This window comes from Methylobacterium persicinum, assembly GCF_022179525.1.
In the GTDB taxonomy this organism is placed as follows: domain Bacteria; phylum Pseudomonadota; class Alphaproteobacteria; order Rhizobiales; family Beijerinckiaceae; genus Methylobacterium; species Methylobacterium persicinum.
Window position 1 is genome coordinate 225,252 of record NZ_BPQX01000011.1, and the last position, 111,459, is coordinate 336,710.

The 111,459-nt window shown below is 69.3% G+C and carries 104 protein-coding genes (1 of these 104 cut by a window edge); 53 read left to right on the plus strand and 51 right to left on the minus strand.

All coding sequences use genetic code 11. The features are described 5' to 3' along the window. The 4 genes from MFF22_RS03360 to MFF22_RS03375 all read right to left on the minus strand — a co-directional run. Window positions 1-295, minus strand: the 5' portion of a protein-coding gene (locus tag MFF22_RS03360; RefSeq protein ID WP_012752897.1) for a GlcG/HbpS family heme-binding protein. 173 nt of this gene lie to the left of the window's left edge; 295 of the gene's 468 nt are visible here — the first part of the coding sequence; it begins with the start codon at window positions 293-295; the stop codon falls past the left edge of the window. A gap of 177 nt (window positions 296-472) precedes the next feature. Continuing rightward, window positions 473-1,525, minus strand: coding sequence for a YeeE/YedE family protein (locus MFF22_RS03365; protein ID WP_012752896.1), 1,053 nt, complete (start codon window positions 1,523-1,525; stop codon window positions 473-475). Window positions 1,526-1,807: 282 nt separating this feature from the next. Beyond that, window positions 1,808-2,881, minus strand: coding sequence for a DUF4365 domain-containing protein (locus tag MFF22_RS24795; RefSeq protein WP_158022373.1), 1,074 nt, complete (start codon window positions 2,879-2,881; stop codon window positions 1,808-1,810). A 230-nt stretch (window positions 2,882-3,111) separates the two neighbouring features. Next, on the minus strand, window positions 3,112-4,683 hold the full coding sequence (locus tag MFF22_RS03375; protein WP_012752894.1) for a T6SS phospholipase effector Tle1-like catalytic domain-containing protein: 1,572 nt from the start codon (window positions 4,681-4,683) through the stop codon (window positions 3,112-3,114). A 462-nt stretch (window positions 4,684-5,145) separates the two neighbouring features. Here MFF22_RS03375 and MFF22_RS03380 point away from each other — a divergent pair, with 462 nt between their 5' ends. From MFF22_RS03380 to MFF22_RS03390, 3 genes are all read left to right on the plus strand, one after another. Next, window positions 5,146-5,391, plus strand: a complete 246-nt coding sequence (locus MFF22_RS03380; RefSeq protein WP_012752893.1) for a hypothetical protein — start codon at window positions 5,146-5,148, stop codon at window positions 5,389-5,391. Between the two features lie 3 nt (window positions 5,392-5,394). Beyond that, window positions 5,395-6,360: a GNAT family N-acetyltransferase gene (locus tag MFF22_RS03385; RefSeq protein ID WP_158022372.1), complete on the plus strand. Its 966-nt coding sequence runs from the start codon at window positions 5,395-5,397 to the stop codon at window positions 6,358-6,360. A gap of 143 nt (window positions 6,361-6,503) precedes the next feature. Continuing rightward, entirely contained in the window at window positions 6,504-6,737 is a 234-nt protein-coding gene (locus tag MFF22_RS03390) for a hypothetical protein (protein WP_012752891.1), read from the plus strand. A 309-nt stretch (window positions 6,738-7,046) separates the two neighbouring features. Here MFF22_RS03390 and gyrB read toward each other — a convergent pair whose 3' ends face one another. The 3 genes from gyrB to MFF22_RS03405 all read right to left on the minus strand — a co-directional run bounded on the left by gyrB (window position 7,047) and on the right by MFF22_RS03405 (window position 11,426). Continuing rightward, entirely contained in the window at window positions 7,047-9,491 is a 2,445-nt protein-coding gene (gene gyrB, locus MFF22_RS03395) for a DNA topoisomerase (ATP-hydrolyzing) subunit B (protein WP_238247526.1), read from the minus strand. Between the two features lie 318 nt (window positions 9,492-9,809). Next, window positions 9,810-10,778, minus strand: a complete 969-nt coding sequence (locus MFF22_RS03400; protein WP_238247527.1) for an aldo/keto reductase — start codon at window positions 10,776-10,778, stop codon at window positions 9,810-9,812. Between the two features lie 3 nt (window positions 10,779-10,781). Beyond that, on the minus strand, window positions 10,782-11,426 hold the full coding sequence (locus tag MFF22_RS03405; RefSeq protein ID WP_238247528.1) for an MBL fold metallo-hydrolase: 645 nt from the start codon (window positions 11,424-11,426) through the stop codon (window positions 10,782-10,784). A gap of 153 nt (window positions 11,427-11,579) precedes the next feature. On the opposite strand from MFF22_RS03405, the gene MFF22_RS03410 reads away from it, so the two are divergent. The 3 genes from MFF22_RS03410 (at window position 11,580) to MFF22_RS03420 (ending at window position 18,128) form a co-directional block, all read left to right on the plus strand. Further along, on the plus strand, window positions 11,580-13,523 hold the full coding sequence (locus MFF22_RS03410) for a cytochrome C oxidase Cbb3 (RefSeq protein WP_238247529.1): 1,944 nt from the start codon (window positions 11,580-11,582) through the stop codon (window positions 13,521-13,523). Window positions 13,524-13,990: 467 nt separating this feature from the next. After that, window positions 13,991-17,041 (plus strand): penicillin-binding protein 1A, encoded by a 3,051-nt coding sequence (locus tag MFF22_RS03415; RefSeq protein ID WP_238247530.1) that lies wholly within the window; start codon window positions 13,991-13,993, stop codon window positions 17,039-17,041. Window positions 17,042-17,066: 25 nt separating this feature from the next. Continuing rightward, the gene (locus MFF22_RS03420) at window positions 17,067-18,128 is read left to right on the plus strand and encodes a hypothetical protein (RefSeq protein WP_238247531.1); all 1,062 of its coding nucleotides are present in this window, start codon (window positions 17,067-17,069) and stop codon (window positions 18,126-18,128) included. Between the two features lie 34 nt (window positions 18,129-18,162). Here the strand turns inward: MFF22_RS03420 and MFF22_RS03425 are convergent, their stop codons facing one another. After that, window positions 18,163-18,375, minus strand: coding sequence for a hypothetical protein (locus MFF22_RS03425; protein ID WP_238247532.1), 213 nt, complete (start codon window positions 18,373-18,375; stop codon window positions 18,163-18,165). A 263-nt stretch (window positions 18,376-18,638) separates the two neighbouring features. Between MFF22_RS03425 and MFF22_RS03430 the strand changes: the two genes are divergently transcribed. Both MFF22_RS03430 and MFF22_RS03435 read left to right on the plus strand, forming a co-directional pair. Further along, window positions 18,639-18,887 (plus strand): hypothetical protein, encoded by a 249-nt coding sequence (locus tag MFF22_RS03430; protein WP_238247533.1) that lies wholly within the window; start codon window positions 18,639-18,641, stop codon window positions 18,885-18,887. 61 nt (window positions 18,888-18,948) lie between these two features. Next, complete coding sequence (locus MFF22_RS03435; RefSeq protein WP_238247534.1) at window positions 18,949-19,554, plus strand: hypothetical protein; 606 nt, start codon at window positions 18,949-18,951, stop codon at window positions 19,552-19,554. Here the strand turns inward: MFF22_RS03435 and MFF22_RS03440 are convergent, their stop codons facing one another. Continuing rightward, window positions 19,555-20,133: a polysaccharide biosynthesis/export family protein gene (locus MFF22_RS03440; protein WP_238247535.1), complete on the minus strand. Its 579-nt coding sequence runs from the start codon at window positions 20,131-20,133 to the stop codon at window positions 19,555-19,557. It lies immediately after the preceding gene. Between the two features lie 182 nt (window positions 20,134-20,315). On the opposite strand from MFF22_RS03440, the gene MFF22_RS03445 reads away from it, so the two are divergent. Beyond that, window positions 20,316-22,613, plus strand: a complete 2,298-nt coding sequence (locus tag MFF22_RS03445) for a GumC family protein (RefSeq protein WP_238247536.1) — start codon at window positions 20,316-20,318, stop codon at window positions 22,611-22,613. Between the two features lie 31 nt (window positions 22,614-22,644). Here MFF22_RS03445 and MFF22_RS03450 read toward each other — a convergent pair whose 3' ends face one another. After that, a complete protein-coding gene (locus MFF22_RS03450; protein ID WP_238247537.1) occupies window positions 22,645-23,802 on the minus strand; it encodes a GNAT family N-acetyltransferase in 1,158 nt (385 codons plus the stop codon). A gap of 254 nt (window positions 23,803-24,056) precedes the next feature. Here MFF22_RS03450 and MFF22_RS03455 point away from each other — a divergent pair, with 254 nt between their 5' ends. Further along, a complete protein-coding gene (locus MFF22_RS03455; RefSeq protein ID WP_238247538.1) occupies window positions 24,057-25,118 on the plus strand; it encodes a polysaccharide deacetylase family protein in 1,062 nt (353 codons plus the stop codon). 6 nt (window positions 25,119-25,124) lie between these two features. Here MFF22_RS03455 and MFF22_RS03460 read toward each other — a convergent pair whose 3' ends face one another. Both MFF22_RS03460 and MFF22_RS03465 read right to left on the minus strand, forming a co-directional pair. Beyond that, on the minus strand, window positions 25,125-25,463 hold the full coding sequence (locus tag MFF22_RS03460; RefSeq protein ID WP_238247539.1) for a hypothetical protein: 339 nt from the start codon (window positions 25,461-25,463) through the stop codon (window positions 25,125-25,127). A 112-nt stretch (window positions 25,464-25,575) separates the two neighbouring features. Then, window positions 25,576-25,779, minus strand: a complete 204-nt coding sequence (locus MFF22_RS03465) for a DUF2842 domain-containing protein (protein WP_238247540.1) — start codon at window positions 25,777-25,779, stop codon at window positions 25,576-25,578. 162 nt (window positions 25,780-25,941) lie between these two features. Between MFF22_RS03465 and MFF22_RS03470 the strand changes: the two genes are divergently transcribed. The 4 genes from MFF22_RS03470 to MFF22_RS03485 all read left to right on the plus strand — a co-directional run bounded on the left by MFF22_RS03470 (window position 25,942) and on the right by MFF22_RS03485 (window position 30,831). Further along, entirely contained in the window at window positions 25,942-27,054 is a 1,113-nt protein-coding gene (locus tag MFF22_RS03470; RefSeq protein ID WP_238247541.1) for a COX15/CtaA family protein, read from the plus strand. Window positions 27,055-27,206: 152 nt separating this feature from the next. Further along, entirely contained in the window at window positions 27,207-27,890 is a 684-nt protein-coding gene (gene trhA, locus MFF22_RS03475) for a PAQR family membrane homeostasis protein TrhA (RefSeq protein WP_238247542.1), read from the plus strand. Between the two features lie 121 nt (window positions 27,891-28,011). Beyond that, window positions 28,012-29,199: a glycosyltransferase family 4 protein gene (locus MFF22_RS03480; RefSeq protein ID WP_238247543.1), complete on the plus strand. Its 1,188-nt coding sequence runs from the start codon at window positions 28,012-28,014 to the stop codon at window positions 29,197-29,199. Between the two features lie 117 nt (window positions 29,200-29,316). Then, window positions 29,317-30,831: an undecaprenyl-phosphate glucose phosphotransferase gene (locus tag MFF22_RS03485; RefSeq protein ID WP_238247544.1), complete on the plus strand. Its 1,515-nt coding sequence runs from the start codon at window positions 29,317-29,319 to the stop codon at window positions 30,829-30,831. On the opposite strand, the gene MFF22_RS03490 is transcribed toward MFF22_RS03485, so the two are convergent. After that, window positions 30,825-32,057 (minus strand): penicillin-binding protein activator, encoded by a 1,233-nt coding sequence (locus MFF22_RS03490; RefSeq protein WP_238247545.1) that lies wholly within the window; start codon window positions 32,055-32,057, stop codon window positions 30,825-30,827. The two genes, MFF22_RS03485 and MFF22_RS03490, sit on opposite strands and share 7 nt — an antisense overlap. Window positions 32,058-32,194: 137 nt before the next feature. On the opposite strand from MFF22_RS03490, the gene rsmI reads away from it, so the two are divergent. Beyond that, a complete protein-coding gene (gene rsmI / locus MFF22_RS03495; protein WP_238247546.1) occupies window positions 32,195-33,142 on the plus strand; it encodes a 16S rRNA (cytidine(1402)-2'-O)-methyltransferase in 948 nt (315 codons plus the stop codon). Next, window positions 33,139-33,522: a YraN family protein gene (locus MFF22_RS03500; protein ID WP_238247547.1), complete on the plus strand. Its 384-nt coding sequence runs from the start codon at window positions 33,139-33,141 to the stop codon at window positions 33,520-33,522. Before rsmI ends, MFF22_RS03500 begins: the two co-directional genes overlap by 4 nt. A gap of 33 nt (window positions 33,523-33,555) precedes the next feature. Here MFF22_RS03500 and MFF22_RS03505 read toward each other — a convergent pair whose 3' ends face one another. From MFF22_RS03505 to MFF22_RS03515, 3 genes are all read right to left on the minus strand, one after another. Beyond that, window positions 33,556-33,945, minus strand: a complete 390-nt coding sequence (locus MFF22_RS03505) for a response regulator (protein ID WP_238247548.1) — start codon at window positions 33,943-33,945, stop codon at window positions 33,556-33,558. Window positions 33,946-34,254: 309 nt separating this feature from the next. Further along, on the minus strand, window positions 34,255-35,451 hold the full coding sequence (locus tag MFF22_RS03510) for a L,D-transpeptidase (protein ID WP_238247549.1): 1,197 nt from the start codon (window positions 35,449-35,451) through the stop codon (window positions 34,255-34,257). A gap of 81 nt (window positions 35,452-35,532) precedes the next feature. Continuing rightward, on the minus strand, window positions 35,533-36,453 hold the full coding sequence (locus tag MFF22_RS03515; RefSeq protein WP_238247550.1) for an extensin family protein: 921 nt from the start codon (window positions 36,451-36,453) through the stop codon (window positions 35,533-35,535). A 130-nt stretch (window positions 36,454-36,583) separates the two neighbouring features. On the opposite strand from MFF22_RS03515, the gene MFF22_RS03520 reads away from it, so the two are divergent. Beyond that, window positions 36,584-38,659 carry a M3 family metallopeptidase gene (locus tag MFF22_RS03520; RefSeq protein WP_238247551.1) on the plus strand — a complete coding sequence of 692 codons (2,076 nt, stop codon included), beginning with the start codon at window positions 36,584-36,586 and terminating at the stop codon, window positions 38,657-38,659. Between the two features lie 98 nt (window positions 38,660-38,757). Then, entirely contained in the window at window positions 38,758-39,639 is an 882-nt protein-coding gene (locus tag MFF22_RS03525) for a hypothetical protein (protein WP_238247552.1), read from the plus strand. A gap of 14 nt (window positions 39,640-39,653) precedes the next feature. On the opposite strand, the gene MFF22_RS03530 is transcribed toward MFF22_RS03525, so the two are convergent. Both MFF22_RS03530 and MFF22_RS03535 read right to left on the minus strand, forming a co-directional pair. Next, the gene (locus MFF22_RS03530) at window positions 39,654-39,872 is read right to left on the minus strand and encodes a hypothetical protein (RefSeq protein ID WP_238247553.1); all 219 of its coding nucleotides are present in this window, start codon (window positions 39,870-39,872) and stop codon (window positions 39,654-39,656) included. Between the two features lie 207 nt (window positions 39,873-40,079). Continuing rightward, the gene (locus MFF22_RS03535; RefSeq protein ID WP_238247623.1) at window positions 40,080-40,475 is read right to left on the minus strand and encodes a DUF2267 domain-containing protein; all 396 of its coding nucleotides are present in this window, start codon (window positions 40,473-40,475) and stop codon (window positions 40,080-40,082) included. A 221-nt stretch (window positions 40,476-40,696) separates the two neighbouring features. On the opposite strand from MFF22_RS03535, the gene MFF22_RS03540 reads away from it, so the two are divergent. The 6 genes from MFF22_RS03540 to MFF22_RS03565 all read left to right on the plus strand — a co-directional run bounded on the left by MFF22_RS03540 (window position 40,697) and on the right by MFF22_RS03565 (window position 47,572). Further along, entirely contained in the window at window positions 40,697-41,440 is a 744-nt protein-coding gene (locus tag MFF22_RS03540) for a (Fe-S)-binding protein (RefSeq protein WP_238247554.1), read from the plus strand. Then, complete coding sequence (locus MFF22_RS03545) at window positions 41,437-43,008, plus strand: lactate utilization protein B (RefSeq protein WP_238247555.1); 1,572 nt, start codon at window positions 41,437-41,439, stop codon at window positions 43,006-43,008. Before MFF22_RS03540 ends, MFF22_RS03545 begins: the two co-directional genes overlap by 4 nt. Next, window positions 43,005-43,601 carry a LutC/YkgG family protein gene (locus MFF22_RS03550; RefSeq protein WP_238247556.1) on the plus strand — a complete coding sequence of 199 codons (597 nt, stop codon included), beginning with the start codon at window positions 43,005-43,007 and terminating at the stop codon, window positions 43,599-43,601. The genes MFF22_RS03545 and MFF22_RS03550 overlap by 4 nt, the downstream gene beginning before the upstream one ends. Window positions 43,602-43,695: 94 nt before the next feature. Beyond that, a complete protein-coding gene (locus tag MFF22_RS03555) occupies window positions 43,696-44,556 on the plus strand; it encodes a transglutaminase-like domain-containing protein (RefSeq protein WP_238247557.1) in 861 nt (286 codons plus the stop codon). Window positions 44,557-44,976: 420 nt separating this feature from the next. After that, window positions 44,977-46,707, plus strand: a complete 1,731-nt coding sequence (gene ilvD / locus MFF22_RS03560; RefSeq protein WP_238247558.1) for a dihydroxy-acid dehydratase — start codon at window positions 44,977-44,979, stop codon at window positions 46,705-46,707. Continuing rightward, window positions 46,694-47,572, plus strand: coding sequence for a tetratricopeptide repeat protein (locus MFF22_RS03565; RefSeq protein ID WP_238247559.1), 879 nt, complete (start codon window positions 46,694-46,696; stop codon window positions 47,570-47,572). The genes ilvD and MFF22_RS03565 overlap by 14 nt, the downstream gene beginning before the upstream one ends. Window positions 47,573-47,695: 123 nt before the next feature. On the opposite strand, the gene MFF22_RS03570 is transcribed toward MFF22_RS03565, so the two are convergent. Beyond that, window positions 47,696-48,319: a glutathione S-transferase family protein gene (locus MFF22_RS03570; RefSeq protein ID WP_238247560.1), complete on the minus strand. Its 624-nt coding sequence runs from the start codon at window positions 48,317-48,319 to the stop codon at window positions 47,696-47,698. 19 nt (window positions 48,320-48,338) lie between these two features. After that, window positions 48,339-49,133, minus strand: coding sequence for an exodeoxyribonuclease III (gene xth, locus MFF22_RS03575; RefSeq protein WP_238247561.1), 795 nt, complete (start codon window positions 49,131-49,133; stop codon window positions 48,339-48,341). A gap of 85 nt (window positions 49,134-49,218) precedes the next feature. Between xth and MFF22_RS03580 the strand changes: the two genes are divergently transcribed. From MFF22_RS03580 to glpX, 3 genes are all read left to right on the plus strand, one after another. Beyond that, window positions 49,219-49,911 (plus strand): ceramidase domain-containing protein, encoded by a 693-nt coding sequence (locus MFF22_RS03580; protein ID WP_238247562.1) that lies wholly within the window; start codon window positions 49,219-49,221, stop codon window positions 49,909-49,911. 121 nt (window positions 49,912-50,032) lie between these two features. Further along, entirely contained in the window at window positions 50,033-51,349 is a 1,317-nt protein-coding gene (locus MFF22_RS03585; protein ID WP_238247563.1) for a homoserine dehydrogenase, read from the plus strand. Window positions 51,350-51,486: 137 nt separating this feature from the next. Continuing rightward, window positions 51,487-52,476: a class II fructose-bisphosphatase gene (glpX, locus tag MFF22_RS03590; RefSeq protein ID WP_238247564.1), complete on the plus strand. Its 990-nt coding sequence runs from the start codon at window positions 51,487-51,489 to the stop codon at window positions 52,474-52,476. A gap of 276 nt (window positions 52,477-52,752) precedes the next feature. Here glpX and MFF22_RS03595 read toward each other — a convergent pair whose 3' ends face one another. From MFF22_RS03595 to pedA1, 9 genes are all read right to left on the minus strand, one after another. Beyond that, entirely contained in the window at window positions 52,753-53,112 is a 360-nt protein-coding gene (locus MFF22_RS03595) for a hypothetical protein (protein ID WP_238247565.1), read from the minus strand. 175 nt (window positions 53,113-53,287) lie between these two features. Further along, the gene (locus tag MFF22_RS03600; RefSeq protein WP_238247566.1) at window positions 53,288-55,843 is read right to left on the minus strand and encodes a TonB-dependent receptor; all 2,556 of its coding nucleotides are present in this window, start codon (window positions 55,841-55,843) and stop codon (window positions 53,288-53,290) included. A gap of 226 nt (window positions 55,844-56,069) precedes the next feature. Then, window positions 56,070-56,690 carry a hypothetical protein gene (locus tag MFF22_RS03605; protein WP_238247567.1) on the minus strand — a complete coding sequence of 207 codons (621 nt, stop codon included), beginning with the start codon at window positions 56,688-56,690 and terminating at the stop codon, window positions 56,070-56,072. Continuing rightward, window positions 56,687-57,574, minus strand: a complete 888-nt coding sequence (gene pedC, locus MFF22_RS03610; RefSeq protein WP_238247568.1) for a lanthanide ABC transporter permease protein PedC — start codon at window positions 57,572-57,574, stop codon at window positions 56,687-56,689. Before pedC ends, MFF22_RS03605 begins: the two co-directional genes overlap by 4 nt. Before the next feature lie 17 nt (window positions 57,575-57,591). Beyond that, the gene (gene pedB, locus MFF22_RS03615) at window positions 57,592-58,380 is read right to left on the minus strand and encodes a lanthanide ABC transporter ATP-binding protein PedB/LutE (RefSeq protein WP_442412695.1); all 789 of its coding nucleotides are present in this window, start codon (window positions 58,378-58,380) and stop codon (window positions 57,592-57,594) included. After that, window positions 58,335-58,580, minus strand: a complete 246-nt coding sequence (locus tag MFF22_RS03620; protein WP_238247570.1) for a hypothetical protein — start codon at window positions 58,578-58,580, stop codon at window positions 58,335-58,337. Before MFF22_RS03620 ends, pedB begins: the two co-directional genes overlap by 46 nt. Beyond that, on the minus strand, window positions 58,580-59,023 hold the full coding sequence (locus tag MFF22_RS03625) for a cupredoxin domain-containing protein (protein ID WP_238247571.1): 444 nt from the start codon (window positions 59,021-59,023) through the stop codon (window positions 58,580-58,582). Before MFF22_RS03625 ends, MFF22_RS03620 begins: the two co-directional genes overlap by 1 nt. Before the next feature lie 40 nt (window positions 59,024-59,063). After that, complete coding sequence (locus MFF22_RS03630; protein WP_238247572.1) at window positions 59,064-60,047, minus strand: YVTN family beta-propeller repeat protein; 984 nt, start codon at window positions 60,045-60,047, stop codon at window positions 59,064-59,066. A 101-nt stretch (window positions 60,048-60,148) separates the two neighbouring features. Further along, entirely contained in the window at window positions 60,149-61,387 is a 1,239-nt protein-coding gene (gene pedA1 / locus MFF22_RS03635) for a lanthanide ABC transporter ABC transporter substrate-binding protein PedA1 (protein ID WP_238247573.1), read from the minus strand. Window positions 61,388-61,563: 176 nt separating this feature from the next. Here pedA1 and MFF22_RS03640 point away from each other — a divergent pair, with 176 nt between their 5' ends. The 7 genes from MFF22_RS03640 to MFF22_RS03670 all read left to right on the plus strand — a co-directional run bounded on the left by MFF22_RS03640 (window position 61,564) and on the right by MFF22_RS03670 (window position 67,165). Next, window positions 61,564-62,088 carry a DUF3280 domain-containing protein gene (locus tag MFF22_RS03640; RefSeq protein WP_238247574.1) on the plus strand — a complete coding sequence of 175 codons (525 nt, stop codon included), beginning with the start codon at window positions 61,564-61,566 and terminating at the stop codon, window positions 62,086-62,088. Between the two features lie 108 nt (window positions 62,089-62,196). Then, on the plus strand, window positions 62,197-62,895 hold the full coding sequence (locus tag MFF22_RS03645; RefSeq protein ID WP_238247575.1) for a (5-formylfuran-3-yl)methyl phosphate synthase: 699 nt from the start codon (window positions 62,197-62,199) through the stop codon (window positions 62,893-62,895). Then, window positions 62,892-63,467 (plus strand): amino acid kinase family protein, encoded by a 576-nt coding sequence (locus tag MFF22_RS03650; RefSeq protein WP_238247576.1) that lies wholly within the window; start codon window positions 62,892-62,894, stop codon window positions 63,465-63,467. Before MFF22_RS03645 ends, MFF22_RS03650 begins: the two co-directional genes overlap by 4 nt. Then, on the plus strand, window positions 63,464-65,035 hold the full coding sequence (locus MFF22_RS03655; RefSeq protein WP_238247577.1) for a DUF6513 domain-containing protein: 1,572 nt from the start codon (window positions 63,464-63,466) through the stop codon (window positions 65,033-65,035). The genes MFF22_RS03650 and MFF22_RS03655 overlap by 4 nt, the downstream gene beginning before the upstream one ends. A 4-nt stretch (window positions 65,036-65,039) precedes the next feature. Beyond that, window positions 65,040-65,648: a DUF447 domain-containing protein gene (locus tag MFF22_RS03660; RefSeq protein ID WP_238247578.1), complete on the plus strand. Its 609-nt coding sequence runs from the start codon at window positions 65,040-65,042 to the stop codon at window positions 65,646-65,648. Between the two features lie 18 nt (window positions 65,649-65,666). Beyond that, complete coding sequence (locus MFF22_RS03665; RefSeq protein ID WP_238247579.1) at window positions 65,667-66,200, plus strand: SRPBCC family protein; 534 nt, start codon at window positions 65,667-65,669, stop codon at window positions 66,198-66,200. Window positions 66,201-66,211: 11 nt separating this feature from the next. After that, entirely contained in the window at window positions 66,212-67,165 is a 954-nt protein-coding gene (locus MFF22_RS03670; protein WP_370877482.1) for a YncE family protein, read from the plus strand. 236 nt (window positions 67,166-67,401) lie between these two features. On the opposite strand, the gene MFF22_RS03675 is transcribed toward MFF22_RS03670, so the two are convergent. The 6 genes from MFF22_RS03675 to MFF22_RS03700 form a co-directional block, all read right to left on the minus strand. Continuing rightward, the gene (locus MFF22_RS03675; protein ID WP_238247580.1) at window positions 67,402-67,605 is read right to left on the minus strand and encodes a hypothetical protein; all 204 of its coding nucleotides are present in this window, start codon (window positions 67,603-67,605) and stop codon (window positions 67,402-67,404) included. Between the two features lie 97 nt (window positions 67,606-67,702). After that, a complete protein-coding gene (locus tag MFF22_RS03680; protein WP_238247581.1) occupies window positions 67,703-68,848 on the minus strand; it encodes an alpha/beta hydrolase family protein in 1,146 nt (381 codons plus the stop codon). Window positions 68,849-68,947: 99 nt separating this feature from the next. After that, entirely contained in the window at window positions 68,948-69,142 is a 195-nt protein-coding gene (locus tag MFF22_RS03685) for a hypothetical protein (RefSeq protein ID WP_238247582.1), read from the minus strand. 132 nt (window positions 69,143-69,274) lie between these two features. Continuing rightward, the gene (locus tag MFF22_RS03690; RefSeq protein WP_238247583.1) at window positions 69,275-69,721 is read right to left on the minus strand and encodes a response regulator; all 447 of its coding nucleotides are present in this window, start codon (window positions 69,719-69,721) and stop codon (window positions 69,275-69,277) included. 235 nt (window positions 69,722-69,956) lie between these two features. Beyond that, window positions 69,957-70,826 carry a dienelactone hydrolase family protein gene (locus MFF22_RS03695; RefSeq protein ID WP_238247584.1) on the minus strand — a complete coding sequence of 290 codons (870 nt, stop codon included), beginning with the start codon at window positions 70,824-70,826 and terminating at the stop codon, window positions 69,957-69,959. 54 nt (window positions 70,827-70,880) lie between these two features. Next, entirely contained in the window at window positions 70,881-71,798 is a 918-nt protein-coding gene (locus tag MFF22_RS03700) for a YihY/virulence factor BrkB family protein (protein ID WP_370877483.1), read from the minus strand. A gap of 214 nt (window positions 71,799-72,012) precedes the next feature. On the opposite strand from MFF22_RS03700, the gene MFF22_RS03705 reads away from it, so the two are divergent. The 4 genes from MFF22_RS03705 to MFF22_RS03720 all read left to right on the plus strand — a co-directional run bounded on the left by MFF22_RS03705 (window position 72,013) and on the right by MFF22_RS03720 (window position 76,676). Then, window positions 72,013-72,909: a DMT family transporter gene (locus tag MFF22_RS03705; protein WP_238247586.1), complete on the plus strand. Its 897-nt coding sequence runs from the start codon at window positions 72,013-72,015 to the stop codon at window positions 72,907-72,909. Between the two features lie 90 nt (window positions 72,910-72,999). Further along, entirely contained in the window at window positions 73,000-74,550 is a 1,551-nt protein-coding gene (locus MFF22_RS03710; RefSeq protein WP_238247587.1) for an FAD-dependent oxidoreductase, read from the plus strand. A 127-nt stretch (window positions 74,551-74,677) separates the two neighbouring features. Then, window positions 74,678-74,884 (plus strand): hypothetical protein, encoded by a 207-nt coding sequence (locus MFF22_RS03715; RefSeq protein ID WP_238247588.1) that lies wholly within the window; start codon window positions 74,678-74,680, stop codon window positions 74,882-74,884. Between the two features lie 109 nt (window positions 74,885-74,993). Next, window positions 74,994-76,676 (plus strand): acyl-CoA dehydrogenase family protein, encoded by a 1,683-nt coding sequence (locus tag MFF22_RS03720; RefSeq protein WP_238247589.1) that lies wholly within the window; start codon window positions 74,994-74,996, stop codon window positions 76,674-76,676. Window positions 76,677-76,875: 199 nt separating this feature from the next. Here MFF22_RS03720 and MFF22_RS03725 read toward each other — a convergent pair whose 3' ends face one another. Both MFF22_RS03725 and MFF22_RS03730 read right to left on the minus strand, forming a co-directional pair. After that, window positions 76,876-77,052, minus strand: coding sequence for a hypothetical protein (locus MFF22_RS03725; RefSeq protein ID WP_238247590.1), 177 nt, complete (start codon window positions 77,050-77,052; stop codon window positions 76,876-76,878). Window positions 77,053-77,165: 113 nt separating this feature from the next. Further along, window positions 77,166-78,434, minus strand: coding sequence for a glycosyltransferase family 4 protein (locus MFF22_RS03730; RefSeq protein WP_238247591.1), 1,269 nt, complete (start codon window positions 78,432-78,434; stop codon window positions 77,166-77,168). Between the two features lie 106 nt (window positions 78,435-78,540). Here MFF22_RS03730 and MFF22_RS03735 point away from each other — a divergent pair, with 106 nt between their 5' ends. The 5 genes from MFF22_RS03735 to MFF22_RS03755 all read left to right on the plus strand — a co-directional run bounded on the left by MFF22_RS03735 (window position 78,541) and on the right by MFF22_RS03755 (window position 85,154). Beyond that, on the plus strand, window positions 78,541-79,806 hold the full coding sequence (locus MFF22_RS03735) for a glycosyltransferase family 4 protein (protein WP_238247592.1): 1,266 nt from the start codon (window positions 78,541-78,543) through the stop codon (window positions 79,804-79,806). A 337-nt stretch (window positions 79,807-80,143) separates the two neighbouring features. Beyond that, window positions 80,144-80,497, plus strand: a complete 354-nt coding sequence (locus tag MFF22_RS03740) for a phasin (protein WP_238247593.1) — start codon at window positions 80,144-80,146, stop codon at window positions 80,495-80,497. A 171-nt stretch (window positions 80,498-80,668) separates the two neighbouring features. Next, on the plus strand, window positions 80,669-81,211 hold the full coding sequence (locus MFF22_RS03745) for a hypothetical protein (protein ID WP_238247594.1): 543 nt from the start codon (window positions 80,669-80,671) through the stop codon (window positions 81,209-81,211). A 122-nt stretch (window positions 81,212-81,333) separates the two neighbouring features. After that, on the plus strand, window positions 81,334-82,590 hold the full coding sequence (locus MFF22_RS03750) for an N-acetylmuramoyl-L-alanine amidase (RefSeq protein ID WP_238247595.1): 1,257 nt from the start codon (window positions 81,334-81,336) through the stop codon (window positions 82,588-82,590). A 143-nt stretch (window positions 82,591-82,733) separates the two neighbouring features. Next, window positions 82,734-85,154 (plus strand): penicillin-binding protein 1A, encoded by a 2,421-nt coding sequence (locus MFF22_RS03755; protein ID WP_238247596.1) that lies wholly within the window; start codon window positions 82,734-82,736, stop codon window positions 85,152-85,154. Between the two features lie 175 nt (window positions 85,155-85,329). Here MFF22_RS03755 and MFF22_RS03760 read toward each other — a convergent pair whose 3' ends face one another. The 3 genes from MFF22_RS03760 to MFF22_RS03770 form a co-directional block, all read right to left on the minus strand. Beyond that, window positions 85,330-86,559: an acyl-CoA dehydrogenase gene (locus tag MFF22_RS03760; protein WP_238247597.1), complete on the minus strand. Its 1,230-nt coding sequence runs from the start codon at window positions 86,557-86,559 to the stop codon at window positions 85,330-85,332. 171 nt (window positions 86,560-86,730) lie between these two features. After that, entirely contained in the window at window positions 86,731-87,195 is a 465-nt protein-coding gene (locus MFF22_RS03765; protein ID WP_238247598.1) for a hypothetical protein, read from the minus strand. A gap of 98 nt (window positions 87,196-87,293) precedes the next feature. Beyond that, window positions 87,294-88,499 carry a trans-sulfuration enzyme family protein gene (locus tag MFF22_RS03770; RefSeq protein WP_238247599.1) on the minus strand — a complete coding sequence of 402 codons (1,206 nt, stop codon included), beginning with the start codon at window positions 88,497-88,499 and terminating at the stop codon, window positions 87,294-87,296. Between the two features lie 80 nt (window positions 88,500-88,579). Between MFF22_RS03770 and MFF22_RS03775 the strand changes: the two genes are divergently transcribed. Further along, window positions 88,580-89,098: a TspO/MBR family protein gene (locus tag MFF22_RS03775; protein ID WP_238247600.1), complete on the plus strand. Its 519-nt coding sequence runs from the start codon at window positions 88,580-88,582 to the stop codon at window positions 89,096-89,098. A 12-nt stretch (window positions 89,099-89,110) separates the two neighbouring features. On the opposite strand, the gene MFF22_RS03780 is transcribed toward MFF22_RS03775, so the two are convergent. From MFF22_RS03780 to MFF22_RS03795, 4 genes are all read right to left on the minus strand, one after another. Further along, entirely contained in the window at window positions 89,111-89,641 is a 531-nt protein-coding gene (locus MFF22_RS03780; RefSeq protein ID WP_238247601.1) for a phosphate-starvation-inducible PsiE family protein, read from the minus strand. A gap of 224 nt (window positions 89,642-89,865) precedes the next feature. Continuing rightward, window positions 89,866-90,423 (minus strand): DUF4337 domain-containing protein, encoded by a 558-nt coding sequence (locus MFF22_RS03785; RefSeq protein ID WP_238247602.1) that lies wholly within the window; start codon window positions 90,421-90,423, stop codon window positions 89,866-89,868. 97 nt (window positions 90,424-90,520) lie between these two features. Next, window positions 90,521-93,655 carry an efflux RND transporter permease subunit gene (locus MFF22_RS03790; protein WP_238247603.1) on the minus strand — a complete coding sequence of 1,045 codons (3,135 nt, stop codon included), beginning with the start codon at window positions 93,653-93,655 and terminating at the stop codon, window positions 90,521-90,523. Between the two features lie 9 nt (window positions 93,656-93,664). Next, window positions 93,665-94,855 (minus strand): efflux RND transporter periplasmic adaptor subunit, encoded by a 1,191-nt coding sequence (locus MFF22_RS03795; RefSeq protein WP_370877501.1) that lies wholly within the window; start codon window positions 94,853-94,855, stop codon window positions 93,665-93,667. 173 nt (window positions 94,856-95,028) lie between these two features. On the opposite strand from MFF22_RS03795, the gene MFF22_RS03800 reads away from it, so the two are divergent. Then, the gene (locus MFF22_RS03800; protein WP_238247605.1) at window positions 95,029-95,211 is read left to right on the plus strand and encodes a hypothetical protein; all 183 of its coding nucleotides are present in this window, start codon (window positions 95,029-95,031) and stop codon (window positions 95,209-95,211) included. Window positions 95,212-95,222: 11 nt separating this feature from the next. On the opposite strand, the gene MFF22_RS03805 is transcribed toward MFF22_RS03800, so the two are convergent. From MFF22_RS03805 to MFF22_RS03820, 4 genes are all read right to left on the minus strand, one after another. Beyond that, complete coding sequence (locus tag MFF22_RS03805; protein WP_238247606.1) at window positions 95,223-96,257, minus strand: glycosyltransferase family protein; 1,035 nt, start codon at window positions 96,255-96,257, stop codon at window positions 95,223-95,225. Next, on the minus strand, window positions 96,254-97,324 hold the full coding sequence (locus MFF22_RS03810) for a glycosyltransferase family 2 protein (protein WP_238247607.1): 1,071 nt from the start codon (window positions 97,322-97,324) through the stop codon (window positions 96,254-96,256). Before MFF22_RS03810 ends, MFF22_RS03805 begins: the two co-directional genes overlap by 4 nt. Before the next feature lie 13 nt (window positions 97,325-97,337). Beyond that, window positions 97,338-98,435, minus strand: a complete 1,098-nt coding sequence (locus MFF22_RS03815; protein WP_238247608.1) for a glycosyltransferase family 4 protein — start codon at window positions 98,433-98,435, stop codon at window positions 97,338-97,340. 370 nt (window positions 98,436-98,805) lie between these two features. Further along, on the minus strand, window positions 98,806-101,676 hold the full coding sequence (locus MFF22_RS03820) for a phosphoenolpyruvate carboxylase (protein ID WP_238247625.1): 2,871 nt from the start codon (window positions 101,674-101,676) through the stop codon (window positions 98,806-98,808). Between the two features lie 109 nt (window positions 101,677-101,785). Here MFF22_RS03820 and MFF22_RS03825 point away from each other — a divergent pair, with 109 nt between their 5' ends. Both MFF22_RS03825 and MFF22_RS03830 read left to right on the plus strand, forming a co-directional pair. After that, a complete protein-coding gene (locus MFF22_RS03825; RefSeq protein WP_238247609.1) occupies window positions 101,786-102,046 on the plus strand; it encodes a hypothetical protein in 261 nt (86 codons plus the stop codon). After that, complete coding sequence (locus MFF22_RS03830) at window positions 102,043-102,648, plus strand: hypothetical protein (RefSeq protein ID WP_238247610.1); 606 nt, start codon at window positions 102,043-102,045, stop codon at window positions 102,646-102,648. Before MFF22_RS03825 ends, MFF22_RS03830 begins: the two co-directional genes overlap by 4 nt. 28 nt (window positions 102,649-102,676) lie before the next feature. On the opposite strand, the gene MFF22_RS03835 is transcribed toward MFF22_RS03830, so the two are convergent. Beyond that, complete coding sequence (locus tag MFF22_RS03835) at window positions 102,677-103,033, minus strand: ComEA family DNA-binding protein (RefSeq protein WP_238247611.1); 357 nt, start codon at window positions 103,031-103,033, stop codon at window positions 102,677-102,679. Window positions 103,034-103,264: 231 nt separating this feature from the next. Here MFF22_RS03835 and MFF22_RS03840 point away from each other — a divergent pair, with 231 nt between their 5' ends. Together MFF22_RS03840 and rpmF are read left to right on the plus strand one after the other, a co-directional pair. Beyond that, window positions 103,265-103,807 carry a PAS domain-containing protein gene (locus MFF22_RS03840; RefSeq protein WP_238247612.1) on the plus strand — a complete coding sequence of 181 codons (543 nt, stop codon included), beginning with the start codon at window positions 103,265-103,267 and terminating at the stop codon, window positions 103,805-103,807. A 173-nt stretch (window positions 103,808-103,980) separates the two neighbouring features. After that, window positions 103,981-104,169, plus strand: coding sequence for a 50S ribosomal protein L32 (rpmF, locus tag MFF22_RS03845; RefSeq protein ID WP_003601373.1), 189 nt, complete (start codon window positions 103,981-103,983; stop codon window positions 104,167-104,169). Window positions 104,170-104,484: 315 nt separating this feature from the next. On the opposite strand, the gene MFF22_RS03850 is transcribed toward rpmF, so the two are convergent. Next, window positions 104,485-104,715 (minus strand): hypothetical protein, encoded by a 231-nt coding sequence (locus tag MFF22_RS03850; RefSeq protein ID WP_238247613.1) that lies wholly within the window; start codon window positions 104,713-104,715, stop codon window positions 104,485-104,487. 148 nt (window positions 104,716-104,863) lie between these two features. Further along, window positions 104,864-105,451, minus strand: coding sequence for a polyhydroxyalkanoate synthesis repressor PhaR (phaR, locus tag MFF22_RS03855; RefSeq protein ID WP_238247614.1), 588 nt, complete (start codon window positions 105,449-105,451; stop codon window positions 104,864-104,866). A gap of 379 nt (window positions 105,452-105,830) precedes the next feature. Between phaR and MFF22_RS03860 the strand changes: the two genes are divergently transcribed. The 4 genes from MFF22_RS03860 (at window position 105,831) to MFF22_RS03875 (ending at window position 111,381) form a co-directional block, all read left to right on the plus strand. Continuing rightward, entirely contained in the window at window positions 105,831-107,015 is a 1,185-nt protein-coding gene (locus MFF22_RS03860; RefSeq protein ID WP_238247615.1) for an acetyl-CoA C-acetyltransferase, read from the plus strand. Between the two features lie 135 nt (window positions 107,016-107,150). Beyond that, a complete protein-coding gene (phbB, locus tag MFF22_RS03865; protein WP_238247616.1) occupies window positions 107,151-107,879 on the plus strand; it encodes an acetoacetyl-CoA reductase in 729 nt (242 codons plus the stop codon). A gap of 312 nt (window positions 107,880-108,191) precedes the next feature. Continuing rightward, the gene (locus MFF22_RS03870) at window positions 108,192-109,781 is read left to right on the plus strand and encodes a gamma-glutamyltransferase family protein (RefSeq protein WP_238247617.1); all 1,590 of its coding nucleotides are present in this window, start codon (window positions 108,192-108,194) and stop codon (window positions 109,779-109,781) included. A gap of 76 nt (window positions 109,782-109,857) precedes the next feature. Then, on the plus strand, window positions 109,858-111,381 hold the full coding sequence (locus tag MFF22_RS03875) for a carboxypeptidase M32 (RefSeq protein ID WP_238247618.1): 1,524 nt from the start codon (window positions 109,858-109,860) through the stop codon (window positions 111,379-111,381). The last annotated feature ends 78 nt before the right edge of the window (window positions 111,382-111,459 follow it).

The window sequence follows — 111,459 nt, forward strand, 5'->3', positions numbered from 1 at the left end:
GCGGCTGCCCCGGCTGGCTCAAGGCAACAAGCTCCGAGGTGTTCGTGCGGAAGCTGATCGACGTCCAGGCCTTGGCGCTCGCCGTCGTCAGGGTGTGTGGTCCCGCGAAGCGATCCCGCAACACGACCTGCGGCGAGCCGAACCGATCCGTCACCGAAACGGCGACCTGGTATCCCGCGGCTCGGCACGCCTCCAGCGACGCGCGGGCCAGTTCGAGCGCGATCTCGGGGGAGAGGCTGCGGTAACTGACCAGTGCTTCCTGAGCCGAGGCGGCACTGGCCGACAGCGTGGCCATGATAAGACAACCGTTCCGAAATGCCTGACCCATGGTCTGCTCCCTCCCGGACGGGCGCTGCGAGCGTCGAGCCTTGCGTCGCGAAGACGGCGACGAACGCTCGGCACGTTCCCTGCCCCGCCGCCCGCGCTACGACCCAAGTCATAACACGCCGCCGAGGTCCCGGCACCGAGGCGCTCAGGCGTGACGGTCCACGAGGTAGTAGAGGCCCGCCCGCGCCCCAACGAGGATGGAGGCCAGGGCAAGCAGCGAACCGACCGAGAGCGTCGAGAGGCCGCTCAGCCCCTGGCCGATGGTGCAGCCGAGGGCGGTCACGCCCCCGGTGCCCATCAGGAACGCCCCGAGGACATGGCGCTTGACCTCGCGCGCGTCGTCGGGCGCCTCCCAATGGAATTCGCCGCCGCCGCGGGCGGCGGCGAAGGCGCCGAGGACCACCCCGAGGACCGAGCCCACGCCGAAGTCGACCTTCATCCCGCTGGCGAGCATCGCGTAGAGCAGCGTGTCGCCGACGGGACGGGCGAAGCTGAAGGAGCCGACCGCCCGCGCCTCGAACTCGTCGTGGCCCGCGACCCCGTTCGTCCACCAGCCGGCGGCGATGAGGCATCCGATGGCGACGGCGCCGTAGAGCAGCCGGCGGCTCTTCCGGAGGCCGGGCCCGACGAGGGCGGCGAAGCCGAGGCCGGCGGCGACGGCGATGCCGAGGGCGGCGGTTCCGCCGCGGTCGAGGCCGAGCAAGGCCCCCAGCCGTTGCGCGCCCGCCGCGCCGAGCTCCACGCTCAACGGCCCGGCCAGTGCCACCCGGGCGAGCCCGGTCAAGCCGCTGACGGCCATGTAGGCGGAAAGGCCCAGCACCAGCAGGACGAGGAGCGCCCGCAGGTCCCCGCCGCCGAGGCGCAGGAGGGCCCCGAACCCGCAGGTCCCGACGAGGGCCATCCCGAACCCGAACATCGTGCCGCCGACGACCAGCGCGCCCCATTCCAGGCGGGGACCCGCATAGATGGACCGTGCGAGGTCGAGGCCCGCGTAGGCCTCCAGCAGGTGGGTTCCGAGGATCGCGAGCCCGGCGGCGAGCATCCAGGCACGCGCCCGGCGCGTATCCCGCGCGTAGACGGCGTCCTCGACGGCGCCGAGCGTGCAGAACCGTCCCCGGCGGGCGACCAGGCCCAACAGCGCTCCCAGGAGGAAGCCGAGCGCCGCCCGGGTGAGATGTGCAGGCAGGGTTTCCAACATCAGCCAAGGCTCGTGACCGAAGTTGCGAAAGCTGGCGCCGGGACGGCGAGCACGGTCCGCTCCTATGCCCCAGGGATGAGTTTCCTGGAAGCCCCGGGAGCTTTGCGGGCGATCCTGCCGTGGCATTCGAGCGGATGGGGTGGCGCGCGAGCAGGCGTCGCAACGTACGCGTCACGATGCCGAGGGCGCCCCTGGCCCGCAGCCCCTCCGGGTCCTCCCTCCTCATCCGGAGGTCATCGTTCCCGCCGTGCTGGTGCACGAGGCCGGGGACGAGCTCGAACCTCAGGAACGGGTCGCCCCGCGCGAGGAGGCCCCCGCTCGGTCGGCACGCTCCGCCACATCCCGATGTGCCCGCGCACGTTCGAGTCCGTCTCGAACGACTTGACCTTCTTCATCGTCCTCAGGCGCCCGTAGCCGAACTGGTGCTCCTCGAACCCGCCCCGGGGAAGGGGCAGGTCGGCTCGATGGCGAGGGACCAGTCGTCGCCGAACCGGAGGAAACGCGGGTCGAAGGCTTGGTGCCGGTAGTAGGCCGCGCCCTTGCGGTCCCTGCCCTTGCCGTGGGCCGAGACGACCTTCCGTTGGGTCTGGTCCTGGTCGGAGCGCTACCGGATGCTCCGCTCGATGCCCGGGTGCCGATCGGCCTTGAACAACAGGTGGCGGCGCTCCCTGCGGAACGAGAGCCGCCCGCCCATACGCTCGGATGGGCACCGGCCCAGGCGCTTGACGAAGCGCCGCTCGGTGACCTCCCCGTCGGACCCGTGTCACTCGCCGGCGTCCAGGCGGTCGATGGCGCCCGTCTCGCAGGCGTCCTCGGACAGGGGTCGTCGAGGTCCTGGAAGCTGACCGCGAACCCGTCGTCCCCGATCCGGTCCCGGGCCGGGTACGCCCGATGCCGGAGCAAGGCCTCGCGGACGTCGCCGCGGGACAGGTCCGTCGGCGCGACGAAGAGGTGCTCGGGGTGGACCACCCGGAGCAGATTCCGGTCCAGCGTCTCCTCGACCCGCGACGACGGGACGATCCGGCCCGGCTTGGCGAAGGTCGCGACCAGATCGGCGAGGCGCCCGGCGGTGTCGCCGGCGAGCAGGTCCGCCGCCGGGTCGAAGACCACCTGGCGGCTGCGTCGTCGCTCCGGGTCGGCGAAGTGGGCCCGGACCGACCACCGCCGGAGGCGGTCGCTGGCGAGGCGGACCACCACGAGGATCACCGGGGCATCGGAGTTGAGCCCGTAGTCTCGGTCCCGCTCCTCCGGCCGGAAGCGGAAGTCCTCGCCGGTGTCCTCGGCCAGCCGCTGGACGGTCCTGATCTGAGCGGCCACGAACCGGGCCCGGACCTCGCCGGTCTCCACGTCGCGCATCTCGATGAAGCCGTCGACCCCGGCGTCCGGGCCCCCGGTCTCGTGACGGCCCAACCGGCCCCCGGCATGCGGCCCGTGACGAGCGCGGCCTCCTGCTGGCCCGCCATCCGCTGCGGCGAGATCGTCTTCATCGAGCCTGCCGCCCCGCCAAGGTGGAAGGCCGGCGTTGCCGGCCGACCCCGCTGCATTGCTGAAGCTTGGCCGGGCAGCCGGCCAGCGAGCCACGTGCCTCAGCCCGCCGCCTCGGCCCCGACGGCCTGGCCAGCCTCGTCGGCACCGTAGCGGCCCTTGAAGCGGCCGTGGTTCGCCAGGGCCCCCGGGCGATAGGGCCCCGACCCGGCGCACTGCACGACGGACGGCAGGGCAAAGCGCTCATCGACCGTGGGGTGGACGACGGCGTCGTGCGGTACCTCGCGGTCCTGCTCCTCCCAGTTCTTGCCCCGGGCCCGGCGGCGGAGCCAAGCCGGGATGAAGGCGGCCGAGGTCCGCTCCTCGATGGTGTCGCGCATGCCGGCGATCTCGCAATGCTGGACGCCGTCGCTGCGCGGGAAGAGGCGCAGCCTCGGGTTCCCCATCGCGTCGCCGGGCGCCCGCAGGCCGTCCACCTTGAGGCCCTCCGGGAGGCGCGTCGCCTCCTCGATCATCCACCGCAGCGTGATGTCGGACAGGCGGGACTCGGGCTCGATGTAGCTGCCGCCGATGTCCGAGTGGTTCCCGGCGAACCAGACCTGGACCAGTTGCTCGGGCAGGCCGGGGTCGCGCGGCGGTGCGTCGACCACCGTCCCCCACGGCACGCGCGCGAAGTCCTTGCGGCGCTCGTCGATGGCGATGGCGGCGCGGGCGTAGCCGACATGCGCGCTCAGGAACCTGTCGAAGTTCGCGCCCTTCCACTCCGCCAGGTGCGTGCTGACGTCGCCCTTGTTCGGGAAGTCGCGGATCGTCTTGGTCATGGAGGCGCGCCACGCCTGCAGGATCCTCCAGGCGGCCCAGCCGAGGAGGCCGACTTCAAGCAGGACGAGGGCGAGCGCCGTCCACCAGAATGGCCATCCCGCGACGAGATGCAGGAGGCCGGCGAGCGTCGCCGCGACGAGGACGCTCGCGAAGGCGAGCGGGATCGCGACGACGGCGCTGACGGCCGCCTTGATGGCGGAGCGCTTGGCCCCCGCGACCCCGAGGGCGGCGACGGTGTCGAAGGTCCCGATGAAGTAGGGCGCCACGTTCGAGCGCCGGTCGCTGTCGACGTGGTTCGACCCGTGCCTGGCCCGGAAGCGGCGGGCGAGTTCCTCGCGCTCAGCGGCGTAGCTCTCGCGCGGGTGACCGGCGCCATGCTCCAGCACGGCGTCGACCGCCTCCCTGGCGATGTCGCGCGTGGCCTTGCGGAACAGGGGCAGAGGGGCGCCGTCGGGCATGCGGGTCGGGACGCCGCAGAGCGTCAGCAGGTTGGCGACACACCGCACGGTGTAGGCGCCCCGGCTGAAGCCGATCAGGAAGATGCGGTCGCCCGGCGCGTAGTGGTTGATGATGAAAGCGTAGCAGTCCGCCACGTTGGCCGTGATGCCGCGTCCGGTCATGGAGGCCAGCAGCTTCTGGACGAACCGGACGGGCGCCGTCATCGCGGTCGCACCGATGTCGGTGCCGAGGCCGGGGTCGTAGAAGGTAACCTGCTCGCGCGGATCGACGGCGCTGTCCGGCCCGACGCGGCAGGCCCTGTAGAGCTTGTAGACGTTGCTCAGCCGCTGCTCCGGCCGTGCGCCGCCGTCCTGACCGGTACCGTCCGAGAAGACCACGACGTTCTTGGGCATGGGCCCCTCCCGCACCCGGAGAGGTCCAGGCCGGTGCTTCCGGTCCGAGGACGGGGGGCCGTCCGGTCGCGCCGCCTGGCCGTCTCCGTCGCGCCCAGGCTCGCCCCCGGGACTCGCAACGGTCAAGTTCGGCCTTCGTTCCCTCCGCTGCCGAAGACGGCCCAGGCGAGGCGGCCACCCTCGGCAAGGGCTGGCCACCGATCCTGCACCCCGGGATGAGCCGCCTCACGGACCGTCACCGCAGCCGACGGCCTGGCGCCTCGTGGCGGTCAAACCGGGCCCGCGGGGAAACGAACCGGCAACCGTTTGCGCCCATGGTCGTTTTCACCCAGCGGTGTACGATTGGTCTGGCCCGGCGGCGATTCGGTTTCGGTCGAGTTGCCACGGACCGAGTCTTGTTGCATATCCCGCGGCCGTCGCCTCCGCGGCGAGCCAGCGCGCCGCGCGAGCAGGGATCCGACGATGCCTTTGACCCCGACGCAGTTCCTCGATGCCGTCGCCCGTGATCGCGCCGCCCTGGCCGTGGGCCAGGCCCCGCGCGGCGTCTTCACCTGCGCCGATTGCGGCGTCCCGCTGCAGGAGACGGTGACCGGCAACCGACCGTGCGGCGAGGGCATCCACCTGTGCAGCGACTGCTACTTCGACGAGTTCGGCCGTGAACTCGACGTCCATCCCATCAGCGCCTTCCGGGTGGTCCGCGGGGCCTGAAGCTTGCACACCTATTTTTTGGGCGACGCCGAGGTCGGCTCCTACGCGGCTGACCTTGCGGCGCGCCTCGTGGACCTCGGCGACCAAGCCCCGCGGACCTGGGTCTCGCTCGGCATCTCCGGCGACAAGATGACGGCGGAGATCGTCAAGCGGGTGCTCGGCACCGCCGCCGAACCCGAGGCCATTCATAGCGTGGCCTTCGACCGCACGAAGCGGGAGGCCATCAGCCGGGACGATGGCGACCTTCCGACCGACCTGGGCGAGCGGTCGGTGCTGGTCATCGACGCCGCCGTCCATTCGGGCGCCAGCATGCGGCACCTCGTCGATGTGCTGAACGCCCGGGGCTGCCGTAGCCTGCTGAGCTACTCGCTCGTCGTGAAGATCACGTCCGAGTTCGTGCCCTGCTACTTCGGGCTGATGATCGGGGAGCACGACCGGGCCTTCTTTCAGCTCGACCGCATCCCGAACAACCGGCTCCTGCGGAAGGCCCCGTTCGGCGCCGTCCGCATGCTGCGCGAGGACGACATTCGCCGTGAGCCCGACTGCCTCACCTGCGGGGTGAAGTCCATCGACCGTATGACCTACGGCGACCTGTGGTACGACACCAGGACCAAGGGATCGCACGTCTACCTGTACGAGATCGGCGGCGAGATCGCGGGCTACATCCACTTCAAGCGCACGCCCGAGAACCGCCTGTTCATCGACCTCATCGCCAACGGCACCGCCTTCCAGGGCCAGGGCATCGGCGGTGTCCTCATGCGTTGGGCCGAGACCTACGCCCGCGCCGCGCGGATGTCGGCCATCGACCTATGGGCCATCGAGGCGCGGATGGGCTTCTACCGGCACCACGGCTACGAGGCCCAGGACGGGCGGATGGACCTGGGCGGCGAGGGGGAGGTCTACCACCTCATGCGCCGCCGGCTCCTTTACAACCTGAAGCCCGAGGACCTGCACGTCGAGGCAGCCTGAGCACGGCAGAGCCGGGAGCCGCGCCCGACCTGGGCCGCCTCGAAGCACGCAATCGCCCTGGGGGCAGCCCGCCTGCGCCCGCCGCTTGACACCGGCGGCCGCCTGGCAGGAGGACGTCACGGGCGGCCACGTCGGATGTGTCGATGAGTACGGAACGCGAGGACGAATACCACGTCTACGTCAGGCATGACGATGTGACGTATTTCCTGGCCGAGGATGGAACATTCGTGCCGGACCTCGACAGGGGCCGCGTGTTTTATGAGCTCGAAGAGGTCTTCGACATCATCAACAGGATGACGGAGGGGCGCGACCTTCCCTTCGAGAGCGAGCCCGGGATGGTGCGAAACGCCCGCCGATGGTTGACGCCCGGAGACTGACCGCCAGCGTGTGGTTGGTCGACGCGCGTCCTACACGCAGGCGGTCGGTCAGAAAGAAGGGAGGGACGCAACGTCCACGCGCCAACAAGCACCGGACCTGCGGGCGTACCCGATTTCCTCCCGTCTTGGCACACGTGGGTCCGCAGCGGTGCTCCCGCGCCAGTTGACAGCGGGACTCATCTCTGAATCAATGACCTCGTGGCCGCTTGGTTCAGGCCAAGAAGCCGCGAGGGTCGAACTTCTCAGTAAATCCGGTCAAGTTGCCCTTCCCTAGGGTCAAACTTTACTGAGAAATTACAGAGGAGGTAATTACACGTCGAGGTTCGACACGCTGAGCGCGTTCTCCTGGATGAACTCCCGCCGGGGTTCCACCACGTCGCCCATCAGCTTCACGAAGAGGTCGCCGGCGTCGGTCGCGTCCTTCACCTTGACCTGCAGCAGCGAGCGGACGTCGCGGTCGAGGGTGGTCTCCCAGAGCTGCTGGGCCGTCATCTCGCCGAGACCCTTGTAGCGCTGCAGTTGCAGCCCCTTGCGGCCGAAGGCCATCACCGCCTCGAACAACCCGACAGGGCCGTGCAGCACCGTCTCGTCGGTCTTGCGCACCAGGGTCACCGGCTCGCCGTAGATCTCCCGGAAGGCGTCGGCCCTTTCGGCAAGGCGGCGGGCCTCCTGAGACGTAACGAGGCCGGCGTCCAGCGTCGCGATCTGACGAACGCCGCGCAGGGTCCGGCTGAGGCGATAGCCGCCCTCGAACACTTCCCCCTGCCAGCCGCGCTCGATCTCGTCGGCGATGGTGTCGAGGCGCCTCGCGGTCATGTCCGCCAGCACCTCGGCCTCGCCCGGCCGGTTCTCGACATCGGGATCGAAAGCGCCGGCCAGCACGGCCTGCTCCACCACCGACCGGTCGTAGCGGGTGTGCAGGCCCTGGAGGACGCTGCGGAAGCCCCGGGCCTCGTCCACCAGCGTGCGCAGCTGCGGCCCGGAGAACTCCGCCCCCGTCGAGAGCCGGAGGATCGCGCCCTCGACACCCTGCTCGATCAGGTAATCTTCCAGGGCCCGCTCGTCCTTGAGGTAGATCGCCCTGCGCCCGCGCTCGGCCTTATAGAGCGGCGGCTGCGCGATATAGAGATGCCCGCGGTCGATCAGCTCCGGCATCTGCCGGAAGAAGAACGTGAGCAGAAGGGTGCGGATGTGGGAGCCGTCCACGTCGGCATCGGTCATGATGATGATGCGGTGGTAGCGGAGCTTGTCCGGGTTGAAGCCCTCCCGGTCCGTCGAGGAGCGGCCGATCCCGGCGCCCAGCGCCGTGATGAGCGTGCCGATCTCGGCCGAGGACAGCATCCGGTCGGCCCGGACGCGCTCGACGTTCAGGATCTTGCCCCGGAGCGGTAGCACCGCCTGGAAGGCCCGGTCCCGGCCCTGCTTGGCCGAGCCACCGGCCGAGTCGCCCTCGACCAGCAGGATCTCGCACTTCGACGGGTCGCGCTCCTGGCAGTCGGCCAGCTTGCCGGGCAGCGAGGCGATGTCCAAGGCGCCCTTGCGGGTGACCGTCTCGCGGGCCTTGCGTGCCGCCTCGCGGGCCGAGGCCGCGAGGACCACCTTCCCCATCACGGCGCGGGCCTGCTGCGGGTTCTCCTCGAGCCAAGTCGAGAGCCCCTCGTTCAGCACGTTCTCGACGGCCGGGCGGACCTCCGAGGAGACCAGCTTGTCTTTGGTCTGCGAGGAAAATTTCGGGTCCGGCACCTGCACCGAGATGACCGCCGTCAGGCCCTCGCGGCAATCTTCGCCGGTCAGCGTCACCTTCTCGCGCTTCGAGACGCCGGAGCTGTCGGCATACCCGGTGATCTGCCGGGTCAGGGCGGCGCGGAAGCCGGCCATGTGGGTGCCGCCATCGCGCTGGGGGATGTTGTTGGTGAAGGGCAGCACCGTCTCGTTGAACGAGTCGTTCCACCAGAACGCCACCTCGACGCGGATCCCTTCGCGCTCGGCGCGGACGGTCACCGGATTGGTCATGCCCTCGATCGGCTTCTTCGACCGGTCGAGATAGCGCACGAAGGCCTCGATGCCGCCGTCGTAATACAGCTCTTCCCGCTTCTTCTCCGCATGGCGGGCATCGGTCAGCACGATCCGCACGCCGGAATTCAGGAAGGCGAGCTCGCGCAGGCGCTTTTCAAGAGTCGCGTAGTCGAACTCGATCATCGTGAAGGTGTCGGTGGAGGGCAGGAAGGTCACTTCCGTACCGCGCCGGCCCTGGCCGGGCCCGACCACCTTCAGGGGCGCCACGGCGTCGCCGTGGCGGAACTCCATCGCGTGCTCCTGATCGTTACGCCAGATCCGCAGGCGCAACCACTGCGAGAGGGCGTTCACCACCGAGACGCCGACGCCGTGGAGGCCGCCGGAGACCTTGTAGGAATTCTGGTCGAACTTTCCGCCCGCATGCAGCTGGGTCATGATGACCTCGGCCGCGGAGACGCCCTCCTCCTTGTGGATGTCCACCGGGATGCCGCGGCCGTTGTCGGTGACGGTGCAGGATCCGTCCGCGTTCAGCGTCACCGTCACGAGGTCGGCATGGCCGCCCAGCGCCTCGTCGATGGCGTTGTCGACCACCTCGTACACCATGTGGTGGAGGCCGGAGCCGTCATCGGTATCGCCAATGTACATTCCGGGGCGTTTGCGGACGGCATCGAGCCCCTTGAGCACGCGGATCGATTCAGCGCCGTACTCGGCGGGCTGGGTCTCGGGTGTATCGGCCATGAACTTCCTCGGGCAGGCGGCGGACATCTCGCGCGGTGCGTGTACGCGGCGAGGGCGCCAGCCTGCTCATGCTTCCTGTTCGCCCAATATAGGGGTTTTGTGCTTCCGATGCACGCACTTATGGCTCAGCCGCGACGGCCCGTGCACGGCCTTTCGGTAGACTGTGGACGGGTCCGTGCGGGGGCGGTTCTCCCCCCTGGAATCACCACCGTCTTTGCAAGCGAAGCTTTCCAGGGCGGCGCCGCATCCTGAGATGACCCGCTGCCCTGGGTGGCTTCGCTGCGCTCGCGATGACGGAGCGGGGCATGAGGGGCAGCGTCAGCCCTTCTCGGCAATCCCGCCCGCGCTAGCCGCATCCAGCCGGGATATGGCGTCCTGCGGCAGGGTCAGGCGGGCGGCGCCGAGCAGCTCGTCCAGCTGGGCCACGGAGGTCGCGCTGGCGATGGGGGCGGTGATGCCCGGTCTGGCGATGATCCAGGCCAGGGCCACCTGCGCCGGGCTCGCCCCGTGGTCGCGACCCACGGCATCGAGCACGTCGAGGAGGGCGAAGCCGCGGGGGTTGAGGTAGCGCGCGACCCGGTTCTCCCGGGCCCGCCCGCTGGCCGATCCGGCCTCCCGGTACTTGCCGGTGAGGAAGCCGGCCGCGAGGGAGAAGTAGCCGATCACGCCGACCTCTTCCGCGCGGCAGAGGGGCTCCAGCTCGGCCTCGTAGTCCCTGGCCGCGAGGCTGTATTCGGGCTGGAGGCAGTCGTAGCGGGGCAGGCCTTTGGCCTGAGAGACCGCCAGGGCTTCGGACAGCCGCCCCGCCTCGTAGTTCGACGCGCCGATGGCCCGCACCTTTCCGGCCCGGACCAGCCTGTCATACGCCGTCAGGGTTTCCTCGAACGGCACGTCGGCGTCGTCGAGATGGGACTGGTAGAGGTCGATCCGGTCGGTCTGCAGCCGGCGCAGGGAGGCCTCGCAGGCGCGCTCGATATGGGCGGCGGAAAGGCCTTTGCCGGCCTCGCCCATATCCATGCCGACCTTGGTGGCGAGCACGATCCTGTCGCGGGCGCCCGGCCGGGCGGCGAGCCAGCGGCCGATCACCGCCTCGGATTCGCCCCCCGAATGGCCCGACGCCCAGCGGCTGTAGACGTCGGCCGTGTCGATGAAGTCGAAACCCTGCTCCACGAACCTGTCGAGGATCGCGAAGGACGTGTCTTCGTCCGCGGTCCAGCCGAAGACGTTGCCGCCGAGGCAGAAGGGGGCGACCGTGAGACCGGAACGGCCGATGCGACGCTTGTCCATGACCTAGTCCTGCAGGAACGGGTTGGAGACGCGCTCTTCGCCGAGCGTGCCGGTGGGGCCGTGGCCGGGGATGAAGGCGATGTCGTCCCCCAGGGGCAGCACCTTTTCCTTGATGGCGCGGATCAGCTGCTCGTGATTGCCGCCCGGCAGGTCGGTGCGGCCGACGGAGCCCTTGAACACCACGTCGCCCACCAGGGCGAAGCGCGCATCGCGGCTGACGAACACCACGCTGCCCGGCGAATGGCCGGGACAATGGAGGATGTCGAAGGTCAGGTCTCCCACCTGCACCACGTCGCCCCCGTCGAGCCATCGGTCGGGCGTCACCGTCCGGGCCGGGTCCAGCCCGTATTGCGCGGCGGTGGCCGGCAGGGAATCGAGGAGGAACTTGTCGGCCATGTGCGGCCCCTCGACCGGCACGCCCAGCCTTTCGCGGAGTTCGTCGGCCCCGGCGGCGTGGTCCACATGCCCGTGGGTGAGGAGGATCTTCTCGACCTTTACGCCCTGTTCCGCGATGGCGGCCTCAATCCGGTCGAGGTCGCCGCCGGGATCGACTACGGCGCCCACCTTGGTGGCGTCGTCCCAGATCAGCGTGCAGTTCTGCTGGAAGGGCGTGACCGGGATGATCCCGGCGCGGGGCGTTCCTGGCATGGAGGCGGGCTCGCGGGTGCTCTGAAAAGGTCCACCCTTCTAACGCGCGAGGTCGTCCGCCGCACCCCGTCGGCTGCGCAGGGGCCGAACTTCCCTGCCCTCTGGCGGTTGTGCCTGCGCTCGTTTCCCGGGCGGCAATCCAGAGGTCGACCGTTGGGCCGTAAACGCAAAGTCCTCGCGCTCGCCGGCGCGGTCGTCGTGGCGGGCGCTGGGGCCACGGCCCTGTTCGGCCGGTTCAGCTACGCCCCGATGCCCGACGTGGCCGACCTCGCCAACCCGACCCGCTCGCCCCTTACCACGGCGTTCGACGTGCTCGGACGCCGGGTCTCCCCCGCCGAGGCAGAGGCGCTCCGCAGGACCGAGGATGGCAACCGCACCCTCTCGCCGGAGAACGGCGCGGTCGCCATCGACGCGTCCGTCGTCGCGCGGGGGCGCGAGGCCTTCTACCGAGAGACCTTCGGCAACGAGGTGTTCCTCACCGATGTCATGGGCATGCTGGATGGGGCGATCACCCCGTTCGAGGTGGTCCGCGCCGTGGCGGCCCTGAAGGGCGAGGCCACGACGAATCTCAAGGTGCCGCTGGCCCGCGACATCCGCATCGGCGAGCGCACCTACCGGAAGGGCGAGCGCGTCGCGACCGGCCTCGACGTGCCCAAGGGCGGGGCGTTCATCATCGGGATCAAGAGCTTCTACGACCGCGGCCACCTGCGCATGGGCATCACCTGCGCCCTCTGCCACGCAGCCGTCGACCCGGCGAGCGGCAAGGTGATCGAGGGCGCCCCCAACGCCGACCTGAACGCCGGCCTGTTGATGGCGCTCGCGAAGAACTCCGCCGCCTACTTCATGCACGCCAGCGTCCCGGAAGCGGATGCGGCATCCCCTGGCGCGGGAAACCGCCCTGCCCTGCCCGACCCCGCCGCCGTCGAGGCGGCGACCAAGGTCCAAGTGGCGAGCTGGCCCGCGGGCAGCTTCGATTCCTCCGCCGACCGGGTGACCAACCCGACCTCGATCCCGTCGAGCTTCTCGGCCTACGGCGAGCCCTATAGCTGGAGCGGCCGGGAGGCGATCGGCCCGTTCTCGGGTCTGTCGTCCCTGAACAATAACGTCCACGCGGCGAATTCCGACACGACCCAGCTCGCCGCCGCCGCGCCATGGCTCTTCAACCTCGATCCCGAGACCTATCTCGGTATCGTCCTCCGCCGCGCCCCCAACGGCCCCCTGCGCTACGACCCCTCAGGCACGCTTCGCCCGTCGGAGGTCTTGCGCGCTGCCGACCCGACGCCGGCCTCCCCGGGCCTCAATGACTACGCGGTGCTGCCGACCTATCCGGCCACGAACTACATGACTGACAATGGTCTGTTCGCCTCGGCCCCGGGCGAGCCGGCGAACCACGCCAACAACGCCATGTCGGCCTTCCAGAACCTGCTGCGGCCGCCGCAGGTGAGCGCGGACGTCGGCACCCTCCGCGCCGGCCGGGCCATCTTCGAACGGGCGGGCTGCAACACCTGCCATTCCGGCCCCGCCCTCACCAACCACCGGGTCATCCCGGCGGAGGAGATCGGCACCGAACCGAGCCGCGCCCAAGCCGGTGCCAAGATGGAGGCCCGCCTCTCACCCCCGGCGATGTTCGCCACCGACACGCCCTTCCCGCTGCCGCCGGATCCGAAGCTCGTCCCGATCCCGATCGCCGACGACAAGCGTCCCCAGGTCCTGCTCGCCTGGGGTCAGGGCGGGACGAAGGGAGGCTACAAGGTCCCGAACCTCGTCGGTCTCGCCTGGACGGCCCCCTACCTCCACGATTCAGGGGTGAGCGTCGGCCCCGATGCCGGCAAGGATCTCGGCGTCCCCGGAACCCTCGATGCAGGCATTGCGGCCGATCCTGGCAACAGCCTCCGCGCCCTGGTGGACCGCCAGGTCCGGGACAGGGTCGTGGCGGCGAATGCGGCGTCGGAGAAGGCCCGCACCGCCCGCGTTACCGGCAAGGGCCACAATTACTGGGTGGACGATCAGGCGGGATACTCAGCCGACGACCAGAAGGCGCTCGTCGCGTACCTCCTGTCCATCGACCGCCTCGTCGAGGAGGTGCCGACCCCCTGATACGGCCAAGCCATGCATTTAATGCAATGCCGGCTAGACACGCAGCGCCTTGCTTGCTGCAGCGCGTCAACGTACTTGTTGCATCGCAGGAACGCGATGGCGTCGCGGTCCTGCTGCCCTTCTTGGGCGTTTCCTCCCTAGACTTCGGGCCGCTCCTTCATGGGGGCGGCCTTTTTTCTGTCTGGGACGCGGAACCTAAACGGCGCGTCCCTTCGCCACAAGTCCCTTTCCGCTGTGGTGCATTACGCGCCTCCCGGTCGTTTCCGGCTTGGAGAGCGGGCGAGCGCTCACACAGTGGTGGACCCCGTTCTGACACGAGGCGCCGCCCTTAATCGCCGCGTATCGCTCGCGGCGTCGGCACGCGGATCCCCGACCGGACAATCATAAAACAGCCGCGTTGTGCACGCCCTGTTCAGCCGCGACGCCCCACCGTCCCGCTAGAGCCCGCGTCCGCCGCCCCGGCCTGTATGAACATCATCCTTATCAAGCTGTTCGCGACCGCGCTGACATTGAGCCAGGTGACGACCCGGCCCGACTCGCTGCGCACGCAGTTCGATCCGGCCAAGGATGGACCGGAGGTCGTGCAGATCCTTCGGGACGGCTGCGCCCACATGCGCAAGGCCTTCGACATCGAGGACATCAATCTCGACGACTTGATCAGCACGGCGATGGAGGATCCGTCGAGCGTCGCCGGTCCCTCCGCGCCGAAGATCCTGCATGGGCTCGACATCAACGAGCTGAACACAAGCTACAAGCACTTCTGCAAGGGCGAAGACCCCCCGAACTCCCCCTTCGACGCCAAGGCCGTCATCGAGTTCTACGACAACGCGACGAAGGATCTGCCCGCCGCCGAGACCCTGCGCGACAAGACCCTGCCGGGGATGAGCCGCATCCTCGACTCCGCGGGAAAACCTTTCGCCGAGACCTTCGAGACGAATGCAAGGCGTCTCGTTGTGCCCATCACCGCCGTGCCGACGCTGGTCCAGAAGGCGTTCATCGCCGCGGAGGACAAGCGGTTCGAGAGCCATCATGGCATCGACGAGCGCGGGGTGATCCGCGCCTTCATCGCCAACCTCGCCTCGCCGGGGCGTCCCGCGGGGGGCTCGACCATCACCCAGCAAGTGGTGAAGAACCTCTCGGTCGGCGATGACGTCACCTACGAGCGCAAGATCCGCGAGATGATCGTGGCGGCGCGGCTGGAGAAGATCCTCACCAAGCCGCAGATCCTCGGCCTCTACCTCAACGGAATTTATCTCGGCCGCGGGGCCTACGGCATCGAGATGGCGGCGCAGAGCTATTTCGGGATGCCGGTGGGCCAGCTCACCTTGCCCGAAGCTGCCCTCCTGGCCGGCATGCCGAAGGGCCCGAACTTCTATAGCCCCGACAAATATCCCGAGCGCGCCCGGGAGCGGCGGGGCTACGTCCTCGCCCGGCTCAAGGAAGAGGGCGTGATCACCGAGGCCGAGATGGCCAAGGCCAACGCCGCCGACCTCGGCCTGAAATCCGTGGAGACGGCCCGGCGGGATTCGGGCTTCTACCTCGTGGATCACCTCTCCCGCGAAGCCCGCACCGTTGCGGGCCTCGATTCCTTGACCTCCGCATCCTTCACTGTGCGGGCGACGGTGAACGCGCCCCTCCAGAGGGCCGTGGAGACCGCCCTGCAGGACGGCCTCGCCAACTACGAGCGTTCGACCGGGCGGCAGACCTTCACCGGGCCGGAGATGAACCTCGCCGACAGCGTCCGCCGGATCGAGACGGCCGCCGCCGCCCCCGAAGCGTCGACCCAGGCGGCCCCTGCCGTCACCGGGGCGAAGCCGGACGAGGCCAAACCCGTCGCCGCGCAACCCTCCGCCCGCGGGAAAAAGCCATCCGCCACCCTCGTGGCCGGGAAGCCCGCGTGGCAGCGGGCCCTGGAGAGCGCCCGCCCGACCCTGTACGACGTGCACTGGCCCCTGGCCGTGGTCCTCGACGCCGGCCGGGGTGCGGTGAAGGTCGGCCTGGAGGATGGCCGTATCGCCAGCCTCGATCCCGGCATCGCCCGGGGGCGGCTGCAACCCTACGACGTGGTCCGGGTGAAACTCTCCGAAGGCCGCGGGGCACCCCGAGCCCAGATCAGGGTGAAGCCCACCGTCCAGGGCGCCGCCCTGGTGCTGGAGAACAGGACCGGCCGCATCCTAGCCATGACCGGCGGCTTCTCCTATCCGGTGAGCCAGCTCAACCGGGTGACCCAGACGGTCCGCCAGCCGGGCTCGACCCTGAAGCCCCTGACCTACCTCGCCGCTCTGAATGCGGGGCTTCAGCCGAACACCCTGGTGCTCGACTCCGCCGTGACCCTCCCGCCCATCGGCGGAACCGGGGAATCCTGGTCGCCCAAGAACTACGAGGGCGGCGGATCCGGGCCGACCACCCTGCGCCGGGGGCTCGAATTCTCGAAGAACCTCGTCACCGCTCGGCTGCTCCAGGGCGGCATCGCCCCGAAGGCTCCGGCGAGCCTGAAGCGCGTCTGCGACATCGCCCTGGAAGCGCAGATCTACGCGGAATGCGAGCCGTATTACCCCTTCGTGCTCGGCGCCCAGCCGGTGCGGATGCTGGACCTCGCCGGTTTCTACGCCGCCGTCGCCAACGAGGGCGTGCGGCCCACGCCCTATGCCCTCGAATCCGTCGAGCGGGACGGAAAGCCCGTCTTCACGCACAAGGAGCGCGAGCCCGTGCGGATCGGCTCCGCGGACCGCGTGGCCTTCTATCAGCTCAAGACGATGCTGCAGGGCGTCACCCAGCACGGCACGGCGGCCGCCCTCGCCAAGGTCTCGAACAGCGTCGCGGGGAAGACCGGCACCTCCGAGAACGAGAACGACGCGTGGTTCGCGGGCTTCTCGAACGAGATCACCGTGGTCGTCTGGGTCGGCTACGACAATGCCGACGGGACCCGGCGGACCCTCGGCCGCGGCCAGACCGGCGGCCATGTCTCGGTGCCGATCGCGGGGGCGATCTTCCAGGCGGCCTGGGCGAACGGCGTGCCCCGCACGCTCCTGCGCGGCCCCTCCCCCGAGACGCGGCCCCTCATCGCCGACATCGCCATCGATCCCCGCAGCGGCACGCCGGGCGCGGGCAGCTTCATCGAGCATTTCCGTACGGGCGGAAACGGGGACATGGCCGACACCCGCTACAAGCTGGTCCCCCGCGAGACCCTCTACGCCATGCGGCCCGACAGCGGCGACGGCGACCTCACCGGGTCCGAAGACGGAGCCGACGCCAACGGCGATTTCTACGGCAACATGACCGGCGAGCGCCCGCGCCCGGACCTTCTCGATCCGTTCGGCGAGCGCCCCACCCAGCCACGCAGCCGCCGCGCTGGTGCCGATCCGTACGGAAATCCCTACGGGTCCGGCGGCGCCGAAGACTCCTATCGCCCCTGGCCAGGCCAGACCAACCGCTCGCCCTTTGGTGAGGACGAGGCTGTCCGCCGCCCCCGGCGCCGGGATCCCGACTACCTGTTCGGCGACGATCCGGGCTACTGACGCCCCCTCCCTATCCGAGACACCGATGCCGCGCCCGCAGAGCCCTGCCGCCCTCGTCCTCGCCCTGTGCCTTGGGGCGTCGTGCACCCCCGCCGTGGCGCAGACGCCTGCCGCGAACACCGCGCCTGCCTCCGCCGCGCGGATCCGGGAGGTCCCGTCCGTCACCTCCGTGGAGCCGTCCTCCCTCAAGCCGGGCGAGATCGTGTTCACGGATCACCGGGACAAGTCCGGCCCCCCGGAGAACGGCCTGATCCCCTATCTCGACTGGCTGAAGGCCCGTCCCGCGGAGGCGCAGGCGCTCTCGCCCTATCCCGGCTACAAGGAGCCGGACTACACGGTGACGCTGAACGGGGTCACGAAACCCCGCCACGAAACCCTGAAGGTGTACGTCGCCGAAGGCCGGTTCGTGGTGCCGCGCCCGGCCGAGAGCATCGACCTCAACGGGCTGGCCAGCCTCGCCTTCGTGCAGGCGATGGACCCGGCCATCAAGCATCGCACCCTCGAGCCGGCCGACGCCACCCCGACAAAGGACCCCGCCGCGGCCTTCGCCAAGCGCCCGGACCGGCCGTGGTGCGACGGCGCGGCGGCCTGCATCGAGTCGCGCTACGATCTGGAAGGGAAGCTGCCCCTCGGCGTCCGCCTCGCCAACAAGCTTGAAGAGGGCTCGGCCAAGAAGATCGCCGAATACGTCTCGTTTCAGAGCGAGTTGCGCCGGCTCGACCCCCAGCAGGCGGCCGGGCTGACGAGCCTGACGAAGATCGATACCGCCCCGGTCGGCGGGCTGGAACAGACGATTTTCTGGGTCAACCAGATCCTGCGCTTCGGCAAGTTCCTGGCCGTGTTCCAGCCGATGCCCAACGATCCGCAGAAGACGGTGGTGACCGCCTACGTCGCCCTGGCGATCAAGGGCGACGTGCTCGACCGCAAAGCCGAATACGCCCGGGTTCCGGTGCTGAAGAACCTGCTGCCGGCGCAGGTGCTGATGGGCAACTCGACCTTCAACACCGGCAATTCGATCAGCGCCGGTCTCCCGGTCTACGCCCGCAACCGCATCGCCGCCTTCGCCGACGCCGTGGCCAAGCGCTGAGGCGCAGCCCTCGCGTCTTCGAGGGCGGACGCGATTACATCCCGCGGTTGGCGATCGTCGGCAGCGACGGGGCGGTGTAGGCGCGGTTCACGTCGCGCCGGGTCTGGGTGCCGTTGGTGTCGCTCGACGCCCGGTAGTTGTCGAGGCTGAACGACTCCGCGAGGCCGCTGCGGCCGCCCTCCGTGCTGGAACAGGCGCCAACGCCGAGAATCGCCGCGGCGGCGAGGGTGATCTGAAGTAGGCGCATCGCGAATCCCGACAGAGCAGGCGGGCGACCCGTCAGTCGACAGCGGCTGACGGTCAACCCGCGAACCCGGCAAGGTCAGGGCGGGACGCGTCCCGTCAAGCCTTCTTCCCGGCGGATGAAACGGTTCCGGCACCTCCGAGGCTCTTCGGCCACGGAAAACAAACCACATCGCGGCTTTCAAGCCGCGTAGGCGCGTCATTGTGTTGAAGGCGCACCCGTCCCCCCTGGCGAACCGGACCCGTTTTGGGCGAGAAGGGGTGGCGATGAGCAATGTCCTGCCCTTCCGCCCACGTCCGGCCGTCACCTCCCTCGCCCGTTGCGAGGTCGTGGCCGTCGCCGGAGACCTCCTCACTCTGCTGGAGCAGCTTGAGGATGTGAGCGCCCGCGCCTCCGCCACGGGCCGTCCGCCGATCGAGGTCGAGCGGACTGTCCAGCACCTGCTGGACGCGATCTCTGCCGTCGAGCGCGCCCTCGACTGCATCGGAGAGGGCGAGCAGGTCGCCCCAGCCTGACCGGAACCTCCTATTCCCGCATAGGTTGTAGCGGCATAGCGGCACAACCGGAGCGGGGCGGATGCCATCACGGACGGCAAGGGCGGCGTGTATCGCCGCGATCGCGATCGTCGCCTGCGGCACGGTACAGGTGGTTCAGGCCCATGCCGCGGAAGGCGGCTTCCTCGAGATGCTGTTTGGCGTCCATCCGGCGCCAGCCCCCCAGGCGCAACTCCCCGTCCCCACGTCGGCGTTCGCCGGCCAGCCGCGACATGTGGGATATGGGCGCCACAAGCTGAAGACGCGCTACGCCGCCCTTCCGGTGCGCATCCATGTCAGCGAGCGGCAGACACCCCTCGACATGAGCGCCGGGCCGGCCGCAGCCCTTCTGCGCGACGAGACCCTCCGCCCCGGAGACATCGTGATCTTTAAGACCGGAGCGCAAGTCTTCGCGGGCAAGAACGGGCGTCCTCATACGATGGACGATTTCGAGCCGGTCCGGCAATCGGCGATGGTGGATCCAAAGACCCGCAAGCTGCTCGCCGGCATGACCCAGCCGTCTGGGGCGCTGCCCGCGAACGAGGCCCGCCGGATGGTCGCGCGGATGCGCAAGACCGCCCCCGCCCCGGTCGAGGTGGCCAAGTCCGCCGAGATCCGGGTGATCAGCCCGTGGCGGACCACGCCCTGATCAGAAGAAGCGCTCCTTGACGACGATCGTGTCGCCGGGGCGAACGGCATAGGTCATCGGCACGATGCCGGAGACGAGGCCCGACGGGGTGGTCCGCGTCAGCACCGCGTAGTCGCGGGCGGCACGCGGACCGAAGCCCGCCGCGATGGCCACCGCGGTCTCGACGGTCATGCCGTTGACGTAGGGGTACTGGCCCGACGTCGTGACTTCGCCGAGGATGTAGAAGGGCCGGTAGGCGTCCATTTCGACGGTGACGTGCGGCTCGCGGACGAACCCCGACGAGAGTTTGCCCTCGATCGCCCGGGCCGCCTGCCCCGTCGTCTGGCCGCCGACCGGAACCGCCCCGATGAGCGGCATCGCGATCTTTCCTGCCCCATCGACGGTGTAGATGTTCGACAGGTTGTCCTGTCCGAATACGATCACCCGGAGTCGGTCCCCCGCCGCCAGGGTGTAGCGGGCACTGATCGAGCCGGTACCCGTGGCATCAAGTTCGCGGGTCCGGAAATCCGGGCGGAGACAGCCGCCGAGAGCCAGACTGGTGCTGAGTGCGAAGATGAGTGCGCGCCGGTTCATCACCATCGCCGTCCTGTGAAAACGATAGGGTCGGCAATACGTGGGTAAGGTTAACGAACTCTATGCGACGCAAACTTGCCGCTGGAGAGAATTCGCGGGGGGCTTAACCCTCGATCAACCTTAACGCTTTCAAATGCGGCAAGCGGTTTCGCCATGGATCGCAACACTTCCGCTTTGAAGAGCTTCCCATGTCCCGGATCAGAATGCGCTCAACCCCCTCCGCATTCCGGGCGGCGCGGCGCCCCGAGGGCGTGACGGTCGCGCAGGTCCCGCAGATACTGCGCAGGTCCCTTGCCTGGATCGTCGTACCGACTGCCCTCGTCGCCGTCGGCGCGGGCGTTTTCGTGAACGTCGTGCCGCCGCGCTACACGGGCGAGGCGAAGGTGATCCTGGAGAGCCGCGAGACCGCTTTCACGCGCACGGCGCAGGAGCGGCCGGACCCCAGCGCCCTCATCGACGATCAGGCCGTGGCGAGCCAGGTCCAGGTGATGATGTCGCGGGACATCGCCCGGGAGGCGATCAAGCGGCTCAAGCTCGTGGGCAACCCCGAATTCGATGCGACGGCCGACGGGATCGGGCCGGTGCAGCAGACGCTGATGCTGCTCGGCATCGGGCCCAATCCCCTCGACCGCCCGGCGGAGGACCGGGTCATCGAGGCCTATTTCGATCATCTCCTCGTCTATCCCGCCGGCAAGTCGCGCATCATCACCGTCGAGTTCCGCTCGCGGGACGCCGCCCTCGCGGCGGAGGCTGCCAACACCATCGCGCAACTCTACATTGCTTCCCTGGAAGCCGACAAAGTCGACACGGCCCGCTCCGCCTCCACTTGGCTCGGGGGCAACATCACGGCGTTGCGCCGCCGGGTGGCGGAAGCCGAGGCGAAGGTGGAGGCTTATCGGGCCAAGCATGGCCTCGTGGCTACCGCCGGGGTGGCCGGCCAGCCGCTCACCGCGCAGCAGCTCGGCGAATTGTCGAGCCAGCTGTCGCAGGCCCGGGTCCTGCGCGCGGACATCGCCGGCCGGGTCGCCGCGATCAAGGACCTGCTGAAGGACGGTCGCGCCTACGAGATCACCGACGTCGCCAACAACGAGATGCTGCGCCGGACCATCGAGAACCGGATCACGGTGCGGGCACAGCTCGCCCTCGAATCCCGCACGCTCCTGCCCGCGCACCCGCGGATCAAGGAACTGAAGGCCCAGCTCGAGGATCTCGACGCGCAGATCAAGAACGCCGCCGACCGGGCGGTGCGCATCCTGGAGAACGATGCCAAGATCGCCGACGCCCGGGTCGCCAGCCTGCAAGCCGCCGTGGACGGCCAGCAGGACGTGGTGGTGAAGGGCAATGCCAACGAGATCGAGCTTCGTGCCCTGGAGCGCGAGGCCAAGGTGCAACGCGAGCAGCTCGAATCCTATCTCGGCCGCTTCCGCGAGGCCTCGGCCCGCGACGCGGAGAGCGCCACCCCGGCCGATGCGCGGATCGTGTCGCGGGCGGTCACGCCGAGTGTCCCGTCCTTCCCGAAGAAGCTCCCGATCGTCGGCTTCGCAACCCTGGTCGCCCTGCTCCTCGCCATCGGCGGCGTTCTCGCCCGTGCCCTCCTGGCGGAGCCCGGCCGGGCCGCCCTCGCCCCGGAGAAGAGGCGCACCGGAGAGGACAAGACCGTGGAGGCCGTCTCGCCCGCCGACTCCGCCAACCCGTTCCTGCTCCCCGAGGCGATGCCCGCGTCGAAGTGGGTGGCGCCGGCAGAAAGCGTGGCCGAGGCTCCGGTCGAGGCGGCTCCCATCGCCGACGAGGCTGAGACCATCTCCGTCAGCGACGGCGCCCCGGAAACGGCCACCGCCGAACCCGTCACCGCCCTTGCCAACGGTTTCGACCTCGCGCCGCTCCTCGCGCGCCTGTCGCAGCGTCCCGTCATCTCCGGGGCGCCGGACGGTCGGCTCGTCGTCCTGATGGAGACCGAGGGGTCCGGGATGGACGGTCTTGCGGATGCCCTGGCGCACGCCTTCGGACGGTCGGGCAGCGTCCTCGTCGTGGATGTCGGCGGCCCCGCCTCGGCCGCGGGCGAACCCGGCTTCACCGACGTCGTCGGAGGGGATGCGGATGTCGTCGCGGCGATCCGGGCGGACGGTCCCGGCGGGGCGCATCATGTCGCCGCCGGCCTCGCCCCGTCCGAGATCCTCTTCGACGAACCCGAGGGTATGGCCTTCACTTTGGAGGCCATGGCTGAAGCCTACGCGTGGGTGATCTGCCGCCTGCGCCCGCAGGCCGATGCCGCCGAGATGCTCGGCCTCGTAGCGACCCTGGCGGACAGCGTCGTGATCGCCTCCAACGCCGACCCATCCGACGACACGCTGGCCGACCACTATGCCACCGCCACGGAGGCCGGCGCCGGGCAGGTCCTGATCGCCCAGGACAACCCGAAGGTCATGCCGTTCCGCGACGAGGAGATCGGCGGCGGCTTCATCGAGTTCCAGCTCAAGGCGGCCTGATCGGTCGACGAGGACGAAGAACCGGCGGCGGTCACGCCCGCCGACGGAGGATCGAACGGATCCGCGAGGCGGCGGCGAAGAGGCGGGGATCGCCCTTCACCTGTCGCTTCAGCCGTATCAGCCCGGTGCGCACCAGGGCAAAGGCGTGGCCGCGGATTGTCACGGGCCACACGGTCTCCACCAGGGTGATCGTCTCGTCGCAGATGCTCGCCTTGTAGCGCGCCTCGCCGATGCCGAGATCGAAGGCGAGCCGTCCCCGCCCAGTTTGCTCCTTCACGAGGTGATGGAGCAGAAGGTCTCCGGGGCTGAACCGGGCGATCTCCGGGTCGGCCTCGAACGAGGTCATCATCCCGCTGTAGCGCGTGGCGTTCACCGCGCCGCCGAAAACCGCAAGGATCCGGCCCGTCTCGACCACCTGCAGGACGTGGATCTCCACCGCCGGATCGGCCCCGGAGGCCGCCCGTTCAAGGAACCGGCGAACCGCCTCCGGCGCGTAGGGATCGCGGATGCCCATGCCGGCGAACCGCGCGGCCTTCTGCAGGTAGAAGGCGGACAGGAAGGCACGGGCCTCCTCGCCGTCCCCGGCCCTGCGATACGCGATCGGGCCGAGGGCGTCCGTCAGCCGCTTCTCCTTGGAGCGCAGCTTCTTGCGGGCATCCGCACTGAAGACGCGCTTGATGGTCGATTCCGGGTCGGGCCCGAGGACGAGACCATAGGCGTTGCTGGCCGCCGCCTCGCCCCCAAGGGCGAGGGGGTTCGGCGTGCCCTCCCAGATCTCCGGCTGGTGCGCAAAGGAGAAGGCGTCGATTCCGGCGCTGGCGGCCGCCGACAGCAGGGCTGCACGGACCTCCGCAGACGGCACCGCGGCGGCATCCCGGGAGAAGACGGGCAGGTGGAAGTTGGCGTGCGTGTCCCCCACCGTGCAGGCCAGGGTGAGGCCCCGTCGCCGCCGGACCACCAGAGGCAGGAGCAGGCGCATCCGCCCGGCCTGATCGCAGAGGATCGCGACGCGGGCGTCGTCCGCTTCGCCGGTCTCACGCAGATAGGCGGCGATCCAGTCGATGCGCTGATAGGGCGTGAACAAAGAATCCGCGGACGCCTCCGCGGAGCGCCAGAGGCCCTCCGCCGCGTCGAGGCCCGGCAGGATGGTGGCGGTCAGCGTCGGCCGCAGGCCGGACGTGATCCTCATGGGCCCCTTTCCGGCACTCCGTTCAACCGGGCCGTGTACGATCGCCGCCATCGCTCCCTCCGCCCAGGGTCCCTCCACCGGGGCTCTCCGATCTGAGGCAGGGGGCCTGAAGCGCGAGTTTACCAAGGGCCGCCCCTCCCCCGTTACCCGGTTGCAATCGCGCGGTTTGGGTAATGCAAAGTTGCGGGATTTTTTACGTGCCCGTTCGACAGTCGGCTCAGGCCGGGATGTCCCGGCGGCCGGACGTCCCCCCAATGCTGTCCCCGCGCTCCAAGCACCGGATGTTCGAGGCGGGATTTCGCGCGGTGCGCGCTACGGGCGCCGACCGCTGGCTGGCTCCGGCGGCCCAGGGCCTCGGGGTGATCCTCACGTTTCACCGGGTCGACCCCTCGCCCCCGGACGCCTTCGCGCCGAACCGGCTTCTGTCGATCACCCCCGACTTCCTGGACGCGACGTTGACCGAACTCGATGCCCGCGGCTTCGACGTGATCGGCCTCGACGAGGTGCCGGATCGGCTGAGCCGCCGGGATTACGGGCCGCCCTTCGCGGTGCTCACCTTCGACGACGGCTACCGCGACAACCTCCTGCACGCGCGCCCGGTGCTGGCGCGGCACAGGGTGCCCTGGACCCTCTTCGTCACGAGCGACTTCGCCGACGGTCGCGGCCGCCTGTGGTGGGTGGAGCTGGAGCGGGCCATTGCCCGACTCGACCGGGTTCGGGTCGTGGTCGGCAAGCGGAGCGTCGACCTTCCGGCCCGCAGCCCTCAGGAAAAGGCCCTGGCCTTCGACGCCCTCTACCGCGACCTGCGGGCCGGCAGCGAGGAGCGCCTGCTCGACGGGATCGCCGGGCATTGCCGGGAGGCCGGCCTCAACCCCGGCCTCGTCGCGGGCGATCTGTGCCTCGGCTGGGACGAATTACGCGACCTTGCCGCGGATCCGGCCGTGACCATCGGCGCCCATACGGTGAGCCATCCCATGCTGGCCAAGCATCCCCTGGCGAGCGCCGCCCGGGAAATCGCAGATGGGCGGGCGAGGATCGAGGCGGAGCTGGGGCGCACGGTGCGCCACCTCTCTTATCCGGTGGGCGATCCGGGCTCGGCGGGCCCGCGGGAATTCGCCCTGGCCCAGGCCCAGGGGTTCGCGACGGCGGTGACGACCCGGCCGGGCCATCTCTTTGCGGGTCATGCTGGGCATCTTCATGCCCTGCCGCGGGTCTCGGTGAACGGCTGCCATCAATCGGAGGCCGCACTCGCCGGGCTCCTGTCAGGGGTGCCGTTCCTGGCCTGGAACCGGGGCCGGCGGCTCAACGTGGCGTGAGACGGTTCAGCGGCGGCGGTGGCGGCGGACCTCGCCGCCCGCGGTGAACATGGCGAATTGGCGCCCGTGCCGTCGGTAGCGTCGTCCGCGGCGGGGGGTGGCTTCGGCCTCGGGCTGAATGTCGGCTGGGGCGGCCTCCGGCAAGGCAGGCGCCGCCGCGGCGTCGACCGATGCGTAGCCCGCCGCGACGTTCTTGGCCGCGGGGCCGAACATCGCCAAGCACTGGTTGTAGGCGAGGTCGTTCTTCAGGCGCTCGCACTCGCCGATGCTGCGGGGGGTGCCCTGCGCCAGGGCAGCGAAGGGCACGAGGCAGAGGATCGACGCAACGAGACGCGTGTGGGACATGCAGCCGGGACTCGCGGGACAGGGGGCGACCGCCACGTGCGAATCGCTCAAGCTCTGTCTCTTCCGTGAGTACGGCGAAAACGAGGGGGCGGGCCCCGTACTCGGCCCGGTGTCAGTCCGGCCGCTCCATCCAGCGGATGAGCGGCATCAGGGGTAGGATCCAGCCGATGCCGAGGATGGAGTAGAGGATGGCCTGGACCGCCGCGGGCGTCTCGGCGATGCGGCTGTCGGCCAGCGCCATGGCGATGGGCGCGTAGAGGCAGACGAAGGCGAGGATGCCCACCGTCCCGATCAGCACGCGGATGCGTCGCGGCATCGCTCCCCTCCCGACCTGTTTGCCGCATGGGGCTAACGCCCTGACGACACTGAGGCAACCGGCGCGTTGCCGCCCCCGTCCGGGGCGATGCGGCGCCGCGCGCGTTGCCCGCGCCGGGCCGATCCCTTAACGCCGGGCTATCGGGCGGCGCGGAGGATCACGATGAGCGCAATTCCGGATCGGGCCGGGGGTAAGAGCAGCGGGGCCGTGCGCCTGTGGCTCGCCGTGGTCGCGGCCCTGGTGATCGCCATGGTCGCCGTGGGCGGGGCGACCCGCCTCACCGGCTCGGGCCTGTCGATCACGGAATGGCGCCCGGTCACCGGAATCGTCCCGCCCCTGTCGGAGGCCGATTGGGCGAGCGAGTTCGCCAAGTACCGGGATACGCCCCAATACGCGATCCTCAACCAGGGGATGGGGCTCTCGGCGTTCAAGGTCCTGTACGGCTGGGAGTGGGGGCACCGCCTGCTCGGCCGCCTGCTGGGCCTCGTCTTCTTCCTGCCGCTGATCGTGTTCTGGTGGCGGGGCATGATCCGCCGCCGGCTCGGTTGGGGACTGCTGGCCCTCGGCGTCCTCGGGGGCCTCCAGGGTGCCATCGGCTGGATCATGGTCGCCTCGGGACTCGAGCCGGGCATGACGGCCGTCGCCCCCCTGAAGCTCGCCCTTCACCTCACCACCGCGAGCCTGATCCTCGCCGTGGTGGTCTGGCTTGCCGCGGGCGAGCGTCCCGAGGCCCTCGCCCCCGCTCCGGGCCGGCTGCGGACGACCGCCCTGCTGCTACCACCCATGGTGCTGGCGCAGATCTTCCTCGGCGGCCTCGTGGCGGGCTCCCATGCGGGGCTCGTCTACAACACCTGGCCCGACATGGACGGCGTCCTCATCCCCCCGGCCGACAGCCTATTCGCGGTTCGGCCGTGGATCGAGAACTTCGTCGATAACCATCTCCTCGTGCAATTCGACCACCGGTTGGTCGCCTACATCCTCCTGGCCGTCGCCTTGCTCCACGCCGTCGATGCGGCGGTGTCGGCCTGGGGAACCCTGGCGGCGCGGCGGGCGATGATGGTCGCCGCCTTCGTCCTCGCCCAGGCCGGCCTCGGCATCGCGACGTTGCTCCTGGCGGTCCCCCTGTGGGCGGCCCTCGCGCACCAGGTCATGGCCATGGGCGTCCTCTCCGCGGCGACGATCCATGCCCGCCTGAGCCAGGGCGTCCGGACCGGAACCGCCCCGCAGGCCGCGTCGGGACGGGCCTATCCTGGCCTCGCGGCCCAGAGAGCCTGAGGTTTTGTGCCCTGCGACATCATTGCCGCGGGGCAGAAACATTCAGCTTATCAACCGAAAACGGGGGATGAGCCTCTGTTGCGCAGTCTAACTGTGGAACGCTCACATCGTCTCAGGCTTAAGCTTCGGCGCGTAGTGCAGGAGGCTCCGCGATGTCTCTCGCCGAAGATGGTCGTCCGCTGACACTGACGTGGAATTACACGCCCCGCGAGATCCTGGCCGACGGGATCATCCACGGCCTCGGGGTTGCGCTGGGTATCCTGGGTGCGGGCACGCTGATGCTCACGGCCCTGAGCGCCCACCTCGCCCTCGGGGAGCAGGCCGCGCTCTTCGTCTACGCTACGGCCCTGGTCCTGATGCTGGCCGTCTCGGCGACGTACAACCTCTACCCTGTGGGACCGCGCAAGTGGCTGCTGCGCCGGGCGGACCATGCCCTCATCTACCTGATGATTGCGGGAACCTACACGCCCCTCGTGGCGCTTGTCGGCTCCGGCCCCGTCGCCTACGGCCTGCTGGCGGTGATCTGGATCGTCGCCCTTGTCGGCATCGCGGTGAAGCTGCTGATGCCGGGCCGCTTCGACCGGCTGTCCATCGGGCTCTACCTCATCCTCGGATGGAGCGGTCTCTTCGCCTACGAATCGGTGATCGCCGCCTTGCAGCCCACTGCGCTGTGCCTGCTGGCGATCGGCGGAGCGCTCTACTCCATCGGCGTGGTGTTCCACGTCTGGCGCACGCTGCCCTTCCAGAACGCCATCTGGCACGCCTTCGTGCTCCTCGCGACCGCTTGCCACTACGGCACGATCTGGTCGAGCCTGCGCACCGTCGTCATCGGTTGATGCGGCTCCGTTCAGGGCAGTTTAACTGTCCTGAACAAATCGGGCGGCAGAACAGGACGCCTTAATAGCCTGAACATCCGCACGAGAGCAGTTTCCGCGGCATCCAGCCGAGGAGACTGTCGTGGCGGCCGTGACTACGAGCGATCCTTCATCGTCCGTGCGAATCCTGCACGTGTTCCGCGCGCCCGTGGGCGGATTGTTCCGCCACGTCTCGGACCTCGCGCGGCTCCAGGCTGCCGCCGGGCACGAGGTCGGCATCGTGTGCGATTCCACCACGGGGGGAGCCCAGGCCGAGCGGGCCCTGGCCGCCCTCGCACCTCATTTAGCCCTCGGTGTGCGGCGCCTCCCGATGCGGCGCAACCCGCACCTGTCCGACCGGACGGCGCTGCTGGCCGTCCGCGACCGTGCCGCGGAGGTCGGGGCGGACGTGCTCCACGGCCACGGAGCAAAGGGCGGCGTCTATGCGCGGATCGCGCCATCCCGGAGCCCGGTGATCCGGGCGTACACGCCCCACGGCGGCAGCTACAACTACCGGCCGGGGAGCGCCCTTCACCGGCTCTACATGGCCGCCGAGGGGCTGCTTGCCCGTCGCACCGATGTGTTCCTGTTCGAGAGCCACTACGTCGCCGGCTGCCACCGGACCTTTGTCGGAGGCCCCGAACGGATCACCCGCATCGTCCACAACGGCATCGGCGAGGCCGAGTTCGCCCCACTCACCCCCGCCGCGGACCGGTTCGACCTGCTCTATGTCGGCGAGCTGAGGGAGGCGAAAGGGCTCCCGTTCCTCCTCGACGCCTTCGCGCGGATGCGGGCACAGGGACGCGCCTTGCGTCTCCTGATGGTGGGGTCGGGGCCAGACGAGGCGAGCCTTCGCGCCGCCACGGTGGAGATGGGCATCGCCGACGCCGTCGCCTTCGAGCCGGCGCAGCCGATCCGGACGGTGCTCGCCCGGGGCAAGATCCTGGTCGTGCCGTCGCTCGCGGAGTCCCTGCCCTACGTCGTTCTTGAGGCCGCCGCCGCGGCGCAGCCCCTCGTTGCCACCGATGTCGGGGGGATGCCGGAGATCTTCGGATCCGCCGCCGACAGGCTGGTCCCCGCCAGGGATGCCGGCGCCCTAGCCGAGGCTATCGCCGCTGTCCTCGACGAACCCTCCGAGCAACGCGAGCCCCGCTTCCGGGCGCTCAGCGACTCCGTCCGCCTGAGGTTCTCCCTCGACCGGATGGGGGCCGACGTGCTGTCGGGTTACGCCGCCGCCCTGCGCGCCCGGTCCCGCAACGCCGCCCCGGTCGGCGCTCCGGAGACGGCCTGACCTCGCGGGGTCGTCATCGGCCAGTCCGATGGCAACCACCCGTTTTAAGCTTTCCGACAAACAACCGTGCGAGCTTCGGGCGACACGCTCGCTCGATGAGGCTGGAAGACCGGACCGATGAGTGCTTTCGACGTCCGCGACATCATGAAGGCGGCGGGCCCTGGGTCGGGCTACAAGGCACATGACCTGCCGTTCCAGGAGTGGACGACCTCAGTGGCCCGCCCGGGGCCGCTCTCGCCCCTGGTCCTGTGCGGACTCGTGCGCATGCTCGAAGGCGCTACGCTCCTCGCCTTCGGCATCCTGCTCTATCTCGGCATGCTGCACGGCCGCGTCGCCTCGGCGGCGACCTACGCCGCCGCCATCGTCCTCGTGCCCGCCGCCTGCATCGGCATCGCCCAGGCAGCCGGCGCCTACCGGCTCCAGGCGATGCGCACCTTCGTGCGCGCGGCGATCCGCATCACCGCCGCCTGGACCACCACCTTCCTCGTCCTGGCCGCCCTGCTCGTCTTCACCAAGCTCGCGGACCAGACCTCCCGCCTGTGGCTCGCCACCTATTATGCCGGGGGCCTTGCCCTCCTCCTCGCGGGCCGGGTCGCCCTGTCCCGCTACGTGGACGCCCAGACCCGAGCCGGCCGCTTCGACCGCCGCACCGCCATCGTCGGCGGGGGCGAAGCCGGCGAGGCGCTCATCGCCGCCCTGTCGGCGCAGGGGGATTCGGGGATCAGCGTCGTCGGCGTGTTCGACGACCGCAACGACGATCGCTCCACCGAGTCCGTTGCGGGGGTGCCGAAGCTCGGCAACGTGGACGACCTCGTGGCCTACGCCCGGGGCCACCGCCTCGACCTGATTGTGTTCACGATTCCGATCTCGGCCGAGGGACGCATCCTCCAGATGCTCGCCAAGCTCTGGGTTCTGCCCATCGACATCCGCCTTTCGGCCCATGCGGCCAAGCTGCGGCTGCGCCCCCGGAGCTATTCGTATCTCGGCTCGGTGCCGGTGCTCGACGTGTTCGACAAGCCGATCGCCGACTGGGACGTGGTGGTGAAGGCCGCCTTCGACCGCTGCGTGGCGCTCCTCGCCCTGGTCGCGCTCTCACCGGTCATGCTCGCGGTGGCGCTCGCCGTCCGCGTTACCTCGAAGGGGCCGGTCCTGTTCCGGCAGAAGCGCCACGGCTTCAACAACGAGCTGATCGAGATCTTCAAGTTCCGCTCGATGTACGTCGATCAGTGCGACGCCACCGCCGACCGGATGGTGACGAAGGGTGACAGCCGGGTCACACCGGTCGGACGCTTCATCCGCAAGACCTCGCTGGACGAGCTGCCGCAACTGTTCAACGTGCTGAAGGGCGACCTCTCCCTGGTCGGGCCGCGGCCCCACGCCCTCCAGGCCAAGGCCGCCGATACGCTCTACGACCAGGTCGTGGACGGCTACTTCGCCCGGCACCGGGTGAAGCCGGGCATCACCGGCTGGGCGCAGATCAACGGGTGGCGCGGCGAAACCGATACGTCGGAGAAGCTCCAACGCCGCATCGAGCATGACCTGTACTACATCGAGAACTGGTCGGTGCTGCTCGATCTCCAGATCCTGCTGACGACGCCCTTCGCGCTGTTCAAGACCGAGAACGCCTACTGAGGCGCCGACGCCGCCAAGCCCGGCTTGCCGAGCACCCGCGGCGCCGGGCTCACGACGCTCACGGCATTGTTCCGGATCTCGTAGACGGCCAGCGCCCGGTCGCTGGTTCCATCGGGGCTGAACCGGAACGTCCCATCGACGCCGGCGAAACCCGAGGCGTTGGTGAGGGTCGGCTCGGCGAAGCGCTGCGATCCGAACTGGCGGGCGAGGGTGGCGGAGAGCATCACGGCATCGTAGGCCAGGGAGGCGACCCGGGGCGGGATGGTGCCGAACCGTGCCTGATAGCGGGCGCTGAAGCCGGAGAACCCGCCCCGGTCGGGGGCGGCGAAGCGACCGCCCTGGAGGGCCGGAAGGGCGAAGAGGGCGGGCTCGTTCCAGGGGGCCGTCCCGATCGGCCGGACCCGCGCCGGCGAGAACCCCGCCCCGGCGAGGGCTGCGGCCACCGCCGGGAGCCCGTCCGCGGTCTCGGGGATGAACAGGGCGTCGGCGGTCGCGCCCGGTCCGCCGACCACCCCGGCCAGGCGCTTCACCGCCGGTCCCGGTGCCCCGGCGGGATAGCGCTCGATCGCGGCGATCCGGGCGCCACGGTTGGTCACCGCCTCCCGGAACTGCGCCTCGACGGCGTTGCCGTAGGCGGTCTCGGGGATCAGCGCCGCGAAGGAGCGGCGGCCCGAGGCGACCTCCTCCTCGACGATCCGCGACACCTCCGGCTGGGGCAGGAAGCTCAGCAGGTACACCCCGCGGGTGGCGACGCCGACATCCGTCGAGAAGGCGATCATCGGCTTGCCCGCCGTCTTCGCCGAGGCCGAGGCGGAGCGCACGCTGCCTGCGAAGAGCGGCCCGAGCACGATGTCCGCCCCTCCCTTCAGGGTGCGCTCCGTGGCTTCCACGGCACCGGTCGGGGTGCCCTGGTCGTCCTCGACGAGGATGGTGATGTCCGGCTGCTGGCCTTCCTCGTAGGCGAGGCGTGCGGCGTTGCGCATGGCGGTGCCGACGGGCGACCCCTGCCCCGTCAGGGGCACCACCAGGGCGACCTTCACGGCGCCCGTGCCGATGCGTTCCCCGGCCGCGGAGGGTGCGGGCGCCGGCTCGGCGGGCACCGCCGCGACGGGGGGCGCCGGACGGTTCCTCGCGACCCGATCGCCGCCGACGCAACCGGAGAGCGCGGTCGTGCAGATCAGCACCGCCGGAACCATATTGCCCCGTGAGCGCGGCACCTGCGCCATCGGAGGTTCTCCTACAGGACTTCCGAGGGAAGCCTGTCGGTCCGGCGGCGGCTTGTAAATGGCGGCGCCCGCTCTTCCCCCGTTGTCCACGTCCCTGGCGGCGACGCGGCGCCCCGCCTGTGGCAATCTCGCCAGCGATGAACCGTCGAATCGATCCCGCGCGCCCGGCCTCCGCCCGCAGCGCCACCTTCACCGCCTTCGGCCTCGCCAGCGAGGCAGAGCCCCTCGCCCCCGGCCTCCACATCGTCGCGACACCGATCGGCAACCTGCGCGACGTGACGATCCGAGCGCTCGCCACCCTCGCCGCGGCCGACGCGGTGCTGGCGGAGGATACCCGCGTCACGCGTACCCTGCTCGCCCATTACGGGATCACGACCCCCCTCCTCGCCTATCACGAGCATTCCAACGATGCCGTGCGGGAGCGGATGGTCGCCCGGCTGAAGGCGGGCGAGGCGCTGGCCCTCGTGTCCGATGCCGGCACGCCGCTCGTCTCGGACCCCGGCTACAAGCTCGTCCAGGCCGCGATCGAGGCGGGGATCGGGATCGTCCCCGTGCCCGGCCCCTCGGCGGTGACCACCGCCCTCGTCGCGGCGGGACTGCCCACCGACCGGTTCTTCTTCGAGGGCTTCCTGCCCCAGAAGGCCGGCGCCCGCCGCAACCGGCTGGAAGCCCTCGGACAGGTGCCCGGCACCCTCGTCCTGTTCGAATCCCCGCACCGGCTGGTCGAGATGCTCGCCGACGCCGCCGCGATCCTCGGGCCTGACCGGGCGGCCGCGGTCACCCGCGAGTTGACCAAGCTGTACGAGACCGTGCGCCGCGACAGCCTCGGCAGCCTCGCCGCGCGCTTCGCCGGGGAAGGGCCGCCCAAGGGCGAGATCGTGGTCGTGATCGGCCCGGCGGTGGAACAGGCCGCCGGGCCGGAAGACGATGCGGCCCTCGATGCCGCGATCCGCACCGCACTGGCCCGCCATTCCATCAAGGACGCCGCGAGCCTCGTGGCCGACGAGACCGGCCAGCCGCGTCGGCAGGTCTATGCCCGCGCCCTGGTCCTCGCCCGGGAGGGCGACGCCGGGGACGAGCCGTGAGTGCGTCCCTCCCCAGGGAGCGGCGGCAGGCGGCCTACCGCCTAGGCCACCGGGCGGAGTGGTTCGCCCTCGGGGTGCTCATGCTGCGCGGCTACCGCCCGGTGGCCCGGCGGGTATCCCTGGCCGGGGGCGAGATCGACCTGATCGTCCGCCGGGGGCGTACCCTCGTCTTCGTCGAGGTGAAGGCTAGAGCGCGCCTCGACGAGGCCCGGACCGCCATCGGGGCCATCAAGCGCCAGCGCTTCTCCCGGGCCGTCCGGGCCTGGGTCTCCCGGCATCCCTGGTCCGGTGAGCTGACGCTGAGGGCGGATGCCGTTTTCGTGGGAGGCCGCGGCTGGCCCGAGCACTGCCCGGCGGCGTTCGAGATCGAGGGGCTGTAGGGTTCCGGCGCCGCCGTCAAATCCCAAAAGAGATCAGCCTTCGACCTTGCGGATCGCGCCCAGCAGGGTGCGCTTCAGATCGGCTTGGCTGAAGGGCTTCTGGACGACAGGCCTGTCCCGGAAGGGCTCGCGGATGCCCGCGCCGCCGTAGCCCGTGGAGAAGACCAGGGGCCGGTCCCGTGCGACGATGGCTTCGGCCACCGGATAGATCGGCTCGCCGGCGACGTTCACGTCGAGGATGGCGACGTCGAACGCCTCCTGGGCAGCCATCTCCAGGGCCGTCGACAGACGAGCCGCCGGCCCGACGACCGTACAGCCGAAATCGAGCAGCATGTCTTCCAGGAGCATCGAGATGGCGGCCTCATCCTCGACGACGAGGACTCGGACTCCGTTGAGCAGTTCGTCGTTGAGGTCAGCACTCACGCCGGGCCGTCTTCCCTTGCCTGCCCCCGACGGGGTCGTTTCCACGCCAAAAGTCGGTCTGTCGGAGCGCGAGCCGTCGCCGCCATCGCCCCGCCGTCGATCCACAACCGGCGAAGCCTGAAGGCTGGGTCGCCCGTTCAAGCCGACGTGTCAAGCGACAGCACACCATGCCGACACGCTCGACCCATCCCTATGTTAAGCTCAGATACATTTTCGACGACCTGAGGCCGAGATGCAACCTTGACCGGCCGCCCCCGCTGGCGGGACGACCGGCCGGGACGCCGACAGGCACGGCCGGGGCGGACCGCGTCAGTCGTCCGTGAAATCGACCTTCGCGCCGCGGGCGACGTGCTTGGCCAAGTCTCGGGCATTCCAATTGGTGAGACGGATGCATCCATGCGACTCCGTCTTGCTCACCCGCTCCGGTTCGGGAGTCCCGTGGATGCCGTAGCTCGGTATGGCCAAGTCGATCCAGACGATGCCGACGGGGTTGTTCGGCCCCGGACGGATCGAAAACTTCTGCTTCGTCTTTACGCCCTTGAAACCGTATTTGGGATTGTACGTATAGACCGGGTCGAAGGCGACGCCCTTCACGGTGGTCTCGCCGCTGGGCGCGGGCTTCTCCTCGCTGCCGATCGAGGCCGGATAATAGGCGAGCAACGCCCCGTCCGCGCCAAAAGCACGCACATCGCGGTTCGTCTTGTCGACGCTGATCCGCTCGACCTTCGGATCCTGAGGCAGATCCTTCCCCTTGGGCTTGTCGGTGCCCATGGGCTCGACCCCCGCCACGGCGATCGTGGTGCCTTCCTTGTCGAGGGCCTTCCCCGGGTTGAGGGCGGCCAGCAGATCGCGGCTCATGTGGAACCGCTCGGCCAGCATCTCCCGCGGGCTCGTGTAGCCGAGGGCGTCGAGGTCAGCCTGTTGCTCCATCTTCGGGGGGATGCGGCTGACATAGGGCCCGTCCGCGTCCTCCTTGGTGATCGTATAAGTCTTGAGAGCCGGTGCCTGATCGCCCGATTGCAGGGCGTCCCACACCTCCTTGGTCAGGTGGTCCGTCGCCGGGAGCTTCTTCGCCGCCGCGAAGGCCTTGATGGCCCGGTGGTAGTTGTCGCCCTCGCGACCGTCGATCGCCCCTGGCGAGAAATGCGCGCGATCGAGGAGAACCTGGGCCTTCACCGTGAGGGGCTGAGCGGCCTCCTCCTTGGCCGACGCCTTCTTCGCGTCGTCCTTCTTCGCGGCGTCCTCCTTGGCGTCGCCCTTTTTGGCGTCGTCCTTCTTGGTATCGTCTTTCTTGGCCGACGCCTTCTTATCGGTGTCCGTCTTGCCCTCGTCCTGCTTGGGCCGATCCTGGTCGGCCTCGGACGTGGGCGGCTGGAACGTCGCCGCGTTTACCGCCTCCTCCGTCAGGGGCTTGGCGGGGGCATCGTCGTTGCCTGCCGCCAGACCCGCCCTTGGACCGGCCAGCACCGCCAGAGCTACGGAGACCTTCAGCCACGCACGCATCATCGCCCTGTCGCTCCCGGAGCGGAGGGCTCCGTGCCCGAAATCATCGGGACGGCGAAGCTGTTCCGGGCCGTTCTGTCGCACCTATTCGCAGAGACGATGGCCGGCCGGTCGCTCCCTTTCGTCGAGATGGAAATGGTTGGCGTGGGCGGCGTTCGAGCCCGGCCCGAGGACCGTGCGGAAGAAGGCGCACGCTTTGGTGCGGGTCGCCTTCAGGAAGGACGCCTCGGCCGGATCGTCGGTCGCGTCCTTCACCGCCACCGCGGCCCGCCCGGTGACGGCGAAGCTCATGATATCGACAGCGTCGGCGAAGGCGTGTTCGCTGAGCTTGGCATCGACATCGTGGTTCTGGCCGCGGCAGACATAGGATCCGCCGATGTCCAGGGCGGTGAGCGGTTTGGCAAAAGCCCGCTGTGCCTCCACCTGGACCTCCGTCGCCCACCGGGCCAAGCCTTCGGCCGCGCGGCAGGTGAGGGTTGCGGCCGGACGCAGCACGACCCCGTCGGCGAGCGCCGTCACCTTCAGCGGAAGGGGCGCCGTACATTGGCCCTCGGCAATGGGTGCGAGCGGTTCGAAGGCGACCCCGAGGCGTGTCAACCGGACGCGGCAGGCCTCGTCGTCGGGCGGGGCCACCTTGAGGGACAGGACGGCTTCCCCGGAAAGATCGGAGGGACGCTCCGGCGGTACGGGAGGCGGGACCGGTATCGCGCCCTCGGCCCCCTTGCCCTCGGCCCCCTTGCCCTCGCCCGGCTTAATCTCACCCGACTTGCCCTCGACTGATTTGCCCCCCTCTACTTTGGCGGCGGGGGCGGGAGTCAGTTCGGGCGGACGTTGGGGCGGGACCGGGACCTCTTCGGCCGGGCGCGGAGGCTTCAGCTCCGCCGGGCGTTCAGGTGGCTGGGGCGCCGCCCCCGGGGGAATCGGCTGTGCCCGGACGGCCGACGCGGCCGCGATCGTGAACAGGGCGGCGCAGATCGCGGCCGGCCTGGAAAGACGCCTCTTCATCGGACCTCTGCGACCACCCTCACGGGGCCTTAACGGCCGAGCCGGCTTTCGGATCGCCCGCCCCGGTTGCCGCAAGCGTCGGATCGGACCAAAACAGGGGCAGGGGCACGGCGCCCCATCGGGAATGCGAATGCCGGATACCCTCGCCGCCGGGCTCGAGAGCCTTCCGCAGGACAACCCCTTCGCGCAGGCGCGCTGGGGCACACCCTACGAGTTGCCCCCCTTCGAGCAGATCCGGCCCGAGCATTACCTGCCCGCCTTCGAGGCCGCCCTCGCCAAGCACGAGGGGGAGATCGCCGCCATCGCCGGCGACACGGCCCCACCGTCCTTCGCCAACACCGTGGCGGCCATGGAGCGTGCGGGCCTCGCCCTCGATCGGGTCGCGGGCGTCTTCTACAATCTCACAGGCAGCCACACGAACCCGGAGCTCCAGGCGATCGAGCGGGCCGTGGGCCCGAAGCTCGCCCGGCATGGCAGCTCGATCTATCTCAATCCCCTGCTCTGGGCGCGGATCTCGGCCGTCGATGCCGAGGCCGAGGGCCTGGGCGCGGAAGAGCGGCGGGTGCTCGAGCGATATCGCATCCGCTTCCGGCGGGCCGGCGCCGAACTCGCCCCGGATGCCAAGGAGCGCATGGCGGCCATCGCGGAGCGCCTGTCGGAACTCGCGACCCGGTTCAGCCAGAACCTGCTGGCGGACGAGAGCGGCTTCACCCTGCCCCTGGAGGGTGAGGACGACCTCGCGGGACTGCCGCCCTTCCTCCGCGCGGCCGCGGCGAGCGCCGCCCGGGAGCGGGGTCTCGAAGGCCACGTCATCACCCTCTCCCGCTCGCTGATCGAGCCGTTCCTGGTCTTCTCGACCCGGCGCGACCTGCGCGAGCGGGCCTACGAGGCCTGGATCCACCGGGGCGAATCCGGCGGGCCCACGGACAACCGCGCCGTGATGGCCGAGATCGTGAAGCTCCGGGCCGAGCGGGCCAGGCTCCTGGGCTTCGAGAGCTTCGCTCATTTCAAGCTCGCCGACACGATGGCGGCGAGCCCGGACGCCGCGATGGAATTGCTGCGCGATGTCTGGACGCCCGCCCGCGCCCGGGCCATCGAGGAGCGAGACCGGCTCCAGGCCCTCGTCCAGCAGGAGGGGCACAACTTCGACCTGCGGGCCCATGATTGGCGCCACTATGCCGAGAAGCTGCGCCGGGCCGAGCACGATCTCGACGAGGGTGAGATCAAGGCCTACCTGCCTTTGGAGCGGATGATCGCGGCGGCGTTCGACACCGCCACCCGCCTGTTCGGCCTGACCTTCGAGGAATTGCACGACGTCCCGCGCTACCACCCGGACGTCCGCGTCTGGCGCGTCGGCGACACGGAGGGCCGGGAGGTCGGCCTGTTCCTGGGCGACTACTTCGCCCGCCCGTCCAAGCGCTCGGGCGCCTGGATGAGCGCGTTCCGCTCGCAGGAGAAGCTGACCGGCGTCGTCACGCCGATCATCGTCAACGTCATGAACTTCGCCAAGGCGCCGGAGGGCCAGCCGACGTTGCTCTCCTTCGACGACGCCCGCACCCTGTTCCACGAATTCGGCCACGGCCTGCACGGGCTCCTTTCGGACGTGACCTACCCGCTGCTCGCGGGCACCTCGGTGTCGGGGGATTTCGTCGAGTTGCCCTCGCAGCTCTACGAGCACTGGCTCGAACAGCCCGAGATCCTGCGCGCCCATGCCCGGCACCACGAGACCGGCGCCCCGATGCCGGAGGATCTCCTCGCAAAGCTCCTGGCAGCGCGGGCCTTCAACCAGGGTTTCGCGACGGTGGAGTACACGGCCTCGGCGCTGGTCGACATGACGCTTCACCTGTCGGCCGACGGCGAAGCCGGGCTCGACGTGCCGGCCTTCGAGGCCGACGCCCTCCGGCGGATCGCGATCCCCGCGGAGATCGGCATGCGCCACCGCTCCCCCCACTTCGCCCATATCTTCGGCGGCGAGGGCTATGCGGCGGGCTACTACAGCTACCTGTGGTCGGAAGTCCTCGACGCCGACGCCTTCGACGCCTTCCGCGAGGCCGGCGACATCTTCGACCCGGAGACCGCCCGGCGCCTTCGGACCTTCGTCTACGGCGCCGGCAACCTCCGCGACCCCCGGGAGGCCTACACCGCCTTCCGCGGCCGGATGCCGAGCATCGCGCCGCTGCTGAAGAAGCGCGGGCTGGCGGCCTGAGCCACGTCAATCCGGGCCCGATCCACTGGTAAGGATTTCGTAAAGAAACGTCCTTAACGACTGCTTACAGCACAGCCTGCGAGCGGGAGGGCCGGACGATGACTGAAGCCAAGCCGACGGCACCGACGGACGAGACACCGAAGATTGACGCCACGAAAAAGGACGCGCCGGAGGCGGCCAAGGTCGAGGCCGCCCCGGTCAAGCCGGCGGTCCTCGCCGCGCCCCGGCGGTTCGCCCAGACGCTGATGCGCGCGGAATCCCGCCTCGTCGCTGTGGCGGGGAGCGCCCTGGCGCTTGGGGCCATGCTCGGCTTCGGCGCGGCCTCCCGCGACCACGGCTCGGCCAATGCCGTCGCCTCTCTGGCGTCGGCGGTGGAGAGCCAGCGCAACGACGGCGCGAAGATCGCCGCCACCCTCGCCCGGCTCGACCAGACGGTGGGTGATCTGCGGACCGCCTCGGAGGCTGCCCGGAAGGACAGCGCCAAGGGCAACACTCTGAACGAGCGTATCGCCCAGCTCGACCGCAGCCTGACGGCGAAGCTCGCCAGCCTTGCCGAGAAGCTCGACCAAGCTGAGCGCGAACACGCGGCTCGGATGGCGGCCATGACAGCGGCCGCGACGGCGCCCCAACCGGCCCGTCTGGCCCCGGCGAAGGCCGAGCCGACGCAGACCGGCAGCCTCCCGGAGCCACGGGACGCCAAAACCGTCGAGGCGAAGCCGGTCGAGGTCAAGCAGGCCGAGGTTCGCCAGCCCGAGCCCGTGAAAGCTGCTGCGCCGGCCAAGCCGGGCGTGCTGGAGCAGTACGCCCTCAGGGACATCTTTGAAGGCGCCGCCATTATCGAGAACCGCAGCCGCCGCCTGTTCCAGGTGATGCCGGGCGACATGCTGCCGGGAGCGGGGCGGGTCGAGGCGATCGAGCGCCAGGGCCGGCAATGGGTCGTCGTCACCCGGCAGGGCGTCGTGACGCCTCAGGCCTGGTGAGCCCCGCCGTCCGTTCAGGTGGAGGGAACGGTCACCGGCGTGAGATCGTCGCCGGTCATCGGGAAGCGCGGCTCGATCGCGAAGGGATCGGCCATCATGGAATTCCGCTCGGCCCTGCGGCGGCCGAGGCGGAGCGCCCGGGTGCGCGCACCCCGGGTCGGATGAAGAAGCGCGCCAAGCAGTGCCTGACCTTCGAACTCTCTGTCCAGATTCTTGGCGTCGAAGACGGGCATGGTCGGCCTGCGGGAAGCTGCGGCAGGCCTCTCACCTTGGAGCCTGACCGCGCACCTGAACAACGGGGATTGTGTGAATCGGTTCCGCCAAGCTTTCTGTCGGAAACGATTTTTTTAATCCTCGCCTCAGCCACCGCCTATTGCAGTGCGATATCGCACAATTCCCGCGGCACGCCCTGATGCGCGCCGCGAAAACTGTATCGGCCATCAGACGAACTGATTCAAACCAGGTATCGAACCGACGATCGGCCCCATGACATCTTCACCAGCTTTCTCGCGGCCGACGGCGAACAGTTCCTGACCCAGGGGCTGCATCTGGCCCATCGGCACCCCGGCCGCCATCAGCTTCTGGCCCAGCGCCATGACGCCGCCGCCACCGAGCATGCCGCCGAGCATGCCCATCAGGCCACCGCCGCCACCGGCCTCACCCGCATTCGCGTCGGCGACCAGGGTGTCGGAACCGGGCAGCGCCGCCATCAGCTGACTCACCTGAGGCTCCGGCCCCTCCTTCTGCAGGAAGGCGAGGATGTGGCCGACGGCGGTCTGGGCAGTCGCGGCATCGAGCCCCGTGCGGGCACAGACGCGGGCGAGCAATTCTTCCATGGGGCGATGTCTCGATTGGAGGAGGTCCAAACTGTCCATCCCCCGTGCCACCTTGGAAATCAAGCGCGCGGGGCATTGCAACCTCGGCGAGCAGCCGTCTGCGGCCTTCCACCCGGATCCGCCGCGACACCCGCCTCCCTCGCCAAGGCGCGCCATCTCCGGTAGACCGGACTATCGTTTCGAACCGTTCCAGCGAGGGACGGCGGGGAGGTTTTCGCACGATGCGGGTCGGACTGTTCGTGCCGTGTTACGTCGACGCCTTCGAACCTGAGGTCGGCATCGCCACCCTCGAGTTGCTCGAGCGTCTCGGCTGCACCGTCGAGTATCCGTTCGACCAGACGTGCTGCGGCCAGCCGATGGCCAATACCGGCTGCCATGCCGAGGCGGCGGCCACCGAGGCCCTGTTCGTCGAGAATTTTTCCGGGTTCGACTACGTCGTCGCGCCCTCGGGCTCCTGCGTCCACCATGTCCGGACGCACCTCACCGCCATCCCGCAGACGGACGAGGTGAAGAAGGTCCGGGCGAACACCTTCGAACTCGTGGAATTCCTGCACGACGTCCTGAAGGTCGAAGAGCTGCCCTGGGCCGAATTCCCCCATAAGGTCGCCTATCACGGCAACTGCAATGCCCTGCGGGGCATCGGCCATGCCAGGCCTTCGGAGATCGTCAAGCCGTTCTTCTCGAAGCCGCTTGATCTCCTGCGCCTCGTGAAGGGCGTCGAGATCGTGGACATCGCGAGGCCGGACGAGTGCTGCGGCTTCGGCGGCACCTTCTCGGTCTTCGAGCCGGCGGTCTCCGCCAAGATGGGCTACGACAAGGTGGCCGATCAGAACCGGGCCGGCGCCGCATACGTCGTCTCGGCCGATTCGTCCTGCATGATGCACCAGAAGGGCTGTGCCGAACGCCTCGGCCTGCCGCTCCGGTACATTCATATTGCCCAGGTGCTGAACGGGGCCACCGCATGAGCGCCGACAATCTCGATCCGAACATCCGTGACGGCGTGATCCACCCGGAGGTCCGGCCGCCGGACGACGAGAGCGAGCGCGATCAGGACGGGCGCCGTCTTCGCCATGCGGAAGGGGCCTCCAAGCCCGTGCGCGCCCCCGCCGTCCGCGAACCGCAGCCCCGGGGCGCGAAGATTCGCGGCAACCGGCCGGTGGACCAGGCCGAGGCGGCGGAACGCTTCCTCGCGGCGCCACTGCATCAGGCGGCCCATGACGAACGCCTGTGGGACCTGCGCAAGAAGCGCGACGTCGCGGCCCACGGCATCCCCGAATGGGAGGAGCTTCGCGACCTCGCCTCGGAGATCAAGACCCACACCCTGAGCCACCTCGACCGCTACCTCGAGCAGTTCGAGGCGGCGGCCAAGGCGAACGGCGTCCACGTCCACTGGGCGGCGGACGGGGCAGAGCACAACCGCATCGTCCTCGACATCCTGCGCCGCCACGAGGCGAAGACGCTGGTGAAGTCCAAGTCGATGCTCACCGAGGAATGCGGCTTCCGCCACTTCATGGGGGCGGAAGGCATCGAGATCATCGAAACCGATCTTGGCGAGCGCATCCAGCAGCTCGACAACGAGGAGCCGAGCCATGTCGTGGCCCCGGCCGTCCACAAGACACGCCTCGACGTGGCGGCAGTCTTCGCCAAGACCCTGGGCACCGATCCCGACAACGACGACGCCCATTACCTCGCCGAGCGGCAGCGCGAGACGACGCGGCCCTACATCCTGAACGCGGATGCCGGCATGACCGGCTGCAACTTCGCCATCGCGGAAACCGGCAGCGTCGTCACCTGCACCAACGAGGGCAATGCCGACCTGTCGGGCAACGTCCCGCCCCTGCAGATCCATTCGATCGGCATCGAGAAGATCATCCCGAAGGTCGAGCATCTGGGCGTCTTCATCCGGCTGCTCTCCCGCTCGGCCCTGGGCTCGCCCATCACCCAGTACACCTCGCACTTCCGGGGCCCCCGGAAGGGCACCGAGATGCACTACGTGCTGGTGGATAACGGCCGCTCGGCCCGGCTCGGGATGGAGGAGTTCTGGACCTCCCTCAAATGCATCCGCTGCGGTGCCTGCATGAACACCTGCCCGGTCTACCGGCGGTCGGGCGGCCTCTCCTACGGGGCGACCTATGCCGGGCCGATCGGCCTGATCATCGATCCGACCTTCAACAAGCGGAAGTATTCGACGCTGCCGTTCTCCTCGACGATGAACGGCTCCTGCACCAACGTCTGCCCGGTGAAGATCAACATCCACGAGCAGATCTTCGCGTGGCGCAAGGTGCTGGTCGAGGAGCATCAGATCCCCGTGCTCAAGCAGGGGATGATGAAGGCCGCGGGCGCGATGCTGTCACGGCCTGCCGCCTACCGGGCCGCCATCGGCGCGGCCGACTCGGCCCTGAAGGTGCTGCCGCGCTTCGCGGTGTACAATTCCCTCAATACCTGGGGCCGCAAGCGCGAGATGCCCGACGCGCCCCGCCAGAGCTTCCATGCCTGGTACAAGGAGAACCGCATGAAGGGCGGCAAGGCGTGAGCGCCCGCGACTCCATCCTCGCCTCGATCCGGGCCAACCGCCCGGCCGGGGATTATCCGCTGCCGGACGTGCCGCTCTTCCCGCCCCTCGTCGGCGACGATCTGGTGGCCGAGTTCGGCGAGCGGCTGAAGCGCATGGGCGGCCTCGTCTGCGAGGCCGGGGCGGACGATCCCCTCGCCGGGGTGCGCGAGCGCCTCGCGGGGGCGAAGGTGCTCGCCTCGGCGGCGCCGGAGGTGACCGGCAACCGCAACCTCGCGGCCGTCGCCCGCGCGCAGGACGTGGACGACGTGGACGTGGCCGTGGTCCGGGCGGTGTTCGGCATCGCGGAAACGGGTTCCGTGCTGTTCACGCAGGACGAACTCGTCGTGAACTCGGTGGCCTACCTCGCGCAGCACCTCGTGGTGCTCCTCGACCCCGCCGACATCCTGCCCAACGTGCAGGCAGCCTACCGCCGGCCGGAGTTCGGGCGGGCAGCCTATGCCGTGCTGCATACGGGCCCGTCGGCCACCGCCGACATCGAGGGTGTGCTGATCCACGGGGCTCAGGGCGTCCGCTCCCTGACGGTGGTGCTTCTGCCGCGGGCAAAAGCCTGACGGGGCGACGCTATTTCGGGCAGCACGAAGCGGAACCGTAACGGGGCAGGCCGCTTTGCCGTGGTGGGAAGACCACGACAGCAGAGAGTCCGCGATGCGCTATACGCTGGGTTGCAGCCTGTCCTACAACATCCTGGCGGACACGACGTTCATCTTTAATCTTGAAGTCGCGAAGCTGAAGAGCGTCGAGATCATCAGCGAGAGCCTGGTCCTGGCGCCCGATCTCAAACGTGAGATCTACATCCACCCCGACACGCAGAACCGCTACCTGGGGGTGAACGTACCCACCGGGCCGTTCTCCCTGGAATACCAAGCGGAGGTCGATCTCACCGTCCACCGGTGCGACCCGGCGACGATCCAAGAGACGCCGGTCGCCAAGCTGCCGATCGACATTCTGCCCTATCTCCTGCCGAGCCGTTTCGTGTCCTCCGACCGCCTGACGCCCTTCGCCCAGGCGGAGTTCGGGGCCCTGCCGAAGGGCCACCAGCGGGTCAACGCGATCTGCAACTGGATCCACGATCACCTCGCCTACCAGCCCGGCGCCAGCGACGAGCAGACCACCGCTGACGAGAGCCTGCTGAAGCGGGCGGGCGTCTGCCGGGACTTCGCCCATCTCGGCACGGCCTTCTGCCGGGCGCTGGGCATCCCGGCGCGGTTCGTGAGCTGCTACGCCCACGGCCTCGTGCCGAGCGACTTCCACGCGGTGTTCGAGGCCTATCTCGATGGGCGCTGGTGGCTGTTCGACGCGACGAGGCAGGCCGACCCGGACGGCCTCGTGCGCATCGGCGTTGGCCGGGACGCGGCCGAGATCGCCTTCTCGACGCCCTACGGCAACATGCAGCCCGTCAACCAGCAGATCCGCATCCAGCGCTCTGACGGCCAAGGCAGCCCGATGCCGCGCACCGTCGATGCCATCTCGACGGAAGTGCCCGCCCCCCACGCCGGGGCCGCGTAGGCACCTTCAACCCATCGCCGTCATTGCAAGCGAAGCGAAGCAATCCAGGGCAGAGGGACTCCTCAGAAGGTGGCGGCTTCTTGGATTCCGTCCCTGCATTCGCAATGACGGCGGGAGACCACAGGCGCCAGTCACCCGCGACCCTCGTGCTTTCCCAGCCCCGAAAGCGTGGCTGTGGCGGGGTCGCAACACCGCAAAAGCATCCCGGCACTGCCCCCGATCCTGCGCGTGGGCGCCGCGATCCCGCCATAGTCCAAGCCCACTTCGGCACCCGCGGTAAACGGCAGTCTTGCCAAAGATTTACCGAGTACAAAAGTCAGCCTCCGAAGAGAGCGGACAGGGATCGGCGCATCGCCGTGAGCGATGGGCCGCGCCGCGCTGTCCCCTCCGAGAGGGCGAAGCGAAGCTGCGGTGTTGGTCATGGACGCGCGTTTGAACGACAAGTCGAAGCTGCCGAGCCGCCACGTGACCGAGGGGCCGGACCGCGCCCCCCACCGCTCGTACCTCTACGCCATGGGCCTGACCCGTGAGCAGATTCACCAGCCGCTGGTCGGCGTCGCCTCGTGCTGGAACGAGGCCGCGCCCTGCAACATCTCGCTGATGCGCCAAGCGCAGGCGGTGAAAAAGGGCGTCGCCGCCGCCAGCGGCACGCCGCGCGAATTCTGCACCATCACCGTCACCGACGGCATCGCCATGGGCCACGGCGGCATGCGCGCCTCCCTGCCCTCCCGCGAGGTCATTGCCGACTCGGTCGAGCTGACCATGCGCGGCCATGCCTACGACGCCCTCGTCGGGCTCGCCGGCTGCGACAAGTCCCTGCCGGGCATGATGATGGCGATGGTGCGCCTCAACGTGCCGTCGATCTTCATCTACGGCGGTTCGATCCTGCCCGGCTCGTTCCGGGGCAAGCCTGTGACCGTGCAGGACCTGTTCGAGGCCGTGGGCAAGGTCGCCGTGGGCGACATGAGCCTGGAGGACCTCGACGAGTTGGAGCAGGTCGCCTGTCCGTCGGCCGGGGCCTGCGGCGCGCAGTTCACCGCCAACACGATGGCGACGGTATCCGAGGCCATCGGCCTTGCCCTGCCCTACTCGGCCGGCGCCCCGGCGCCCTACGAGATCCGCGACAAGTTCTGCGCCACCGCGGGCGAGAAGGTGATGGAGCTGCTCGCCAAGCAGATCCGCCCCCGGGACATCGTGACCCGCAAGGCCCTGGAGAACGCCGCCGCCACGGTGGCGGCCTCTGGCGGCTCGACCAACGCCGCGCTTCACCTGCCGGCCATCGCCCATGAATGCGGCATCGAGTTCACGCTGTTCGACGTCGCCGAGATCTTCCGGCGCACGCCGTATATCGCCGACCTCAAGCCCGGCGGGCGCTACGTTGCCAAGGACATGTTCGAGGTCGGCGGCATCCCGCTGCTGATGAAGACCCTCTTGGACCACGGCTTCCTGCACGGCGACTGCCTGACCGTCACCGGCCGGACCATCGCCGAGAACCTGGAGAAGGTCGGTTGGAACCCCGACCAGGACGTGGTGCGCCCGGCCAACCAGCCGATCACCCCGACCGGCGGCGTCGTCGGCCTGAAGGGCAACCTCGCCCCCGAGGGCGCGATCGTGAAGGTCGCCGGAATGCCGCAGGAGGCGCAGGTCTTCACCGGCCCGGCCCGGGTGTTCGACGGCGAGGAGGCCTGCTTCGCGGCCGTGCAGTCCCGCTCCTACAAGGAAGGCGACGTGCTGGTCATCCGCTACGAGGGGCCGCGCGGCGGCCCCGGCATGCGCGAGATGCTCTCCACCACCGCTGCCCTCTACGGCCAGGGCATGGGCTCGAAGGTCGCCCTCATCACCGACGGGCGGTTCTCCGGCGCCACCCGCGGCTTCTGCGTCGGCCATGTCGGGCCCGAGGCTGCCGTCGGCGGCCCCATCGGCCTGCTCAAGGACGGCGACATGATCACCCTCAACGCCATCGACGGCACGTTGTCGGTGGCCCTGAGCGACGAGGAACTGGCCGAGCGCCGCAAGGCGTGGGCGCCGCGGACGAACGCCGCGACCTCCGGCTATCTCTGGAAATACGCGCAGCAGGTCGGCCCCGCTCTGCACGGCGCCGTCACCCATCCGGGTGGGGCGCAGGAGACGGAGAGCTATGCTGACGTCTAGGGCAGCCCTCAGCCGGTGCGGACCGGCCGGGGCTCCCCCGCGCCGGCTTCGCACGATCGTCCTCGCGGCCCTGGCCGGCGCCCTGCTCCTGCAGGCCCAGCCCTCGACGGCTCTGGACGCCTTCGTGCGGACACCGGTGCCGGCGGCGGCCGAGAAGGGCTACCGCTCGGCACGGGAAGCCCTGCGGGCCGGGGTGCGCGAGTACAATGCGGGCGACAAGGAAGGCGCCGCCCGCGCCCTCGAATATGCCGCCGGCCAGGGCCACGCCCTGGCTTTGTGGAAGCTCGGCCGCATGTATGCCGAGGGCGACGGCGTGCCCCACGACGACCTGAAGGCGTTCGAGTTCTTCTCACGGATCGCCGACGCCAGCACGGACGAGGGCGACCCGCAGAACGCGGCTGTGACGGGAAGCGCGTTCACCGCGCTCGGCTCGTACTTCCTCGACGGGATCAAGGGCACCTATGTCCGCCCGAACCCCGAGCGCGCCTACGACATGTTCAACTATGCGGCGTCGTATTACGGCGATCCGAACGCGCAGTACAACCTCGCCCGGCTCTATCTCGACGGCAACGGCGTCGAGGCGGATCCCCGGCAGGCGGCCCGGTGGTTCAACCTCGCGGCTGAAAAGGGGCATCACCCGGCCCAGGCGCTGCTCGGCGACATGCTGGTCAACGGCGCCGGCGGCGTGCCGCAGCAGCGCGTCAGGGGCCTCGTCTGGCTCACCCTGGCCCGGGACGGGGCCCAGGGGCGCAAGGACGACTGGATTGTGGCCCTCTACGACAAGAACTGGGCCGCCGCGAGCCAGGACGACCGGAACGACGCGCAGACGCAGCTCCAGACCGTGGGGTCGATCAAGCGGCGGTGAGGGTTGGCCGGCGGACGCGGTGAGAAACGCCGACCCGGCGATCCCACCCCCACGCCGAATGAGGCCGGGGGTGAGATCCATCGTGAAACCCTCCCCCGCAGTGGGGGGAGGGAGACCGGGTGGTCAGTTCTTGGCCGCCGCGATCGCCGACACGAAGGACGGCCGCTCCAGGATCTTTGCGACGTAAGCCGCGAGCTTCGGCCAGCGGGAGGCGTCCACCTCGAACTTGATGAGCCGCAGGTTGTGAAAGCTGGTCGCGACCGAAATGTCCGCGATGCTGAACGCGTTGCCGACCAGATAATCCCCCGTGATCTGACCCTCGAGGTAATCGAAGAGCGGCGGGAAATCCTTGTCGATGGACGCCTGCGCCTTCGCCTCGTCGCCCGCGGTGTTCATCAGGCGCGGCTTCAGGAAGCGCTCCACGAACGGGACGATGAGGGTGGGGAACAGTTCGACGTCGCCGTACTCGTCGAACCAAACGGCGCGGCCGAGATCTTTCGCCCCGGTGGGGATCAGGGCGGGCTGTGGGTGCTTGGCTTCGATGTAGTGCACGATGGCGCTGGAATCGGCCAGGAGGAAGCCATCGTCGTCGAGAGCCGGGATCTTGCCCCGGGGGCTCGCGGCCTGGAATCCGGGATCCTCCGCGTGGAAGGGCACCGGCTTGTGCTCGAACGTGACGCCCTTCTCGAATAGGGCGACGAGGACCTTCCTCACGTAGGGCGAGACGCTGGTACCGTAGACGATCATCGTATCCTCTGGCTGTCTGTCAGGGGGCGGCAAGCTCGACGGTCACGGGGACGTGGTCGGAGGGCTTGTCCAGCCCGCGGAGATGCTTCTGCACCGAGGCGGAGATAAGTCGGTCGGCGGCCTGCGGCGAGAGCAGCAGATGATCGATGCGGATTCCCTGGTTCCGCGACCAGCATCCGGCCTGATAATCCCAGAACGTGTAGAGCCCGTCCCGGGGGTCGCAGGCGCGCAGGCCGTCCGTGTAGCCCTCCGCCAGGAGAGCGCGGAAGGCGGCGCGGGAGGGTTGCAGGAACAGGGCGTCGCTGCGCCACGCCTCCGGATCCGCTGCATCGGCGGGCTCGGGGATGACGTTATAATCGCCCGCGAGCACCACCGGGATCTCAGCCTGCGCCAGGGCGCGGGCGTGGAGGCGCAGCCGTTCGAGGAAGGCGAGCTTGTACGGGTATTTCGGGCTGTCGACGGGGTTGCCGTTCGGCAGATAGATCGAGGCGACGCGCACCGGCGAGGCACCCTCCCCCGTGACGAGGGCCTCGATGTAGCGGGCCTGCACATCCTCCTCGTCGCCCGGCAGGCCGCGGCGGATCTCGGACATGGCGAGCGGTGCCCGCACCAGAAGGGCGACGCCGTTATAGGCCTTCTGCCCGAGGGTCTCGACGGCGTAGCCCGCCGCTTCGACCTCCGCCCGGGGAAAGGCTTCGTCCTGGCATTTCAGCTCCTGCAGGCAGACAACGTCCGGCTTCGCCTCGTCGAGGAAGCCGAGCAGGTGCGGAAGCCGCTGCTTGATCGAGTTGACGTTCCAAGTGGTGATGCGCATCGGCCCTATCCGGCAGGCGCGCCCGTCATCGGGCCTTCGTGCGCCACTGACAAGCCGTTTCCGATGCCGGCATGGGACGGAGGAGATGGGAGTGGACTGGGACGCACCGATCCGGGCCTATTGCGAACGGGCGAACGGCGCGTTCTGGGCCGAGCCGTTCGGCGCCGTCTCCAATGCCGCCTTCCTCGTCGCCGCGGCGGTCTCGGGCTGGCGGGCCATGACGGCGCGGGATGGGGTCTGCCTCGCCTTCGCCGGCCTGATCGCGGTGATCGGGATCGGCTCCTTCCTGTTCCACACCATCGCCGTGCAATGGGCGATGCTCGCCGACGTCATCCCGATCGCGCTGTTCGTCGTCGCCTATTTCGCCCTCGCCCTGCACCGGTTGCTGGGGCTTCGTCCTGCGGCGAGCATCCCCCTCACCCTGGCCTTCGCCCTGGCGGACGTGGCCCTCACGCCGGCCCTCGAATCCGCGACCGGGTGGCCGCTGGCCCGGATGACCAACGGCTCCCTGGACTATCTCCCGGCCTTCGTCGCCCTGCTGGGCGTGGCAGCCGTCCTCGCCGGTCGCCGGACGGGCCCGGACAGGAAGACTGCGAGACACCTCGCCCTCGTCGCCCTGCTGTTCCTTATGTCCCTCGCGTTCCGCACCCTCGACCGGGCCGCCTGCGCGGTCATTCCCATCGGGACGCATTGGCTGTGGCATGTGCTGAATGCGGTGGTGCTCGGCGCGCTCGTGCTGATCGCCCTGCGCCGCGAAACGGCGCCCGTTCCGCCGTGACCGAGCCGGAACCCCTGGCAAATCCGCGCGAAAGCTTGCAGATTCGCGCGCCACGGGCGATGAGCCCCCCATCGCGGGAGGCGCGGCACGGGAGCCGCCGCCCGCGGCTACGGAAGGTCCCATGTCGCAGTCTCTTCGCATCGGCGTCGCCGGTCTCGGCACCGTCGGCGCAGCCGTCGTCCGCATGATCGCCCGCCGCCGGGAAGCCCTCCGCGCCTCCGGCCTGGATATCACGGTCACCGCCGTCGCCGCCCGGGACCGGACCCGCGACCGCGGCCTCGATCTCGCCGGCGTCGAATGGTTCGACGATCCCGTCGCCCTAGCGCGCTCGGGCGCGGTGGATGCCGTCGTCGAACTCATGGGGGGCGCCGAGGGCGCGGCACGGGAGACCGTCGCGGCCGCGCTGGCCGCCGGCAAGCCCGTCGTCACCGCCAACAAGGCGCTCCTGGCCAAGCACGGCGCTGCCCTCGCCGGGGCGGCCGAGACGGCGGGCGTCGCCCTAGCCTACGAGGCGGCGGTGGCCGGCGGCATTCCGGTGATCAAGTCCCTCCGCGAGGGGCTCGCCGGCAACGCAGTGTCCCGGGTCTATGGAATCCTGAACGGCACCTGCAACTACATCCTCAGCCGGATGGAGCGCGAAGGCCTGACCTTCGAGGCCTGCCTCAAGGACGCGCAGGCCCTGGGCTACGCCGAGGCCGACCCGACCTTCGACGTCGAGGGCTTCGACACCGCCCACAAGCTCGCCATCCTCACGAGCCTCGCCTTCGGGACGCAGGTGGATGCGGACGGCGTCTCGGTCGAGGGCATCTCCCGGGTCCAACCCCTGGACCTGCGCATGGCCGACGAGCTCGGCTACCGGATCAAGCTCTTGGGTGTTGCGCAATCGACGCCCGCGGGGATCGAGCAGCGCGTCCACCCGACGATGGTCCCGAAATCCTCGGCCATCGCGCAGGTGATGGGCGTGACCAACGCCGTGACCATCGATGCCGACGCCGTCGGCGAACTGACCCTGATCGGCCCCGGCGCCGGGGGCGAGGCCACCGCCTCGGCCGTCTTCGCCGACATCGCCGATGTGGCCCGCGGCACCGTGCGGCCGACCTTCGGGGTGGCGGCCGCCGGCATGGCCGCGCCCGCCCGCGCCGAGATGCAGCGCCATGAGGGCGGCTATTACATCCGCCTGACCGTTCACGACAGGCCCGGCGTCGCCGCGGGCGTCGCCCAGCGCATGGCCGAGCGCGAGATCTCGCTGGAGAGCATCCTGCAGCGGCGGGTCGAGGGGGCGGACAGCGACCCGCACGGCCGTTCGGGCCGGCCGGTGCCCCTGGTGCTCATCACCTACGCTGCCACGGAGGGGGCCATCCGCGAAGCCCTCGACGCGATCGCCGGGGACGGGCTGCTCGCGGAATCGCCGCAGTTGATCCGTATCGAGCGCGAGTAGAACGGCAAAGACGCCCGACATCGAATATTCAGGTTCGCGATCGCTTAACTAGGTCGACACGCGGTTCGGGCGGCTGCGCAAGGACTGGACGCACCGGGATCCGGCCGAAGACCGGGCCCGTCGAGGGACAGGAAACGATGATCGAGACCGGAACCCCGCAGCCGCAGCCCGTGCCGCGGACCCTCGCCCTCGAACTCGCAAGGGTGACGGAGCGCGCCGCGATCGCCGCGGCACGCCTGCGCGGCAAGGGCGATGAGAAGGCGGCCGACCAAGCGGCGGTCGATGCGATGCGGGCCGAACTCGGCGGCCTGCCGATCCGGGGCACCGTCGTCATCGGGGAAGGCGAGCGCGATCAGGCGCCGATGCTCTTCATCGGCGAGCGTCTCGGTTCGGGCGAGGGACCGGAGGTCGATATCGCCGTCGATCCCCTGGAGGGCACGACCCTCTGCGCCAAGGACATGCCCGGCGCCATCGCCGTCATGGCCCTCGCCCAGCGCGGCGCCCTGCTGGCCGCGCCCGATGTCTACATGCAGAAGATCGCCATCGGCCCCGGCTATCCGGCCGGCCTCGTCGATCTCGACGCGAGCCCGGCCGAGAACATCCGTGCCCTGGCCCGTGCCCGGAACTGTCCGCCGGACCAGATCACGGCGCTGATCCTCGACCGCCCCCGACATGCGAGCCTGATCGCGGAGGTCCGCGAAGCCGGCGCATCGGTACGGCTGATCACCGATGGGGATGTGGCCGGGATCATCTTCACCGCGAGCCCGGAGGAGACGGGCGTCGACATCTATCTCGGGACCGGCGCCGCCCCCGAAGGCGTGCTCGCCGCCGCCGCCCTGCGCTGCATCGGCGGACAGATGCAGGCCCGCCTCGTCCTCGACACGCCCGAGCGTCGCCGCCGGGCACAGGACATGGGCATCCGGGACTTCAACCGGAAATACGAGCTGAACGACCTCGCCGGGGGCGATGTCATCGTCGCCGCGACCGGCGTCACCGACGGGTCGCTCCTCCGGGGCGTCCGTTTCCGCCAGGACAGGATCCAGACGGAGACGGTGGTCTACCGTTCCGAGGCAGGGACGATCAGGCGGATCCTCGGCGAGCATCGGCGCGAGGTCGGCCGCGGCTGAGGGTTTTTAGCCTCGTCGCGCCCGCGGAAAAGACGTTACAGCGGTTTCGGCAATCCTTGGATCGCGTGCTTTCCGTCATTGCGAGCGAAGCAAAGCAATCCAGGGCAGCGGGACATCCCAGAACTGAGCGGATCCCTGGGTGGCTTCGCTGTCGCTCGCAAAGACGTTGCAGATCAGCCTGAAACCGCACTCGCGCGTAATCTATCATCCCTGGATCACGAAGCCTCGTCGTTCTTGCGAGCGGAGCGACGCGATCCAGGTGTCCGAGGCAATGCCCTACGGCAGGGCGCCCGCCTTCTCCTTGGCCTTCATGATGGTCTGACGGCATGCATCGGCATTGCCCGCCTTGTCCTCGTCCCGCGCCTGGGCGACGAGCTTCTTCGCCTCATCGACGCCCGAAGCAGTGGGCTTCACGTCCTTGTCGCCCGGGGTAAGCTTCGGCGGGGTCGCGAGCGCCTTGGGGGAATTGGAGGAGGTGGTGCCGCCCGGGGGCGTGGTGCCCGTGACTTCCGCCGCACCGGAGCTGTTCAGGCGCCGCTCCAACGTGCTCACCTCGTCGGCGCAGGGTGTGGCCAGGGCCGGTCCGGCGGTGGCGGTCGCCACGGCGGCGAAGGCGAGGACGAGGCGAAGCGACATGGACGTACTCCCGTTGGCGGCTCGGCAAGGGACAAAAGGGGCCGGCGCACCTGCGGGAGGCTGACGCGGGACACCCCGGAGCGTTCCTGAGACAGGACGACGCGCCGGGATTCCCCGCCCGTTCTGAGGGACCGCCCATCGTCCGATGCTCGGTCCCGTCACGATGATCGCCCGATCAGTATTTGCGGATGATCGGCTCGGGCGACATCGGCACCGGATCGGCGCCGAAGGCGTATTTGAAGCCCGCATAGACGGAGAGGGGCTGGGCCAGCGTCGTCGTGCGCGGATCGTTGATCGAGAGGTTCCCCGCGACCGGACCCGGCTCGGCGAAGGTGCCGAATGTGGCGTAGCGGTTGTTGGTCAGGTTGGTGATGAGTCCGAAGATCTCCAGGTTCTTCGTGACCTGATACTTCGTCTGGAAGTTCAGCACATAATAGGGTGGGAGCTTCCGGTTAAGGTTCGATTCGTCGCCGCGGTAGAAGGACGAGGAGAAGGCCTGAAGGTAGAGGCCGACCTGCCATTCCGGGGTAATGTAGTAATCGAACCCGGCCTTGATCTGGTGCGTCGGCACCAGCGGCACGACGTTGCCCTTGCGCACCTGGATCGCCCCGTCATCGGCGAGGGGGTTGTTGGGCGAGGACAGGGTGCCGTTGAACTGGAAGGTGGCATCGACCAGGGCGTAGTTCGCGTAGACCCGCAGGTAATCGGCCGTGTACTCGCCGCCGACCTCGATGCCCTGCCGCTGGGTCGAGGGCACGTTCACGAAATAGGCGCGGGCGGTGTTGCCGGGGGTGGCGAGGGAGAGGATGTCGTTGGTGAGATCGGTGCGGAAGGCGCCGATCTTGTAGGTGATGATGCCACCGTCATACCTGTTCGGCAGCTGACCGCGGAAGCCGACCTCGTAGGTCTGGCCGGTCACCTGTTTCAGCGGCGGATCGGCCACCAGGGAGTTCGGCAGCAGGCAAGGCTGGTTCGGGTTCGCGCAGGCGAGTTCGAGCGGCGTCGGGGCGCGGTTCGATTCCGAATAGCTGCCGTAGAGGTTCAGGGCGTCGAAGAACCGGTAGGTCAAGCCCGCAACGGGATTGATCTTGTTGTAGTAATGCGTGCCCGTCACGTCCGGCGAGAAGCCGGTGAGATCGAAGCTCTGGATCCGGGCGAAGTTCAACCGCGCCCCGGCCGTCACCGACAGGCGGTCGGTCAGGTCCAGGGTGTCCTGGGTGTAGAGGCCGAGATACAGGTTCGAGCCGTTGACAGAACTCGGCGCGATGCCCAGCGCCCCGGCCGTGCGGATATACGGCGTGCCGAGCCCCGGGATCGTCCCGTAATACGGGTTGTTCGGATCGGTGGTGATCGACAGGTTCGGGTTGATGACGCCCAGGGTGCTCGACGACTTGAACGAATAGTCCGCCGCGTCGATGCTGCCGCCGACGATGAAGGCGTTGTTGAAGCCGAAGATGCGGTCGCGGTTGGCGGCCTGCAGCGAGCCGCCGTAGCCGGTGGCCTCGGTCCGCGTGGTGTCGAGGGTGCCGTAGGGCACGTTGGCCGTGTACGGAATACGCTGATTCTGCTGGCCGAGGATCAGGAACTGGTTGCGGAAGGCAAGGTTCGTCTGCCCCGCGGCCGGGCTGAACCCGTCATCTTGGTAGCAGAGGAAGCCGCGGAAGCTGCTCTGCCGGCTGCATTGCTCGAAGTTCCCGTCGTTGCCATCGACGTAGGTTTGGCTGAAGCGGCGGAAATAGGCGTTGCCCGCGAGGTCCCAGGTCGGGGAAATATCGACGCGGCCGGTCAGCTGAAGGGTTCCGACTTCGGTCGTGGTGGTCTGCGGATAGGTGAAGATCGCCCGCGGATCCTGGTGGGTGAAGTCCACCGGGGTGGCGGCGGCGGCGCCGAAGAAGCTCCGGGCCGCGAGGCCGATGAGGTGGAACTCCGAATCCTGCGAGCGGTAGCCGAGATCTCCGTAGATCCGGCCGATCGTGCTCGGGCTCTCGTAGCGCCAGCCGCGGTCGTTCAGGCCGTCACCGGTGAAGTAGAAGCTCCAGGGGCCGGACACCTTGCCGTATTCGAGGTAACCCGCCGTCCGCGCGTCGGACCCGCCCCAGGCGCTGATCTCGGTGCCCTGCCACGTGAAGCCGTTCTTCATCTGGATGTTCACCGCGCCGCCGAGCGCGTTGAGGCCGAAGACCGGGTTTCCCGTCACCACGTCGATCCGCTGGATCGCCTGGGGTGGGATCAGGTCGAAGTTGACGATGTCGCCGAAGGCTTCGTTGATGCGCACGCCGTTCTGGTAGACGGCCAGTCCCTGGGGCGTACCCTGCACCGGCGAGGCGGTGAAGCCGCGATAGGTCACGTCCGGCCGGTTGGAGTTGCCCTGCGAGTCGGAGATGTTGATGCCCGGCGTCCGGCGGCCGAGGGTGGCGATGACGTTGTCGCTGCCGAGGTCGGCCTGGATATCCTGCGGCGTCACCGTCTCGACGGTGCTCGGGATCTTGTAGAGGGGCTGCTCGCTGCCCCTCAGCCGCGGGCCGGGGACCGGGACCCCGGCGGCGGCGGCTTGATCGAAGTTCTGGACGGCGCTCGAATTCCCGCCGCCGGCGCCGACCGGCGAGGTCGCCACGACGCTGATCTCCCCGAGGGTCACGGCCTGCTGCGCGCTCGCCGTGTTCATCGCCACCGCGCCCGCAAGGACCGACGCCGATGCCGTCAAGCATCCTCTGAGCGCCCGCAACGACATTCCCAGCCCCCTCGACAACCGACTTTACGAACCCGTTTGACGGGCTTGACGTCAGTGATGTCGAGACGGCCGGGGGACCGCAATCGTCCAGCGGCATTGTCCCAGGATGTTTCCGCCTCCGGGCCAACTATCGCGCGACGAGTGGCCCCTTCGCCACAGTTTTATCGCGATAAAACAATCACTTAAGGCACATCCGGCAAAGGCGCCCGGGACGATTAGGCAAGACCTAGAGGTGGGCCTGAATCCGCTTGGCGATCTCGCCGAGCCGCTGCTCGAGGAGTTGGGGCACCTCGCAGACATAAGTCAGCGACTGGCTGCGCTCCTGGAAGATCCGGCGGTCCCAGGCGAACTTCGATTCGAGATCCGTCTGGTCCTTGGGCAATTCAGTCGCATCGCCCTGGCTCGGTGCGTCCTTCACCTGGCTGATCTTGTCCGCCTCGTCACGGATCCGCTCGGCCATCCGGCGCTGGCCCTGGGCATAGCGGGCGATGCCGCCCATGACCTTGTCGCGCTCGCCGTTGATGACCTCGAACACCCCGGCATAGACCCGGGTCAGCGCCTTGTCCTTGGCATCCTTGTCGGCTCCGAGCTTCCCCACGTAGGCATCCAGCAGCGGGTCCACCTGGGACAGGTCGGTCCGGCGGGATGCGATCTTCTGGGCAAGCGCGGCGGCATCGGAGTCGTCGCCCCAATCCCCGGCAGAGGCGATGTCCGGCCCGGTCCAGAACTGGCCGGGGCTCAGGGTCTCGACCTTGCGCTGGACGCAGGGCCAGGTCGGGTCGGTCTTGGGCTGCGCCGCGGCGGCGGTGGCCGAGAGCAGCAGGGCGAGGGCAGCGTGTCTGATCATGGCGTTTCTCCGGCCGGACCGCCACGCCGGGCCATGAGACCACGGCCCGGATCGTAGGCGATGACGGCCATCGCGAAAAAGGCGAGCGTCGTCCCCACGACGACAAGGCAGGACACCGGCTCGATCTGCTCGTAGAGCGCGAAGCGCACGAGCTGCACGGCATGGGTGAAGGGGTTCAATTCGCAGATCCAGTAGAGCGTCTCGGACGATTCCCGGATCCGCCAGAGCGGGTAAAGGGCAGACGAGGCGAAGAACATCGGGAAGATCACGAAGTTCATCACGCTCGCGAAGTTCTCCAGTTGCCGCACCAGCGACGACAGGAACAGGCCGATGGCCCCGAGCATCAGCCCCGAGGCCAGGAAGGCCGGCAGGGCCGTCAGGTAGCCGAGCGTCGGGATGTCGGTTTCCCAGAAATACGCCACGGCGAGGAAGGCATAGGCCTGGACGATCGATACGGAGACGCCCGCGATCAGCTTGGCGAGCAGCAGCATCCAGCGGGGATAGGGCGAGGTGAGCAGCACCTTCATCGAGCCTACTTCCCGGTCGTAGACCATCGAGAGGGACGATTGCATGCCGTTGAACAGCTGGATCATCACCGCCAGCCCCGGCACCACGTAGACCTCGTAGAGCACGTAGGTCTGGTAGGGCGGCTCGATGGAGACCCCCAGCGTGTTGCGGAAGCCGGCCGCGAAGATGAACAGCCACACCAGAGGCCGGACCAGCGCCGAGAAGAACCGCTCCTTCTGATTGAAGAAGCGCAACAACTCCCGGCGAACGATGCCGCCGAGGCAGATCAGGTAGCCGACGGCATCGAGGCGGCCAAGCTGCCCCCTGGAAGTGCGGGCCTTCGCGTCGAGACCGACGACATTCGGCGAGGCAACCATGGCTGCGTTCTCCTCGCTCACGCCGCCACCTTCCCGCGCCCGGCGACGAGGCGGCGGAACGCCTCCTCCAGGCTCTCGCCGCCCTGGGCGATGGAACCGGCCGTCCCGTGGGCCACGATCCGACCGAGGTGGAGGACCACGGCGTCGTCCTCGGGGCGGATCTCCTCGAAAATGTGCGTCGCCCAGAGGACCGACAGCCCCTCTTCACGGACCAGGGCCCGGACGATGGCGACGATCCCGGCCCGGGATTCGAGGTCGAGGCCCACCGTCGGCTCGTCGAGGAGCAACAGGTCCGGGCGGTGGACCAGGGAGCGGGCGATCTCGATGCGCCGGGACTGGCCGCCCGACAGGGTGCGGACCTTGTCGCCCCGCCGGTCGGCGAGGCCGACCCGGTCGAGCAACTCGCCGATGCGCGCTTTCCCGGCCTTACGGGGAATGCCATGGAGGCTGGCGTGGTAGAGCAGGTTTTGCTCGACGGTCAGATCGGTGTCGAGGGTCCGCGCCTGGAACACGACGCCGAGTCGGGCCAGCGCCCGGGACGGCTCCCGGTCGAGGCCGTGGCCGAAGATCGCCACCCGGCCACTCTGGTTGTTGTAGAGGCGGGTGATCACCGAGAATAGCGTGGTCTTCCCCGCCCCGTTGGGGCCGAGCAACGCCGTGAATGTGCCGCGCTCGACCTTCATCGACACGTCGTCGAGGGCCGCCCGCGTGCCGAAGCGGTGGCCGACATTCGCCACGAGGAGGGCGGGCGCCTCCGCCGTCATCGGCCGAGCACCTTCCGGGCGTCGGATACGGCCTCGAGGCATTCATCGAACTCGCCCTCGCGCTGCTCGCGCTCGGCGTTCTTGAGGGCCTTCTTGAGCTTCGGCACGGCGGCCTCGGCGGGCTGGTTGGCCAGCGCGTTGCGGATCATCGTGATGCCTTCCGCGCACGACGACGCGTCGTCCGCCGCCAGGGCGGGGGTGGAGACCAGCAGGCCGAAGGCCACGAGCACGATCCCTCTCATCACTTCACCGTCAGCGTGCCGGTCATGCCCTTCGCCTCCAGACCGCGGGCTTCCCATTTGTAGGCCCCCGGCTTGATGGCGACGAACTCGATGGCGATCTCGCCGGGCTCGTCGAACTCGAGGTGATCGGGCGGCCCGCCGCCGTGGATCTCCTTGTGCTCGATGACGATCTGGTTGAGCCAGATGTAACGGAAGAACTCCGGCGCGTAGAACTTGTATTCCTGACCGCCCTTGGCGACGATCCGCAGGCGGTACGCCTTGCCGGACTCAAGTTCGATGTCCTTGTTCTCGACGACGAAGTCGTTGCCCTGGTCGTTGCCGAGGACAAGGTCGGGCAGGTTCTCCCGCTTCTTGGTGAGGTCGAGGGCCGAAGCCGGGCCCGCCGTCATCACCAGTGCGGCCGTCATTGCGAGCGGGCGCAGGAACTGTCCGAGAAAAGGCATTCGCACTCCGTCTGTCGCGGGCGGCAAGAGTCCCAGAAAATTAGTTTGGCGAGATCGCCACCCCCCAGGGCAGGAGACCAACGGAGATGCTTTTCACCACCTTCTCGGCCTCGACATCGATCACCGAGACGTCGTTCGAGGTGCCGTTGGTGGTGAACAACTGCTTCTGGTCGGGCGTGAAGGCGAGCTGCCAGACCCGCTGGCCCACGGGCAGATACTTCTGCACTTCGTAGGTCTTGGCATCGATCACCGCGACCCGGTTCGCCGGCCCGAGGGCGACGAAGGCCTTGGTCCCGTCCTTGGTGATGCGGATGCCCACGGGCTGGATCGCCTCGTCGTTCACGCTCGGGATCTTGAAGGTGATCTTCTTCACCACCCGGCGCGTGGCGACGTCGATGACGCTCACCGTGCCGCCGACCTCGGCCGAGACCCAGAGGAACTTGCCGTCGGCGGTGAACTCCGCGAAGCGCGGGCGGGCATCGACCAGCACGTTATCGATCACCTGGAAGGTCTTGGTGTCGATGAAGTGGGCCATGTTGGTGGTTTCGGAGGTGTTGACCAGGATCGAACCGTCCGGCGACAGGCCCATCCCCTCCGGCTCGACGCCGACCGGCACCTCCGCGAGAACCTTGTTCTTCTCGATGTCGATGATCGTGACTTGGCTGTCGTCCTCGTTGGCGACGTAGAGGGGGTTGCCGCTGGCGTTGAGGATGAACTGCTCCGGATCGGGCCCGGAGCGGAGCGAGCGCACGACCTTGCCCGTGGCGGTGTCGAGCACGTCGATGCGGTCGTCGTCGCTGGCGCAGACGAACAGTTCCTTGCCGTCCTTGGAGAGGGTCACGCCGCGGGGCCGGCGTCCGACCTTCCACGTCGCCGTCACGGCCATCGTGGTGGTATCGATGACGCTGACCGAATTGCCCTTCTCATTGCTGACGTAGGCCGTGAATGCGGAAGCCGGCACGCCCGTCGCGAGCCATAGCCCGAGGACGACGCCTCCCCACCCTGCCCCATGCTGGCGGCCCATCCGCTCTCCTCCCTCGGGCGCCCTCCCGGGGCGCTTCTCGAACCGGATTGTAGTGTCTCCGCCGCCGGATGCGAGGCCGGACGGCGCCGCAGGCCGAAGAATCACGGGAACTTGCAGGTGGTCTCCGGCAGGTCGACCCCCAGCGTGTCGAGGGGCGTGCGCTGGTGCAGGAAGCCCTGCTCCGGCGCCACGGACACCATCGACTTCGGCTGTACCACGATGATCGGCTGGCGCATCTGGTGATCCCACGGGCGGAAGCTGAGGGATGTGCCCTTGTAGGCCGGAAGGCCGAAGGACGGGTCCGTCAGGAACGGCATGATGGTGCCGGGATCGTTGACTTTCTTCGCCGTCACCGCATCACCCACCGTGCGCACCGCGACCCAGGCTTGGTAGTCGAGGGGCCGCATCAGCCGGCCGGCCATGCGCTTGAACCGGTTCTGGGCCTGGGCGGCGCCCCAGGTCTCGAGGACGGGCGACCACGTGGTCGGGGTGAGGCCCTGGGTGCCGCCCACCGGGCGGGGATCGACGGTGCGATAGGGGACATAGTCGCCCCAGTCGCCTTCCTCGTCGGCGACCACCGCCATGTCGTAGTCGAGCCCCCGCGTGAAGACTAACGCCTCCGCCCGTGTAGGCGTGTCGCCCCGGGCCTTGGCAAGGGGCCCGAAGGTCCAGGGCTTGTCGGCGGTGACCTTCAGGGCGAACTTGTGCGCCGAGTTGCGCAAGGCGTCGGCATAGGCCTTGTCGGCGTCCGTCGGGCCGACGATCAGGAACACCTTCCGCCAGCGCATCACCGTCAGGTACTGCGCCAGGGCGTCGGTGAACATCGACCGCGAGGGGATGACGTGGAACACGTTGGCCCGGCAATCCGCCCCGCGGAGCCGGTCGTCCGGCGCCCCGGCGTTGAACACCACGGCGCCGGAATCCTTCACAGCCTCGGCGACCTTCAGGACCTGATCGGCCGGCAGGGTGAGGACGATGTAGCGGATACCCGCCGCCGCCAACTCCTTGGCCGCGGCCACGGGGTCCGCGTCCGGCGACGCCAGCGGCTTCTCGTCGAGGACGAAGCTCTGCTTCATGAAGCGGCCGGTGGTGTTGTCGTCGGCAATGCCGAGCCGGGCGCCGGCGATCCCTTCGTCCTCGGGGACGGCTTCGGCATCGTAGGAGGCGGGCGCCTCCTGCGGCCGGTAGATCACCCCAATATGCGTCTCCAGCGGCGCGGGGGCCGGCTGCTGCGCCAGGGCCGGCCCGGCGGATCCCACAAGCAGCGCGAGGGCTGCGAGTACCGGACCGCGTCCAAGGTGAGATGCAGGATCTTGCATGCGCGCGGCCTGTATCAGCATCGGAGGGGTCCGCTCAAGCCGTCCGGCGAAGAAGCCGGCGCGGAAAAACCCTCCGCGGTAGCGGGAGTTGGGGCATCTCCCCCGGCTCGTCCATTGCCAAATCGTCCCAGCGAACGAATTGACCGCACACGATCATGAGACGGCCCACGATGGCCGGACGCCGGAGGAGACGCAGCATGGGACCGACCACACGCTTTCGCGCCCTGGCCGCACTCGTCCTGGTGGCCGCCCTGCCCGGCGCCGCCGCGGCGGCCACCGAGAAAGCTGCGGTCTTCCCCATCGAACTGCACGACCCCGGAGCGGCCTATGGCAGCCGCACCCGCCCGCTGGATGCGAAGAAGCTCACCCTCGTCACGGACGAGTTGCGGACTTCGCTCAAGGACCAAGCCGGCCTCGACGTGCTCGACACGGCGCCCGTGGCCAAGGAGGTCGAGCAGCAGGGTCCCCTCTACAAGTGCAACGGCTGCGCGACGGACATCGCCAAGGGCCTCGGCGCCGACCTCGTGGTGACGGGCTATGCCGAGCGCGGGGCCAACCAGATCTTCAACCTCAATGTCACGATCGCCGAGGCGGCGACGGGAAAGTTGATCCGCGGCGGGCAGGTGACGATCCGCGCCGATGACGACAACACCTGGGCGCATGCCATGCGCTGGCTGGTGAAGAACCGACTCCTGGCCGATCCCCTCCCCGCCAAACCGTAACCGGCCCCTCCCCTGCTCCCATCGTGATGACGAGGGGGGAGGACGGCCGACGACAAAACGTGTTTCCCTCGGGCCCGCTCTGGGCTAGCCCAGGCGTGTCGTTCCGGAATGCGTCCCATCGTGTCACCCGTTTCCTCTCCTCGCCTCCTCGTGAGCGTGCGCGACCCGGCCGAGGCCGAGGCGGCGCTGCTCGCCGGTGCCGACCTGATTGACGCCAAGGATCCCGCACGGGGGGCGCTCGGCGCCCTCGCCCCGGAGGTGGTCGCCGCGATCATGGCCCGCCTGCCGGGCCAGGGCGTCGAGACGAGTGCCGTGGCCGATTCCCCCGAAAGCCTCGCGGCCCTAGCCCGCAGCGGGGCGCGCTGGGTGAAGCACGGGGTGATCCGCGCCGAGTGGGGCGATGCGGAACGCCTCGCCCGGATCGCGAAGGCCGTGCCCGGCCGGGTGATCGCCGTGCTGTTCGCCGAGGACGAGCCGGGCGCCCATTGCGTGCCGGCCCTGCACGCGGCAGGCTTCGCGGGGGCGATGATCGACACCGCGGGCAAGCAGGGCGTTCGCCTGCCGGATCTCCTGGGGCCGGATGCGCTCGCGGCCTTCGCCGCGTCCTGCCGCGCCCGCTCCATGCTCTGCGGCCTCGCCGGCTCCCTCAGGATCGGCGACATCGCCACGCTCTCGGCCGCGGGGCCGGACTATCTCGGCTTCCGGGGTGGCCTCTGCCGGGGCTTCGACCGCACGAACGGGATCGACCCCCTCCGCGTCGCCGAGGCGGTGCGGGCGCTCCGCCCCCATGCGCAGGACGCGGCGTGAGGGCTGTCGTCAAGATCGGAGGCAGCCTCCTTGCAGACCCGCCGCGACTGAGCGCCGTGCTGGCAGAGCTCGCGGACGGGGGGCAAGGACCCTGCGTGGTCGTGCCCGGCGGCGGGCCGGATGCCGACGCCGTGCGGGCCGCTCAGCGGGAGGAAGGTTTTTCCGATGCGCAGGCCCATCGCCGCGCCCTCGGCGCGATGGGCGCGACGGCGGCCCGGTTCCGGGCCATCGAGCCCTGCCTCGTGACATCCCTCGCCCCCTGGGACGACACGTCGCCGGAGATGGTCCTCGTCTGGGATCCGGCCCTGCTCTGCGATGGCCACCCCGATATCCCCGAGACCTGGGATGTCACGTCCGATAGCCTCGCCCTCTGGCTCGCGTCGCGGATCGGCGCACCGGCCTGCACTTTGGTCAAATCCGCCGACGCCCCACGCGGCTGCGACGCGCATACCCTGTCGCGCATCGGCCTCGTGGATGCCGCCTTCCCAGACTTCGCGCGTTGCTTCAGCGGAGCCATCACGATTTGGGGGCCGGGCGGCCCCGTCCCGATCCGGCGCAGGGAGGCGGCATGAGCACGCCCGATCATCCCACGACCGGGCCCGTCGCCGGCGACCATCTCGTCTTCGTCACCGGCCGCCTCGCCCGGCCGCGGCTGGAGAAGATCGCCGCGAGCCTCCCCGATCGTTTCCGCTGGAGCATTGCGGATGCCGGCGTGAAGGTCGCCGCGCTGATGACCGAAGAGATCATCAAGCGCCGGATCGAGCTTCCCGAGGGCGCGACCCGGATCATCCTGCCGGGCCGCTGCCGGGCAAACCCGGACGCCCTCGCCGCCCATTTCGGCCTGCCCGTCGAGCGGGGCCCCGACGAGATCGTCGACCTGCCGGCCTGGCTCGGCCTGTCCGGACGCACCCTCGACCTGTCGGGCTACGACGTGCGGATCTTCTCCGAGATCGTCGATGCCTCGAAGATGACGCCGGAGCAGATCCTGGCCAAGGGGCTCAGCCTCGCCGCCAAGGGCGCCGACGTGATCGACCTCGGGGGCCTGCCGGACACCCCCTTCCCCCATCTCGAGGCGTCGGTGAGGGCGCTGAAGGGCGCGGGGCTGAAGGTCAGCGTCGATTCCTTTTCCCGCGACGAACTTTCCCGGGGCGCGAAGGCGGGGGCCGACTTCCTCCTCAGCCTCAACGAGGACACCCTCGACCTCGCCTTCGAGACCGGCGCAGTGCCGGTCCTCGTGCCGACGAGGCCCGACGACCTGCCCTCCCTCGACCGGGCGATCACCCGGATGCGGGAGGCCGGGCGGCCATTCCTGGCGGATCCGATCCTGGAGCCGATCCACCACGGCCTCGTGGATTCCATCGCCCGCTACCGGGAGACCCGCGCCCGCTGGCCCGACATCGAGATGATGATGGGCACCGGCAACCTCACTGAACTCACGGAGGCCGACAGCCTCGGCGTCACCGCCCTGCTGATGGGGATGTGTTCGGAGCTGGCAATCCGCAACGTGCTCATCGTCCAGGTCTCGAACCACACCCGCCGCACGGTGGAGGAGCACGATGCCGCCCGGCGGGTGATGTACGCCGCGAAGGGCGATGCGGCCCTGCCCAAGGGCTACGGGCGGGCGCTGCTGTCCCTCCACGACAAGCGCCCCTTCGTGCAGACCCCGGAAGAGCTCGCCCTGGCCGCCGCCGAGGTCCGCGACCCGAACTACCGGATCGCCGTGGCCGAGGACGGGATCCACGTCTACAACCGCGACATCCACAGGGTCGGCACCGACGCGATGGCCTTCTTTCCGGATCTCGACGTTCAGAGCGACGGGGCCCATGCCTTCTACCTCGGCGCGGAACTCGCCAAGGCAGAGACGGCGTGGCGGCTCGGCAAGCGTTACGTGCAGGACGAGCCCCTCGACTGGGGGTCGGCCGCCGACGCGCCGGACGAGGACACCACCGCCTTCAAGAAGGCCGGCCATACCAAGCATTCCGGTCCCGGCGCGCCGCCACCGGGCACCCGCGACGCCCGCGCGCCCGAGCGGGACGCGGTTGCACCGGAGACGATCTCCGCCACGCAGGCCGACCCCGAGCCGCCGCGCTCGCAGCCGCGGCTCGTCTGCGGCCGCGTCGTCCCCGCCGACGAGGCGTGAGGCGATGCCGCTGATCCTCGAGACGATCGTCACCACGGTCTCGCCCGGAGGCGCGCTCCACCTCGTGCCCTTCGGCCTGATCCGGGAGGACGGTGTCGCGGAAGCGGAGGCCTATGTCCTGGCCCCCTTCCGGCCCTCGCCCACCATCGAGAACCTGACCGCAAGCCCGTTCTTCGCGGCCTCCAGCCCCCGGGACATCCGGGTGATCGCCGGGGCCGTCACCGGGCGCCGGGACTGGCCGACCGAGCCCTGCGCGGCGATCCCGGGACGCCGGCTGGCGGACAGCTTCGGCCATGCCGAGTTCGAGGTGGTGGCGGTGGAGGACGATCCTAAGCGCCCCCGATACCGGACCCACATCCGCCATCTGGCTGCGCATGCGCCCTTCATCGGCTACAACCGGGCCCAGGCCGCCGTCGTGGAAGCGGCGGTGCTGTCGACCCGGCTGCACATGCTGGATCCGGAGAAGATCCTGAGCGAAATGACCTATCTCGCCATCGCGATCGGCAAGACGGCCGGTCCGCGGGAGCGCGAGGCCTGGGACTGGATCGAGGACAAGGTCGCCGCGGCCCTGGGGCCGGACGCCCGCATCCTCGGCCGGGTGAACCGCGCGTAGCGGGAGGAGAGAGCGGATATGAGAAAAATCACCCTGGCGACGGCGGCCGTCGCCGCGCTTGTGGCGGTCACCGCGCAGGCGCACGGGCCGACGCGGCGCAAGGTCTCCGAGTCGATCGAGATCAACGCCCCCGCCGACAAGGTCTGGGCCGTGGTCGGCGACTGGAAAGATGCCAGCTGGCTGGAGAACGTCACCAAGACGGAGACCCAGGGCGACGATCCGTCGAAGTCCAAGCGTGTCCTGACGCTGAAGAACGGCGACACGATCAACGAGACCGGCGGCAAATATAAGCCGGACGACAAGCTGTTCATGTTCTACATCGACAAGGTCGATGTGAAGGACCTTCCTGCCAACGACTATTCCGGCACCATCACCGTTGAGCCGGCGGGCGACGGCAAGTCGAAGGTGGAATGGAAGTCGGCCTTCTACCGCGGCTACATGAACAACGATCCGCCGCCGGACCTGAACGACGAGGCGTCCGAGAAGGGCGTGAGCAATTGGGTGAAGGCCAGCTTGCAGAACCTGAAGAGCAAGGTCGAGAAGGGCTCTTGAGCCGTCCTCGCTTGAGCCCGGCGCCCGCCGCCGGGCTTCTGGCCTTGATCGCGTCCCTCGTGCCGGCCTCCGCAGGGCCGGCGCGGGAGGCCATCGTGACGGTGCAATTGGCGAATGCCGTCGAGGTGATCGACCTCGCCGCCGACAGGGTCGTGCGCCGCATCCCCGTGGACGGGGCGCCGGCGGGAATCGCCCTGTCGCCGGACCGGAGCCGGGCCTACGTGACCCGGCCCGAGGGCCACGGCCTCGCCGTCCTCGACCTCGATGCCGGCACGGTGCTGACGGAGATCCCCCTTCCCGGCGGCCCCCTCGGTGTGGCGGCGGACCCCCGTGGCGGCAAAGTCTACGTTGCGGACTGGTACGGCAGCCGCATCTTCGTCCTCACCGAACGGGACGGCGCCCTCACCGCCGACGGCGAGATCGCCGTCGGCCGCTCGCCCTCCGGCATCGCCGTCAGCCCGGACGGGAAGACCCTCTACGTCGCCAACCGCGAGGCCGACACGGTCTCCGTGGTGGATGCGAGCACTCGGCGGGAAACGGCGGTCATCCCCGTGGGGCACCACCCCTTCGGCATCACCCTCGATGCCGCGGCCGGCCGGGCCTACACCGCCAATGTCACGGGCGACGACGTGTCGGTGATCGATGTGGCGGCGGGGAAGGAGGTCGGCCGGGTCCCCACCGGAAAGCGGCCGTATGTCGTGGCTCTCCTGAACGGGCGCGGCTTCGTCACCAACCAGTATGCGGACAGCGTCACCGCCTTCGATCTCGCGACGCTCAAGCCCCTGGCCGAGATCGATGTCGGCGACCATCCGGAGGGAATCGCCGCCGATCCGGCGACGAACCGGCTCTACGTGGCCGACTGGGGCGACAACCGGCTCACGGTGATCGACGCGGGAAGCCTCAAGACCGTGGAAAAGGTTGCCACCGGCAACGGCCCCCGAGCCTTCGGCGATTTCCTGCGCTGAACGCTCGAAAGAGGGTCGGGCATCCAAGGCGGCTTCCCTTCTCCCCGTCTTGCGAGGAGAGGGCCGCGACGACCCCGTCGTCGGCGCGGCGAGGCGGCAGCCGGGGGTGAGGGCGGGGATGCCGGAGGAGTCTCGTCCGTCCGGCCCCCTCACCGCCGCTCCGGCTTCGCCTTCGCTCCCCACGGACACGACAAGGCGTCCGTGGGCCTCTCCCCGCAGGCGGGGAGAGGGGAACCCTACCCCTCGGCGTGGCGCTGCGGCGCCCGGCGATAGGCGGCCCGGGCGGCGACGAGGGCGCTCCCGTATTGGAGGACGCTGTTCTCGCAGAGGATCTGCGGGCCGAGATGCGCCTCCAGCAGCCACCGCGTCGCGGCGTTGAGCAACATCAGCGTGAGGCAGAAAGCGGCGGCGGCGAGGAGCGTGGCGACGAATTCCGGCATGGCGCGTCCCCTTCGGTGCGCGTTCACGCACGGTCGGCGCAGGCCGCCGTGCCGGCAAAGCTTAGCAAAGCCTGGGCCAGTAGCCAGGGGGGGGGGGTCAGTGCCGGCCCACCTCGGCACCGTTCGCCACGGCCGGAGCCTTTGTCGGCTTGGGAACCTCCACCGCGAGGCGCTTCACCGGCCAGCCGTCGCTCCACCGCTCCATATCCGCAAGACGCGGGTTGCCCTTCAACGACACGGCGTCCGCCCCCGAGAAGGCCGCGGCCGCGGCGAGGTCGAAAGTCTTCCAGAAACCGAGATAGTCGAGGGCGTCGGCCCGGGCGATGTTGATCTGCGAGACCAGCGTCTGCTGTTCGCCGGTGAGGGCCATCTCGGCCGACCAGCGGAACGGCGGGGGCTTGGGCGCATCCTTGGGTTCGGGCGGCATCTTGATCGCCCCCGCGTCGAAGGCGGTATCGAGGCCGGCGGGCGCGGCAAGGGTGGCGGTCAGGGCGGGGAAGCCGTGGTCGTCGGACAGGGCGCGGACGAAGAGCTTGCGCTCGGAGGGGACGGCGCTCGCCTCGCGCAGGAGCCGGCGCGAGGCGAGGTCGGCCGCGCGGGCATCCTTGTCGCCGACCATCGCGACGATCAGAGTCTCCGGGGCGATCCTGTCCAGGCCGTCCAGGGGGATGCCGCGGGACTTCGGCCCGCTGGCGATGCCGCCGGGCGTCGCCGCGAAGATCAGCTTCGGAACGGGCGAACCTTCCTTCGCGGCCGATGCGGCGAGGTCCATTGCCAGGGGCGCCCCGGCGAGGTGGCCGATCATCGCGACGCGCCCGGTATCGGGCTTCGCCTCCTGGTCCCCGGCGATCTCCGTGAAGGCGGCCTTGACCAGCGCCTCGGCCACAGCAGGCGCGTCGGAGGGTTTGGTCCGGTTCACTTCCTGGAAGCGGGGGAACAGCACGAGCCAGCCCTGCCGGGCGAGATGGTCGATCCAGGCGCCGTAGCTCTGCGGGTTCACCGCCCCCCACCCGTGAAGGAAGACCGCCACGGGCCGGCCGGCCTCAGGCGCGGATCCGGCGGCATAGAAGGCGTAGGTCGGCGCGCTCGGGCGGCCCAAAGCCCGCTTCACGATCGTCACCTTGCGATCCCCGACGCCGCCAGGCCCTTCGCTGGGCTGGGCAGGAGGGCTGGCCGCCTGGGCAGCGCACGAAGCAGCCACGAAGGCCGCAGCGAGCGTCGCACGGAGGACTTTCAAACGCATGGCGGCCTCGATCGGAAGATATCCCCAGGCCGGGTCGTACCGGTGGTTGTCCCCATAACAGATTCGCGGTGTTTGGCGATGGAGCCGGGGCGACCGGTCTCAGGAGGCCGCGGAGTCCGGCTGGGCACCGTCGAGCCTGTCCAGGAGCGCGAGCAGCCTTTCTGGCATCGCGTTCCCCTCCGTGTCGATGTTGTCGCGCAGCACATCGCCGATCACCGCCGCGACCAGCCCGTCCCGGGATCGATCCCTGAAGCATCCGAGGGAGTCAGCATGGTTTTCGGCGACGACGTTCATGGCATTCGATCGGAGACTGGATTGGCCGCTCGCGGCACGATGCGTTGAGGGAAAGTCACGAACGCGGGATCGGTCCGAAAGTTGCACGATCATCTCCCGCATTGGACCATGTCCGGCGCGCTGCCGGGCCGTTCACACCTGCTGCTGGAACTTGCCGGGAGGGCCGATGATCTCAGGGCCACCGGCATTCGGCGGACGTCCCGCCGCCTCCTGCACCCAGGCCAGGATGTCTTCGGCGCGCCAGGGTTTCGGGATGAACGTCGCCGACACGCGCAGGTCACTCGGCTGGTCGCCGGCATCACCGGAGGTCAGCAACACCCGCACCCTCGGCCATGTGACACCGATGATCCGAGCGAGCTCGAACCCCCCGATGGGACCCGGCGTCCGCACGTCCGAAAAGACGACGCTCACCTCATCCGCCCGGTCGTTGAGGATGGACAGGGCCCGGTCGGCGGTTTCTGCCTCGATGACCGTAAAGCCGGTATCCTCCAGCAAAGTGGCCGCGAGAAAGCGCTCGTCGGGCTGATCCTCCACGACGAGAATGACGGGCTTTCGTCCAGGCTGTCGCGCGTCGCTCATCGAGCCGCTTATCCACTAGGTCTGAACGGCGGACGCGGCGATCGGTTCATCGAAAGGTTCGTCGCACCCACCGGACCCGCGCAGGCACAGATCCTCCCTGCTTCATCGCACACTCGACTGCATAGGGCCGTGTCATTCCGAACACAGCAGACGTGGAACGCCTGGACGACTTTGTGGCAGCCAAGTGCAGAACTGCAATCAGCGGGGGATGGCCGCTTATAGCAGTGATCCCCCGTTAGACGCCGTGCGCCTTGAGGAAGGCCAGCGCCCGCCGCCAGCCGTCCTCGGCCGCGTCTTTCCGGTAGCTCGGGCGGTAGTCGGCGTGGAACCCGTGGGGGGCCTCGGGATAAACCACGAGTTCGACGCTCTTGCCCGCGGCCTTGGCCGCATCCCGGGCCTCCTCCACCGACGCCACCGGGATCCCCGTATCCGCCCCGCCATAGAGGGCAAGGAGCGGTGCGTGGATCTCGCCCGCCACGTCGCCGGCAGTCCGCGGCTGGATCGCCGTCCGCTCGCCACCGACAGGACCGTACCAGGCCACAGCCGCCTTCAGATCGGTCCGGTGCGCGTCATAGAGCCAGACCGCCCGGCCGCCCCGGCACCATCCCATCACGGCGAGGCGTCCGGCATCGCCCTTCGCGGCGGTGGTCGCCCAGGCGACGGTCGCGTCGAGGTCGCCGATCCACTGCGCGTCGGGCGTCTTGGAGATCACCTCGGAGATGATCTGCTTCACGTCTGTCATCTTGGAGAGGTCGCCTTGGCGGGCGTAGAGTTCCGGCGCCACGGCGCAGTAGCCAGCCTTGGCGAGGCGGCGGCAGATGTCCTTGATGTACTCGTGGACCCCGAAGATCTCTTCGACGACGAGGACCACCGGGAACGGGCCCTCGCCCTTCGGCACGGCCCTGTAGGCGGGCATCGGCCCGTCGCCCGCCGGGATCGCCACCTCCCCGGCCTCGATCCCCTCGGCATCGGTGTGGATCACCTGCGCCTCGACGCGGGTCGTGGCCAGCGTCAGGCCGCTCATCAGGCTCGTCATCACGAAGCCCCGCCGCGACAGGTGCGACGGAATGAGACCGTCGAGACCGGCATTGTCATCATCCCGCATATCAACCCTCGGTTGTCCTCGTGACGAAGGGCTAGCCGGCCCGGGCGGGTGCGGTCAAACCGGCGGAGCGGTTCGGGCTGCTTCTCCCGATCGTTCCAGCGCGGCAGCCTGTCGCGCCCGCATCCGCGCCTGGAGCTGGCTGCGGCGGGCGGCGATGGCGGTGCCGTTGATCTCGCCGCCGAACAGGAACATCGCGGCGAGCCAGTAGAGGAACACGAGGAACACCATCGCCGTGGCGAGGCCGCCATAGGTCGAGGCGTAGGCGTTGGAGAAGCGCTCGAGGTAGAATCCGAAGCCGAGGCCGGCGAGGAACCACAGGACCAGGGTCACGGCGATGCCCGGGAGGACCGAGGCGATGGACCGGCGCCCGGCCGCCACGAACTTGTGGGCGATGACCAGCACGAAGGCCAGCAGGAGGGCGGTGACGGCGATCCGCCCGATGGCGACCGTCAACCCGAGGGGTTCGAGCCCCGGCGCCACGAGGATCAGCCGGCTCCAGATCAGCGGTCCGAGGACCACCAGAAGGGCGAAGGCCAGAATCGCGAAGGCGCCGCAGACGACGTAGCCGATGGATTCGAGGCGGGTCAGCCACCAGGGCCGGCTCTCCCGCAGCCCATAGGCGCGGTTGAGCCCAACCCGGAGACTCTCGACGCCCGACGAGGAAAAGTAGAGGGCGAACAGGGCGCCCAGGGTCAGCACGCCCCCGCGCTGGGTGGTGAGCACCCGGTGGACCTCCGAGACGATGGGCGAGGCGATTTCCCGGGGCCATGCCTCGAAGATCAGCGTGCCGGCCTCGTCCGCGAGGGACGCGGTGCCGAACAGGCCAGCGAGCGCCGCCAGGAGAATCAAAAACGGGAACAGGGACGTCAGGATCGAGAGGGCGATGTGGCTGGCGATCGCCCAGCCGTCATGGGAGACGAACCGCTGCGCGGCGAGCCCTGCGATGCCGAGACCTTTGCGAACTGTGTTCACGGGTTCGGAACGCCCTCTCCGCATCACCGCGCCGTCGATGGCGGGGCGAGGCAGCCCCCGTCAACGCCGCATGCCCCGACTCGAGCCTTTGGCCACAGGGTGACGCCTTCGTGCAACGCCGCGATGCGCAGGTCGAATGGATGCGGCGGTTGCCAGAACGGAACGGCCATGTTTGGCGGTGGTGGGCCTGCCGCCCTCCGTCCAGCGAGCGCCTGTGAGTCCGTCGCGTCCCCCCACCGAGCCCTCGCTCGCCGCTGGCCTCGTGCCGCGCCTGTTCGTCCTGATCTGGTCGACGGGCTTCATCTCGGCCCGGGCGGCCGTACCGCATGCGGACCCGCTGCTCTTCACCGCCCTCCGGTTCAGCTGCGTTGCGCTGATCCTAGGGATCATCGCCGTGGCGGCAGGGGCGCGCTTCCCGGCGGGATGGAGCGGCTGGCGGGGGCCCCTCGTCGCCGGGTTCCTGATGCAGGGGGTCTACCTCTCGGGCACCTTCATCGCCATCGGGCTCGGTCTGCCTGCGGGAATTGCCGCCCTGGTGGGGAGCCTCCAGCCGCTGCTCACCGCCTCCCTGGCCGGACCGCTCCTCGGCGAGCGGGTCAGCCGGCGGCGGGCGGTGGGAATCGGACTCGGGTTCCTCGGCGCCGGACTGGTGCTCGCCCCGAAGCTCGGGGCGACCGATCCTTCCGGGATCCCGGCCGGGGCACTCGCCATCTCGTTCGGCTCCGTTGTCGCCCTGACCCTCGGCACCCTCTGGCAGAAGCGCACGGGCGGCGGTGGGGACCTCCTGGCGAACGCCGTCCTCCAGTTCCTCGGCGGCACCGCCTGTGCCGCCCCCGTGGCCCTCCTGCTCGGCCACGGCAGGTTCGACCCCGTGGCACCCCTGTGGCTGAGCCTCGCCTGGGCGATCCTCGTCAATTCCGTGACGGGGGTGCTGCTGTTCCTTTACCTGATCCGCCGGGGTGCCGTGGCCGGCGTCGCCTCCCTGTTCTTCCTCGTGCCCCCCGTCTCGGCCGCGCTCGGCTACGTCCTGTTCGGCGAGACGCTGACCGGGATGCAGGTGGGAGGCATGGCGGTGGCGGCCCTCGGCGTGGCGGTGGCGAACCGCGGCTGAAGGACCGGAACGTCGCGCCCGGCAACCGGAACGGCCCGAGCGACTTGTCCGCCCGGGGCGCAGGGGCGCCCGGCAGGAGTGACGCCAGCCATGCCCGGAACCGAGATCCGCCTCGCCCTCGACGCGATACCGATGGGAGGCATGGCCGAGGGTTCGGCCGGGGAGGACAAGGTGCTGTTCGTTCGCGACGCCTCAGGCGTGCGAGCGTTCCAGGCCAAGTGTCCGCACCTGGGAGCCCCCCTCGCAAAGGGCGAGATCTGCGGCGAACGGCTCTACTGTCCCTGGCACAAGGCCGCCTTCGCCCTCACCGACGGAAGCCTGGAAGAACCCCCGGCCCTCGACGGGCTGACCCGCTACCCTGTCCGCGTCGAGGGAGCGGAGGCGATCGCCACCCTCTCGCCGGAGCCGGAGACGCGCAAGACCGCCACAACCGCCATCCGCAGCGTCCTCATCGTCGGGGCTGGGGCGGCGGCGGTGGCCTGCGTGAAGACCCTGCGCCGGGAGGGTTACGCCGGCACGATCACTCTGGTCGGCCGGGAATCGCACCCGCCCTACGACCGGACGAAGCTGTCGAAGCAGTTCCTGGCCAAGCCGACGCCCCCCGAGAAGACGCTCATCGAGCCCGATTTCGCACAGGCCAACGGCGTCGAGCGGATGACCGCCGAGGTCGAGCGGGTCGATCCGGCGACCCGGACTGTGACCCTGGCCGGCGGGCGGACCCTGAACGCCGACGCGATCCTCGTGGCCACGGGCAGCCGGGCCGTCATGCCCGACTTTCCCGGCAAGGAGCGCGAGGGCGTATTCACCCTGCGGAGCCTCGACGACGCCGTCCGGGTCAGCGAGGCCGCGGGCGAGGCCAAGCGCGTGGTGGTGATCGGCGCCGGCTTCATCGGCATGGAGGCCGCGGCCTTCCTGACGAAGCGTGGCCTCACCGTGACGGTGCTGGCACGGGAAGAGGTGCCCTTCGCCAAGCGCTTCGGCGAGGAGGTGGGCGCCGCCCTCAAGCGGTATCATGCCGGCAACGGCGTGGCGTTCGAGACCGGCTCCGTCGCCCAGATTGCCGGCAACGGAAAGGTCGAGGCGGTCGAGACCGAGGACGGCCGCAGCCTTCCCGCCGACCTCGTCCTCGTGGGGGCGGGCGCGAAGCCGGAGACCGGGATCGTCGCGGGTATCGAGGCCGACGACAGCGGCGGCCTCCCCGTGGGGGCCGACCTCAAGATCGCCGACTCCGTGTGGATCGCCGGCGACATCGCCGCCTTCCCGGAGGCGACGAGCGGTCTGAAGGCCCGGATCGAGCACTGGCGCCTTGCCGAGCAGCACGGCACGCATGTCGCCCACGCCATCCTCGGCGAGACCGGCGCCTTCTCCGGAGCGCCGTTCTTCTGGAGCAACCAGGGCGACAAGCGCCTCGACTATGGCGGCTACGCCCCCGAGTTCGATCGGATCGTCATGCAGGGTGATCCCGCGGCCCTCGATTTCATTGCCTTCTATGTGAAGGACGGCAAGGCGACGGCCGCCTGCAGCATCGGCCGCAACACAGCTTTTACCGCCTTCCTGCACCTCCTCGGCGAGAACCGCCTCCCCTCCGCCGCGGACATCGAGGCCGGGGCCGACCTGCCCGGCTTGGCCAAACAGGTGTGAGCGGGCTTACCCCTCCTTACCTGCGGGGATCGGGGAGGCTCGCCTGCGTCAGCAAGGCACGGAACGTTGGACCGTACTCGCCGCTTCATCCCAGTCGCCCTGTATCGGGCGCAGTGGGGGAACGGGCATGAATACGGTTCTCGTCGTCGCTCTGATTTGTGCCGCCTCGGTGCAGGGGCAGGATTGCTCCCGCGACACCGCCCTCGACGTCATCACGGGGCCGGCGCATTCCCTGCAGGAATGTCTGGTCCAGGGCCCGGTCCTTGCCGCCAGCTCCGGATTCCACGGCGAGGATGGCGCCTACGTGAAGACCCGGTGCGAAGTGAAGCACTGAGACCGTCTTGAACTTTGGTTCAAGCGTCCGGCAATCGAATCTATTTCGGTGTGGGCCGCGGAACGGTTAGAAGGGTCGCCATAACAGACGCCAGAAGCGAGAGTATGCCATGTCCGCATCCCCCGCCATCCAGACGGAAGATTTCGATCTCGTCGCCACGACCAAGGCCGCGGGCCAGACCGCCAAGCGACTGAGCGACGAGGCCGTGCGCCGCGTCCGCGCCCGCATCATCGGCGCCGACGGACGGATCGACGCCGGAAAGCTCGAAGCACACCAGCATGCCGCCCACGGCCTCGCGTGGCTCTCGACCTACGCCGAGGCCGTGAGCGAACTCGGCGACTATGCCGAGCGCCTGACGGCCGAGGGCAAGTTCGGCGAGACCGAGGAACTGCTGGTCCGCATCGGCGCCGGCGAATATCTCGACCAGATCTTCTCCGGCATCCCCATGAGCCAGGGCGAGATCGTGCGCCCCATCGGCTCCCTGGGCCTGTCCGCCAAGGAGGTGGCCGAGTACCGCACGGAAGCGGTCGAGACCCTCATCGCCGAGGGCAACACGCCCGAGAACAGGGCCGCCCTGGTGGCCCGGATGCGGGACGGCGGCGGCGCCGCGACGGTGGGCAATTCCGGCCTCGACGAGGACATGGAGGCGATCCGCTCCGAGATGCGACGGTTCGGCAAGGCCGAGGTCGCCGACCACGCCCACGAGTGGCACCTGCAGAACGCCTACATCCCGATGTCGGTCATCGAGAAGATGGCGGAACTCGGCGTGTTCGGCCTGACCATCCCCGAGGAATACGGCGGCATGGGCATGCCCAAGGCGGCCATGTGCGTGGTCTCGGAAGAATTGTCCCGGGCCTATATCGGCGTCGGCTCGCTGGGCACCCGCTCGGAGATCGCCGCCGAACTGATCCTGTGCGGCGGTACCGAGGAGCAGAAGCAGCGCTTCCTGCCCAAGATCGCCAGCGGCGACATCCTGCCCACCGCCGTCTTCACCGAGCCGAATACCGGTTCGGACCTCGCCTCCCTGCGCACCCGCGCGGTGAAGGAGGGGGATACGTGGAAGATCACCGGCAACAAGACCTGGATCACCCACCCCGTCCGCGCCGATATCATGACGGTGCTGGTGCGCACGATCCCGGAGGAGAAGGGTCACAAAGGCCTGTCCCTCCTGATCGCCGAGAAGCCCCGGGGCACGGACGAGGATCCGTTCCCGGTGGCGGGCCTGTCCGGCGGCGAGATCGAGGTGCTCGGCTACCGGGGCATGAAGGAGTACGAGCTCGCCTTCGAGGACTTCGCCGTCCCGGCGGCGAACCTCCTCGGCGAGGTCGAGGGCAAGGGCTTCGCCCAGCTGATGCAGACCTTCGAGTCCGCCCGGATCCAGACGGCGGCCCGCGCCATCGGCGTGGCCCAGGCGGCGTTGGATGCCGGCCTGCGCTATGCCGAGGAACGGATGCAGTTCGGCAAGGCGCTGGTGAACTTCCCGCGCGTGGCCGACAAGCTCGCGATGATGGCGGTGGAGATCAACATCGCCCGCCAGCTCACCTACTTCTCCGCCCGGCGGAAGGACGAGGGCCGGCGTTGCGACCTTGAAGCGGGCATGGCCAAGCTGCTCGGCGCCCGTGTCGCCTGGGCAGCGGCGGACAACGCCCTGCAGATCCACGGCGGCAACGGCTTCGCCCTGGAATACCCGGTGAGCCGCCTGCTCTGCGACGCCCGCATCCTCTCGATCTTCGAGGGTGCCGCCGAGATCCAGGCCCAGGTCATCGCCCGCCGTCTGCTCGACGCGGCGTAGGGTTTTCGGCCCGGGCGGCGCTGTGCCGCCCGGTCTTACCGCCCACCGTCATTGCGAGCGAAGCGAAGCAATCCAGTGTGGCGGGACGCCTCTAAACTGAGCGCTTCCCTGCATTGCTTCGCTTCGCTCACAATGACGGGTTTGGCTGGTAGAGTCGCCTTCCGCCATCGCGAATGCGAAGACGGAAAGACGAAAAACTCTACTTCGTGATCTTCACCGAGACCGGGTCGCTCGACGGGAACGTCTCCTCGAGGGCCTCGTCGAGGCGCTCGCCCATCTTCTCCTGCTTGTTCTCCGGGTGATGCTTGTCGCCGGGCTTGGCGCTGCCCTGCTGAAAGCCGGCCTGATCGTGGTTCTTTTCGGTCTCGTCGGCCATGGGTCGATCCCTTGTGTGACGGGAGCACCGGGTGCGGTGCGGGTGCCCATCAACGCGAGGCGCGCCCGGTGTTTCCGAACACCGCACCGATTCGGGCCTCCTTCGTCACGGGATCACACCGCCATCGGCGCTGGCGACCTCTGGCCCGCTGCTGCCCGGCGGCGGGCCGCGGCGGGGCGCATCACCGTGTCGTACACGGCGCCCAGCCGGTCGAGATGGGTGTCGAGGGTGAGCGGGGCCGTCCAGTAACGGTCGTGGGCGGCCCGGCCCATCCGAGCGGCCAGGGCGTCGTCGGTGAGGCGGCGCAGATGAGCGGCCAGGGCCTCCGGGTCGCCGGAGCGGAACCAATAGCCCGTCTCGCCGTCCACTACCGCCTCCCGCCCGGCACAGGCATCGCTGACGATGACCGGCGTGCCGCAGGCAAGCGCCTCGAGCACGGTGAGCGGCTGTCCCTCGTACCAGATGCTCGGGAAGACCAGCGCCCGAGCTCCGCGCATCAGGTCGGCGACCGCGGCCGGATCGCGCCAGCCGAGCATGACTGCTTCGGGATAACGCGCCGCAAGCTCATCGCGGTCGGGGCCGTCGCCCACGAACACCGCCTTCACCCCCGCCCGCCGGGCGGCCTCGGCGAAGATCGGCGCGCCCTTCTCCGTGGAGATCCGCCCGACGAACAGGAAGTCGCCCGGCGCCCCCTCTTGGAGCGGCGCCTGGGCGAGGGAGACCGGGTTGTCCACCCGGTGCATCACCGTGCCGGGCGGCAGGAGGGGCCGCACCACGCTCTCCTGGAGGGTGCTGATGGTGATGACGTGCTCGAACAGCTGTGGCAGCCGCGCGACATGGGACAGTCCGACATGGCGGATCATCCGGGCGACCTTGCGCGGGTAGCTTCGGGCATCGCAGTTCGTGCCGATGCAGGAGGCCGACATCGGCGTCCGGTGGCAGATCGCCCCAGCTCGGTAATCGTAGAAACCCCCGGTGGGGCAGACGAGGAAGAACTCGTGCATCGTATAGAGGCACGGATGCCCCGCGGCCCGCAAAGCCCGGCCGATCGAGGGCGAAAGGGCCTTGGCGAAGGCGTGGACATGGACCAGCGTCGCGCCGACCTCGTAGCGGGCGAGCTCCCGGGCCAGGGCGTCGGCAGCGTGCCCGTTCCAGATCGCCTGCGCCGCGAAGGCCAGGGGGTTGCGCGTCGTGGTGACGTCGTCCTGCCCGAGGCAGACCACCCGGATCCCCGCCGGCTCCAGCCGGGCATCGACCGGACCGCAGGCGGCGAACAGAGTCACGTCGTAGCCGCGCGACGCCAACCCGAGGGCCGATTCGATCGCGACCTTGGCCTGCCCGCCATTGATGGCGGCGTGGTCGGCGACAAGGACGATCTGCACGAACGAACCCCCGGCGCGGTGATGCGCCCTCCGGCTTACTCCATCATCAGTTGATCCGGCGTAAACCTGCAATCAATAGTATCAAAGCCCGAGACGGGGGCGCTGCATGCACGTCGTGATCCTTGCCGAATTCGCGACCGCTAGCGGCGGGGCAGAGAAAGTCGCCCTGGAATCGGCCCGGGGCCTCGCGGAGGCCGGGGTGCAGGTCACCTATATCCAGGCCATTGCGGGGAAAGCCGATCCCTTCCTCAACCATGCGGGGATCACGCGGATTGAACTGGCGCTACCGGATATCTGGTCCCTCGGCCCCGTGCGGGGGGCCGTCGCAGGGCTATGGCACCGGACGGCGGCGCGGCGCCTCGCCGCCGCCCTCGTCGGGCTGCCCGCCGGCATCACCTGCCTGCACCTGCACCAGTGGACCCGGACCTTCTCGCCCGCGATCATGCCGGTTCTGTTCGGCCACGGCGCCCCCGTGGTGGCGACCCTGCACGACTACTTCCTGGCCTGCCCGAACGGCGTCTACTACCGCTTCGACCGGGGCGAGCCCTGCGGCCTGCGGCCGATGTCGGGGGCGTGTCTCGCGGCGCCCTGCGACCCGCGAAGCCCTCTGCACAAAGTGGTCCGGGTTGCCCGCACCGGGCTCCTCGGCCGCGCCCTGGCGGGCAGGCCCCTGCATGTCGTCCATGTGTGCGATGCCAGCCTCGGGCGGATCGGCGGGATGCTCGGACATCTTCCGCTCACCCATCACCGCATCGACAACCCGGTCCGGCCCATCGTGGGAGAGACGGCCGATCCGGCCCGCGGAGACGCCATCGCCTATGTTGGGCGCCTCACCCGGGAGAAGGGGGCGGACCTCGTCGCTGCGGCAGCCCGGAAGGCTGGCCTCAAGGCTCTTTTCGTCGGCGCTGGCCCCCTTGAGGACGAATTGCGCGCCATGCCCGGCGTCGAGGTGATGGGCTGGCGGACGCCGGAGGAGGTGTGGGCGATTCTCCGCCATAGGGCGAGGGCCCTGGCGGCCCCGTCCCGCTGGTTTGAGACCGGCCCGTTGACGGTCTATGAGGCCCTCGCCGCCGGCCTTCCGGTGGTGGCGTCGGACCGTTCGGGCGCCGCGGAGAAGGTCCGCCACGGGGAGACCGGCTTCGTCGTCCCGCCCGACGCAGAAGCCCTGGTGCCAGCCTTCACAGCCCTCCGGGACGATGGGAGGGCGGCCGCGATGGGACGCGCCGCTCGGCAACGATGGGCCGAGGCACCCCTTGACCTGTCCGCCCATGCCCGGTGCCTTGTGGCGCTCTATGGCAGCATCGGCGCCGGACATTCTGCTGCATCGCACCATACAGAGCCGTTGCCACCTCGTTCAGCCCAGCCTGCCTGAACCCGGCAACCGGCCATGAGCACGCAAACTGGTGTTTTGTTGCCGGCCAAGCTTGCATTGGCTTCTCTTGTCTGCGTAATCGCGTCTTGCGTATCGCCCGTCAGAGCAACGAGCTCTATGCTGTCAAATGCGATGGCAGTCTCCGGCAGACGGACAGCGCCGTCTTCTACCCGTGGCGCTTGCAATGGCTGGCGGGAGGTGCGCTGGGACGCGCGGAACTGCAGAACAATTCCGTATCCGCGACCAATTGACTTTTATTGCAGCGCAACATAAACCCGCTGCGTCGAGGGCGGAGCTTGAAGGCGGACGCCCGATGTCGATCTGGTCGGAGACCCCTATGCAGACCCCGAATTTCGAGATCCCGAACGAGATGCGCGACTTCGCCGAGAAGAGCGTGGATCAGGCGCGCACCGCCGTCGGCAGCATGATGGCGAACGCCATCAAGGCCAGCGAGCAGATGCAGACCGCCAGCCACACCTTCCAGTCGACGCTCACCGCTGCCGTCTCGAAGGGCTTCGATCACGCGCAGACCAACGCCAGCGCGGCGTTCGACTACGCCCAGAAGCTCGTCCGTACCCGGGACCTCCGTGAGGCGCTCGAGGTCCAGTCCGAGTTCGTCCGCAGCCAGTTCGCGACGCTCCAGTCGCAGGCCAAGGAATTCGGCGCCCTGGCGCAGAACGCCGCCCGCTGACCGAACCGGCCCGCTCCGGCGGGCCTCTCTGGTGCGCTCCCGGTGCCGGGGGCGCACCGCCGCCCGGCCCTGATCCGCTCGACCCGGCCGGCAAGCCGGCCCCAGCCTGCCGGCGCTCCGTGGGGCGACCTCGCCCTTCGCGAGAATCACGAGCGATGGGATTTCCCTGCGATGTCCAAGCCGCGTCGACCGAGGAACGCGAAGTCCGCCCACAAGCCCCCCGTGGCGCCACCGGGCGCGGACGCGACCACGACCGCCACCGGCCCCGGCGATCATCCGGCTTTCAATTCGCTCTCTGCCCACGAGGCGCCCGTTCAAACAGCGGACGCGCTGGATCCCACCGCTATCCCTCCCATCGCGGCCCTGGCGATGCCCGATGCGGCGCCCGCCATCGCGATGGAAATCGTGATGACCGATGGGCCGCTCCCTGAGGCCCTTCCCGAATCCGTCGGCGACCATCCGGCGCCCGCGCCGAGCCGGCCGGACATCGCCGCCCCGCCTCATAGTGTCGGACATTTCGGCACGACGGTGATGAACTACGTCATCGGCGAGGGCGAGGCGTTCGCCGCGCACATGCGCGCCCTGGCCGGCGCGCGCTCGATGGCCGACTTCGTCCGCCTGCAGATCGGCGAGTTTCAGCGCGCCGCCGACGCCACCCTCACCTGCTGGGGTATCCTGGCCCTGTCCGCGAGCCGCGCCGCCAGCCCCCGCTGAGCCGTGGCCGGCCTGTCGCGTCACCGCAACATCGGCGGCGGGTTCGACCCCGCGGCGAAAAGCTTCGGTTAACCATCGTGCTTCTATTGCCTATGCAGGCGCATGGGAGACGACATGGTCCGATGCCTGTCCGCGCACACCTGATCAGATCCGCCGCAATCGGCCTCGCCGCGTGTCTGGCGTTCGCCCTGCCCCTGCGTGCCCAGGACGGCGCACGCCCGTCGGCGGTCGCCATCGCGGCCGACCTGTCGAGCCAGGGATCCCAGAGCAAGCTGACCCTCACCCTGTCGAAGCCGGTGGAGGCCCGCGCCTTCGTCATGGAACGGCCCGACCGGGTAGTGATCGACCTGCCCGAGGTGAACTTCCAGCTCGATTCGGAGACCGGACGCCGCCGGGACGGCGTGGTGCAGTCCTTCCGCTACGGGCTGTTCGCGCCGGGCCGCTCCCGCATCGTGATCGATCTCGCCTCGCCCGCCACCATCGGCCGGATCGACACCGTGACCCGGCCCCGCGACGGCGCGGTGCTGATGACGATCCCCCTCACGAAGGTCGACCGGGAGACGTTCCGCAAGGCCGCCGCCTCCGCCGATCCGAACCCCGCCCCCGCCCACGCCGCCGTGGCGACCCAGGGTGATCCGCGTCCGCTCATCGTCATCGATGCCGGGCATGGCGGCACGGACCCCGGGGCCATCGCCTCGACCGGCGTGTTCGAGAAGGACATCGTCTTCGGCTTCGCGCAGGATCTCGCGGGGAAACTGAACGCCGCAGGCCGCTACCGGGTGCTGATGACCCGGGACCGGGACGTGTTCGTCCCCCTGGGCGAGCGCGTGCACATCGCCCGGGAGGCGAAGGCCGACCTCTTCATCTCGATCCACGCCGACTCGATCTCATCGGCCCCCCAGGTGCGCGGCGCCACGATCTATACCGGGTCCGAGAAGGCCACCGACAGCGAATCAGCCAAGCTCGCCGAGCGCGAGAACCGGGCCGACGCCGCCGCCGGAGCCGAGGCCGTCGAGGCGGCTCCGGACATCGCCGACATCCTGCAGGAGCTGACCCTGCGGGAGACCCGCGGCTTCTCGTCGGGCTTCGCGCGGCACCTCATGGGGCAACTCGCCCCGGTGATGGAGATGAGCACGAAGCCCCACCGGGAAGCGCGTTTCGTGGTCCTGCGCTCGCCCGATGTGCCGAGCGTGCTCGTCGAACTCGGCTATCTGTCGAGCAAGCGTGACTTGGAGAAGCTTCAGGATCCGGAATGGCGCGCCGGCGTGACCGGCTCGATGGCAAAAGCCGTCGATCAGTTCTTTGCAACTCGCACGAGTATCTCGAAGCCGGGCGCGGGGATGCGCCGGTCGGCGGCCATCGCCCCAGTTTCACCATAGATCCGGTGTGGATACGGGGCCTTCGGATGCCCGGCCCACGAGGTTGCAAAGCGGCTCCTCGTGTTGCTCCCCAGGGCAGCGTCCGGGAGACGAATGCGCTGAGATCGGGCGCGGTTCCGGGCTAGCGACGAGCGGAAAACCGGATGCGTCTGATCCTTCGTTTCTTCGGGATTCTGTTCAGCGCCGGCGCGGTGCTGTTCTGCGTCGGCGCCGTTTTCGCTGGCTACTTCTACTGGAAGTACAGCCAGGACCTGCCGGATCACGCCCAGCTTGCCAACTACGAACCTCCGGTGATGACCCGTGTCCACGCTGCGGACGGGTCCCTGCTGGCCGAATATGCCCGCGAGCGTCGGCTCTACCTGCCGATCCAGGCGATGCCGAAGATCGTCGTCGCGGCGTTCCTCTCGGCCGAAGACAAGAACTTCTACAAGCACGGCGGCATCGACCCCGAGGGGATCGTGCGCGCCTTCCTGACGAACGCCAAGTCGGGCAAGCGGCAGGGTGCCTCGACCATCACCCAGCAGGTGGCCAAGAACTTCCTGCTCTCCTCGGAGCAGACCTACGACCGCAAGATCAAGGAGGCGCTGCTCGCGCTTCGCATCGAGGCTGCCTACTCCAAGGACAAGATCCTCGAGCTCTACCTCAACGAGATCTTCCTCGGCACCATCGTCCCGGGCAGGAACCTGCACGGCGTGGCGGCAGCGGCGCTCGATTATTTCGGCAAGTCCGTCCACGAACTGACAATCAATGAGGCGGCCTACCTTGCCGCCCTGCCCAAGGGGCCGAACAACTATCACCCCTATCGCAAGACCCAGGCGGCGCTGGACCGGCGAAACGAGATCATCCGCCTGATGCGGGAGAACGGCTACATCACCCGCGAGGAGGAGGAGAACGCCAAGAAGCAGCCGCTCGGCGTGAACCCCCGCGTCGCCTTCCCGAACGGCAGCATCGCCAATTACTTCACCGAGGAGGTCCGCCGCGAGATCTCCGAGCGCTACGGCGAGAAGAAGCTCTACGAGGGCGGCCTCTCCGTGCGCACCACCCTCGATCCGAAGATGCAGGCCTGGGCACGCAAAGCCCTGGTCGATGGCCTCGTCCGCTACGATCAGGCCCATGGCTGGCACGGGCCCGTCACCCATGTCGACCTCGCCGGGCGCGACTGGGGTCAGGCCTCCTCCGAGGTGCCGGCGCTGGGCGACGTGGCCCCCTGGCGGCTCGCCGTGGTGCTCGGCTCGGGCGCGGGCGGCATCCAGGTCGGCCTCCAGCCCCGACGCGAGGCCTCGGGACAGATCTCCAAGGACCGCGATACCGGCGTGATCACCCCCGATGGCATGCGCTGGGCGGGGCGGCCGAACCTGCGGCCGGGTGACATGGTCTATGTCGAGGCGCTCGAGGGCGGACGCGGCCAGTTCCGCCTGCGCCAGCGGCCGGAAGTGTCCGGCGCCATCGTCGCCATGGACCCGAATACCGGCCGCGTTCATGCGATGGTCGGCGGGTTCTCCTACGACGAATCCGAGTTCAACCGCGCCACCCAGGCGATGCGCCAACCCGGCTCGTCGTTCAAGCCGATCGTCTACTCGGCGGCTTTGGACAACGGCTACACGCCCTCGTCCATCGTCCTCGACACCCCGATCACCATCGAGGCCGGGCCCGGCCAGGAGGCGTGGACGCCCTCGAACTACGACGGCAAGTCCGGCGGCCCGCACACCCTCCGCTACGGGATCGAGCACTCGAAGAACCTGATGACCGTTCGGCTCGCCAAGGATGTCGGCATGCCGCTCATCGCCGAGTATGCCCGGCGCTTCGGGGTCTACGACGACCTGTTGCCCGTGTTGCCCATGTCGCTGGGCGCCGGCGAGACCACGGTGATGCGCATGGTCACCGCCTATTCCATGCTCGCCAACGGCGGCCGGCGGATCCGTCCGACCCTGATCGACCGCATCCAGGACCGCATCGGCGTGACGATCTACCGGCACGACAACCGCAAGTGCATCGGCTGCGATGCGGAGAAGTGGTCCGGCCAGGACGAGCCGAAGCTGGTGGACGATTCCGAGCAGGTCCTCGACCCGCTCACCGCCTACCAGATGGTCTCGATCATGGAGGGCGTCGTCCAGCGCGGCACCGCCACGATCCTGAAACAGTTGAACAAGCCCCTGGCGGGCAAGACCGGCACCACCAACGATGCGAAGGATGCGTGGTTCGTGGGCTTCTCGCCGGACCTCGCGGTGGGGATCTATGTCGGCTTCGACAAGCCGCGCTCCCTCGGCGACCGGGCGACGGGTGGCGGCCTCGCGGCGCCCATCGCCCTCGATTTCCTGAAGCAGGCCCTGAAGGACAAGCCGCCGACGCCGTTCCGGGTGCCGCCGGGGATCAAGCTGATCCGGGTCAACCTCGCCTCCGGCACTCGCGCCGGATCGGGCGAAGGCGCGGGCACCATCCTCGAGGCCTTCAAGCCAGGCACCGCGCCGCCGGACTCGTACGTGCCGCCGGCCGGGAGCCCCCCGCCCGCCACCGCAGCGGCCCCTGCCGACGTGGACGCAGCCCAGGCCGGCGGGGTGTATTGAGGCGCTCACCCCGTCGGAGCGCTTGGAGCAACGCTGCTCTGTAAAGCGGGACATCAGCGAACGTCGTGCCGCTGAATTGCTTCGCTCCGCTCGCAATGACGGGGGACGTCCGCGAAGACGGTCGAGGGCAGGCGCTTCTTTCCGGTCCCCCCGGACAAAGCGCCTGCCCGGCGCCTCAGAAGAACGCCTGCAGCCCCGTCTGCGCCCGTCCGAGGATGAGGGCGTGGACGTCGTGGGTGCCCTCGTAGGTGTTGACCGTCTCGAGGTTCTGGGCGTGGCGCATCACGTGGTACTCGCCCATGATGCCGTTGCCGCCGTGCATGTCCCGGGCGACGCGGGCGATGTCGAGGGCCTTGCCGCAATTGTTGCGCTTGATCAGGCTGATCATCTCCGGCGCCATCTTGCCTTCGTCCATCAGCCGGCCGACCCGGAGCGACGCTTGAAGGCCCAAGGCGATCTCGGTCTGCATGTCGGCGAGTTTTTTCTGGACGAGCTGCGTCTGCGCCAGGGGGCGGCCGAACTGCCTGCGCTCCAGGGTGTAGTCGCGGGCCCGGCGCCAACAATCCTCGGCGGCGCCCATGACGCCCCAGGAGATGCCGTAGCGCGCCCGGTTCAGGCAGCCGAAAGGCCCCTTGAGTCCGGAGACGTTGGGCAGCAGGGCATCCTCGCCGACCTCCACGTCCTCCATAACGATCTCACCAGTGGTCGAGGCCCGGAGCGACAGCTTGCCCTTGATCGTCGGCGCGGAGAGGCCCTTCATGCCCTTCTCCAGCACGAAGCCGCGGATCGCCCCTTCGTGCTCCTCCGATTTCGCCCACACCACGAACACGTCGGCGAAGGGCGCGTTCGAGATCCACATCTTGGCGCCCGACAGGCGGTAGCCCCCGCTGGTGCGCACCGCCTTGGTCTTCATGCCTGCCGGATCCGAGCCGGCATCCGGCTCCGTGAGGCCGAAGCAGCCGATCCATTCGCCCGAGGCGAGCTTGGGCAGGAACTTGCGGCGCTGTTCCTCCGAACCGTAGGTGTAGATGGGGTACATCACCAGGGATGACTGGACGCTCATCATCGAGCGGTAGCCGGAATCGACCGCCTCGACCGCCCGCGCCACGAGACCGTAGGCGACGTAAGAGGCGCCGGCGCAGCCGTAATCCTCGGGGAGCGTCACACCCAGTAGGCCCCGCTCGCCCATCTCCCGGAACAGGCCGGGATCGGTCTTTTCGTGGGCGTAGGCATCGACGATGCCCGGCAGCAGGCGCTCCCGGGCGAAATCCTGCGCCGCGTCGCGGATGGCGCGCTCGTCCTCGGTGAGCTGTTCGTCGAGGAGGAACGGATCGTCCCACACGAAGCGGGCCGAGGGCGGGGCGGACGGGGAGGCGCTGCCCGGCGGGCGCATCGGGGCGTTCATGGGATCCTCGCTACCGGCGCGGGTCTCGTGGCCCGCTCTCATGGGCGAGAACCTAACCGCACGGTGGCATCCGGCCAATGCGGAGAGTGACGGGACGCGGGCACCGTCAGCCGTTCCATCACCCCGGACCTGTCGATCCGGGGCATGAACCGTGGTCGCAGCTTAGCGACGTCAGTCGTTCTTGAGGACCTTGATCGGGTCCGTGCGCTGGCTCGCGCTCGGCTCCTTGGTGAGGCTCTGCGCGTTCTCACGCTCCACCCGGCTGGCCTTCGGGGTTGCGTTGCCGCCCACAGCCGTGCCGCCGTTTTCGTTTCCGCTCGGCACCGCGCCGGACGCAAGTTCGAGGCAGGTGACCATCTCCACGTAGGACGGATACCCACCGGCCTTGAACTGCGCCTCGCACTGATGCTTGGCCGATTCGGGGTACTGGCTCCAATTCTTCTCGGCCTGACGCTTGGCATCCTTCTCCGAATGGAGGCAGCCGTCGTAGCTCGCCTGATCGCTGACGCTGGAATCGGCGACCTGGGCCGACCGGCAGGTCTTCTCGACATCGAGGTTAGGCACCGTATCGGCGAGCGCCTGCCCGGCGACGAGCCCGAACAGGATGGCGGCGGTGCCGGTGAGAAGCGGTCTCATGGGATGGGTCTCGCTGGTGAGAGGATCGCTCCCCTCGCGGGGATTTGGGCGACAACGCGCCAGCCTCCCTTTCGGCACCAGCGAAACCGGGTCGCGGCTCAGTCCCCGTGCGCGCCCCGCAGGGCGGCGTCGAGATCCCGGTAGAGATCGACCGGGTCTTCGATCCCGGTGGAGAGCCGCAGGAGGTCCGGCGGGCAGGGACTGTCCGGCCCCTCGACGGAGGCGCGGTGCTCGATCAGGCTTTCGACCCCACCCAGGGACGTCGCCCGTTTCCATAACCTGACCCGGGCGGCGGTACCGATCGCCGCCGCCTCGCCCCCGGCCACGCGGATGGACAGCATGAAGCCGAATCCGTCGCGCATCTGGCGGGCGGCGACGGCGTACCCGGGATCATCGTCGAGGCCGGGATAAAGGATGCGGGCCACATGCGGATGCCCGCGCAGGGCCAGGGCGAGCCGCATGGCCCCAGCCGACTGGGCCGCTGCCCGGAGATGGAAGGTGCGCAGGGAGCGCATCAAGAGATAGGCCTCGAATGGCCCAAGGATGCCGCCGCTCCCGGCCCGGATGCCAGCGATCCGCTCCCAGAAGCCGTCGGCCTTCGCCGCGGCGAGGACGCCGGCCACCACGTCGGAATGGCCGTTGAGGATCTTCGTGGCCGAATGCATCACGATGTCGGCGCCGAGGTCCAGGGGCCGGGTGTGGAAGGGCGAAGCGGCGGTGGAGTCGACCGCGAGCCGCGCGCCGGCCGACCGGGCGATCTCTGCCGCGGCGGCGATGTCGGTCACCGTCCAGAGGGGGTTGCCGGGCGTCTCGATCCAGACGAGCTTCGTCTGACCGGGGCGGATCGCCGCCCTCAGGGCATCGAGGTCGTCGGTGGCGACGAAGTCCACCGTGATGCCACGGCGGGGCATCTCCGTGCGCAGCCAGCGCTTGAGCGCCCAATACATCACCGTGCCGGCGACCACGTGGTCGCCCGGCTCCAGGGCGCCGAACACCGCCGTCGCCGCCGCCATCCCGGAGCCGAAGAGCATCGCGCCGGCCTGCGCACCCTCCAGCATGGCGATCACCGCCTCAGCCTCGCGAACGGTGGCGTTGTCGGGACGGGCATAGGAATAGCCGGAACTGTAGCCGTTATCCGGGTCGCGGATGAAGGTGGTGGCCACGTGCAACGGCATCACGACGGCGCGGGTCACCGGGTCGATCCGCCCCATCGCCTGCGCGGCGAGGCTGCGGCACGAGAAATCCACCGGAGAAATGTCGTCCTGCATGCCGTCTCGCCCATCCGGTGCGTTAGTCCGTGACATCCGCCAGCCCCTCGCCCGCTCTGCCCCTGCGCTGGCATGACGGCGATGCGGCCGCAACCCATGAGAGCCGACGAGCCGTCATGCCCGCCGCCACCCACGTCCCCGAAGGCCCGGCCATGGGGCCCTGGCTGCGCCTCGCCTGCGCTGTGCTCCCCGTCGCGGCGACGGCCGTCATCGGATCCGTGTCGACGCAGGCCGAGATCTTCGGCTGGTATGCCGGCCTCGCCAAGCCGTGGTTCAACCCGCCGGACTGGGTGTTCCCGGTGGCTTGGACCATCCTCTACACGATGATCGCCATCGCCCTGTGGCGGCTCCTCGGCGCCCGGCCCCTGACGGGGCCGAGCCGCGGGGGGTGGCGGCTGGCCGTCGCCGCCTTCGCCGTGCAGATCGCCCTCAACGCCGCCTGGACGCCGGTCTTCTTCAGCGCCCACGCCGTCGGCCTGGGGCTGATCGTCGTCGCAGCCCTCCTCGTGATGGTGCTGTGGACGATCCGTCTCACATGGCGGTTCGACCGGGCGGCGGCGTGGCTGCTGATCCCCTATGCCGCCTGGGTCGCCTTCGCGACGATCCTGAACGCGGCGATCCTGCGCCTCAACTGAGGGCGTAGGGGCTCACCCCCCGGCATGCTCGTGCGACTCCTCGCCGGCCGGCTTGCCGTCGTCCCGGGCGCGGTGGAGCAGGAAGATCGCAAAGACCATCACGATGATCAGGCCCGCTAATACGCCGAGTTCGATCATTGCCGCCTGGAAGAGGGCGTACTTCTCGGGCGGGAAATCCTTGGCGTGGGTGAGTTCCGACGATTGCAGGGTGATGACCAACACCCGCCGGATCGAGGCGATCAGCCCGACGATCAGGAACGGCTCGACGGTGAGCTTGCCCGACCGCATCGAGACCCGCACCGTGTGCAGGATCTCGATGATCATCAGCAGGAACAGCAGGCGGTCCACGACCTCGAGGATCTGGTCCGCCCCGCCCAGGGAGCGCAGGGCGCTCCAGGTCAGCACCACCGCCTCCGTCAGCGCGGCCAGGGCCGTCAGGGCGAGCAGAAGGCCGAGCGCCGCGTAGATCGCGTGCTCGGTGTGCAGGAAGATGAAGCTCGCCGCCCGCGTCAGGCGGCCTTGATCTTCGTCATGTTCGGCCATCTCACCCCCCGGTTCTCAGCCTGTTTAGAGCGTGGCGCGGCGAAGGGAATACCGGTGCTCAAGTACGGCTGACACGGCCTCGGTTCGACCACTCCGGCACGACCGTCTCGTCGTCATTGCGAGGCGAAGCCGAAGCAATCCAGAGCACGCCCCTTCCGGACGTTGCGGCGCCGACTGGATTGCGCCGCGTCCCTCGCGATGACGAGAGGATTTCCCTCCGCCGCTCAGTGTAGGAACGACAGGGCGTGCGGCGCGAGATAGCCGAAGCCGAGCAGGACCGCGCCCGCGAGGCCGAGCGCACCACCCGCGAAGACCAGCGCCGTGATGCCGGTGATGACCTCGGCGGAGGCCAGCACGATTCCGATCTGGAAGGCGGCCGAGCCCAGCTCGTAGTGGTGATAGCGCAGCAGGGAGAGGTCGCGGCGCTCCTCCGCCGCCTTCGCCTTGGCCGAGAGTTCCTTGCGGCCCTCGCCGGTGGAGGGCTCGGAATCGTAGCGGGCGATAGTCTTGGCCCAGTCGGCGCGCCTGGCCTGGATCGCCTCCTGGCTGGTGCCGGGCGGCAGGAGGGCCACCGCCTCGTCGGCAGTCCGGATCACCGTCATGCGGATGGTCCTGGCCTGGAAGAAGGCCCACAGGTTCGACGCCTCGACGTTCGCGCCGAGCGCCTCGGTCTGCGAGGCCTTCCCCAGCGTCTCGCTGAAGGCCAGGAACAGGGCCAGCACCGAGATCAGCAGCGCCACGCGCTTGTTCGAACCTTCCACCGCCCCGTGTCCGCCCGACATCGCCAATCGCCCCGCTGATGAGTCCCCGGCGGGGGAGACACCCTATCGGGGCGCGAAGCGCAAGGGTGCAGCGCAAGGGTGCAGCGGTCGGCCGGGACTATTCCGCCGCCACCCGCGGCGGCTGGTGGCCATCGTTGGACGCCTGGGGATGGCCGAAATCCGGCGCGTCGAGGGGGTCGTCGCGCTCGCCCACGAACCGGCCGAAGAGGCGGCCGGTCAAGCGCGAGAGGTCGTCCATCAGCACGAAGATCGCCGGCACGAACACCAGGGACAGACCGGTGGAGACGATCAGGCCGCCGATCACTGCGATGGCCATCGGCGAGCGGAACTCGCCGCCGATGCCGAGCGCCATCGCCGACGGCACCATGCCCGCAGCCATGGCGATGGTCGTCATCACGATGGGCCGGGCCCGCTTGCGGCCGGCATCGACGATGGCGGTCGTGCGGTCGACGCCATCGCGGATCTGCTCGACGGCGAAATCCACGAGCATGATGGCGTTCTTCGTCACCACGCCCATCAGCATCAGGATGCCGATCACCACCGGCATGGAGATCGGCTTCTGGACGATCAGCAGCGCCAGGATCGCGCCGCCGATGGAGAGCGGCAGGGAGAACAGGATGGTCAGCGGCTGCAGGAAGTTGCCGAACAGCAGGATCAGCACGCCGAAGACCATCATCAGCCCGGCGCCCATGGCCAGGGCGAAGCCTTCGAACACCTCGCCCATCACCTCGGCATCGCCGGTCTGCTTGATGGTGACGCCCTGCGGCAGGTCCTTCGCCGCGGGCAGCTTCAGGACCTGCGAGATCAGCTCGCCCAAGGCATCCGAACCCTGCATGTCGCCCTCGATGGCGACGCGCACCGCCCGATCGTAGCGGTCGATGGCGGTGGGCCCCTGGCCGAGGGTGATGTCGGCCACGGTGGCCAGCGGCACCGCCTGTCCGCCCTTCACCGGCACCTTCATGGCGCCGAGTTCGGCGAGGTGGCCGCGGAGGGTCTCGGGCAACTCGACGCGGATCGGGATCTGCCGATCGACGGCGTTGAACTTGGCGAGGTTGAGCCCGATGTCGCCGATGGTGCCGACCCGCACCGTCTCGGCGATGGTGTCGGTGGAGACGCCGAGATCGGCCGCCACGGCCGGCTTCGGGCGGATGCGGATCTCGGTGCGGTCGAGGGGCGCCGTCGACATGACGTTGACGAGGTGGGGCACGCCCGCCGCCTCGCGCTGGAGCCGGGCGGCGACGTCGGCCACCACCGCCTTGTCCGGACCGGCGACGATGAGCGCGAGATCCCGCTGGCCGCCCTCCCGGAGAGCCCAGAACCGGATGTCGGGTTCCTGGCGGAGGATCGCCGCCACCTCGGCATCCACCTGCTTCTGGGTGCGATGGCGGGTGTTCTTCGGCGTCAGGTTGATGGTGAGGCTCGCGAGCCGCACCTCCTTCTTGCCGGGCAATTGCCGGCCGCCGTCCACGAAGACGCTCTTCACCTCCGGCAGCTTGCGGATCTCGTCCACCAGCTTGTCGCTGACGCGCACCGTGTCGGGCAGCCGCGCCCCCGGCGGCAGCTCCACCACGAACAGGGTGCGGGCCTGATCCTCCGCCGGCAGGAAGCCCGCCGGGAGAAGGCCCGTCGACATGATCGAGCCGACGAAGCAGGCGAGGCCGAGGACCAGCGTGATGTACTTGTGCCGGACAGACCAGCGGACAAGGCGGGTATAGCCCCGCATCACCGGGCCTTCATGGCTGTGGTCGGGCCCGTGGTCGCGCAGGAAATAGGCGGCCAGCAGCGGCGTGATCAGGCGGGCCACCAGCAGCGACATGAACACCGCCGCCGCGATGGTGAGGCCGAACTGCTTGAAGTACTGCCCGGCGATACCGCCCATGAACGAGACTGGGGAGAAGATGGCGATGATCGTCGCCGTGATCGCGATGACGGCCAGCCCGATCTCGTCGGCGGCCTCCAGCGAGGCGCGGTAGGGCGATTTCCCCATCCGCATGTGCCGGACGATGTTCTCGATCTCGACGATGGCGTCGTCCACGAGGATGCCTGTCACCAGGGTGATCGCGAGCAGGCTCACGGCGTTCAGGGAGAAGCCCATCGCGGACATCGCCCAGAAGGTGGGGATCACCGACAGGGGAAGGGCCACCGCCGCGATCACCGTCGCCCGCCAGTCGCGCAGGAACAGGAACACGACGATGACGGCGAGCGCCGCCCCCTCGATCAGCCCCATCATCGCCGAGTGGTAGTTGCCGATGGTGTTGGTGACGCTGGTATCGATCAGGTCGAAGCGCACATCCGGGTTGGCTTCGTGCAGGGCTTCGATCTTCTTCGCCACACCCACGGAGACGTCTGCGTCGCTCGCCCCGGTCGCCCGGGAGATGGCGAAGGCCACCACCGGCTCGCCGTTGAAGCGGGCGAAGGTGCGCGGCTCCTCGGCCGTGTCGCTCAGCGTCGCCAGCTCGTCCAGGCGGACCTTGCGGTTGCCGGGGACGACGATGGAGGTGGCGGCCAGGGTCTGCAGGCTCGCCGAGGCCGCGAGGGTGCGGATCGATTGCTCCTGCCCGCCGATCTCGGCCCGGCCGCCCGCCATGTCGGCGGAGGTGAGACGCAACTGCCGGTTCACATCCGCTGCGGTGATGCCGAGGGAGAGGAGCCTGTCGGGCTTCAGGGTGACACGGATCTCGCGGGCCACGCCGCCGAGACGCTCCACGCCGCCGACACCCTTCACCCCCTGCAGGCCCCGGGCGACCACGTCGTCCACGAACCATGAAAGGTCTTCGAGCGTCATCGCCGGCGCGGAAGCGCCGTAGATCATGATCGGCAGGCCCGCGATCTCGACGCGGGAGATGATGGGCTCATCGATGGTCCGCGGCAGGTTCTGGCGGATCTTGGCGATGGCGTCCTTCACGTCGTTGACGGCCCGATCCTGGTTGATCTCCAGGCGGAACTCGATCGTCGTCGTGGAAATACCCTCGGTGATGGTCGAGAGGACGTGCTTCACGCCCTTCACGCCCGCCACCGAATCCTCGACCCATTTCGTCACCTGGGTCTGCAATTCGGAGGGCGCCGCCCCCGACTGGGTGATCGTCACCGAGACGATCGGGATGTCGATGTTGGGGAATCGCGTGATCGGCAGGGAGCGGAAGCTCACCAGCCCCAGCACCATGAGCACGAGGAACAGGACGACCGACGGCAGCGGCTTGCGGATCGCCCAGGCGGAAACGTTCAGGCGCATGGTCGGTCCTCAGCGCGCCTCGGCGATGGGCCCGGACGGTGGGGTATCCACCGCGCGGACCCGGTCGCCATCCCGCAGGAAGCTGCCGGCGCGGGCCACGACCCGTTCCCCGGCCGCGACACCCTCACGGATCTCGGTCACCCCGTCGGCGGAGAGGCCCGTGGTCACCGTCCGCGCCTCGACCCGCCCGTCCTTCACCACCAGCAGGCTCGCCTGCCCGTCCGCGGCGTAGATCAGGCTCGCCACGGGAACTGATACGCCTTCCCGCCGGGCGATCTCGACGGTGCCGCGGGCGAAAGCGCCAATCCTGAGGGCGGGATCGGGGGCGAGCCGGATGCGGACCTTGCCGAGGCGCGTCATGCGGTCGACCTCCGGGTAGACCCGGCGGACGGAGCCGGCGACCTCGCGGCCCTGGTCCAGGCTGAGCCGGGCCGGATCGCCCACCTTCATCCGGGCGAGCCAGTTCTCCGGCACCTCGCCCTCGAGTTCGATCTCGCCCCGGGCGATCAGCCGAAACAGGGGCTCGCCCACCGCCGTCGCCGTGGCGCCGACCCGGGCGGTGCGGCGGCTGACGATCCCGGCTTCCGGCGCGCGGATGTCGGTGCGGGCCCGGCGCAGGGCGATCTCCGCCCCGGCCGCCTTCGCGGTGGCGAGGTCGGCCTCCGCGGCCTTGAGCCCGCCGCGGGCCGCGGCGAGGCGGCCGACCGCTCCCTGCGCGGCCGAGGCCCGTTGCTCGAGCACCGCTGCGGTGGCGTTGCCGGTCTTCATCAGAGACTGGGCGCGTTCCAGGGAGAGGCGCGCCTCCACCTCCGCGGCCTCGGCCTGGACGATCTGGCTCTGCGCCTGGACGATGGCCGCTTCCGCCCGGGCGACGGCCGCAGCGTTCGAGGCTTCCTGCGTGGCGATCATCTCGCTCGACAGGCGGGCCAGCACCTGTCCCTGAGCGACCCGGTCGCCCTCCTCCACCAGCAATTCGGTGATCCGGAGGCCCTCGACCTCCGGGGCGACCAGGATCTCGTCACGGGGCACGAGGGTGCCCGTGACGACCGCGGTCTCCACGATCTCCTGCTTTCGCGCGGCGACCACGGTCACGGCGGGGGCCAGGGCCGCCGCATCGGGCACGGTGGCGGGCTCAACCGCCTGAGCCGGGACGGAGATCAGCGCGAAAGCGAGGGCGCAGGCGATACGCGACAAGGGGATCGTCAAGGCTGAAGGCTCGCTGTCGCCGGGCTGTGATCGAGGCAGTCTACATCATTTCCGCGCCCGGCGTTTTGATGGCAGGATTTTGCTTCCGAAGAGATACGGCAAAGCTGAAACCAAATTCGGCAAACCACGTTGAGGATTTATAGACCGTCCATTGGAGGGGCTGCCCCATGAGCATCTTTCAGATCAGGCAGAAGAATAACGGCCCGGTTCTCTGGACCGGCTCGGCTCCCGATGAGCAGTCAGCCCTCGACGCGATGGCACGCGAAGCTGGTTATCGCGACTTCGCTGCCCTCTCGGACATTCTGAGCGCCGATGGCGTGCAGGCCGACCGCCTCGAACAGCTTTCGTAAGAACTCGATCTTTATTGCGTGGCGAGCCCATCGAGGAACGCGGCGCAGCGACCGAGTGCCACGGGCTCGTAGAGACCTGCAATAATTGTCGCGTTTAGGGCCAGACCTTCGGCAACGAGGGCTGGCCATTCGTGTTCCGCTGGCCACGTCGGCCTGACGATTGCGGCTCCGAGCCGTCCCAAAGCCTTCGCCTTTTCCGTCTGCTCTCCATAAGCCCGCAGTTCCGGGAGGCACACGAATCGCTTCCCGTGGGCGGCCGCGAGGGCGACGAGGCCGTCGCCGGCGCCTCCGACGAGGAGCGCCGCCTCGGCCAGATGGGCACCGACATCCGAAACCCAGCCGTGAATGCGGAGATTCGGCGGGAGGTCCGATTGGCCCGAGACCGGCCCCAGGACATGCCATTGCCGGTCGGGCACTTGCCGCGCCGCCGCAGCGATGGCGGCGAGGTCACCGCCCTCCCCCCCGCGACCGAAGACGACGACGATGTTCCGCCCTTCCGTGCTTCCCCCGTTCGGCGCCAAGCCGAGGAAGCCGGCATAAAACGTCTTCGCCCTCACCCAGTCGGGGACGCCCGGCGCTTCCAGGGCAGCGGGAAACGGCGCGAGAAGACGGGACGCGCTCCGAAACGCTTCGAGATGCGGCCGGTCGGTCCGCTCACCAGCGAGGCGGACCACCACCGTCGGGACCGATAATAAGCGTGCGAACAGTGCGACCTCGACGGAGACGTCCACCACCAGGAGAGCCGGGTCGGTCCTGTCCACCCACTCTGCGATTTGCGCCATCCGGCGGCGCAGGCCGGGATGGCGCAGGGGCGCATAGTGCATCGCGTCCGGCCGCTCGGCCTCGCCGTCGAAGCCGGCGAAGGCGGCGCCCTCATCGAGGGGCCGATCATCGGGAAGGTCGAGGACGTTCGGACCCGCCTCGCCGAGTCCCGCCAGGGTGCCCATGATCGTACAGGGGCACGACAGCTGCGCGGCGACGGCCCGGGCGCGCTGCAGGTGACCCGCCCCCTGATGGTGGACGTACCAGCCGATGCCGCGAGTCACGCCGCGTCCTTCACATCGCCGCGGCGCCCAATCCGCTCCGCCAGGGAAGTGAGGTCGGCAAGTGCCCGGTCGATGTCGCAGACCGGAGCCGGAGAAGACCGGGTCCCGATGAGCCGTTCCGCCCGTTCCACAAAGGCGATGGCATTGGGGCACCCTGCGGCAAGCACCGCCGCGAGATCGCCGGCGTCGAGGCCAAGGGCGGCGCAAGCATCGGTCCGCTCCGCGTCGGGCAGGCCGTAGGCCCGGCGCAGGGCCGCCCGGCGCCGCACCAGCGTCTCCCAAAAAGTGGCCTCCGGAAGCAGATAGCCCTCCCCCGCCACGGCGCGGGCACGCCGCTCCATCTCCGTCGCCATGCCCCCTGCCACCCGGCCCTCCCGCCGGGCCGAGACGTGGACGTGGACGTCCGGGCAGTGACGCAGGCGCGCCCCGGAGTCGCGCATGAGACCCACTAGGGCATTGTCCTCGCCGCAGGGGAGCGGCGGCAGGCCGCCGACGGCACGGTAAAGGGAGACGGGAAAGGCGAGACTCGCCCCCGTATGGTCCCCGTGGCGGGGGGCGGGATCGTGGGGTGCCGGGTCGAGGAGTTCTTCGAGGCGGCGTACCCCCGCCCAGTAACGCTCAACCCGCCCGTTCAAGTCGGTCACCCCCGGGGCGAGGGCCTCGTCGCCGTCGATGACGAGGCGTCCGCCCACGACGTCGGCCTGCTCCAGCGCGCGGAGGTTGGCGGAGATCCAGTTGTCCGGCAGCCGCGCATCCGCGTCGGTGGTCAGGAGGATGCCGTCCTCCCCGCCGATCTCGTCCAGCCAGTCCGCGCCCGCGTCCAGCGCCATGCGCCGGGCGGTCCCCACATGGGCGTCGGGCGGGGCGAGGCTCGCCTCGATCAGCCTCACATCCAGGCGGTCGAAGCGCCTGGCGCGGACGGCATCGGCCGTCCCGTCGGTGCAGTTGTTGGCCAGCACGACGACCCGCACCGGTCCCTCCGCATCCTGGCCCGCGAGGGTAGCGAGGAGGAACGGCAGACGCTCGGCCTCGTTCCGGGCTGGCACGCAGACGACGCAGGGGCGCATCCTCGGCCCCCCGTCAGCCGCGGCCGCCCGCGACCCGGCGCAGGCTCGGCAACGCGCGCTCGGAGGCGCGGGCGATCACCTCTTCGTAAATAGCGAAGTACCGCTCGAACATCTCCTCGGCGTCGTAGAGGGCCTCGGCCCTGTCGCGGCAGGCCCGGCGGGAGAGGCCGGCCGCGCTGCGGATCGCCCCGGCGAGGCTTTGGACGTCGTCGGGATCGGCGAGGCGCCCGCACGTCCCGTCGAGTATGTCGGGCATGGCGCCCCGGCTGAAGGCGGCGACGGGCGTCCCGCAGGCGAGGGCTTCGGCGACGACGAGGCCGAACGGCTCCTCCCAGCGGGGCGAGACGATGGCGACCCGCGCCCGGCCGAGATGACGGGCGAGGTCCCGGTGCGTGAGATGCCCGAGATGGGTCAGGTCCGGGCCGAGTCGGGGCGCGATCTCCTGTTCCCAGTAGACGGGGTTCAGCTTCGGCCCGGCAAAGACCAGGGGCATGCCGGCGGCGCGGGCGGCGTCGATGGCCAGATGCAGGCCCTTCTCGGGCACGATCCGGCCGGACCAGAAGGCATAGGGCGGATCGTCCGCCGTGGCGTTGTAGGCGAAAGTCGAAAGATCGACGCCGTTGCCCACCACCTGGGCATGGGGAACGAGCGGCTCCCATTCCTGGGCCAGGGACGGGGACACGGCCAGGAACGCCATGTCCGGATCCGCCGCGACGATGCCCTTGTTCAGGGCGTCGAAGGGCGGGGTGTGCAGCACCGTCACCCAGGGAAGGCCGAGCCGCCCGCTCTCCTGCAGCGGCAGGGCGTGGAGGGAGTTGTTGTGAACGAGGTCGAAATCGCCGTCCGCCACCATCTCCATCATGCGCCGGTAGGCGTCGGCCTCGGCGCGGTCGATCTCGTCCTCGCGCTCGGGATCGGCGAGGGCGTCGCCCGTCGGCTCGCACAGCGTCACCGGGTCGAGGGCCGGATCGGAGCCGCGGCTGGCGAACAGAACCACGTCGTGTCCGTGTCTGCGCAAGGCCGCGGTGAGGAGATGCGTGTGCATCTCAAGTCCGCCGGCATGGGGTTGGCCGATCGGATACTTGAGATGAGCGAGGACTGCGATCTTCACGCGCACACCGATACAGTTGAATAGGTGACGATGGGCCTGCCGATCGTACGGGACGAGGGGTAGGTCTGTGGCGGGCTAGGCGGTTTTCACGCTCATGTTCTCGTGGACAATGTTGCCGCCGCCGGGGCCTGGGCCCCGACGCACGGCAAGCATGCCCGAACGGTCTAACCGCATCGGTCTGAACGAAGGATGATCATACTGGTAAAGCGTATGTTCAGATCGGTGCGCCCGCCGGTCGGGGCCACCGAACCGGGCGCGCGCAGGCGGCCCTAGGCCTCGGCCCGCCTGGGACTTCGACGATCTGTCTGCTCTCCGTCCTTGCGAGCGCGGCGAAGGGCGCTTCGCACTGACGACGGCGGCCGGCGGGGCCTTACCCGAACGCGCCGACCTCGTGCTGGATCATCGCGGAGACTTCCCGCACCTGCCCGAACATCCGCCGGATCGGCTGGAACAGGGTGGCGTGTTCCGTCTCATAGGTGCCGGTATCGCGCGGGCCTGCTGGCTCGCCGAAGTTGAGGCCGAGCGTCGGATCGGGCTCGTTGGGGAAGATCCCGTCAAGCAGCGTCAGGCAGCCGTCGATGTCGAGGCGCAGGAACCGCTCCAGCATCTGCTCGCGGCTCAGGCCCGCCTGGGGCCGGAAGCCGGGGATGTGGACGGCCAGGAACCAGATCCGATGGATCAGGGCGAGGCGAAGGGCGTGGAGCAGGGTCAGCCGGGCGGACATGCCGGAGAGATCCGGGGCCGCAGCGCGCAGGGAGAGCCAGTCGCGGGTGAGCCGGCCGAAAAGCCGCCGGAGGTCGGCGGCGAGGTCGAGGCGTTCGAGGGCGCCGGCGATCACCACCAGCTCGTCCCGGCGGAAATCCTTCTGCGTCCGCCGGGCGCGTTCCAGCCACACCGCCGGATCGAGGGTGTCGATATAGGCCCGAAGCACATCGAGATCCCCCACCGAGGCGGCGTGTTGCACGAGGCGGAAGGCCCGGGAGAACCGCAGGGAGTCGCGCCGCATCTCCCGGAACAGGTCGGGCCCGCGCCCCGCAGCCCGGCCGAGGCCGTGGAGGGAGTTCGCCAGGAAGCCGAGCTGGTGCAGGATGGCGTTGTTGGGGATCGCCCGCATCTGGCGGGGATGGGTGATCCGCGCCGGCCCCCCGGCATCCGTCTGCCTCGCGACGGGGCGGGAGCCCGTCCGGTCGAGGAGGCTAGGGCCGAAGGTGCCGAGCAGGGCCGCATAGCCCGGCTCATCGACCAGCGCCTCCATCTCCTGCCGGACGACAGTGAAGAACTCGAGGGCGAAATCCGGCTCGGAATAGATCGGGTCTTCGGCCGCCGCGGCGCCCTTGCCGGGCTCGTCGAGGCTGTAGCCGGCGAAGGCATCCTCCTCCGCCACGTCGAGGGCGTAGACGTGTTCGGCAATCCGCGCGAGGCTCGCCGCGGCCAACTCTTGCGTGCCGAACAGCAGGTAGCCGTCCGTGCCCTGAAAGCTCGATTCAAGGCGCACCTTCAGCCCGGCCTTCCGGGCCCGGTCGCGGGCATCCTCCGGGGCGAGGTAGGCGAGCCGGTCGCGGAGCGAGGTGGGGTGGGCACCCCGGCCGATCGATTCGCCGTGGGTGTCGAAAATCGCCAGTTCGACGTCGGACAGCCCGTTCTGCACCAGCATCTCGGTGATGCGCAGGCGCAGGCGCTCGATCCAGAAGGTCGCCGCCAGCTGGCCGACATAGCGGCCGGAATCCGAGTAGCCGAACTGCACGGTGAGGCGGCCGATGCGCTTGAGATAGGCCCGCCAATGGGGGTTGCGCAGGGCGTCGTCGAGGACCCGGATGCCCTGTTCCAGGGCGCTCGCCGTCTCGAACAGGGGCGTGATCTCGAGCTTGTCGGCGATGCCGTAGTGGCGGGCGAGCCAGAGGGCGGCGAGCAGGGTGTAGCCCGTCTCCGTCTCGGCGATGAGGAAGCGCACCGGATGCGTGCCGTCGACGTGCTTGAGGATCTGCGCGATCGTCATCATCAGCCGGGCGGCGGAGGCGCGCTCGGCGGCCAGCGCCCCGAAATCCACCGCCACCGGCGTCACATCGTTGAGAAGCGTATGGATGGTGGCGAGGTGCGAGCGGCGCTGGGCCGAGTCGGTGGGCTCGCCCTCCAGGTCGATCACCCGCCGGACGGCGTTGTGGATCTGCGAGGCGTTCAGCCGGAAATGCGGCAGGGCGTTCGACAGGCCGTGGGTCTCGACGCCCGCCCGTAGGATTGCGATGGCCCGCGATTCGGCCTCGCCGTCCGCCCCATCCAGGGCTGCCGTGAGGGCTGCCACGAGGGGCGCCGCGTCGGTCTGCGCCCGATCCCGCTCGATGATGAGCGCTAGGGCAAACCGGTGGACCGCCTCCAGGGAGGGCTTGTCGCCGAGGCGCGGGGCGACGGCGAGCTGCCGGTTCACCGCGCTCAGCGCCCCTTCCGCGAGGCCCCGGGCCTCCCGGGCGGAGGGTATGTCCGGGAGGTTGCGCATCACCCGGTCGAACTGCATCCGCTTGGAGATCAGGCGGTAGCGCACTGTATCCCACCAGCCAATATCGGTGCGCCCGTCCGTATCGCAGCCGACCCAGCTCGCCACGGCGAAGGGTCGGGGCCTGATCTCGGTCCACCGGTCCGGCCAGCGGTCGCGGGCGGCATCGAGGAGGGCACCGTTGAAGGCGTCGAGGGCGAGACGGGCGTTGTTGGCCGCGGCGCAGGCCTGCTCGAATTCCAGATCGAGGGTCACCGGCACATCCGGCCGGGTCGAGAGGGCGGCGGCCTCGCCGATCAGCCCCTCCCGCTCCCGCGGCCCTTCGAGGCCGGCGGCCCGGGCCAGACGCTCGGCCACCGCCCGCGGCATGCCGAAGGTCGGGTGGGCGGTGAACACCACCGCGAAGGCCGTGCGGTGGATGAAGGCGGCGAAATTCTCCAGGGCGCCGCTCCTGTCCGGAACCGCCGCCACCAGGGCCGCCGCCACGGCGGACGCCCCCTCGCCGGCCATGCCGACGTAATCCCGCAACCGCTGCGCCCTCGCATCCAGGGCCTCCGCGCGCAGGCGGGCGAAGAGGCCCTCGAGGTCGTCCTCGGCGATCTCGCCCCGGTCGAAGGAGCGGGTAATCGCCAGGGTTACCGCCAGGACGGGGTTGCGGAAGGGATCCTCGCTCGCCTGCTCCCGTGCCGATTCCACGAGGCCGAGGAGGTGCGCCTCGAGCTCATCGGTGCCGCGTCCGACCTGCTGCTGCATGACCTGTCCTCGTTCCGTCCCGGCCTTCTCCCACCGGGAGGACGCAAGGAGCATTCCGCCGCTTCCTTCGGGTGACTGACACGGCACATCGCGTTATCACAGCCGCCTGATGGAGCGACTGCTGATCTTCCTTGCCGTCCTGGTGCTCATCGCGGCCGGGGCGATGGTTTTCGCGATGGCGGCGCGGGGGCGGCGTCCACCGCTGCATATGGACAGCGAGTTTCACGAGGACGACACCGACATCCTGGTCGGTCCCGTCGGTCGCACGCGAGGCAGCCCCATCGACCGCTCGGCCGAAGTGCTCGACGCGGCGCCGCCCGGACACGACGAAGCCACCCCCTCGCGACCATCACCGGGAGCCCCGCGATGAGTCGGCGGGATAGCATGGTATGGGCGGCCTGCTTTGTCGTGGCGGCGATATCGGCGGGGAGCGCGACCGCCGCCGTCGGCGAGGCCTGCGGCGTCCAGGCGGCGCGCTATGAGAACGGCAAGGGCTTCTCGGCGGCGGTGATCCGCGCGGGCGAGGTGAGGATCGTCAATCCCCTCCGGCCCCTGACGCCGGAGGTCACGCAGATCCTGGAGGTGGTGATCGGGGCCAAGCGCGCCACGGCGTACGGGCCGGACTTCACCAGCCTGCGCCGGGGCGGGGCGCCGCAGGCGATGCAGGCCGCCCTCGGCGGGCCGATCACCTGGGAGGCGGCGCTACCGCCCCTGCCCGAGACCCTGGGCATCGTCGCCGACGACGGCACCCCCCTGGCCGACCTGACCTTCCAGCGCTGCGAGGCGCCGCCGGCCGCCGCGCCGGAGCCGGCAGCCCGGAAGGGCGGCAAGCCCGAGGCCGCCGGGGGCAAGGGCCGGCCGAAGGGCGGGTCGAAAAGCGCGTCAAAGCCTTCGCCGAAGACGTCCGCATCGCAGCCTCCCGCAAAAACGCCCTCCGGCTTCAGCATCCCGCAGGGCGCCGTTGGGGAGTGAGGCGCCCCGACTCCGGGGCGCTACAGCCTTACTTCTGCTTGGCGATGACCTTGTCCTTGATCCCGTCATAGACGTTCTGCGGGATGATCTTCTTCTGCACCAGCTCATCCTTGCCCTTGTAGGGGCGGCCCTTGATGATCGCCGCCGACCGGGCCGCGCCGATGCCCGGGAGCTTGTCCAGCTCCTCGGCGCTGGCGCTGTTGAGATCGAGGAGCGGCGTCTTCGCGGCGTTGGGCGCACCGGCCACGGGAGCGCTCGGCGCCATGGGTTTGGTCGGAGCGGTCGGAGTCGCCGGTGCGGGGGCTTGGGCCAGGGCAGGAGCCGCGGCGAGGGCGGAGAGGAGGGCGAAGGCGCGGAGGGCCGAAAAAGTCTTGGAGGAAGCCATGGGGTTTCTCCTGCAGAAACGGCCCGCTCTACGGCGCCGCTGCCGCCTTCTGGGCCTCTCGATTTGAACCCATGCTTAACGGGAACAAGCCCCCGCCGGTTCGATAACGAGACTGTGCCGCAGCAACTAAACAAAGGCGTTGATACTTATCTTAGTCAAATGACGTGGTGCGCGTATCCCGGCATCCCTAAGAACGCGGTTGCGTGTTTGACGATGTGAGGGCCCCGGCGAATGGTATTCGTGACCGATGCGGCGGGCCTCGTCACCCATCTCGGCCGGCATTGGACGAGCCTGACCGGTCAGCCGGTGGCCGAGGCACGGCATTTCGGCTGGACCCATGTCGTTCACCCTGACGACCGTGAGGCGGTGCGGAACCTCGTCCTCGACGCGATCCGGACGCAAAGCGGATTCACCGTCCGCTTCCGCGTGAGGTCGGCGGAGGGTGCCGACCGTTGGGTCATCTCCGGCGCGGTGCCGTCCTTCGGACCTCCGGGCGAGACCTTCCTCGGCTTCCTGGGCTCGCTGATGCCCCTGAGCGAAGCCCCGTCGGACATTGCCGAAGCCGCGGGATGGCTCCGGCCGCCCGAGCCCCCGTCCCAGCAGGGGTCGCCCCTCGAACGGGCCGCCGACCTTCTCCTGGCCGCGCATAGCCTCATCGCCCAATCCGGGCGAAGAAGGACGCTCGAAGCGGTCGAGATCGCTCTCCGGCGTCTCGGCGAGGAACTCGCGGAGGAAACCCTGATGGAGGTTTCCTCGCGGACGGAACTGCAGTGAAAGCCATGTCGCGCTGCTGGCCTTCACATCCGCGGGGAGCGCTCTAGCCAGACGGGGCCGCCATCGCTATAAGCCCCCCTCATCCGTATCCTGCGGTGTGCATGGCGGCTCCCCATCGGAGGGATTCGCCCGCGCACCGCTTTGTCCGCCGGCATACCTGAAGGATCCTCACCATGGCCGTTCCGAAGCGAAAGACTTCCCCCTCCCGCCGCGGCATGCGCCGCTCGGCCGACGCCCTCAAGGCGCCGACCTACGTGGAAGACAAGGATTCGGGCGAACTGCGCCGTCCCCACCACATCGACCTGAAGACCGGGATGTACCGCGGCCGCCAGGTGCTGAAGGTCAAGTCGGCGGAGGCCTGAGGCCTCCTTTCGGAGGCGCGCCTCCGTTCGACACACACGGTAGAGCCGACAGACGATCAAGGCGCGGTTCCTTACAGGGGCCGCGCCTTTAGCGTGCAGTGCGACCGCGCATGGCTAACACGCTGCTGCAGAAGTCCGGGGTGGGAGTTCATCCGCTCAGGGTGCCGGGCGTGTGGGCCTCCGCCACCGTCTTTGCGAGCGGAGCAACGCAATCCAGGGCAGCGGAACCTGCCCGGATGTGGCGGATCCCTGGATTGCTTCGCCGTCGCTCGCAAAGACGGTGGAGCGGGCGATCCAGATCAAACCGAAACGGCGCTAGCCGATCAGCCGGGCCATCTCCGCATACCGCTCGGCGGCTTGCCGGGCGCGGATGGGGCGGGACGTCCTGAGGGATGGGTCATTCCCGACGATGAGTTGCGTCAGGAAGCCCGCCTCGGCCCGTCCGTCCCTGAACGACGCCGCCGTGCGGGGTTCGCTGGGACGCCCGCCCTCGATGACGGCCAGCGCGCGGGAGGCCGGCTTCTGCGCATCAGCGGGCGCGGCCACCGGACGGATCGCTTCGACCCGTCCCGTTCTGGCACTTCCGACCGGCCCGATCCGTTCCATCGCCGCACTCCCACCACCCGTGATGGTTGTGAGTGCAATTGCGATACCGCCGGTAAAGTTTCATTAACCTTCGTGTGGGTGACTCGCGCTACTTGCGCGCGAGCTGCTCGAGGCGGGCCTGCATCTCCAGCATCTGCCGCTTGAGGTCGTCGAGTTCGGTGCCCGGGACCAGCGCCGGTGGAGTGGCCGGGGGCACGACCGGGGCGCCGGGGGGGCCGAAACCTGTGAACATCTTCATGGCATCGCCGAAGAAGCTCATGTTGGTGCGCACCTGCTGCTCGATCGCTTGCTGGAACGCGGAGGGGCCGAAGCTGTGGGCGAATTTCTCCCTCAGGCCGTCCTGGTCGCGGGCGAAATTCGCCATCGAGAATTCCAGGAAGCTCGGCACCATGGCGCGCATGCTGTCGCCGTAGAAGCGGATGAGCTGGCGTAGGAAGGCCACCGGCAAAAGGTTCTCGGCCCCCGCCTTGTTCTCCTGCTCGAAGATGATCTGCGTCAGCACCGAGCGAGTGATGTCGTCCCCGGTACGCGCATCGTAGACGACGAAGTCCTCACCGTTCTGGACCATCGTCGCGAGGTCTTCCAGCGTGACGTAAGTCGACGTGCCGGTGTGGTACAGACGCCTGTTCGCATATTTCTTGATGACGGTCTGGGGCGCCTTGACAGTATCCGCCATCGAAGAACGGCCTTTCTGAACTCGGACAACCGGGACGACACGCCGCGCGTCGCCGCCTGACATCGCACTCGCGATCTCGCGACCGCACACGAGCATAAGACCTTCCATAAGCGCGGAAAACAGCAAATTGACATAGTCCAGTGCAGAATATTGCATTTAGGCACCGCAGCGCCCCCTCGGGTGGAGCGCGCCCCCCGCCTTAGGGCCATCGGTCCTGGAACGGCGGTCTGCGACGGGGGAACACGACCGCCCGCACGAGCGCGCCTCCTCACCTTGGCCTGCTTGACTTCGACCGGCCGGCGCACTTCATCGCTTGAACGGCTTCCCGAAAGCGCGCCCGCCATTCAATGCGGCGTGCCAGCCGCGAGAGGAGAACGTCATGGCAGGCAGCGAAGAGATCGTCATCGTCGGGGCTGCGCGGACCCCGGTGGGCTCGTTCGGCGGCGCGTTCGGCGCGGTTCCGGCCCACGAGCTCGGCGCGACGGCGATCAAGGCGGCGCTGGAACGGGCCAAGGTGGCGCCGGACGACGTCGACGAGGTGATCTTCGGGCAGGTGCTCACCGCGGGCGCCGGCCAGAACCCGGCGCGGCAGGCGGCCATCAAGGCCGGCATTCCGGAGAAGGCGACGGCCTGGGGACTCAATCAGGTCTGCGGTTCGGGCCTGCGCACCGTGGCAGTCGGCATGCAGCAGATCCAGAACGGCGACGCCAAGGTGATCGTGGCCGGCGGCCAGGAATCGATGTCGCTGTCGCCCCACTGCCAGTACCTGCGCGCGGGCCAGAAGATGGGCGACATCAAGCTCATCGACACAATGATCAAGGACGGCCTGTGGGATGCCTTCAACGGCTATCACATGGGCACCACCGCCGAGAACGTCGCCCAGGCGTTCCAGCTGACCCGTGAGCAGCAGGACGAGTTCGCGACCCGCTCGCAGAACAAGGCCGAGGCCGCCCGCAAGGAAGGCCGGTTCCGGGAGGAGATCGTCCCCGTCACCGTGCCCGGCAAGAAGGGTGACACGGTGGTGGATACGGACGAGTACATCCGTGATGGCGCCACCCTCGAAGCCATGGCGAAGCTGAAGCCCGCCTTCTCGAAGGACGGCACCGTCACCGCGGCCAACGCGTCGGGCCTCAACGACGGCGCGGCCGCCATCGTGCTGATGTCGGCCTCCGAGGCGGAGCGCCGGGGCCTCACCCCGCTGGCCAAGATCAAGTCCTGGGCGACGGCGGGCGTCGATCCGAAGATCATGGGCACCGGGCCGATCCCGGCCTCGCGCAAGGCCCTCGACAAGGCGGGCTGGAAGCCCTCGGACCTCGACCTGATCGAGGCCAACGAGGCCTTCGCCGCCCAGGCTCTGGCCGTGAACAAGGACATGGGTTGGGACGATGCGAAGGTGAACGTGAATGGCGGCGCCATCGCCATCGGCCACCCGATCGGCGCCTCGGGCGCACGCGTCCTCGTCACGCTCCTTCACGAGATGAAGCGCCGGGACGCCAAGAAGGGCCTCGCGACTCTCTGCATCGGCGGCGGCATGGGCGTGGCCATGTGCATCGAGCGGCCCTGATCGATTTGTCACGGCACCCCCTCGACAGGGTTCGAGGGGGGCCCAAAAGTTGTCTTGAAGATCGGTGCGAAAAAAATGACGTGCGGATGTCACCCGCACGCAGCATCAGATCGAGCGGCTCAGGAGGAAACGATAATGGCTCAAGGACGCGTCGCCCTCGTCACCGGCGGCACCCGCGGCATCGGTGCGGCGATCTCGAAGCGGCTGAAGGACAAGGGCTACAAGGTCGCCGCCAACTACGGCGGCAATGACGAGGCCGCCCAAAAATTCAAGGACGAGACCGGCATTCCGGTCTTCAAGTTCGATGTCGGCGACATGGCGAGCTGCGAGGCTGGCATCAAGGCGATCGAAGCCGAAGTCGGCCCCATCGACGTGCTGGTGAACAACGCGGGCATCACCCGTGACGGCGCGTTCCACAAGATGACGTTCGAGAAGTGGCAGCAGGTCATCAAGACCAACCTCGACTCGATGTTCACCTGCACCCGTCCGCTCATCGACGGCATGCGCAGCCGCGGGTTCGGGCGGATCATCATCATTTCGTCGATCAACGGCCAGAAGGGCCAGGCCGGGCAGACCAACTATTCCGCCGCCAAGGCGGGCGTGGTGGGCTTCGCCAAGGCGCTGGCGCAGGAAAGCGCCTCGAAGGGCATCACGGTGAACGTGGTGGCTCCCGGCTACATTGCCACGGAGATGGTGATGGCCGTGCCGGAGGACATCCGCAACAAGATCATCTCGACGATTCCGACCGGCCGCCTCGGCGAGGCGGACGAGATCGCCCACGCGGTCGAGTACCTCGCCAGCGACGAGGCCGGCTTCGTCACCGGCTCGACCCTGACGATCAACGGCGGCCAGCACTTCGTGTGAAGCCACCGGGGCGGGGGTAAGCCCCCCGCCCACTCTGGCCCCTGCCCAAGCGCCCTCATCATTGCGAACGCAGTGACCGGGTTGGCTTCGGATCTTGCTTCCACCCTCCACCTCAACGGGGTCGACCCGCAGTCCCGGCGCATCACCAACCCTAGATTGTTTTACTGCACAGGCGATGACGAGGGCGGTACGGCGGCACGTTCCGTGCCTTGCATCCGGCATTCCACGGGATCACCATCGCACCCCGTCCGCACCCGGCGGGGGGCTGTCGGCGGACGATCCCCCCGGACATGCCATCGCACGAGAACCCAAGTGAGAGATTTTTCCCGTCCCGGTCGTTCCCCCGTTCACGCGGCCAACGCCGCGGTGGCGACTTCGCACACCCTCTCGACGCTCGCGGCCATCGAAGTCCTTCGGGCCGGGGGCAATGCCGTCGATGCGGGTATCGCGGCGGTGGCGGTACAATGCGTGGTCGATCCGCTGATGACCGGCATCGGCGGCGATTGCTTCTGCCTCTACGCCCCCGCCGGGGCGGCGGTGCCGGTGGCCATCGACGGCTCGGGCCGTGCCCCCGCCGCCGCCACGCCGGACTGGTACGCGGAGCGCGGCATCGGCATCGCCCCGGATTCACCCCACGCCGTCACCGTGCCGGGCGCCGTGGCCGCTTGGGACACCCTCGTGCGCGAGCACGGCACGAAATCCCTCGGCGAGCTCCTGCAACCGGCGATCGGCTATGCGGAGAAAGGCTTCGTCGTCCAGCCCCGGGTCGGCTGGGATTGGGCGCGCTGTGTACCGCGGGTCGCAGGGGATGCGGACGCCGCAACGACCTATCTGCGCGAGGGTCAGGCACCTGCCATCGGGAGCGTCATGCGGATGCCCCGCCTCGCTGCCACCCTCCGGCGGATCGCTCAGGAAGGGCCGAAGGGGTTCTACGAAGGGCCGGTCGCCCAGGACATGGTCACCAAGCTCACGCGCCTCGGCGGCCTGCACACGCTGGAGGACTTCGCTGCGGCCCGCGCCGACACGGTCACCCCGGTCTCGACCCGCTACCGGGGCTACGACGTCTACGAATGCCCACCCGCCGGACAGGGCCTCGCCGCCCTGATGATGCTGAACGTGCTCTCGCCCTACGATGTCGGTAGCCTGTCCGACCTCGATAGGCTCCACCTCTTCGCCGAGGCCTGCAAACAAGCCTACCACCACCGGGACGCGCTGTTCGGCGACTTCGACCTTGCCAAGGTGCCGGTCTCGCACCTTCTGTCCGATGCGTGGCACGCGGCGGCCAGGGGCGATATCGACATGGCGCGGGCCCGGGAGCCGGTGCTTTACCCGGAGGCCGCCGAGACTGTGGCCCACAAGGACACGGTGTATCTCTGCGTGGTCGACAGGGACGGCAACGCCCTCTCGCTGATTAACTCCGTGTTCCAGGGTTTCGGGTCCGGCATCCTGGCGCCGGAGAGCGGAGTGCTGCTGCACAACCGCGGCCTTTCGTTCCGCACCGATCCCGGCCACCCGAATAGCATCGGCCCCCGGAAGCGGCCGATGCACACGATCATCCCCGGCATGGTGATGAAGGACGGGCAGGCCGTCGCGCCCTTCGGCGTCATGGGCGGCCATTACCAGGCGATGGGCCATGTGGAGCTTCTGAGCGGCATCCTCGACCGCGGCCTCGACGTGCAGGAGGCCCTCGACGCCCCAAGGAGCTTCGCCTATGGCGGCGGCCTCGAACTGGAAAACGGCATTTCCGATGCGGTGATGGCGGGCTTGGCCGAGCGCGGCCATCCGGTGCTCCGCGCGCCGTTGCCGTTGGGCGGCGGTCAAGTCATCTGGATCGACCGGCAGGCGGGCACGCTCGCCGCGGGCTCGGACCCGCGCAAGGACGGCAGCGCGCTGGGCTACTGAACCGGGGTTCCCGAAGGCCGAGCCCTTCGGCGGGTGCCGGGTGGAACCCTGCAGATACATCGCAAGCGAAAGACGCATGACAGCCTACGCGACCCTGGAAACGCGTTTCTCCCGCCTCGCCGCCATCGAAGGGGCGTCGGGCATCCTTGGCTGGGATGCCCAGACCCTGATGCCGGAGGGGGCCGCCGAGACCCGCGGGGAGCAGCTCGCGGCGCTCCGCGGCCTCGCCCACGAGATCCTCACGGCCCCCGAGACCGGCGATACCCTCGCGGCTGCCGAGGCGGCGGGCGGGTTGGAGCCGTGGCCGGCGGCGAACCTCCGCGAGATGCGCCGGGCCTTCATCCACGCGGCGGCCGTGCCCCGGGACCTCGTGGAGGCGGAATCCCGGGTGCGGTCCCGCTCGGAGATGGTCTGGCGGGAGGCCCGGCGGGACGCGGACTTCACCCGCCTTGCACCGCACCTCGCGGAGTTGCTGCGCCTGGAGCGGGAGATCGGCCAGGCCAAGGGCGCGGCGCTCGGCCTCGACCCCTACGATGCCCTCCTCGACAGCTACGATCCGGGGATGCGCCGGTCGGTGATCGACCCGCTCTTCTCGGACCTGACCTCCTGGCTGCCGGGCCTCATCGCGGAAGCCCGGGCGAAACAGGCGGCGGCGGGCGAGCCGCTGCCCCTCGACGGGCCGTTCCCGGTGGAGACGCAGCGGCAGCTTGGGCTCGCACTAATGCGGGCCCTCGGGTTCGACGAGTCCCGCGGCCGGCTCGACATCAGCCTCCACCCGTTCTGCGGCGGCGCCACCGACGACGTGCGCATCACCACCCGCTACGACGAGGCCGATTTCTCGAGGGCGCTGATGGGCGTGCTGCACGAGACCGGCCATGCCCTCTACGAGCAGGGCCGACCGGCCGCATGGCGCCACCAGCCCGTGGGCAGCGCCCGGGGCATGAGCCTGCACGAGAGCCAATCGCTTATCGTCGAGATGCAGGCCTGCCGCAGCTGCGAGTTCGTCTCGTATCTCGCGCCGCTCCTGCGTGAGGCGTTCGGGCGCTCCGGTCCGGCCTGGGAGCCGGAGAACCTGTTCCGCCTCTATACCCGTGTCGCGCCGGGCTTCATCCGCGTCGATGCCGACGAGGCGACCTACCCGGCCCATATCCTGCTGCGCTACCGCCTGGAGACGGCGATGATCGCCGGCGACCTCGCCGTCGCCGATCTGCCGGGGGCCTTCAACGACGGGATGCGCGAGTTGCTCGGGCTGACGGTGCCTGACGACCGGGTCGGTTGCCTGCAGGACATCCACTGGCCGAGCGGCGCCTTCGGATACTTCCCGACCTACACCCTCGGCGCCCTGGCTGCGGCGCAGCTGTTCCGGGCGGCGAAGGCGGCCGAGCCTGCCCTGCCGGGCTGCCTCGCGGAGGGCGATTTCGGCCCGCTGCGGACCTGGCTCCGGGCCAACGTTCACGAGCAGGGGAGCCTGCTCTCCACCGACGCGCTCCTCGAACGGGCGACCGGGGCTCCCCTCGGCACGGCGGCGTTCCGGGCGCATCTGGAGGCGCGCTACCTCGGAGACGCAAAGGAGCATCCATACAGACCCACCTCATCCTGAGGTGCGGCGACAGCCGCCTCGAAGGAGAGCTCCAGGGATCGTGCGACCTCTGGAGGTTCCTTCGAGGCCCGCTGACGC

Bases quoted from the DNA above. Each gene is read 5' to 3' on its own strand.
- MFF22_RS03520 (WP_238247551.1), top strand. From the start codon at position 36,584: ATGCCGGATACCCTCGCCGCCGGGCTCGAGAGCCTTCCGCAGGACAAC.
- MFF22_RS03835 (WP_238247611.1), bottom strand. From the start codon at position 103,033: ATGGCTTCCTCCAAGACTTTTTCGGCCCTCCGCGCCTTCGCCCTCCTC.
- MFF22_RS03665 (WP_238247579.1), top strand. From the start codon at position 65,667: ATGAGAAAAATCACCCTGGCGACGGCGGCCGTCGCCGCGCTTGTGGCG.
- MFF22_RS03780 (WP_238247601.1), bottom strand. From the start codon at position 89,641: ATGGCCGAACATGACGAAGATCAAGGCCGCCTGACGCGGGCGGCGAGC.
- MFF22_RS03415 (WP_238247530.1), top strand. From the start codon at position 13,991: ATGAACATCATCCTTATCAAGCTGTTCGCGACCGCGCTGACATTGAGC.
- MFF22_RS03465 (WP_238247540.1), bottom strand. From the start codon at position 25,779: ATGCCGCGACGCATCCGCGTGCTGATCGGGACGGTGGGCATCCTCGCC.
- MFF22_RS03525 (WP_238247552.1), top strand. From the start codon at position 38,758: ATGACTGAAGCCAAGCCGACGGCACCGACGGACGAGACACCGAAGATT.
- MFF22_RS03755 (WP_238247596.1), top strand. From the start codon at position 82,734: ATGCGTCTGATCCTTCGTTTCTTCGGGATTCTGTTCAGCGCCGGCGCG.
- MFF22_RS03690 (WP_238247583.1), bottom strand. From the start codon at position 69,721: ATGAGCGACGCGCGACAGCCTGGACGAAAGCCCGTCATTCTCGTCGTG.
- MFF22_RS03770 (WP_238247599.1), bottom strand. From the start codon at position 88,499: ATGTCACGGACTAACGCACCGGATGGGCGAGACGGCATGCAGGACGAC.
- MFF22_RS03600 (WP_238247566.1), bottom strand. From the start codon at position 55,843: ATGTCGTTGCGGGCGCTCAGAGGATGCTTGACGGCATCGGCGTCGGTC.
- pedC (WP_238247568.1), bottom strand. From the start codon at position 57,574: ATGGTTGCCTCGCCGAATGTCGTCGGTCTCGACGCGAAGGCCCGCACT.
- MFF22_RS03405 (WP_238247528.1), bottom strand. From the start codon at position 11,426: ATGCCAGGAACGCCCCGCGCCGGGATCATCCCGGTCACGCCCTTCCAG.
- MFF22_RS03740 (WP_238247593.1), top strand. From the start codon at position 80,144: ATGCAGACCCCGAATTTCGAGATCCCGAACGAGATGCGCGACTTCGCC.
- MFF22_RS03715 (WP_238247588.1), top strand. From the start codon at position 74,678: ATGAATACGGTTCTCGTCGTCGCTCTGATTTGTGCCGCCTCGGTGCAG.
- MFF22_RS03585 (WP_238247563.1), top strand. From the start codon at position 50,033: ATGTCGCAGTCTCTTCGCATCGGCGTCGCCGGTCTCGGCACCGTCGGC.
- MFF22_RS03515 (WP_238247550.1), bottom strand. From the start codon at position 36,453: ATGAAGAGGCGTCTTTCCAGGCCGGCCGCGATCTGCGCCGCCCTGTTC.
- MFF22_RS03680 (WP_238247581.1), bottom strand. From the start codon at position 68,848: ATGCGTTTGAAAGTCCTCCGTGCGACGCTCGCTGCGGCCTTCGTGGCT.
- MFF22_RS03620 (WP_238247570.1), bottom strand. From the start codon at position 58,580: ATGAGAGGGATCGTGCTCGTGGCCTTCGGCCTGCTGGTCTCCACCCCC.
- MFF22_RS03430 (WP_238247533.1), top strand. From the start codon at position 18,639: ATGAGCAATGTCCTGCCCTTCCGCCCACGTCCGGCCGTCACCTCCCTC.
- MFF22_RS03555 (WP_238247557.1), top strand. From the start codon at position 43,696: ATGCGCTATACGCTGGGTTGCAGCCTGTCCTACAACATCCTGGCGGAC.
- MFF22_RS03875 (WP_238247618.1), top strand. From the start codon at position 109,858: ATGACAGCCTACGCGACCCTGGAAACGCGTTTCTCCCGCCTCGCCGCC.
- MFF22_RS03400 (WP_238247527.1), bottom strand. From the start codon at position 10,778: ATGGACAAGCGTCGCATCGGCCGTTCCGGTCTCACGGTCGCCCCCTTC.
- MFF22_RS03380 (WP_012752893.1), top strand. From the start codon at position 5,146: ATGCCTTTGACCCCGACGCAGTTCCTCGATGCCGTCGCCCGTGATCGC.
- MFF22_RS03720 (WP_238247589.1), top strand. From the start codon at position 74,994: ATGTCCGCATCCCCCGCCATCCAGACGGAAGATTTCGATCTCGTCGCC.
- pedB (WP_442412695.1), bottom strand. From the start codon at position 58,380: ATGCCTCGAGGCCGTATCCGACGCCCGGAAGGTGCTCGGCCGATGACG.
- MFF22_RS03470 (WP_238247541.1), top strand. From the start codon at position 25,942: ATGAGCGCAATTCCGGATCGGGCCGGGGGTAAGAGCAGCGGGGCCGTG.
- MFF22_RS03810 (WP_238247607.1), bottom strand. From the start codon at position 97,324: ATGCGCCCCTGCGTCGTCTGCGTGCCAGCCCGGAACGAGGCCGAGCGT.
- MFF22_RS03735 (WP_238247592.1), top strand. From the start codon at position 78,541: ATGCACGTCGTGATCCTTGCCGAATTCGCGACCGCTAGCGGCGGGGCA.
- MFF22_RS03660 (WP_238247578.1), top strand. From the start codon at position 65,040: ATGCCGCTGATCCTCGAGACGATCGTCACCACGGTCTCGCCCGGAGGC.
- MFF22_RS03630 (WP_238247572.1), bottom strand. From the start codon at position 60,047: ATGGGCCGCCAGCATGGGGCAGGGTGGGGAGGCGTCGTCCTCGGGCTA.
- rpmF (WP_003601373.1), top strand. From the start codon at position 103,981: ATGGCCGTTCCGAAGCGAAAGACTTCCCCCTCCCGCCGCGGCATGCGC.
- MFF22_RS03675 (WP_238247580.1), bottom strand. From the start codon at position 67,605: ATGCCGGAATTCGTCGCCACGCTCCTCGCCGCCGCCGCTTTCTGCCTC.
- MFF22_RS03825 (WP_238247609.1), top strand. From the start codon at position 101,786: ATGGAGCGACTGCTGATCTTCCTTGCCGTCCTGGTGCTCATCGCGGCC.
- MFF22_RS03645 (WP_238247575.1), top strand. From the start codon at position 62,197: ATGCGTCCCATCGTGTCACCCGTTTCCTCTCCTCGCCTCCTCGTGAGC.
- MFF22_RS03710 (WP_238247587.1), top strand. From the start codon at position 73,000: ATGCCCGGAACCGAGATCCGCCTCGCCCTCGACGCGATACCGATGGGA.
- MFF22_RS03490 (WP_238247545.1), bottom strand. From the start codon at position 32,057: ATGGCGCAGGTGCCGCGCTCACGGGGCAATATGGTTCCGGCGGTGCTG.
- MFF22_RS03605 (WP_238247567.1), bottom strand. From the start codon at position 56,690: ATGATCAGACACGCTGCCCTCGCCCTGCTGCTCTCGGCCACCGCCGCC.
- MFF22_RS03800 (WP_238247605.1), top strand. From the start codon at position 95,029: ATGAGCATCTTTCAGATCAGGCAGAAGAATAACGGCCCGGTTCTCTGG.
- MFF22_RS03595 (WP_238247565.1), bottom strand. From the start codon at position 53,112: ATGTCGCTTCGCCTCGTCCTCGCCTTCGCCGCCGTGGCGACCGCCACC.
- MFF22_RS03455 (WP_238247538.1), top strand. From the start codon at position 24,057: ATGCTGTCCCCGCGCTCCAAGCACCGGATGTTCGAGGCGGGATTTCGC.
- MFF22_RS03745 (WP_238247594.1), top strand. From the start codon at position 80,669: ATGTCCAAGCCGCGTCGACCGAGGAACGCGAAGTCCGCCCACAAGCCC.
- glpX (WP_238247564.1), top strand. From the start codon at position 51,487: ATGATCGAGACCGGAACCCCGCAGCCGCAGCCCGTGCCGCGGACCCTC.
- MFF22_RS03625 (WP_238247571.1), bottom strand. From the start codon at position 59,023: ATGCCTTTTCTCGGACAGTTCCTGCGCCCGCTCGCAATGACGGCCGCA.
- MFF22_RS03530 (WP_238247553.1), bottom strand. From the start codon at position 39,872: ATGCCCGTCTTCGACGCCAAGAATCTGGACAGAGAGTTCGAAGGTCAG.
- MFF22_RS03510 (WP_238247549.1), bottom strand. From the start codon at position 35,451: ATGATGCGTGCGTGGCTGAAGGTCTCCGTAGCTCTGGCGGTGCTGGCC.
- MFF22_RS03365 (WP_012752896.1), bottom strand. From the start codon at position 1,525: ATGTTGGAAACCCTGCCTGCACATCTCACCCGGGCGGCGCTCGGCTTC.
- MFF22_RS24795 (WP_158022373.1), bottom strand. From the start codon at position 2,881: ATGCGCGACGTGGAGACCGGCGAGGTCCGGGCCCGGTTCGTGGCCGCT.
- MFF22_RS03460 (WP_238247539.1), bottom strand. From the start codon at position 25,463: ATGTCCCACACGCGTCTCGTTGCGTCGATCCTCTGCCTCGTGCCCTTC.
- MFF22_RS03535 (WP_238247623.1), bottom strand. From the start codon at position 40,475: ATGGAAGAATTGCTCGCCCGCGTCTGTGCCCGCACGGGGCTCGATGCC.
- MFF22_RS03540 (WP_238247554.1), top strand. From the start codon at position 40,697: ATGCGGGTCGGACTGTTCGTGCCGTGTTACGTCGACGCCTTCGAACCT.
- gyrB (WP_238247526.1), bottom strand. From the start codon at position 9,491: ATGGCCGATACACCCGAGACCCAGCCCGCCGAGTACGGCGCTGAATCG.
- MFF22_RS03820 (WP_238247625.1), bottom strand. From the start codon at position 101,676: ATGCAGCAGCAGGTCGGACGCGGCACCGATGAGCTCGAGGCGCACCTC.
- MFF22_RS03545 (WP_238247555.1), top strand. From the start codon at position 41,437: ATGAGCGCCGACAATCTCGATCCGAACATCCGTGACGGCGTGATCCAC.
- MFF22_RS03375 (WP_012752894.1), bottom strand. From the start codon at position 4,683: ATGCCCAAGAACGTCGTGGTCTTCTCGGACGGTACCGGTCAGGACGGC.
- MFF22_RS03840 (WP_238247612.1), top strand. From the start codon at position 103,265: ATGGTATTCGTGACCGATGCGGCGGGCCTCGTCACCCATCTCGGCCGG.
- MFF22_RS03640 (WP_238247574.1), top strand. From the start codon at position 61,564: ATGGGACCGACCACACGCTTTCGCGCCCTGGCCGCACTCGTCCTGGTG.
- MFF22_RS03565 (WP_238247559.1), top strand. From the start codon at position 46,694: ATGCTGACGTCTAGGGCAGCCCTCAGCCGGTGCGGACCGGCCGGGGCT.
- ilvD (WP_238247558.1), top strand. From the start codon at position 44,977: ATGGACGCGCGTTTGAACGACAAGTCGAAGCTGCCGAGCCGCCACGTG.
- trhA (WP_238247542.1), top strand. From the start codon at position 27,207: ATGTCTCTCGCCGAAGATGGTCGTCCGCTGACACTGACGTGGAATTAC.
- MFF22_RS03785 (WP_238247602.1), bottom strand. From the start codon at position 90,423: ATGTCGGGCGGACACGGGGCGGTGGAAGGTTCGAACAAGCGCGTGGCG.
- MFF22_RS03440 (WP_238247535.1), bottom strand. From the start codon at position 20,133: ATGGTGATGAACCGGCGCGCACTCATCTTCGCACTCAGCACCAGTCTG.
- phaR (WP_238247614.1), bottom strand. From the start codon at position 105,451: ATGGCGGATACTGTCAAGGCGCCCCAGACCGTCATCAAGAAATATGCG.
- MFF22_RS03450 (WP_238247537.1), bottom strand. From the start codon at position 23,802: ATGAGGATCACGTCCGGCCTGCGGCCGACGCTGACCGCCACCATCCTG.
- rsmI (WP_238247546.1), top strand. From the start codon at position 32,195: ATGAACCGTCGAATCGATCCCGCGCGCCCGGCCTCCGCCCGCAGCGCC.
- MFF22_RS03580 (WP_238247562.1), top strand. From the start codon at position 49,219: ATGGGAGTGGACTGGGACGCACCGATCCGGGCCTATTGCGAACGGGCG.
- MFF22_RS03445 (WP_238247536.1), top strand. From the start codon at position 20,316: ATGTCCCGGATCAGAATGCGCTCAACCCCCTCCGCATTCCGGGCGGCG.
- MFF22_RS03390 (WP_012752891.1), top strand. From the start codon at position 6,504: ATGAGTACGGAACGCGAGGACGAATACCACGTCTACGTCAGGCATGAC.
- MFF22_RS03570 (WP_238247560.1), bottom strand. From the start codon at position 48,319: ATGATCGTCTACGGTACCAGCGTCTCGCCCTACGTGAGGAAGGTCCTC.
- MFF22_RS03725 (WP_238247590.1), bottom strand. From the start codon at position 77,052: ATGGCCGACGAGACCGAAAAGAACCACGATCAGGCCGGCTTTCAGCAG.
- MFF22_RS03420 (WP_238247531.1), top strand. From the start codon at position 17,067: ATGCCGCGCCCGCAGAGCCCTGCCGCCCTCGTCCTCGCCCTGTGCCTT.
- MFF22_RS03655 (WP_238247577.1), top strand. From the start codon at position 63,464: ATGAGCACGCCCGATCATCCCACGACCGGGCCCGTCGCCGGCGACCAT.
- phbB (WP_238247616.1), top strand. From the start codon at position 107,151: ATGGCTCAAGGACGCGTCGCCCTCGTCACCGGCGGCACCCGCGGCATC.
- MFF22_RS03485 (WP_238247544.1), top strand. From the start codon at position 29,317: ATGAGTGCTTTCGACGTCCGCGACATCATGAAGGCGGCGGGCCCTGGG.
- MFF22_RS03425 (WP_238247532.1), bottom strand. From the start codon at position 18,375: ATGCGCCTACTTCAGATCACCCTCGCCGCCGCGGCGATTCTCGGCGTT.
- MFF22_RS03685 (WP_238247582.1), bottom strand. From the start codon at position 69,142: ATGAACGTCGTCGCCGAAAACCATGCTGACTCCCTCGGATGCTTCAGG.
- MFF22_RS03830 (WP_238247610.1), top strand. From the start codon at position 102,043: ATGAGTCGGCGGGATAGCATGGTATGGGCGGCCTGCTTTGTCGTGGCG.
- MFF22_RS03695 (WP_238247584.1), bottom strand. From the start codon at position 70,826: ATGCGGGATGATGACAATGCCGGTCTCGACGGTCTCATTCCGTCGCAC.
- MFF22_RS03860 (WP_238247615.1), top strand. From the start codon at position 105,831: ATGGCAGGCAGCGAAGAGATCGTCATCGTCGGGGCTGCGCGGACCCCG.
- MFF22_RS03435 (WP_238247534.1), top strand. From the start codon at position 18,949: ATGCCATCACGGACGGCAAGGGCGGCGTGTATCGCCGCGATCGCGATC.
- xth (WP_238247561.1), bottom strand. From the start codon at position 49,133: ATGCGCATCACCACTTGGAACGTCAACTCGATCAAGCAGCGGCTTCCG.
- MFF22_RS03790 (WP_238247603.1), bottom strand. From the start codon at position 93,655: ATGCGCCTGAACGTTTCCGCCTGGGCGATCCGCAAGCCGCTGCCGTCG.
- MFF22_RS03765 (WP_238247598.1), bottom strand. From the start codon at position 87,195: ATGAGACCGCTTCTCACCGGCACCGCCGCCATCCTGTTCGGGCTCGTC.
- MFF22_RS03760 (WP_238247597.1), bottom strand. From the start codon at position 86,559: ATGAACGCCCCGATGCGCCCGCCGGGCAGCGCCTCCCCGTCCGCCCCG.
- pedA1 (WP_238247573.1), bottom strand. From the start codon at position 61,387: ATGCTGATACAGGCCGCGCGCATGCAAGATCCTGCATCTCACCTTGGA.
- MFF22_RS03775 (WP_238247600.1), top strand. From the start codon at position 88,580: ATGCCCGCCGCCACCCACGTCCCCGAAGGCCCGGCCATGGGGCCCTGG.
- MFF22_RS03750 (WP_238247595.1), top strand. From the start codon at position 81,334: ATGCCTGTCCGCGCACACCTGATCAGATCCGCCGCAATCGGCCTCGCC.